This is a genomic window from Tistrella sp., assembly GCF_002684955.1.
Classification (GTDB): domain Bacteria; phylum Pseudomonadota; class Alphaproteobacteria; order Tistrellales; family Tistrellaceae; genus Tistrella; species Tistrella mobilis.
Map to the genome: position 1 here is coordinate 1 of NZ_NYWI01000086.1, position 112911 is coordinate 112911.

105 protein-coding genes and 1 tRNA gene (1 of these 106 only partly in view) are annotated in these 112911 nt (G+C 68.6%); 46 read left to right on the top strand and 60 right to left on the bottom strand.

All coding sequences use genetic code 11. The features are described 5' to 3' along the window. Positions 1-138 precede the first annotated feature (138 nt). From CMO28_RS28130 to CMO28_RS28140, 3 genes are all read right to left on the bottom strand, one after another. Entirely contained in the window at positions 139-1065 is a 927-nt protein-coding gene (locus tag CMO28_RS28130; protein ID WP_296721118.1) for a polyprenyl synthetase family protein, read from the bottom strand. Between the two features lie 56 nt (positions 1066-1121). Next, positions 1122-1379 (bottom strand): exodeoxyribonuclease VII small subunit, encoded by a 258-nt coding sequence (locus CMO28_RS28135; RefSeq protein ID WP_014744482.1) that lies wholly within the window; start codon positions 1377-1379, stop codon positions 1122-1124. 107 nt (positions 1380-1486) lie between these two features. Beyond that, positions 1487-2425: a histone deacetylase family protein gene (locus tag CMO28_RS28140; RefSeq protein ID WP_062766468.1), complete on the bottom strand. Its 939-nt coding sequence runs from the start codon at positions 2423-2425 to the stop codon at positions 1487-1489. A 318-nt stretch (positions 2426-2743) separates the two neighbouring features. On the opposite strand from CMO28_RS28140, the gene CMO28_RS28145 reads away from it, so the two are divergent. The 3 genes from CMO28_RS28145 (at position 2744) to CMO28_RS28155 (ending at position 7126) form a co-directional block, all read left to right on the top strand. Further along, on the top strand, positions 2744-3832 hold the full coding sequence (locus CMO28_RS28145; protein WP_296720394.1) for an AbrB family transcriptional regulator: 1089 nt from the start codon (positions 2744-2746) through the stop codon (positions 3830-3832). A 148-nt stretch (positions 3833-3980) separates the two neighbouring features. Beyond that, entirely contained in the window at positions 3981-5813 is a 1833-nt protein-coding gene (locus tag CMO28_RS28150) for a type I secretion system permease/ATPase (RefSeq protein WP_296720397.1), read from the top strand. Next, on the top strand, positions 5810-7126 hold the full coding sequence (locus CMO28_RS28155; RefSeq protein ID WP_296720401.1) for an HlyD family type I secretion periplasmic adaptor subunit: 1317 nt from the start codon (positions 5810-5812) through the stop codon (positions 7124-7126). Before CMO28_RS28150 ends, CMO28_RS28155 begins: the two co-directional genes overlap by 4 nt. A gap of 26 nt (positions 7127-7152) precedes the next feature. On the opposite strand, the gene CMO28_RS28160 is transcribed toward CMO28_RS28155, so the two are convergent. Continuing rightward, entirely contained in the window at positions 7153-8535 is a 1383-nt protein-coding gene (locus tag CMO28_RS28160) for an MgtC/SapB family protein (RefSeq protein WP_296720404.1), read from the bottom strand. A 16-nt stretch (positions 8536-8551) separates the two neighbouring features. Continuing rightward, positions 8552-9391, bottom strand: coding sequence for a polyphosphate kinase 2 family protein (locus tag CMO28_RS28165; protein ID WP_296720407.1), 840 nt, complete (start codon positions 9389-9391; stop codon positions 8552-8554). 193 nt (positions 9392-9584) lie between these two features. Between CMO28_RS28165 and CMO28_RS28170 the strand changes: the two genes are divergently transcribed. Then, on the top strand, positions 9585-10742 hold the full coding sequence (locus CMO28_RS28170) for an efflux RND transporter periplasmic adaptor subunit (RefSeq protein ID WP_296720411.1): 1158 nt from the start codon (positions 9585-9587) through the stop codon (positions 10740-10742). Then, positions 10739-12706: an ABC transporter permease gene (locus CMO28_RS28175; RefSeq protein ID WP_296720414.1), complete on the top strand. Its 1968-nt coding sequence runs from the start codon at positions 10739-10741 to the stop codon at positions 12704-12706. Before CMO28_RS28170 ends, CMO28_RS28175 begins: the two co-directional genes overlap by 4 nt. Here the strand turns inward: CMO28_RS28175 and CMO28_RS28180 are convergent. From CMO28_RS28180 to CMO28_RS28195, 4 genes are all read right to left on the bottom strand, one after another. Continuing rightward, positions 12684-13370, bottom strand: coding sequence for a hypothetical protein (locus tag CMO28_RS28180; RefSeq protein ID WP_296720415.1), 687 nt, complete (start codon positions 13368-13370; stop codon positions 12684-12686). The two genes, CMO28_RS28175 and CMO28_RS28180, sit on opposite strands and share 23 nt — an antisense overlap. A 381-nt stretch (positions 13371-13751) precedes the next feature. After that, entirely contained in the window at positions 13752-14930 is a 1179-nt protein-coding gene (locus tag CMO28_RS28185; RefSeq protein ID WP_014744472.1) for a vWA domain-containing protein, read from the bottom strand. A 57-nt stretch (positions 14931-14987) separates the two neighbouring features. Further along, positions 14988-15869, bottom strand: coding sequence for an AAA family ATPase (locus CMO28_RS28190; RefSeq protein WP_062766492.1), 882 nt, complete (start codon positions 15867-15869; stop codon positions 14988-14990). A gap of 189 nt (positions 15870-16058) precedes the next feature. Continuing rightward, positions 16059-16460, bottom strand: a complete 402-nt coding sequence (locus CMO28_RS28195) for a DUF423 domain-containing protein (RefSeq protein WP_296720421.1) — start codon at positions 16458-16460, stop codon at positions 16059-16061. Between the two features lie 175 nt (positions 16461-16635). Between CMO28_RS28195 and CMO28_RS28200 the strand changes: the two genes are divergently transcribed. Beyond that, complete coding sequence (locus tag CMO28_RS28200; RefSeq protein ID WP_296720422.1) at positions 16636-17898, top strand: D-amino acid dehydrogenase; 1263 nt, start codon at positions 16636-16638, stop codon at positions 17896-17898. Between the two features lie 12 nt (positions 17899-17910). Here CMO28_RS28200 and CMO28_RS28205 read toward each other — a convergent pair whose 3' ends face one another. Then, a complete protein-coding gene (locus CMO28_RS28205; protein ID WP_296720424.1) occupies positions 17911-19077 on the bottom strand; it encodes a sensor histidine kinase in 1167 nt (388 codons plus the stop codon). A 203-nt stretch (positions 19078-19280) separates the two neighbouring features. On the opposite strand from CMO28_RS28205, the gene CMO28_RS28210 reads away from it, so the two are divergent. Further along, on the top strand, positions 19281-20747 hold the full coding sequence (locus tag CMO28_RS28210; protein WP_296720427.1) for an MFS transporter: 1467 nt from the start codon (positions 19281-19283) through the stop codon (positions 20745-20747). A 16-nt stretch (positions 20748-20763) separates the two neighbouring features. Here CMO28_RS28210 and CMO28_RS28215 read toward each other — a convergent pair whose 3' ends face one another. The 4 genes from CMO28_RS28215 to CMO28_RS28230 all read right to left on the bottom strand — a co-directional run bounded on the left by CMO28_RS28215 (position 20764) and on the right by CMO28_RS28230 (position 24031). Continuing rightward, positions 20764-21045 (bottom strand): type II toxin-antitoxin system YafQ family toxin, encoded by a 282-nt coding sequence (locus CMO28_RS28215; RefSeq protein ID WP_296720429.1) that lies wholly within the window; start codon positions 21043-21045, stop codon positions 20764-20766. Further along, the gene (locus CMO28_RS28220; protein ID WP_296720433.1) at positions 21032-21298 is read right to left on the bottom strand and encodes a type II toxin-antitoxin system RelB/DinJ family antitoxin; all 267 of its coding nucleotides are present in this window, start codon (positions 21296-21298) and stop codon (positions 21032-21034) included. The genes CMO28_RS28215 and CMO28_RS28220 overlap by 14 nt, the downstream gene beginning before the upstream one ends. A gap of 139 nt (positions 21299-21437) precedes the next feature. Then, positions 21438-22562, bottom strand: a complete 1125-nt coding sequence (gene ald / locus CMO28_RS28225) for an alanine dehydrogenase (protein ID WP_296720436.1) — start codon at positions 22560-22562, stop codon at positions 21438-21440. Between the two features lie 146 nt (positions 22563-22708). Then, positions 22709-24031: an aspartate aminotransferase family protein gene (locus CMO28_RS28230; protein ID WP_296720439.1), complete on the bottom strand. Its 1323-nt coding sequence runs from the start codon at positions 24029-24031 to the stop codon at positions 22709-22711. A gap of 390 nt (positions 24032-24421) precedes the next feature. On the opposite strand from CMO28_RS28230, the gene CMO28_RS28235 reads away from it, so the two are divergent. Continuing rightward, on the top strand, positions 24422-24970 hold the full coding sequence (locus CMO28_RS28235) for a cupin domain-containing protein (protein ID WP_014744462.1): 549 nt from the start codon (positions 24422-24424) through the stop codon (positions 24968-24970). A gap of 297 nt (positions 24971-25267) precedes the next feature. Here the strand turns inward: CMO28_RS28235 and argC are convergent, their stop codons facing one another. After that, positions 25268-26266, bottom strand: coding sequence for an N-acetyl-gamma-glutamyl-phosphate reductase (gene argC / locus CMO28_RS28240; RefSeq protein ID WP_296720446.1), 999 nt, complete (start codon positions 26264-26266; stop codon positions 25268-25270). A gap of 501 nt (positions 26267-26767) precedes the next feature. Here argC and CMO28_RS28245 point away from each other — a divergent pair. Beyond that, a complete protein-coding gene (locus CMO28_RS28245; protein ID WP_296720449.1) occupies positions 26768-27703 on the top strand; it encodes an AEC family transporter in 936 nt (311 codons plus the stop codon). An 18-nt stretch (positions 27704-27721) separates the two neighbouring features. On the opposite strand, the gene CMO28_RS28250 is transcribed toward CMO28_RS28245, so the two are convergent. The 7 genes from CMO28_RS28250 to CMO28_RS28280 form a co-directional block, all read right to left on the bottom strand. Continuing rightward, on the bottom strand, positions 27722-28489 hold the full coding sequence (locus CMO28_RS28250; RefSeq protein ID WP_296720452.1) for a DsbA family oxidoreductase: 768 nt from the start codon (positions 28487-28489) through the stop codon (positions 27722-27724). Between the two features lie 125 nt (positions 28490-28614). Further along, complete coding sequence (locus tag CMO28_RS28255; protein ID WP_296720454.1) at positions 28615-30132, bottom strand: malonate--CoA ligase; 1518 nt, start codon at positions 30130-30132, stop codon at positions 28615-28617. Positions 30133-30360: 228 nt separating this feature from the next. After that, positions 30361-30436 (bottom strand) — tRNA-Glu (locus tag CMO28_RS28260). A 142-nt stretch (positions 30437-30578) separates the two neighbouring features. Beyond that, complete coding sequence (locus CMO28_RS28265; RefSeq protein WP_014744457.1) at positions 30579-31631, bottom strand: threonine aldolase family protein; 1053 nt, start codon at positions 31629-31631, stop codon at positions 30579-30581. Next, the gene (locus tag CMO28_RS28270) at positions 31628-33235 is read right to left on the bottom strand and encodes a class I SAM-dependent RNA methyltransferase (protein ID WP_296720459.1); all 1608 of its coding nucleotides are present in this window, start codon (positions 33233-33235) and stop codon (positions 31628-31630) included. Before CMO28_RS28270 ends, CMO28_RS28265 begins: the two co-directional genes overlap by 4 nt. 79 nt (positions 33236-33314) lie before the next feature. Further along, on the bottom strand, positions 33315-33797 hold the full coding sequence (locus tag CMO28_RS28275) for a Mov34/MPN/PAD-1 family protein (RefSeq protein ID WP_296720462.1): 483 nt from the start codon (positions 33795-33797) through the stop codon (positions 33315-33317). Then, positions 33794-34276 carry a hypothetical protein gene (locus tag CMO28_RS28280; protein ID WP_296720466.1) on the bottom strand — a complete coding sequence of 161 codons (483 nt, stop codon included), beginning with the start codon at positions 34274-34276 and terminating at the stop codon, positions 33794-33796. Before CMO28_RS28280 ends, CMO28_RS28275 begins: the two co-directional genes overlap by 4 nt. Positions 34277-34312: 36 nt before the next feature. Here CMO28_RS28280 and CMO28_RS28285 point away from each other — a divergent pair, with 36 nt between their 5' ends. The 3 genes from CMO28_RS28285 to CMO28_RS28295 all read left to right on the top strand — a co-directional run bounded on the left by CMO28_RS28285 (position 34313) and on the right by CMO28_RS28295 (position 37405). Then, a complete protein-coding gene (locus tag CMO28_RS28285; protein ID WP_296720469.1) occupies positions 34313-35488 on the top strand; it encodes an RluA family pseudouridine synthase in 1176 nt (391 codons plus the stop codon). Between the two features lie 655 nt (positions 35489-36143). Next, on the top strand, positions 36144-37067 hold the full coding sequence (gene rpoH, locus CMO28_RS28290; RefSeq protein WP_296720471.1) for an RNA polymerase sigma factor RpoH: 924 nt from the start codon (positions 36144-36146) through the stop codon (positions 37065-37067). 107 nt (positions 37068-37174) lie between these two features. Further along, entirely contained in the window at positions 37175-37405 is a 231-nt protein-coding gene (locus CMO28_RS28295) for an AbrB family transcriptional regulator (RefSeq protein ID WP_296720475.1), read from the top strand. A 53-nt stretch (positions 37406-37458) separates the two neighbouring features. On the opposite strand, the gene CMO28_RS28300 is transcribed toward CMO28_RS28295, so the two are convergent. From CMO28_RS28300 to CMO28_RS28315, 4 genes are all read right to left on the bottom strand, one after another. Continuing rightward, positions 37459-40179, bottom strand: a complete 2721-nt coding sequence (locus CMO28_RS28300) for a sensor histidine kinase (protein ID WP_296720479.1) — start codon at positions 40177-40179, stop codon at positions 37459-37461. 4 nt (positions 40180-40183) lie between these two features. Beyond that, positions 40184-40474, bottom strand: a complete 291-nt coding sequence (locus CMO28_RS28305) for a hypothetical protein (protein WP_296720480.1) — start codon at positions 40472-40474, stop codon at positions 40184-40186. Positions 40475-40477: 3 nt separating this feature from the next. Next, a complete protein-coding gene (locus CMO28_RS28310) occupies positions 40478-40849 on the bottom strand; it encodes a response regulator transcription factor (RefSeq protein ID WP_014744448.1) in 372 nt (123 codons plus the stop codon). A 70-nt stretch (positions 40850-40919) separates the two neighbouring features. Beyond that, the gene (locus tag CMO28_RS28315) at positions 40920-42386 is read right to left on the bottom strand and encodes a helix-turn-helix domain-containing protein (protein ID WP_296720485.1); all 1467 of its coding nucleotides are present in this window, start codon (positions 42384-42386) and stop codon (positions 40920-40922) included. A gap of 197 nt (positions 42387-42583) precedes the next feature. Here CMO28_RS28315 and CMO28_RS28320 point away from each other — a divergent pair, with 197 nt between their 5' ends. The 5 genes from CMO28_RS28320 (at position 42584) to CMO28_RS28340 (ending at position 47748) form a co-directional block, all read left to right on the top strand. Next, the gene (locus CMO28_RS28320; RefSeq protein WP_296720487.1) at positions 42584-43924 is read left to right on the top strand and encodes a substrate-binding protein; all 1341 of its coding nucleotides are present in this window, start codon (positions 42584-42586) and stop codon (positions 43922-43924) included. Positions 43925-44049: 125 nt separating this feature from the next. Next, on the top strand, positions 44050-45075 hold the full coding sequence (locus tag CMO28_RS28325) for a branched-chain amino acid ABC transporter permease (RefSeq protein ID WP_014744445.1): 1026 nt from the start codon (positions 44050-44052) through the stop codon (positions 45073-45075). 1 nt (position 45076) lies between these two features. Then, entirely contained in the window at positions 45077-46228 is a 1152-nt protein-coding gene (locus CMO28_RS28330) for a branched-chain amino acid ABC transporter permease (protein ID WP_014744444.1), read from the top strand. Between the two features lie 12 nt (positions 46229-46240). Next, entirely contained in the window at positions 46241-46999 is a 759-nt protein-coding gene (locus tag CMO28_RS28335; RefSeq protein WP_062769711.1) for an ABC transporter ATP-binding protein, read from the top strand. After that, positions 46999-47748 (top strand): ABC transporter ATP-binding protein, encoded by a 750-nt coding sequence (locus CMO28_RS28340; RefSeq protein ID WP_014744442.1) that lies wholly within the window; start codon positions 46999-47001, stop codon positions 47746-47748. Before CMO28_RS28335 ends, CMO28_RS28340 begins: the two co-directional genes overlap by 1 nt. A gap of 27 nt (positions 47749-47775) precedes the next feature. On the opposite strand, the gene CMO28_RS28345 is transcribed toward CMO28_RS28340, so the two are convergent. The 6 genes from CMO28_RS28345 to CMO28_RS28370 all read right to left on the bottom strand — a co-directional run bounded on the left by CMO28_RS28345 (position 47776) and on the right by CMO28_RS28370 (position 56076). After that, on the bottom strand, positions 47776-48243 hold the full coding sequence (locus CMO28_RS28345; protein ID WP_014744441.1) for a hypothetical protein: 468 nt from the start codon (positions 48241-48243) through the stop codon (positions 47776-47778). 15 nt (positions 48244-48258) lie between these two features. Then, on the bottom strand, positions 48259-50286 hold the full coding sequence (locus tag CMO28_RS28350) for a hypothetical protein (protein ID WP_296720497.1): 2028 nt from the start codon (positions 50284-50286) through the stop codon (positions 48259-48261). Positions 50287-50452: 166 nt separating this feature from the next. After that, the gene (locus CMO28_RS28355) at positions 50453-51745 is read right to left on the bottom strand and encodes an adenylosuccinate synthase (protein WP_041604831.1); all 1293 of its coding nucleotides are present in this window, start codon (positions 51743-51745) and stop codon (positions 50453-50455) included. A gap of 4 nt (positions 51746-51749) precedes the next feature. Then, complete coding sequence (locus CMO28_RS28360; RefSeq protein WP_296720501.1) at positions 51750-52925, bottom strand: ATP phosphoribosyltransferase regulatory subunit; 1176 nt, start codon at positions 52923-52925, stop codon at positions 51750-51752. A gap of 282 nt (positions 52926-53207) precedes the next feature. Further along, positions 53208-54785, bottom strand: a complete 1578-nt coding sequence (gene serA, locus CMO28_RS28365; RefSeq protein WP_014744437.1) for a phosphoglycerate dehydrogenase — start codon at positions 54783-54785, stop codon at positions 53208-53210. 124 nt (positions 54786-54909) lie between these two features. Then, a complete protein-coding gene (locus CMO28_RS28370) occupies positions 54910-56076 on the bottom strand; it encodes a phosphoserine transaminase (RefSeq protein WP_296720508.1) in 1167 nt (388 codons plus the stop codon). Between the two features lie 280 nt (positions 56077-56356). Here CMO28_RS28370 and CMO28_RS28375 point away from each other — a divergent pair, with 280 nt between their 5' ends. Beyond that, the gene (locus CMO28_RS28375; protein WP_296720513.1) at positions 56357-57469 is read left to right on the top strand and encodes a GGDEF domain-containing protein; all 1113 of its coding nucleotides are present in this window, start codon (positions 56357-56359) and stop codon (positions 57467-57469) included. A gap of 9 nt (positions 57470-57478) precedes the next feature. On the opposite strand, the gene CMO28_RS28380 is transcribed toward CMO28_RS28375, so the two are convergent. The 11 genes from CMO28_RS28380 to CMO28_RS28430 all read right to left on the bottom strand — a co-directional run bounded on the left by CMO28_RS28380 (position 57479) and on the right by CMO28_RS28430 (position 70233). Beyond that, positions 57479-58267: a PhzF family phenazine biosynthesis protein gene (locus tag CMO28_RS28380; protein ID WP_296720517.1), complete on the bottom strand. Its 789-nt coding sequence runs from the start codon at positions 58265-58267 to the stop codon at positions 57479-57481. Positions 58268-58620: 353 nt separating this feature from the next. Further along, positions 58621-59448 (bottom strand): bifunctional hydroxymethylpyrimidine kinase/phosphomethylpyrimidine kinase, encoded by an 828-nt coding sequence (gene thiD, locus CMO28_RS28385; protein WP_296720521.1) that lies wholly within the window; start codon positions 59446-59448, stop codon positions 58621-58623. Continuing rightward, positions 59445-60284 carry a bifunctional hydroxymethylpyrimidine kinase/phosphomethylpyrimidine kinase gene (locus CMO28_RS28390; protein ID WP_062769687.1) on the bottom strand — a complete coding sequence of 280 codons (840 nt, stop codon included), beginning with the start codon at positions 60282-60284 and terminating at the stop codon, positions 59445-59447. The genes thiD and CMO28_RS28390 overlap by 4 nt, the downstream gene beginning before the upstream one ends. 153 nt (positions 60285-60437) lie before the next feature. Then, on the bottom strand, positions 60438-61793 hold the full coding sequence (glmM, locus tag CMO28_RS28395) for a phosphoglucosamine mutase (RefSeq protein WP_296720527.1): 1356 nt from the start codon (positions 61791-61793) through the stop codon (positions 60438-60440). A 171-nt stretch (positions 61794-61964) separates the two neighbouring features. Then, entirely contained in the window at positions 61965-63170 is a 1206-nt protein-coding gene (gene folP, locus CMO28_RS28400; protein ID WP_296720529.1) for a dihydropteroate synthase, read from the bottom strand. 26 nt (positions 63171-63196) lie between these two features. Beyond that, positions 63197-65140, bottom strand: a complete 1944-nt coding sequence (ftsH, locus tag CMO28_RS28405) for an ATP-dependent zinc metalloprotease FtsH (protein ID WP_296720536.1) — start codon at positions 65138-65140, stop codon at positions 63197-63199. Next, positions 65137-66651, bottom strand: a complete 1515-nt coding sequence (gene tilS, locus CMO28_RS28410) for a tRNA lysidine(34) synthetase TilS (RefSeq protein WP_296720542.1) — start codon at positions 66649-66651, stop codon at positions 65137-65139. Before tilS ends, ftsH begins: the two co-directional genes overlap by 4 nt. Continuing rightward, a complete protein-coding gene (ybgF, locus tag CMO28_RS28415) occupies positions 66623-67630 on the bottom strand; it encodes a tol-pal system protein YbgF (protein WP_296720546.1) in 1008 nt (335 codons plus the stop codon). The genes tilS and ybgF overlap by 29 nt, the downstream gene beginning before the upstream one ends. Positions 67631-67846: 216 nt before the next feature. Continuing rightward, a complete protein-coding gene (gene pal, locus CMO28_RS28420; protein ID WP_014744426.1) occupies positions 67847-68359 on the bottom strand; it encodes a peptidoglycan-associated lipoprotein Pal in 513 nt (170 codons plus the stop codon). Positions 68360-68512: 153 nt separating this feature from the next. Next, positions 68513-69892 carry a Tol-Pal system beta propeller repeat protein TolB gene (gene tolB, locus CMO28_RS28425; protein ID WP_014744425.1) on the bottom strand — a complete coding sequence of 460 codons (1380 nt, stop codon included), beginning with the start codon at positions 69890-69892 and terminating at the stop codon, positions 68513-68515. After that, positions 69889-70233 (bottom strand): TonB C-terminal domain-containing protein, encoded by a 345-nt coding sequence (locus CMO28_RS28430; protein WP_014744424.1) that lies wholly within the window; start codon positions 70231-70233, stop codon positions 69889-69891. The genes tolB and CMO28_RS28430 overlap by 4 nt, the downstream gene beginning before the upstream one ends. Positions 70234-70589: 356 nt before the next feature. Between CMO28_RS28430 and CMO28_RS28435 the strand changes: the two genes are divergently transcribed. Further along, positions 70590-70952 carry a hypothetical protein gene (locus CMO28_RS28435; RefSeq protein ID WP_296720554.1) on the top strand — a complete coding sequence of 121 codons (363 nt, stop codon included), beginning with the start codon at positions 70590-70592 and terminating at the stop codon, positions 70950-70952. 191 nt (positions 70953-71143) lie between these two features. Here CMO28_RS28435 and tolR read toward each other — a convergent pair whose 3' ends face one another. Both tolR and tolQ read right to left on the bottom strand, forming a co-directional pair. Beyond that, on the bottom strand, positions 71144-71602 hold the full coding sequence (tolR, locus tag CMO28_RS28440; RefSeq protein WP_014744422.1) for a protein TolR: 459 nt from the start codon (positions 71600-71602) through the stop codon (positions 71144-71146). Between the two features lie 3 nt (positions 71603-71605). Further along, complete coding sequence (gene tolQ / locus CMO28_RS28445) at positions 71606-72340, bottom strand: protein TolQ (protein ID WP_296720559.1); 735 nt, start codon at positions 72338-72340, stop codon at positions 71606-71608. Positions 72341-72918: 578 nt separating this feature from the next. On the opposite strand from tolQ, the gene CMO28_RS28450 reads away from it, so the two are divergent. Beyond that, positions 72919-74316: an amidase gene (locus CMO28_RS28450; RefSeq protein WP_296720561.1), complete on the top strand. Its 1398-nt coding sequence runs from the start codon at positions 72919-72921 to the stop codon at positions 74314-74316. Positions 74317-74358: 42 nt separating this feature from the next. Here the strand turns inward: CMO28_RS28450 and ybgC are convergent, their stop codons facing one another. The 10 genes from ybgC to CMO28_RS28500 all read right to left on the bottom strand — a co-directional run bounded on the left by ybgC (position 74359) and on the right by CMO28_RS28500 (position 81848). After that, on the bottom strand, positions 74359-74793 hold the full coding sequence (gene ybgC / locus CMO28_RS28455; RefSeq protein ID WP_296720563.1) for a tol-pal system-associated acyl-CoA thioesterase: 435 nt from the start codon (positions 74791-74793) through the stop codon (positions 74359-74361). A gap of 101 nt (positions 74794-74894) precedes the next feature. Next, positions 74895-75956: a Holliday junction branch migration DNA helicase RuvB gene (gene ruvB / locus CMO28_RS28460; RefSeq protein WP_296720566.1), complete on the bottom strand. Its 1062-nt coding sequence runs from the start codon at positions 75954-75956 to the stop codon at positions 74895-74897. Next, complete coding sequence (gene ruvA / locus CMO28_RS28465; protein WP_296720568.1) at positions 75953-76600, bottom strand: Holliday junction branch migration protein RuvA; 648 nt, start codon at positions 76598-76600, stop codon at positions 75953-75955. Before ruvA ends, ruvB begins: the two co-directional genes overlap by 4 nt. A 33-nt stretch (positions 76601-76633) precedes the next feature. Beyond that, complete coding sequence (ruvC, locus tag CMO28_RS28470; RefSeq protein ID WP_296720571.1) at positions 76634-77134, bottom strand: crossover junction endodeoxyribonuclease RuvC; 501 nt, start codon at positions 77132-77134, stop codon at positions 76634-76636. A 38-nt stretch (positions 77135-77172) separates the two neighbouring features. After that, positions 77173-77922 carry a YebC/PmpR family DNA-binding transcriptional regulator gene (locus CMO28_RS28475; RefSeq protein ID WP_296720574.1) on the bottom strand — a complete coding sequence of 250 codons (750 nt, stop codon included), beginning with the start codon at positions 77920-77922 and terminating at the stop codon, positions 77173-77175. A gap of 134 nt (positions 77923-78056) precedes the next feature. Further along, entirely contained in the window at positions 78057-78935 is an 879-nt protein-coding gene (locus CMO28_RS28480) for a TIGR00282 family metallophosphoesterase (protein ID WP_296720577.1), read from the bottom strand. Between the two features lie 110 nt (positions 78936-79045). Further along, on the bottom strand, positions 79046-79609 hold the full coding sequence (locus CMO28_RS28485) for a 5-formyltetrahydrofolate cyclo-ligase (protein WP_296720579.1): 564 nt from the start codon (positions 79607-79609) through the stop codon (positions 79046-79048). Between the two features lie 414 nt (positions 79610-80023). After that, a complete protein-coding gene (locus tag CMO28_RS28490; RefSeq protein ID WP_014744411.1) occupies positions 80024-80374 on the bottom strand; it encodes a cell division protein ZapA in 351 nt (116 codons plus the stop codon). Positions 80375-80402: 28 nt separating this feature from the next. After that, entirely contained in the window at positions 80403-80702 is a 300-nt protein-coding gene (locus CMO28_RS28495) for a hypothetical protein (protein ID WP_145978061.1), read from the bottom strand. Between the two features lie 339 nt (positions 80703-81041). After that, positions 81042-81848: a helix-turn-helix domain-containing protein gene (locus CMO28_RS28500; RefSeq protein ID WP_062766752.1), complete on the bottom strand. Its 807-nt coding sequence runs from the start codon at positions 81846-81848 to the stop codon at positions 81042-81044. A gap of 169 nt (positions 81849-82017) precedes the next feature. On the opposite strand from CMO28_RS28500, the gene CMO28_RS28505 reads away from it, so the two are divergent. Both CMO28_RS28505 and CMO28_RS28510 read left to right on the top strand, forming a co-directional pair. Next, positions 82018-82764: an aspartate/glutamate racemase family protein gene (locus CMO28_RS28505; protein WP_296720587.1), complete on the top strand. Its 747-nt coding sequence runs from the start codon at positions 82018-82020 to the stop codon at positions 82762-82764. Then, the gene (locus CMO28_RS28510) at positions 82764-83609 is read left to right on the top strand and encodes an asparaginase domain-containing protein (RefSeq protein WP_296720590.1); all 846 of its coding nucleotides are present in this window, start codon (positions 82764-82766) and stop codon (positions 83607-83609) included. The genes CMO28_RS28505 and CMO28_RS28510 overlap by 1 nt, the downstream gene beginning before the upstream one ends. Before the next feature lie 68 nt (positions 83610-83677). Here the strand turns inward: CMO28_RS28510 and CMO28_RS28515 are convergent, their stop codons facing one another. Then, positions 83678-85051, bottom strand: a complete 1374-nt coding sequence (locus CMO28_RS28515) for an aspartate ammonia-lyase (RefSeq protein WP_296720592.1) — start codon at positions 85049-85051, stop codon at positions 83678-83680. 78 nt (positions 85052-85129) lie between these two features. After that, on the bottom strand, positions 85130-86560 hold the full coding sequence (locus tag CMO28_RS28520; protein ID WP_296720597.1) for an alanine/glycine:cation symporter family protein: 1431 nt from the start codon (positions 86558-86560) through the stop codon (positions 85130-85132). 407 nt (positions 86561-86967) lie between these two features. Here CMO28_RS28520 and tkt point away from each other — a divergent pair, with 407 nt between their 5' ends. The 13 genes from tkt to CMO28_RS28585 all read left to right on the top strand — a co-directional run bounded on the left by tkt (position 86968) and on the right by CMO28_RS28585 (position 99765). After that, the gene (gene tkt, locus CMO28_RS28525) at positions 86968-88977 is read left to right on the top strand and encodes a transketolase (protein WP_296720600.1); all 2010 of its coding nucleotides are present in this window, start codon (positions 86968-86970) and stop codon (positions 88975-88977) included. Between the two features lie 132 nt (positions 88978-89109). Next, positions 89110-90114: a type I glyceraldehyde-3-phosphate dehydrogenase gene (gene gap, locus CMO28_RS28530; RefSeq protein WP_296720603.1), complete on the top strand. Its 1005-nt coding sequence runs from the start codon at positions 89110-89112 to the stop codon at positions 90112-90114. Between the two features lie 109 nt (positions 90115-90223). Then, entirely contained in the window at positions 90224-91420 is a 1197-nt protein-coding gene (locus CMO28_RS28535; RefSeq protein WP_296720606.1) for a phosphoglycerate kinase, read from the top strand. 3 nt (positions 91421-91423) lie between these two features. Then, positions 91424-91792, top strand: a complete 369-nt coding sequence (locus tag CMO28_RS28540; RefSeq protein ID WP_296720609.1) for a hypothetical protein — start codon at positions 91424-91426, stop codon at positions 91790-91792. Positions 91793-91997: 205 nt separating this feature from the next. Next, positions 91998-92918, top strand: a complete 921-nt coding sequence (locus CMO28_RS28545; RefSeq protein ID WP_014744399.1) for a class I fructose-bisphosphate aldolase — start codon at positions 91998-92000, stop codon at positions 92916-92918. Further along, complete coding sequence (gene thiE, locus CMO28_RS28550) at positions 92915-93583, top strand: thiamine phosphate synthase (protein WP_062766729.1); 669 nt, start codon at positions 92915-92917, stop codon at positions 93581-93583. The genes CMO28_RS28545 and thiE overlap by 4 nt, the downstream gene beginning before the upstream one ends. Before the next feature lie 214 nt (positions 93584-93797). After that, complete coding sequence (gene efp, locus CMO28_RS28555) at positions 93798-94364, top strand: elongation factor P (RefSeq protein ID WP_014744397.1); 567 nt, start codon at positions 93798-93800, stop codon at positions 94362-94364. 167 nt (positions 94365-94531) lie between these two features. Continuing rightward, positions 94532-95374 (top strand): inositol monophosphatase family protein, encoded by an 843-nt coding sequence (locus tag CMO28_RS28560; RefSeq protein ID WP_296720615.1) that lies wholly within the window; start codon positions 94532-94534, stop codon positions 95372-95374. A 160-nt stretch (positions 95375-95534) separates the two neighbouring features. After that, complete coding sequence (locus CMO28_RS28565) at positions 95535-96059, top strand: OmpA family protein (protein ID WP_296720618.1); 525 nt, start codon at positions 95535-95537, stop codon at positions 96057-96059. Positions 96060-96177: 118 nt separating this feature from the next. After that, entirely contained in the window at positions 96178-97353 is a 1176-nt protein-coding gene (locus CMO28_RS28570; protein WP_062766757.1) for a hypothetical protein, read from the top strand. A 74-nt stretch (positions 97354-97427) separates the two neighbouring features. Beyond that, a complete protein-coding gene (locus CMO28_RS28575) occupies positions 97428-98702 on the top strand; it encodes a peptidoglycan -binding protein (protein ID WP_296720624.1) in 1275 nt (424 codons plus the stop codon). A gap of 93 nt (positions 98703-98795) precedes the next feature. Further along, positions 98796-99017, top strand: coding sequence for a 50S ribosomal protein L31 (gene rpmE, locus CMO28_RS28580; RefSeq protein ID WP_014744392.1), 222 nt, complete (start codon positions 98796-98798; stop codon positions 99015-99017). A gap of 307 nt (positions 99018-99324) precedes the next feature. After that, positions 99325-99765, top strand: coding sequence for an Hsp20 family protein (locus CMO28_RS28585; RefSeq protein WP_014744390.1), 441 nt, complete (start codon positions 99325-99327; stop codon positions 99763-99765). A gap of 150 nt (positions 99766-99915) precedes the next feature. Here CMO28_RS28585 and CMO28_RS30010 read toward each other — a convergent pair whose 3' ends face one another. Both CMO28_RS30010 and CMO28_RS28590 read right to left on the bottom strand, forming a co-directional pair. After that, positions 99916-100245, bottom strand: a complete 330-nt coding sequence (locus CMO28_RS30010; RefSeq protein ID WP_416370988.1) for a type II toxin-antitoxin system RelE/ParE family toxin — start codon at positions 100243-100245, stop codon at positions 99916-99918. Further along, entirely contained in the window at positions 100238-100489 is a 252-nt protein-coding gene (locus CMO28_RS28590) for a ribbon-helix-helix domain-containing protein (RefSeq protein ID WP_296720631.1), read from the bottom strand. Before CMO28_RS28590 ends, CMO28_RS30010 begins: the two co-directional genes overlap by 8 nt. Positions 100490-100967: 478 nt before the next feature. On the opposite strand from CMO28_RS28590, the gene proV reads away from it, so the two are divergent. The 6 genes from proV (at position 100968) to CMO28_RS28620 (ending at position 106568) form a co-directional block, all read left to right on the top strand. Next, positions 100968-102254 (top strand): glycine betaine/L-proline ABC transporter ATP-binding protein ProV, encoded by a 1287-nt coding sequence (gene proV, locus CMO28_RS28595; protein ID WP_296720634.1) that lies wholly within the window; start codon positions 100968-100970, stop codon positions 102252-102254. Further along, a complete protein-coding gene (locus CMO28_RS28600; protein ID WP_062766711.1) occupies positions 102254-103099 on the top strand; it encodes an ABC transporter permease in 846 nt (281 codons plus the stop codon). The genes proV and CMO28_RS28600 overlap by 1 nt, the downstream gene beginning before the upstream one ends. 70 nt (positions 103100-103169) lie before the next feature. Next, positions 103170-104054 (top strand): glycine betaine ABC transporter substrate-binding protein, encoded by an 885-nt coding sequence (locus CMO28_RS28605; protein ID WP_014744386.1) that lies wholly within the window; start codon positions 103170-103172, stop codon positions 104052-104054. 111 nt (positions 104055-104165) lie between these two features. Next, positions 104166-104657, top strand: a complete 492-nt coding sequence (locus tag CMO28_RS28610; protein WP_296720641.1) for a cache domain-containing protein — start codon at positions 104166-104168, stop codon at positions 104655-104657. A 62-nt stretch (positions 104658-104719) separates the two neighbouring features. After that, on the top strand, positions 104720-105124 hold the full coding sequence (locus tag CMO28_RS28615; protein ID WP_296720644.1) for a hypothetical protein: 405 nt from the start codon (positions 104720-104722) through the stop codon (positions 105122-105124). A 37-nt stretch (positions 105125-105161) separates the two neighbouring features. Continuing rightward, the gene (locus CMO28_RS28620; protein WP_296720647.1) at positions 105162-106568 is read left to right on the top strand and encodes a PepSY-associated TM helix domain-containing protein; all 1407 of its coding nucleotides are present in this window, start codon (positions 105162-105164) and stop codon (positions 106566-106568) included. Between the two features lie 50 nt (positions 106569-106618). Here CMO28_RS28620 and CMO28_RS28625 read toward each other — a convergent pair whose 3' ends face one another. Then, positions 106619-107674, bottom strand: coding sequence for an isopenicillin N synthase family dioxygenase (locus CMO28_RS28625; RefSeq protein ID WP_296720652.1), 1056 nt, complete (start codon positions 107672-107674; stop codon positions 106619-106621). Positions 107675-107960: 286 nt separating this feature from the next. Between CMO28_RS28625 and CMO28_RS28630 the strand changes: the two genes are divergently transcribed. The 5 genes in view from CMO28_RS28630 to rutR are tightly spaced (at most 59 nt apart) and all read left to right on the top strand, a layout consistent with a single transcriptional unit that may run on beyond the window. Next, a complete protein-coding gene (locus tag CMO28_RS28630; protein WP_296720656.1) occupies positions 107961-108941 on the top strand; it encodes a BMP family protein in 981 nt (326 codons plus the stop codon). Between the two features lie 59 nt (positions 108942-109000). Further along, entirely contained in the window at positions 109001-110557 is a 1557-nt protein-coding gene (locus tag CMO28_RS28635; RefSeq protein WP_296720659.1) for an ABC transporter ATP-binding protein, read from the top strand. Beyond that, positions 110554-111642 carry an ABC transporter permease gene (locus CMO28_RS28640; RefSeq protein WP_296720663.1) on the top strand — a complete coding sequence of 363 codons (1089 nt, stop codon included), beginning with the start codon at positions 110554-110556 and terminating at the stop codon, positions 111640-111642. The genes CMO28_RS28635 and CMO28_RS28640 overlap by 4 nt, the downstream gene beginning before the upstream one ends. Continuing rightward, positions 111639-112583: an ABC transporter permease gene (locus tag CMO28_RS28645; protein WP_296720666.1), complete on the top strand. Its 945-nt coding sequence runs from the start codon at positions 111639-111641 to the stop codon at positions 112581-112583. Before CMO28_RS28640 ends, CMO28_RS28645 begins: the two co-directional genes overlap by 4 nt. Positions 112584-112587: 4 nt before the next feature. Next, positions 112588-112911 carry the beginning of an HTH-type transcriptional regulator RutR gene (rutR, locus tag CMO28_RS28650; protein ID WP_296720669.1) on the top strand. The gene runs 330 nt beyond the window's last position, so only the first 324 of its 654 coding nucleotides appear in the window; its start codon is at positions 112588-112590; the stop codon falls past the right edge of the window.

Genomic DNA, 112911 nt, shown 5'->3' on the forward strand with positions numbered 1-112911 from the left:
AAAGGACTCCCTACGCCTCCGACGCAAGGTCGCCGCTTGGGACGACGACTTCCTCGCAAGCCTTATCGCAGCTTAAAAACTTTCACCCGATTCCCCTGCATGCGCCGGTCAACCGTGATCGTTGCAGGAAGGTTGCAGTCAGCGGTCACGCGTCACGATATGCACGGCCAGCCGGCGCAGGTCGTCGGCCCGGCCATCGAAGCCCTGCAGGGCCGCCAGGGCCATGTCCATCAGCCGGGCGGCCTCGGCACGCGCGCCGTCGATCCCCATCAGCCCGACGAAGGTGGCCTTGCCGCGGGCGGCATCCTTGCCCACCGCCTTGCCCGCGGCCGCGGCATCGCCGGTTGCGTCGATCAGGTCGTCGGCGATCTGATAGGCCAGCCCCACCGCGCGGGCATAGTCGCGCAGGCTGGTGCGGGCCTCCATGCCGGCACCGCCCAGAATGGCGCCCGCCCGGCAGCAGAATTCGATCAGCGCGCCGGTCTTCAGCCGCTGCATCCGGCCGATGGTCCCCAGATCCTGCGCGTCGCCGCGGGTTTCGGCCTCGATGTCCAGCATCTGCCCGCCGACCATGCCGCCGGCACCGCCCGCCTCGGCCAGCGCCACCACCAGATCGGCGCGGACCGTGCCGTCGGGATGGGTCTCGGGCTCGCCCAGTACCTGGAAGGCCAGCGTCAGCAGCGCATCGCCAACCAGAATGGCGGTCGCCTCGTCGAAGCGGCGATGGGTGGTCGGGCGGCCGCGGCGCAGATCGTCGTCATCCATCGCCGGCAGATCGTCATGGACCAGCGAATAGGTGTGCAGGAATTCGACCGCCGCCCCGGCGCGGTAGAGCCGGTCTGCCGGCACGTCGAACAGCGCCCCCGATGCCGCGATCAGGAAGGGCCGCAGCCGCTTGCCGCCAGCAAAGACCGCATAGCGCAGCGCCTCGGTCAGCCGGGGGGAGGCACCGCCGCCTTCCGGCGGCAGCAGCCGGTCCATCGCCGCATCGACGCCCGCCGCCACCTCGGTCAGCCGGGCGTTCAGCGCCGCACGCGCCGCCGCGTCGAAGACGGGCAGCGGCATCACGGTCTCGTCGCTCGCGAACGGGTCCTGGGCCACGCGATCCCGGGGGCCGGTGCTCATTCGGGATCCACCGGCTCAAGCCCGGCGGGGCGGCCGTCGCCACCCAGCACGATGCGCTCTACCTTGGCCTTGGCCTCGGCCAGCTTGCGTTCGCAATGCCGGCGCAGCAGGGCCCCGCGCTCGTAATCCTCGATCGCCTCTTCCAGCCGTGCCTCGCCGCTTTCCAGCTTGCGCACGATCTGTTCAAGCTGCTTCAGCGCATCCTCGAAGCTCAGCTCCGCGATCTCCGGCGGCAGGGTGTCGGCGGCGGCCATGGCCTCGGAACCTCCTCGGTCTGTCTGGGGCGGGCGGATCGACTGAGGGCGGAGTGTAAGCCGGCCCTGCGCCGCCGGGCAAGGCAGACCAGGATCAGACTGCAGGATCAGGGCGCCGTCATCAGCACATGAACATGGGAGGCCGTGGCATCGGCCAGCGCCCTGAGATCGTAGCCGCCTTCGAGCGTCGAGATGATCCGGCCGCCGCAATGACGCCGGGCCACTTCGATCAGCTCCTTGGTCATCCAGGCGAAATCCTCGGTGCCGAGATCCATGCCGCCCACCGGATCGCGGTGATGGGCATCGAAACCGGCCGAGACCAGCAGCAGATCGGGCATGAATTCGTCCAGCGCCGGGATCAGCCGCTCGATGAAGGCCCGGCGGACCATGATCCCGCCCGATCCGGCGCCGAAGGGGATGTTCATGATATTGCCGGCGACGCCGCGTTCGGAAATCCGCCCGGTGCCGGGATAGAACGGCGCCTGGTGGATCGAGCCGTAGAACAGGTCCGGGTCGTTTTCGAAGATCGCCTGGGTGCCGTTGCCGTGATGGACGTCGAAATCCACCACCGCGATCCGGTTCACCTTGTGCACGGCCCGCGCATGCAGGGCACCGACCGCGACGTTGTTGAACAGGCAGAAGCCCATCGGCCGCGCCGGCTCGGCATGATGTCCGGGCGGGCGGATGGCGCAGAAGGCACGATCGAACCGCCCGCCCATCACGGCATCCACCGCCGCCACCACGGCGCCCGCGGCGCGGCGCGCCGCCTCTCCCGATCCGGGCGAGACCACGGTATCCGGGTCCAGATGCAGGGCCTGCGCACCGGTTGCCGGAATGGCGGCGAGCACGCTTTTTACATAGGCGGCATCATGGGCGAGGGACAACGTCTCGTCCGAGGCGAGCGGCGCCTCTTCGCGCACCAGGGCAGCGAATTCGGGGGCGTCCAGCGCCTTCAGCACCGCCCGCAGGCGATCGGGCGATTCCGGGTGCCAGGATCCGGTCTCGTGATCGAGACAGGCCGGGTGGGTCAGCAACAGCACCGACATCAGGTTCAGCGTTTCCTCGCATGTCCCGCAGGGAGCGCCCGACCGGATGAGCGGTCGGCCGGACCGGGCCCGGGGCGGGACGAACTGTCCGACGTTGGCCGCCCCTCGTCTTTCGGGCGGGGGCGGCGTCGCCGGATCGGCATCACACTTCGACAGTCGCCCTACTCTCCCGCGCAGGCGCGCCAGAGGCAAGAGCCGATCCACGCACCAGGGACAGGAGCGGGACGGGATGGGAAAGCCGCATCCGAACTGGTATACCATCAGGCGCGATTTCGATCGCACCACAACCCAAAGGCGAGCAGGATACCGTCGGACGTGATGCCCCTCAGGATCGCCCTCACCCTTGTGACCGGCGCGCTCGGCGGCGCGGTCTTTGCCTGGTTGCATCTGCCGCTCGCCTGGATGCTGGGGGCGATGAGCCTGACCGCCGTGGCCGGGATCCTGGGCGCCCCGCTCGGCACCAACCGCCGGCTCAGGATCTGGACCGTCGTCGCCCTCGGCATCGTTCTGGGCGGCAGTTTCCGGCCCGACACCTTCGCCCATGCCGCAGGCTGGCCTCTGGGGCTGGCCGCCCTCACCCTTTATATCCTGCTGCTCTTCGCCCTGGGCTACGGGCTGATGATTGCCTTCGGCCGGGTCGACCGCGCCACCGCCTTCTTCGCCGCCATGCCCGGCGGCATCAACGAGATGACCCGCGTCGCTGAGGAATACCGGGCGGATATCGCGACCGTCGCCCTCACCCATGCCGTCCGGATCTATGCGGTGGTCTTCACCGTGCCGCTCTACCTCGCCTATGTCGAAGGCCATGGGGTGGCGGCGACCATCAGGCCCGTCATGGCCGCCCATAGCGGCATCATCCGGGCCTGGGCCGGTGGCGGCGCGGCCGGCCAGGCCCTGGAATATCTGGTGCTGATCGCGGGCGGCCTGGCCGGCTGGCGCCTGGCCGAACGGATCCGCCTGCCGGGCGCCAGCTTCGTGGGCGGGCTGCTGGTTTCGGGCGGTCTGCATCTGTCGGGCGCCGTCACCGTGCAGATCCCGGTCTGGGGCATCGCGCTGGCCCAGCTGGTCGCGGGCTCTATGATGGGGGCGCGCTTCGCCGGGCTGTCGCTGCATCATCTGGCGCGGGTGGTGATCCTGGCCCTGGTCTCGGCTGCGATCATGCTGGGAACTGCCGTCCTGCTTGCCCCGGTCTTCACTTCGCTGACCGGAGTGCCACGCCTGGCGATGCTGCTCAGCCTGGTGCCGGGCGGCTTCACCGAAATGGGGCTGATCGCCCTGTCGCTGGGGCTGGATGCCGCCGTGGTGGCGGTTTTCCATGTGATGCGGGTGGTTTACGTCATCATGTTCGCACCGGTCTTCTTCCGCTGGCGCCACCGCACCGGTAGCGTGCCGCCCGAAGCCGGATGACAGCCGGCAGTTTCATCGATATTGATAAGAGAGACCAGCGGGGCTCGCTCACAGGTTCCGTCGCCGGTCCTTTGCCGATCCAGCCCGATTCGTTGTCAGATCCTCATGCCATGATCCACGGCCGCACCCCACGGAAGCCGATCTCCCGATGAACGCGACCCCGCCCGCCGGTCGACAGTCCGGCAGAAGCACGCCCGACAGAACCGATGCCGCCGACGGCAATCGTCTGATCGCCGAGGCCCGGGCCTCGATCCGCCGGCATCTGGGCGGTACGGCGGCGTTCAGCGCCGCGGTGAACCTGCTCTATCTGACGCCGTCGCTCTACATGCTGCAGGTCTATGACCGCGTGCTGTCCAGCGGCAGCGAGGAGACGCTGATCTTCGTCAGCATCATCGCGCTGGTCGCCCTTGCCACCATGGCGGCACTCGATCGGGTGCGCGGCATCCTGATGGGCCGTGCCGGGCTCAGGGTCGATCGGGCCCTGGCGGGCCCGCTGCTCGCCCGGCTGATCCGCCAGTCCGCCCTGCCCGGCCAGCCGCCGGCGGCACAGCCGCTGCGCGATCTGGAAACGGTGCGGGTCTTCCTGGCCGGTCCGGGCCCGGGGGCTGTGTTCGATCTGCCCTGGATGCCGGTCTATGTCGCGATCATGTGGGTCATCCACCCCTGGCTGGGCATGCTGGCGCTGGGCGGCGCGCTTCTGCTGATGGCGCTGGCCGTCGCCGGCGAATACAGCATGCGCAAGGCCACGACCACGGCCGGCCAGGCACAGCTGCGCGCCCATGCCGCCAGCGACGCCCTGATCCGCGAGGCGGAACCGATCGAGGCCATGGGCCTGGCCCCGGCCCTGGTTTCGCGCTGGAACGATGCCCGGGGCGAGGCCCTGGCCGGCCATGCCCGCGCGGCCGAACGCGGTGCCTTCTGGTCCGCCACCACCAAGGGCGTGCGCCTGTCGCTGCAGATCCTGGTGCTGGCGATCGGCGCCTATCTCGCCATCGAACGCCTGGTCACCCCCGGCGCCATGTTCGCGGGCTCGATCCTGATCGGCCGGGCGCTGGCTCCCATCGAGCAGATCGTCGGCATGTGGCGCCAGATGACCTCTGCCCGCGACGCCTGGGGCCGGGTCACCAAGGCGCTGGCCGCCACCCCGCCGCCGCGCCCGGGAGAGACGAAACTGCCGCGGCCCAAGGGCGCGATCACCCTCGACAAGGTCGTCTTCCGCATGCCCGGCACCGACCGCGCCGCAATCGGCGGTGTGGATCTGGATGTCCGGCCGGGAGAGACCATCGGCATTCTGGGCCCGTCGGCCGCCGGCAAATCCACCCTTCTGCGCCTGATGATCGGGCTCTGGGTGCCGCTGTCGGGCAGTGTGCGGCTGGATGGGGCCGATGCGGCGCGCTGGCCGCGCGAAACGCTGGGCCCGGCGATCGGCTATCTGCCGCAGGATGTCGTGCTGCTGGCGGGATCGGTCCGCGACAACATCGCCCGCTTCGGCGAGGCCGATGATGCGGCGGTGATCCAGGCGGCCGAGCGTGCCGGGGCACATGACATGATCCTGGGCCTGCCCCAGGGCTACGACACCCGGGTCGGCGATGGCGGGCTCGGCCTGTCCGGCGGCCAGCGCCAGCGCATCGGCCTGGCCCGCGCACTTTACGGCGACCCCGCGATCGTGGCGCTGGACGAGCCGAATTCCAGCCTCGACAACGAGGGCGAGCAGGCGCTGGTCATCGCGCTGAAGCGCCTGCGTGCCGAGGGCCGCACCGTGCTGATCGTTGCCCATCGCACCGGCATTCTGGGCCTGGCCGACCGGCTGCTGGTGATGCGCGACGGCCGGGTGCAGATGTACGGCCCCACCGCCGAGGTCGTGAAGGCGTTGAGCGCATCCCAGGGCGGCCGCCCGCCCGCCCCCACCCATCAGGGGCACCAGACGGGACATCAGACCGGTCATGGCCCTGACACATCCCCGCGCGGAGGCACGGCATGACCGCGACGACGACCGCCCCCCGCATCGATGACGGCGCCGGCCGGCCGCTGCGCACCGGGCTGATCATCTCGGTCCTGTTCTTCGGCGTGCTGGGCGGCTGGGCCGGTTTCGCCCCGCTCGACAGCGCCGCGGTCGCCCCCGGCGTGGTGGTGGTGGAAAACAACCGCCAGGCCGTGCAGCACCGCGACGGCGGCATCGTCGCCGAACTGCCGGTACGCGAAGGCGACCGGGTGGAAGCGGGCCAGCTGCTGCTTCGCCTGGACGACACCGAACTCGCGGCCCAGGCCTCGATCCTGTCCAAGCAGACCGACGCGCTGAAGATCCTGGAGGCCCGGCTGGTCGCCGAGCGCGACGGGCTGGACGCGATCGTCTTTCCCGCCGACATCACCGCACGGCTGGGCAAGGGCGAAGAAATCGACCAGCTGGTTCACGGTCAGGAACGGGTTTTCGCCACCCGGACCAGTTCGCGCGGCAATCAGGTCGATATCCTGCAGCAGCGCATCGTGCAGCTGGGCGCCCAGATCAAGGGCTTCGAGGCCCAGGCCGCCGCCAATGCCCGCCAGCTGGCGCTGATCCGCGACGAATTGAAGGGCACCCGCTCGCTCTATGAAAAGGGCCTCACGCCCAAGACCCGGGTGCTGGCGCTGGAGCGTGCCGCCGCCTCGCTCGACGGCGAGCGGGGGGAGAACGAGGCTAATGCCGCCCGCGCCCGCCAGGCGATCGGCGAGGCCCGGCTGCAGATCGACCAGATCGAGCGCGAGCGCCAGACCGAGGTGGCCGAGCAGCTGCGCCAGACCCAGGAACAGCTCTTCGACCTGACGCCCCGGCTGGAAGCCGTCCGCGCCCAGCTGGGCCGGACCGAGATCCGCGCCCCGGCCTCGGGTTCGGTGGTGGGCCTGACAGCTTTCACGGTGGGCGGCGTGATCCGCCCGGGGGAGATGGTGATGGAGATCGTGCCCAGCGACACGCCGCTGGTGGTGCGGGCCCAGCTCCGCCCCGACCAGATCGACGACGTTCACCTGGGCATGACAGCCGAGGTGCGGCTGACCGCCTATCCCTATCGCACCACGCCGATCCTGAACGGCAATGTGGCGCAGATTTCGGCCGACCGCTTCACCGATGAGCGCACCGGCGTCGCCTATTACGACATGCGCATCGAGGTGCCGACCACCGAACTGCACCGCCTGCCCGATGCCGGCCTGACCCCGGGCATGCCGGCCGAGGGGATGGTGCCGCTGCGCGAGCGCACGGCGCTGGACTATCTGGTGGAGCCGCTGTTGCGCAGCATCGAAGGCACGGCGCGGGAGGACTGATCCTTCCGCAGCCGCACATCAGACGATCAGAGCCTGAGCCAGGCCGCCGCCAGCGCGGCCAGAAGCGACACCGCCGTTGCCGGCGCCAGCAGCCGGGCCATCATCCTGCCGCCGGCGGTGGCGGCCAGCCCGTATTTGACCCCGGTATTGACCAGGGCTGCCGCGACGATGGCAGCGGCGGCCACATCCAGCCGGGCGGCTTCGGCCAGGCTGCGTTCGGCCATGGAAACGGTGATCGCATCCACATCCGCCAGGCCCGACAATGCGCCCACCGCGACCAGCGCCTCGGGTGCCAGATAGCGTTCGGCCAGGGCGGAGGCGAACATGATCACTGCCATCAGCCCCGCAAAGCGGATCGCCGGGCCCAGGCTGAACGGGTTGGCGACCGCGGCCGACACCCTGGCCGCCCCATTGCCCGTGGCACCGTCGCTCGCCACAGCCTCGCTCGACATCCCATCGCTCGCCCCCCCATCGCCTGCCATCCCGTCGCCAACCGGTGCTGCAGCCGTGGCGGCCGCGCCCGTCGGTCGCAGCAGCAGCCACGCCGCCCCGGCCATGGCCGGCAGGATCAGCGCCAGCAGCACCGGCCAGAGCAGCACCAGCAGCGACGCGTTGACCGCCACCAGCAGCACCGCGATGCGCCCGGCCATCACCGACCAGCCGATCAGGATGCCGCCGGCCGCGGGGCGCACGGCGTTGCCGTCGACCGCCGCGGCATGGCGGGCCAGCGACAGCGTCACCGCGGTGGACGACACGAGCGCGCCTGCAACGGCGGTCATCAGCGTGCCGGTGCGAGCGCCGAAACGGCGCACCGCCACATAGCCCACCAGCCCGAGTGCGGTGATCAGGATCACCAGCAGCCACAGCCGATAGGGGTTGAGCGCGTCGAACGGGTCGAGCGTACGGTCGGGCAGCAGCGGCAGCACGATGAAGCTTGCGATCAGCAGCTTCATCATGCCCAGCAGATCGGCCTTGTCGAAGCCCTTCACCACCCGGCGGAGGGGCTTCTTGAAGGCCAGCGCCGCCGCACAGGCCACCGCCAGCGGCACCGCCATGTCGCGATGCCCCAGCACCGCCAGTGCCGCGAGAGCCGTGGTCGCGACGGCGGCAAGTTCGGTGGTCGCCCCCGATTTGCGCGGATCGAGCGAAACCTCCACCACATAGGAGGCGACCACCACACCCGAGACCGCCAGCAGCACCGCCACCAGCGGCCAGGGGCTGTCGATCGCGCGGGTCATCAGCGCGCCGACGGCACCGGCCAGCGCCGCGATGATGAAACTTCTGAGGCCGAGCGCGCCCTGGAGATGTTCGTCGGCCTTGTGCTTTTCGCGCTCGAAGCCGATCAGCGCGCCGATGGCCAGTGCGCTCGCGACGTCGAGATAGGGTGTCGGCCAGCCAAGTTCCGGCATGGAAGCGGCCGCCGGGTCAGGACGGGTCGCCGAAGAAGGCGCGGATCAGCGGCGGCACCGTCGGCTCGCTGACATCCACGCCGTCGCCCAGCCCCTTGATGATCGCCTCGAAGGCGGCGACACGGGCCATATCCTTGTCGTTGGCGTCGATGCGCTGCCAGGGCGCCCGGGGCAGCGACGTCCGTTCCACCATGTCGCCATAGGCAAGCTCATAATCACGCCAGCGGGCGCGGTTGCGCAGATCATCCTCGGTCAGCTTCCAGCGCTTTTCCGGGTTGTCATAGCGCGATTGCAGACGGTGCAGCTGGGTTTCGGGCGTGATGTCGAGCAACAGCTTGACGATGTGGATGCCCTCGTCCAGCAGCGTGGTCTCGAAGGCGCGGATCTCGTCATAGGCGCGGGTCCATTCGCGCTCGCTCGCGAAGCCTTCGATCCGCTCCACCAGCACCCGGCCGTACCAGGACCGGTCGAAGATCGCCATGCGGCCGCTTTCCGGCACTCGCGTCCAGAAGCGCTGCATCCAGTGCTGACGCTTCTCGCCCTGGGTGGGTGCGCCGATCGAATGCACCCGCAGATGGCGCGGGTCCAGGCACCAGCCGATCCGGCGGATCAACCCGCCCTTGCCGGCGGCATCCCAGCCCTCCAGCACCACGATGCCGCGATGGCCGTGGATGACATAGGCATGCTGCAGCATGACAAGCTGATCCTGCAGCCGCTTCAGCGCCGCCTCGGGCCCCTCACCCTTTTCCAGCTCCGGCTCGGCAATCTGCGCCTCGTCGCGCCAGTCCGCCGCCTCGGCCTTGGCCTTGCGCTCGGCCTCTTCGGCCTTCTTCTGCTTCTTGTCCTTCTTGCCCATGGGCGGCAATCCTCGCGCGGGGGGTGGGCCGGTACACCGGTACGGTTTCGATCCGGTGAGATCGAACCGATGTAATCTCATTGAAACGCCAGGCGGGCAGGCGATCAATCCGGACCTTCACGTTTTTGTGTCGTGGCGACCGGCCGCCGCCGACATATCATGGGCGCCGCCTGCCGCCAGACGGATCCTTCCGATGCCCGACCGTTACAGCCCTGCCCGACGCCCTCTTGCCCTCCTTGCCGCCGGGGCCGTGTTTTTCGCCGCCGGTGCCGGGCTCGGCCGCTGGGCACCGGAGCTGCTGCCCGCCCTGCCGCAGGCGACGGCCGAAAACCCGCCGGATACCTACCGCGTGATGCCGGGCACCATCACCCGCAGCGTGACGGCGCCGGGGCTGATCGAACCGCGGGTCTTCGTCGATGTCGGCAGCCAGGTCTCGGGGCAGCTGCGCCGGGTGGATGTGGCGATCGGCGACCGGGTGGCGAAAGGGGACCAGCTGGCCGAAATCGACCCCAGGATCTATGAGACCCGGGTGACCGGCGACGAGGCGAAGCTGCGCAATCTGAAGGCCCAGGCCGATCAGGCGCGGGCGGAACGCGATCTGGCCCGGCTGCGCGATGCCCGCATCCGGCGGCTGGCGGCGGCCAATGCCGCCAGCCGCGAGGATGCCGATACCAGTGCCGCCAATCTGCGCATCGCCGAGGCGCGGGTCGAGGCGATCGAGGCCCAGATCGGCGAGGCGCAGTCCACCCTCGACGGCGATCGCACCAACCTCTCTTACACCCGCATCCTGGCGCCGATCGACGGCACCGTCGTCTCCCAGACCTCGGTGGTCGGCCAGACGCTGAACGCCAGCCAGACCTCGCCGATCATTCTGCGGCTGGCGGATCTGGCGACCATGACGGTGCGTGCCCAGGTGGCAGAGGCCGATGTCGTGCGCCTGAGGCCCGGCCAGACCGCGCGGTTTTCAACCCTGGGTCAGCCCGAACGCCTGTGGGAAAGCCGGATCCGCCAGATTCTGCCCACCCCGCAGACCATCAACGACGTGGTGCTCTACGACGTACTGATCGATATCGACAACAGCGACGGCGCGTTGATGACCAGCATGACGGCCCAGGTCTCCTTCGTGCTCGACGAGGCGACGAACCTGCCGGTGGTCCCGCTGCAGGCGGTGGCCGCCACGCCGGATGGCGGGCACGAGGTTCGCATCTTCACCGCCGGTGGGGGCGTGGAACGACGCCGGGTCACGCTCGGCCTCGCCGATCGCCGCCGCGCCGCGGTCACCGCCGGCCTTGCGGTCGGCGAGACCGTCATCCTGCCGGAAGAGGATCATGCCGGGGGACGCGGGGCATGAATGCAGAGACGGCTTCCCCGATCCTGGCCCCTCCCCTGATCACCTTCGACCGGGTGTCGCGCCATTTCGGCGGCGCCCAGGGCGTGACCGCGCTGGATGATGTCAGCCTGTCGATCCGCCGGGGCGAGATGGTCGCGATCGTCGGCGCCTCGGGGTCGGGCAAAAGCACGCTGATGAACATTCTGGGCTGTCTGGACCGGCCGAGCGGCGGCCGGCTGCTGATCGACGGCCAGGACGTCTCGGCGCTGGATACCGATGCGCTGGCGGCCCTGCGCACCCGCCGCTTCGGCTTCGTGTTTCAGCGCTACAATCTGCTGCACGGCCTGTCCGCCGCCGAGAATGTCGAGATGCCGGCCATCTATGCCGGCCGCCCGGCCGAGGAGCGCCGCCGGGCGGCGCACCGGTTGCTGGGCAGGCTGGGGCTTCAGGATCGCGCCGGCCATCGGCCGTCGGAACTGTCGGGCGGGCAGCAGCAGCGGGTCTCCATCGCCCGTGCCCTGGTCAATGATGCCGACATCATTCTGGCCGACGAGCCCACCGGCGCGCTGGACGAGGCCGCGGGCGCCGAGGTGCTGGCCCTGCTCGACGCTCTTCATGCCGAAGGGCGGACCATCATCATCGTCACCCATGATCCGACCGTGGCGGCGCATGCCGGGCGGCGGATCCGGATCCGCGACGGCCGGGTGGTCGCCGACGAGGGCGACGACAGACGGGGCAGCCCCGCCACCGCCGAGGCGGCCCCATGTCGCCCGGGCCGGTCGGGGCCGGTCCGTCTGCTGGGCGACGTCGCGAGCGCCGGGCGGATGGCCTTCCGCTCGCTTGCCATCAACCCGCTCAGAACCCTGCTCACCCTGCTGGGTGTGGTCATCGGCGTGGCCTCGGTCATCGCCATGCTGGCGATCGGCGATGGCGGGCGCGAGGCCACCCTGCGGCGCATTGCCGAGATGGGCACCAATCTGATCACCGTGCGCGCCGGCGCCCCCGGCATCCGCTCGCTTGCCGATCTCACCTCGCTCACCATCGGCGATATCGAGGCCCTGTCGGAGATCCGCGGCCTGGCGGCGATTTCTCCTGAGCGCAATCTCAGAACCACGCTCAGGGTCGGCAACCGCGACTATACGACCATGGCCCAGGGGGTCTGGCCCGATCTTCTGGTGGCCAGAAGCCGGCAGCTCGCCGCGGGCAGCTTCTTCACCCGCGACGACATCCGAAGCTATGCCGCGGTGATGGTGCTGGGCCAGTCTGTCGCCGACATCCTGTTTCCCGGTCAGGACCCGATCGGGCGTCAGGTGCTGGCCGGGCGGGTGCCGTTCGAGGTGATCGGCGTGCTGGCCCCGCGCGGGGTGTCGGGCGGGGGGACCGATCAGGACGATGTCGTGCTGATCCCGCTGTCTTCGGGCTTCATGCGGCTTCTGGGGCGCAGCCATGTCAGCTCGGTCACCCTGAAGGTGGCCGATGCCGGGGATATGGAGCGGGTGGCCGACGAGATCGACCGGATCCTGTTCGACCGGCACCACATCCGGAACTACCAGATCCGCAGCAGCACCGCGGCACAGATCATCATGTCCGACAGCCAGCGCAGCTTTGCCCTGCTTCTGGGGGCGGTTGCCGCCATTTCGCTGGTGGTGGGCGGGATCGGGGTCATGAACATCATGCTGGTCGGCGTGACCGAGCGCACCCGCGAGATCGGGATCCGCATGGCCACCGGCGCCCGGCGGCGCGATGTGCTGATCCAGTTCAATGTGGAGGCGATCGCCGTCTGCGGGCTGGGCGGCGTGATCGGCGTCGGGCTGGGCCTCGGCAGTGCGGTCTGGCTCCGCAGGCTGGGCTTCGACGTTCTGATCACGCCGATGCCCGCCGTCATGGCCTTCAGCTGCGCCTTCCTGACCGGTCTGGTCTTCGGCTGGCTGCCGGCCCGCAAGGCGGCCGGCATGGACCCGGTCAGGGCGCTCGCCGCCGGCTGAGCCCGGCCTCGCCTTCCAGCGGCACGCCGGTCGGGATCACCAGATCCGCCGTCAGCCGGGTGCCGGAGGCATCGGCGCGCACCAGCCGCACGCCGTCGGAGGCCAGCGGAAAGCCGCGCAGCACCAGGCTGTCCAGATGAAGATGCACATGGGTCGCATCGCGCGACAGGGTCAGGTCCTTCACCCCCACCGCCAGCCCGACGGCACCGGCCGCAGGCGGCACGCCGCGGCGGATATCGGCCAGCAGGCTGGCGGGCGACGCCCCGCCCGTGCCGCCCGCCGCGGCAATGCCGGCCAGCAGCCGCGAGGCCGCGATGCGCGCGGCCGACGGGTCGAGCCCCAGCCGCATCAGCAGGGCGATCAGCTCTCCATGCAGGGCCTGGGCGCCCTTGGCCATGGCCTCGCCCAGCCGGGCCGCGGCCCCGTCTTCGACCGTGATCCCCGCCAGACCGAGCGACGCCGCCGCCGTCCCGCCGGTGGCGGGCACGGCCTCGTCCTGCCCCTTGGGCAGATCCTCGCCCGCCACCGCCCTGTCGGCGACGCCCGCCGCCTCTGCCGGGCTCATGCCCATCAGGCGGAACAGGGCGGCCAGGGCGGCGCGCAGATCGCGCAGACCGGCAATGAAGGGGTCGCCCGCCTCCCGCTCGGTTCCCGCCGTCTCCACGCGCGCAAAGCCGGCTGAAGGCAGGCTGACCGTCAGGGGCAGCCTGGCAGAGAGAGGTCGTCCGGCAGAGAGAGGCAGATTCTCGGTAAGGGGTGGCCGGGACACCGTCGGCGGATCGCTCAACGCCGACGGTGTCGCCCTTGCCCCCTGGAACCGCAACGGGTTCCTGTCTGATGTAGAAGACACCATCGTGCCACCATCCGAAAATACACGGTCACCACCGCCCGATTGATCCGGCAGCGTGTTCCGACGGGCCGGGACATCCCTGGCCGTTTGATTTTCGTGGCACGATCATCGAACCGTCGTTTTCGCGGTCCGTTGGGCACAACTATAGCGTCGAAAGGCCGCTCGGTGCAACCATCAAGCCCGGTGACGCAGGCGTCAACGGCTCAGATAGCGCAACGCCTCGTCCAGGCCGCGAAGGGTCAGGGGATACATCCGGTCCTCCATCAGCTTCTGGGTGATCTTGGCGCTTTCGGTATAGCGCCAGCGCTGCTGGGGTTCGGGGTTCAGCCAGACCATCTTCGGGAAATGGTCGGTAAAGCGCTTCAGCCAGACCTGGCCCGATTCCTCGTTCCAGTGTTCGACCGATCCGCCCGGCATCACGATCTCGTAGGCGCTCATGGTCGCATCGCCGACGAAGATCACCTTATAGTCGGGGCCGAACTTGTTCAGCACGTCCATGGTCGGCGTGCGTTCCGAGAAGCGGCGGTAATTGTCCTTCCACACGTTTTCGTAAATGAAGTTGTGGAAGTAGTAATACTCCAGGTGCTTCAGCTCGGTGCGTGCGGCACTAAACAGCTCTTCGCAGATCTTGACGTGATCGTCCATCGATCCGCCGACATCCAGGAACAACAGCACCTTCACCTTGTTGCGCTTTTCCGGCACCAGCTTCAGGTCCAGCCAGCCGGCATTGCGCGCCGTGGAACGGATGGTGTCGTCCAGATCCAGCTCCAGATCGGAGCCTTCGCGCACGAAGGCGCGCAGCCGCTTCAGCGCCACCTTGATGTTGCGCGTGCCCAGCTCGACATCGTCGTCGTAATTCTTGAAGGCCCGTTGATCCCAGACCTTCACCGCCCGGCGGTGGCGCGACCGGTCCTGGCCGATGCGCACGCCTTCGGGGTTGTAGCCATAGGCGCCGAAGGGGCTGGTACCGGCCGTGCCGATCCATTTATTGCCGCCCTGATGGCGCCCCTTCTGCTCTTCCAGACGCTGCTTCAGCGTCTCCATCAGCTTTTCCCAGCCGCCCAGGGCCTCGATCTCGGCCATCTCTTCGGGGGTGAGGTGTTTTTCGGCCAGCTTGCGCAGCCATTCCTCGGGGATCTGCCCCTCGATGGCGGCGAAATGCGCCTGGGCGCCCTTGTAATAGGCGGCGAAGACCTGGTCGAAGCGGTCGAAATGCTTCTCGTTCTTCACCAGCGAGGTGCGGGCGAGATAGTAGAACTCCTCAGGGGAGAACTGGGCGAGCCCGGCCTTCATGCCCTCGATCAGGACCAGATATTCCTTGATCGTGACCGGCAGCTTCGCCTCGCGAAGCTTGAAGAAGAAATCGATCAGCATCCGGACCCGCCCTCTCGCCTCGACCTGTGCACCTATGCCTGCCCTCTGCCCCCGGCCTCAGCCCGGACGGCCGGGGCCTTCGGCCCGGCGGCGGGCCATGAACACCAGGCGCTGGGCCAGCGACACGTCCTGCTCGTTCTTGATCAGCGCGCCATAAAGCGGCGGCAGGGCCTTGTCCTTGGACTCGCGCAGCGTCTCGGCGTCCAGATCCTCGGCCAGCAGCAGCTTCAGCCAGTCGAGCAGTTCCGAGGTCGACGGCTTCTTCTTCAGCCCCGGCATCTCGCGCACGCTGAAGAAGATCTCCAGCGCTTCCTTGACCAGCAGCTGCTTGATGCCCGGATAATGCACGTCGACGATGGCGCGCATGGTGTCGGCATCGGGGAAGGCGATGAAGTGGAAGAAGCAGCGGCGCAGGAAGGCGTCGGGCAGCTCCTTCTCGTTGTTCGAGGTGATGATCACCAGCGGCCGGTGCACGGCGCGCACGGTCTCGCGGGTCTCGTAGACGTAGAACTCCATCCGGTCGAGTTCGCGAAGCAGGTCGTTCGGGAATTCGATATCGGCCTTGTCGATCTCGTCGATCAGCACGACCGACGGCTCTTCGCTGGCAAATGCCTCCCACAGCGCGCCGCGCAGGATGTAGTTGCTGACGTCCTTGACCCGGTCGTCGCCCAGCTGGCTGTCGCGCAGGCGCGAAACGGCGTCGTATTCGTACAGGCCCTGCTGCGCCTTGCTGGTCGACTTCACATGCCACTGGTGAAGCTGCCGGCCAAGGGCGCGCGCCACCTCTTCCGCCAGCATGGTCTTGCCGGTGCCGGGTTCACCCTTGATCAGCAGCGGACGGCCGAGGGTGAGTGCGGCATTGACCGCCATCATCAGGTCCTCGGTCGCGACGTAGCTGTCGGTGCCCGTGAATTTGGCCGGCTGCGTGGTCTGGTCCATGGCCCGTCTGGTCCCGTGAAAGCCTCATCTCTGGCCAGAGGGTAGCATCGCGACCGACGGGTTCAAGGCATTAAACCATTAAGCAAAATTTCAAGCGATGTTCGACCGCGCAAAAGTTGCATCGCACACACGGGCGCACGCCCGAAGGTCGATCAGATGCATCGACATCGATATATCGACGTCGATGGATCAGCGCTTCCGGGGCCGCCTCAGCGCCGCCAGCGTCGCCAGCACCCAGCCGATCAGAAAGGCGGTGCCGCCCACCGGCGTCACGAAGACAAGCGGCCGCCAGCCGGTGGCGGCATAGAGATACAGGCTGCCGGGAAACAGGATCGCGCCGGCCGCCAGCGCACCGGCCGCGGCCATCAGCAGCCGCGCGTCAAGCGCCACCAGCCCGCGATCGACCAGCGGCCGCAGCACCGCCAGGATCATCAGCGCCAGGGAATGCACCAGACCGTAGAGCGCCCCGGTGCGCACGATCTGCGCGGTGTGCAGATCCCCTGCCTGTTCCAGGCCATGGGTGGCGAAGGCGCCGGCCGCAACGGCGATCAGCGCGCCCAGCGTGCCGATGATCCAGATCGTCCGCGTCATCCGTCTTCCCTTCCGGTTGAGGTCCGTATCATGGGTCGATCCTGGCGGAAAGCTTGGCCCGAACGCCAGAGGGGCTTATATCCTGGGGCGCCTGCGCCGGACAAGGCGGCGCGCGGTCGCAGGCCTGCCGGCATATCCGCTGCCATGGCGCGCAGCCCAAGGGAGGGACGGGTTCGTGAAGGTCGTGGTTCTGGGCGCCGGAGTGGTTGGCATCGCCACTGCCTGGCACCTTGCCGATCAGGGGCACGAGGTCACGGTCATAGACCGCAGGATGGGCCCCGGGCTGGAGACGAGTTTCGCCAATGGCGGCCAGATCAGCCCCAGCCATGCCGAACCCTGGGCCAACCCCGCCACGCTGAAATCGTTGCCCGGCTGGCTGCTGCGCGAGGATGCGCCGCTGGTGTTCCGCTGGCGCGCCGATGCGGATCTCTGGCGGTTCGGCCTGCGGTTCCTGGCCAATTGCACCCGGGCGGCCGCGCGCCGCAACACCGAACGCGCCTGGCGGCTGGCCCGCTATTCCCTCGACGGCATGAAGGCGATCCGCGCCGCCGAAGGCTTCGCCTATGACGAGGCGAGCCGCGGCATCCTGCATGTTTTCGAAGACCCGAAAGGCTTCGACGCCGCCGGCCGCCATGCGGCCGAGCTGGACCGCACGCTCGGCATCCCCCATCAGGTGATGAGCCCGGCCGAGTGCGTGGCCCACGAACCCGCCCTGGCACCGGTGCAGACCCGGCTGGCCGGCGGCGTGTTGAGCCCGATCGACGAGCAGGGCGATGCCCGGCTGTTCACCGCCAACCTGGCCGAGAGGGTTGCGGCCAAAGGCGGCCGCCTGCTCTATGGCCGGAGTGTCGAGGCCCTGGAAACCGGCGGCGACCGGGTTACCGCCGTGCGGCTCGACATGGGCACGCGGATCGAGGCCGATGCCGTGGTCGCCGCCATGGGCAGTTTCACGCCGCTGCTGCTGCGCCGGATCGGCATCCGCCTGCCGGTCTATCCGCTGAAGGGCTATTCGGTCACGCTGAACGTCGCAGGCCGCAACGACGCCCCCCAGGGCAGCCTGACCGACGATGCCCGCCGGATCGTGTTCACCCGGCTGGGCGACCGGCTGCGCGCCGCCGGTACGGCAGAGCTTGCCGGCTATGATCTCAGCCTCAACCGGGTGCGCTCGCAGGCGATCCTGAAGGGCGTGCAGGCGGTGTTCCCTGAGATTGCGCGCGACGCGGTGCCGGACTACTGGTGCGGGCTGAGGCCAGCCAGCCCCGACGGCGTGCCGGTGATCGGCCCGACCCGCTTCCGCAACCTGTTCCTCAACACCGGCCATGGCACGCTGGGCTGGACCATGGCCGCCGGATCGGGCCGCCTGGTCGCCGATCTGGTCTCGGGCCGCACGCCGGAGATTTCGACCGAGGGGTTGACGCTCGACCGGTTCCGGATCTGATCAGGCCACATCTCAGGCCGCCGGCGCAAAATCCAAGGCGACCCGTCGGCCATGGCTGCCCGGTGCGATGGTCATGCCGATCCGCTCCGCCACCGCAATCGCATGGGCGACCGCCAGGGTAAAGCCCTGCACGGATACATGGCCGAACCCGTCGGCCGCGGCCGCCTCGGGCGGCAGGCCGCCGGTGACGGCAGGGGCGATGGACCGCGGCAGATCGGCATCGGCAAAGCCGCCGGGGGCCGAGACGGCGACTTCCGGCCGGCCGCCGGGTGCCTGCCGCAGCTCGATCCGCACCTCCCGACCCCGCTCCGTACCGGCGATCAGGCCCGAGAGGGTGAACATCAGCAGCTGTTTCAGCGCCCGTGGGTCTTCCCTGACCAGGCCCGATGCCGCGGCGGCTCCCCCCGGCGCCATCTGGGGCACCACGGTCACCACCACCTCGCGCCGCCCGGCATGGACCAGCTGCAGATTGGCGACCTCGCCCAGCAGCTGATGCAGATCCACCGGCTCCTGCCCGTCATGGGCGGGGCCGCCGCGGACCGGGCCGGCCTTGGCCTCGCTCATCTTCAACAGCCCGTCGACCATATGGAGCAGGTCGCCGCCGCTGCTGTGGATCAGCCCGGCATAATCGGAATAGGCCCGCGCGCCCACCGGCCCCATCATCTCGCCCTGGATCACCTCGGCGAAACCCAGAATGGCATTCAGCGGGGTGCGCAGCTCGTGGCTCATCCGCGAGAGCATTTCGAAATGCGCCTGGCGCTCGTCGATCAGCCGGCCGCGTTCGGCATGGACGGCATCCAGCGCGGCGTCCAGCCTGGTCACCGCCTCCTGCACATCGGCCATCAGCCGGCCGGCCTCGTCGACATGGCCGGTGGGCAGCGAGGGAACCCGGCCGCCGCGCATATAGTCATGCAGGGCATGCGAGGCCAGCCGCACCGGATCGAGCAGACAATGAAGCGCCCAGAGCGTCGCCCCCGTCCCGGCGAGCGTCGCCAGCAGCACCACCGCCAGCACCGGCTGCGCCTGGGCCCAGGGCAGATCCCCGGCAAGCATGAGATAGATAATAAGACAGACAAGAGGCACATGGACGCCGACAAAGCTGATCGCCAGCATTTTACCGACATAAGACCGGCGCAATCCCAAGTGATAGAGCGCCGCATAAAGCTTTAATTTTTTCATGAGGGGGTGATTTTTTCCAGATGAATCAAGACTATTGTCTGTTTTTAATTTAAGGAAGATTAGCTGAGATATCCACCGGTGAGGAATGCTTGAAATACAGGCCGACCTGCAACACAGGCAGGGCTTGAAGCCCCCGGCTTTCACCCTTGCCGTACCGGCCCGCCTGGATTAAAACAAGTAAGAACTTGGAAAAAGGAATTGCCATGCCCCCCGCAGGCCATGCCCGCACCCCCCGCCCGGCCAGCGACTGGGCCGAAATCCGCCGCGGCGGACGTTTCGGCGCCTTCATGGTGCTGTGCCTGGGCATCTGGCTGCACGCCGCCGACAGCCTGCTGACCACCACGGTCATGCCGGCGGTGACGGCGGAAATCGGCGGGCTCGCCTGGGTGAACTGGGCGCTGGCGCTTTACGAGCTGGGGTCGATCGTGGCCGGGGCCTGCACCGGGCTTGCCGCCCGCGCCGCAGGGCTCGGCCGGGCCACCACCATGGCGGCCACGGCCTTCGCCGTCGGCTGCGTCATCAGCGCCATCGCCCCCGATATGGGCACGCTGCTTGCCGGCCGGCTGGTGCAGGGGCTGGGCGGCGGCATGCTGGTGGCGCTGGCCCATGTCTCGGTGTCGCGGCTTTACGAGCCCAGGCTCTGGCCCAGGCTCTATGCGATCATGTCGGGGCTCTGGGGCGCCTCGGCCCTGGCCGGGCCGCTGGTCGGCGGGCTGTTTGCCGATGCCGGCCACTGGCGCGGGGCCTTCTGGGCCTTCGGCGCCCAGGCCGCCCTGGTGGCCGTGGCCGGCGGCCTGCTGCTCCGCCGGGTAACGGCCGCCGCCGAAGCCGCCGCCACATCGGGTGAAGCCCATGCCCTGCCCTCGGCCGCGGTTCCGACCGGCCGGCTGGCCCTGCTGATCGTGGCGGTGCTGGCGGGGGCGACCGCCGGCGTCACCGGCGACGCCCTGACCGCTGCCCTCTCGGGCCTGGCCGGCCTTGCCCTGCTCACCCTGTTCTTCCGTCGGGACGGCCGGGCGCCGCTGGGCCAGGGCCTGCTGCCGCCGGGCGCGCTCGATCTTCGCCGCCGACAGGGCATGGGGCTCGCCATGGTGCTGACGCTTTCGGCCGCAACCGTGCCCTTCACCGTCTACGGCCCGATCCTGTTCGTGGTGCTGCATGGGGCAGATGCCCTGACCGCGGGCTATCTGGTCGCGATCGAAAGCGTCGCCTGGACGCTGGCCGCCATCCTGCTTTCGGGCGCCGGCGCCCGGCTGGAGCCCTGGCTGATCCGCGCCGGCGCCCTGGTGATCGTGGCGGGCGTGGCCGGCTTCGCGGTGGTGGTACCCCATGGCGAGCTGTGGATGGTGGCCCCGTTCGCGGCCGCCCAGGGCGCAGGCTTCGGCATGTGCTGGGCTTTCCTGGTCCGCCGGATCGTCTCGGCCGTGCCCGACGAGGTCCGCGAAAGCGCCTCCTCGGCCGTGCCGACCATGCAGATCCTGGGCTATGCGCTCGGCGCCGCGGCCGCCGGCATCGCCGCCAACCTCTCGGGCTTCGGCGGCGCCCATGAAGGCGCCCTGCCCGACCCCGCCACGGCCCAAACCGTCGGCTTCTGGGTCTTCGCCGCCTTCCTGCCGGTCGGGCTGATCGGCATCATCGCGGCGGTCAGGTTGACGCGGGAGAGAGAATGACAGGCCGGAAAAGCTGTCAGCCAAATAGCTCGCTATGAGAGCCAAGTCTGAACAACAGAAGCGTTTCCGGGGTGGGCTTGCTATAAATCAGTAGTAGGTCCGGCCTGATATGGCACTCACGATATCCGGCCCAATTACCTGTAAGAGCATGATCCCGAGACTGAGGCCCCAAAGGCACATCGGCAGCCAAAGAATTCAGTATCACCATCAGAACGGACTCCAATGCAGAACGATGTCGGCCTTTGGCTTCCCGCTTGTAGTCGCGCTTGAAGGCAGAAGAGCGCTCAATCGTCCGCATTCAGATCCGCCATCAGATCCGACACGCTGTCGAACTTCTTGCCTTTGCCCTCGGCAAGCTCGCGCATAGCTTCCTGCGTGGCTGCGTTGGGCACCTTCACCTCGAACGGCAGACGCTGTTCCTCTGCAATGCGCATCATAAGCATGCGGATGGCGTCCGAAGTGGACAGCCCCATGACTTTCAATGCTCTGGCAGCACGTTCCTTGGTTTCCGTATCGATCCGTGCGCGGACATAGCTGTCAGCAGCGCTCATGGCACATGCCTCCTTCCATGGGGCGGTGTGGTTCTAATGTAGTCCTTCAGATGCATCTGGAAAAGAACCGACGCCCGCAGGCCAGGCCTGCGGGCGTCGGACGGTGGCGAGGTCCAGGCGGGAGCAACCCGGCCGGCCGTCAGGCGGCGCGCGAGAGCGCGTCGGCGGGGGTGACGGCGGTCAGGTTCTGGGCCTCGGCCACGGCCTCGATGGTCAGCTGTCCGGCATGGACGTTCAGACCGTTCATCAGATGCGGATCCTCGGCCAGCGCCCGGGCGGCGCCCTTGTCGGCGAGCGCCAGCACGAATGGCAGGGTCGCGTTGTTGAGCGCGAAGGTCGAGGTGCGGGCAACACCGCCCGGCATGTTGGCGACGCAGTAGTGGACGATACCGTCCACCTCGTAGGTCGGCTGGCGATGGGTGGTGGCGCGCGAGGTTTCGAAACAGCCGCCCTGGTCGATGGCGACGTCGACCAGCACCGCCCCCGGCTGCATGCGCCCCAGGAGCGGCCGGTCGATCAATTTGGGCGCCGCCGCCCCCGGCACCAGCACCGCACCGATCACCGCATCGGCCGCGGTCACGGCCTCTTCGATGGTCTCGCGGGTGGCATAAAGGGTGCGCATGGCCGGGCCGTAAAGCGCGTCCAGTTCCTTCAGCCGGCCGAGCGAGCGGTCGATCACCACCACCTCGGCACCAAGCCCGATGGCGAGCCGGGCGGCATTGGTGCCGACCACGCCGCCGCCCAGCACCACCACCCGCGCCGGGCGCACGCCCGGCACGCCGCCCATCAGCACGCCCCGCCCGCCCTGGGTCTTTTCCAGCGCATGGGCAGCGGCCTGAACCGACATGCGGCCGGCGACCTCGCTCATCGGCGCCAGCAGCGGCAGGCGGCCGGCCGCGTCGGTGACGGTCTCGTAGGCGATGGCGGTGGCGCCGCTTGCCAGCAGCAGCCGGGTCTGTTCGGGATCGGGCGCCAGATGCAGATAGGTGAACAGCAGTTGGCCGGGGCGGAGCCTGCGGCATTCCACCGGCTGCGGCTCCTTGACCTTCACGATCATGTCGCCGCGGGCGAAGACCTCTTCGGCATCGGCGGCGATGGTGGCGCCGGCCGCCTCGTAGGCCGCATCGTCGAGCCCGGCGCCCAGCCCCGCCCCCTGCTCCACCAGCACGTTGTGGCCATGATGGACCAGTTCGCGCACGGCGGCGGGGGTCAGGCCGACACGGTATTCGTCGGTCTTGATCTCTTTGGGTACGCCCAGAAGCATGGTGTTTCCTCCCCAGGAAAGACGCAGCGCCGCCTCCGCATCTCCGGGCCGCCGGGTCTTGTGCCGGCCTGGGCCAGACCGCCCGGGGGGACGCCCGGGCGGGGGATGCGGATCGGCGACGACAGCGCCGGTCGGATGATGGCGGATCAGGCGGTTGCCTTGATGGCCTCGGCCAGGACCGCATAAAGATGGTCGATCTGGGCCTCGTCGATGATCAGCGGCGGCGAGATGGCGATGATGTCGCCGGTGAAGCGCAGCAGCACGCCCTGCTCATAGGCCCGCACGAAGATCTCATAGGCCCGCTTGGTCGGCTCACCCGCCCGCGGCGACAGCTCGACCGCGGCGACCATGCCGTAATTGCGGATGTCGATGACGTTCGGCAGATCGCGCAGCGCATGCGCCGCCTTGCCGAAATACTCCGACAGGTTCGCCGCCCGATCGAACAGCTTCTCCTCGGCATAGATGTCGAGCGTGGCGAGCGCCGCGGCGCAGGCCAGCGGATGGCCCGAATAGGTATAGCCGTGGAAGAATTCGATCAGATGCTCGGGCCCGGTCATGAAGGTGTCGTAGATTTCCTTCTTGGCGAAGACCGCGCCCATCGGCACCGCACCATTGGTGATGCCCTTGGCGGTGGTCATCAGGTCCGGCGTCACCTCGAAGCTGTCGGCACCGAAGGCCTTGCCGGTCCGGCCGAAGCCGCAGATGACCTCGTCGAAGATCAGCAGGATGCCGTGACGGTCGCAGATCTCGCGCAGGCGCTTGAGGTAGCCCTTCGGCGGGATCAGCACGCCGGTCGAGCCCGCGATCGGCTCCACGATCACCGCCGCGATGGTCGAGGCATCGTGCAGCGCGCCCAGCCGCTCCAGATCGTCGGCCAGCTCCGCCCCATGCTCGGGCTGGCCCCACGAGAAGGCGTTGCGGGCCGGATCATGGGTGTGACGCAGATGGTCGACGCCCGACAGCAGCGTGCCGAAATGCTTGCGGTTCGAGACGATGCCGCCCACCGAAATGCCGCCGAAGCCGACGCCGTGATAGCCGCGCTCCCGGCCGATCAGGCGGGTGCGGCTGCCCTCGCCGCGGATGCGGTGATAGGCAAGCGCCATCTTCAGCGCCGTGTCGACCGCTTCCGAGCCGGAATTGCAGTAGAACACATGGTCGATGCCGTCGGGCGCCAGCTCGACCAGGCGGCTCGCCAGTTCGAAGCTGAGAGGATGACCCATCTGGAACGAGGGCGAATAATCCATCTCCGAGATCTGACGGGCGACCGCCTCGGAAATCTTATCCCGGCCATGGCCGGCATTCACGCACCACAGACCCGCGCAGCCGTCCAGCACCTGACGGCCGTCATGCGAGGTGTAGTACATGTCCTTCGCCCCGACCAGCAGGCGGGGGGCCGCCTTGAACTGGCGATTGGCCGTGAACGGCATCCAATGCGCGTCCAGATCGTTCGGAACCGTGATGCGCGCCATGACCGCGTCGCTCCTGCTTGTTAGTCCCTCGCCGGGCGGGTTGCTCCCGCACCCCTTGGCCGCCGCCGCAATGGCGGCTGGAGTGGTTGTTAGTCCCTCGCCGGGCGGGCGCTACCGCGCCCTTGGCCGCCGCCGCAATGGCGGCTGGAGTGGTTGTTCGTCCCTCGCCGGGCGGGCGCTGCCGCAATGGCGGCTGAGGGGGATTGGCGACGACCAGCGGGCGTCGCCTCTCATCCTGTGGAACAGCCTAGCATTGGCAATTAAACTCGACAAAGTGATTTCCATGGGCGCTGCAAGTCATTGATTTTGCGTTGCAGCACCCTACGAATGTCAAATATCTTGAACAGGAACTGGCAGGCGGACGGCATGCAGCAGGGAGGAAGCGGGACGATGAGCGGCGATCTGGGCACGCGCCTTAAGACCATCCGGCAGATCTATGGTCTGTCGCAGCGCGAACTGGCCAAGCGGGCCGGGGTGACCAATGCGACCATCTCGCTGATCGAGCAGGACAAGGTCAGCCCCTCGGTCGGATCGCTGAAGAAGGTCCTGGAGGGGATTCCGATCTCGCTGTCGGAGTTCTTCTCGCTCGATCTCACTACCCGGCAGCGGGCCTTCTATCGGGCGGACGAGTTGACCCAGATCGCCCGCGGCTCGGTCGCCTATGCCCAGATCGGCGAGAATCTGAGCCGGCGGCGGATGCAGATCCTGCACGAGCGCTACGCCCCCGGGGCAGATACCGGCAAGCAGCTGCTGCGCCATGAATCGGAAGAAGGCGGGATCGTGGTCCGCGGCCGGATCGAGCTGACCGTCGGCGGCGAAAGCTGCGTGCTGGAAGCCGGCGACGGCTATTACTTCGACAGCCGCCTGCCCCACCGCTTCCGCAATGTCGGCGAGGAAGAAGCCGAAATCGTCTCCGCCTGCACGCCGCCGAGCTTCTGAGAATACATTGCCACTATGGCGCGCATAGCAATTTTGATGATGTCGCAACAGGATTGACTGTGCGCCGCCTTCATCCTAGGCTCCGGCTATGTCGATCGTGCACCGTCGGCCCGAAGGGATGGCGGATCGTCCCCCGATCCAGGCGCCTGAGCCCAGCCCGCCATCCCACCCGTTCCCGGTCTCTGGTCCCGGACCGGCACGGATCCTGCGCGGGCCGACCCCGCGATGAACGAACTGACGGCTGTTCCGCCGATGCGGAACAGCCGTCTTTGTCGTTCCAAGCCTGAAAGGACGGGCTTACATCGTCGTCTCGGACAGCGGCAGCGTGGTCTCCAGACCCGCCGCCTCGTCGAGGCCCAGCATCAGGTTGAGGTTCTGGACCGCGGCACCCGAGGCACCCTTGCCCAGATTGTCCAGCCGGGCGGCCAGCAGGATCTGACCGGCGGCATCATTGCCGAACACGAACAGCTCCAGCCGATTGGTGCCGTTCAGCTCGCGCGGGTCCAGGAACTTACCGTCGCGCAGACGGTCACCGCCGCCCGGGGGGGCGACGCTGACGAAGCGCTCGCCGGCATAACGTTCGGCCAGCACCGCCTGAACATCGGCGACGCCTGCCGCCTTCGCCAGCTGGGTCCGGGTCAGCGGCACATGCACCAGCATGCCGCACTTGAAGTGGCCGACCGCCGGCACGAAGAGCGGTGCCGCGGCAAGGCCGCCATAGACCGCCATTTCGGGCAGGTGCTTGTGCTCCAGCCCCAGCGCGTAGTCGCCATAGGGATAGGCCGCCTCGCGCCCGACCGGGGCGGCCGCCTCGTAATCTTCCACCATCTGCCGGCCGCCGCCCGAAAAGCCCGAAACGGCGTTGACCGACAGCGCCGCATCGGCCGCGATGATTCCGGCATCGACCAGCGGCCGCACCAGGGCAGTGAAGCCGGTGGGATAGCAGCCGGGGTTGGCGACGCGGGTGGCGCCGGCAATGGCCGCGCGCTGGCCGGGCAGCAGCTCGGCGAAGCCGTAGCTCCAGCCCGACTTGACCCGGTGGGCGGTGGAGGCGTCGAGCACCTTCACGGCCGGGTTCTCGATCATCGAGACGCTTTCGACCGCCGCCGCATCGGGCAGACAGAGGATTGCGAGGTCGACCTCGTTCAGCAGGCGTCGACGCTCAGCCGGATCCTTGCGACGCTCGGGCGCGATCGAGACCAGCGCGAGATCCTCGCGCCCGGCCAGACGTGCCCGGATCTGCAGGCCGGTGGTCCCGGCCTCGCCGTCGATGAATACGGTGGGCTTGCCGCTCATGGGAAGGGCCGCTCCTCGAAGAGTCGCATGGGATAGAGGTCGCATGGCTGTGCCGGCCAGGGCCGGCGCGGCGCACTATAGCGCAGCCGGCGCGGGCATGCGAGCGGTCGCACCCGCAGGGCTGCCCCGCAGGCCGATCTGGTCGAGACAAAAAAAAGCGGGCGGACCGAAGTCCGCCCGGAATTTGCTCGTGAACGGAAGGCCGGACAAGGGCCATGCGCGTACCCATTGCCCGGTACAGAAGACGGACCACCAAGCTCACCGGCGGCCTGACGGGTGGCGATCCCCCATCGCGTCCCCGCCTGATCGATCCGGTGACAGGACCATTCAACCTGTTCGTGATAATCGGCCCTTCCCGCCCCCGCTGTCAAGCTTGTGGCGAGTTAGGGTCCACATGTTATCGCTTCAGGTGTGGTGGGCTTGCAATGCGCCGGTCACCCGGTCAGGATCGGCCGCTGCCTTCCGCCGCCTGGAAGCCCATCTCCCGAGACAGACCGAGATATGCAGATCCTGATCGATGTATGCCTGCCGTTCTTCGCGGTGATCCTGACCGGCTGGATCGTCGGCCGGCGGCGCTTCATCGATGCGGGCGGGCTGGCCGGGCTCAACCGCTTCACCTATTGGGTGGCGCTGCCGCCCTTCCTGTTCGTGAAGGTCGCGGAAATCCCGCTGGGCCGGCTGCTGGATCCGAAGCTGATCGGCGCCTATTACGGCGCCGGGCTGATCGTCTATGCGATCGCGGTTGCGGGCGGGCGCCGGCTGTTCGGCGGGGGTCCTGCGATCTCAGGGATCCGCGGGCTGGGCGCCACTTTTTCCAATGTCGGCTATATGGGCCTGCCGCTGGTGATCTTCGCCTTCGGCCCGGAAGCCGCGGCGCCTGCCATGACCATCATCGTGCTCGACCATGTGCTGATGATGGGGCTGACCGTGCTGCTGATCGAAAGCGAGCGCGCGGCCGGCGGCGGGCTGAAACGGGCCCTGATCAAGATCGCCCGCGGGCTGGCCTTCAACCCGCTGATCCTGACCATCATCGCCGGTGCGCTCTATGGCGTCTCGGGGCTGCCGCTGCCCAAGCCGGTCGCGGCCTATGGCAATCTCGTCGGCCTGGCGGCGGCCCCTTGCGCACTGTTCGCGCTGGGCGCCAACCTTGCCGGCTGCTCGCTGGCCCGCGGCATGATCGAGGTCTCGGGGCTCGCTCTGCTCAAGATCGTGGTCCACCCCCTGCTGGTGCTGGGGATGGCCACCATCGTCTTCGCGCTCGACCCGCTGCTGGTCCGGATCCTGGTGCTGGAGGCGTCCCTGCCGATCGCGGTGTCGGTCTTCGTGCTGGCCGATCAGTACCGGATGGATACCAGCCGGATCTCGGCCGCGATCCTGGTCTCGACCCTGGGCTCGGTCGCGACCGTCTCTCTTGCCCTCACCCTGCTCGGCAGCTGACCCCGACGAAAGCCGGGATCAGCGCGGCGGCACCGCGCAGCCGTCGTCGGGCGAGCAGCCGTCGCCGTCAGCGTCGTCATCCGACATCCCGCCCTCGCCGTCATCAGCGACACCGCCACCGGCCGGATTGGTGGCGGCGCGGACCAGGGCCATCATCATCTGCTCGGGCGCCTGGGCGCCCATCACCGCCCAGCGGCCGTCGATGATGAAACAGGGCACGCCGTCGACGCCGATCCGCCGGGCCTGGGCATCGGCTTCGGCCATCATGTCGCGGTCGTCGTCAGAGGCGAGCCAGGCGCCGAGATCGGTGTCCTCGGGGTCGACCGCCAGGCCGATCCCGGTCAGCACCGCCGCATCGCCGATATTGCGGCCCTGCTCGAAAAACGCCGTGAACAGCGCCTCGACCACCCGGTCGCCGCGATTGCCGCCATCGGCCGCCGCCAGATCGCGCAGCTGCATGCGGTGGATCAGGCGGTGGCTGTCGAGCGTGTTGGGCATCACCGCCGCACGCTCGGGATCGATGTCGATACCCGCCTCGGCACCGGCGGCACGGATGCGGCCATAGATCTGGGCGGCACGCTCGGGCCCGCCGAACTTGGCCGCCAGATAGCCGGCCCGGTCGGTGCCCTCGCGCGGCATGGCCGGGTTCAGCTGGAAGGGATGCCAGCGCACCTCCACCGGCTGGGCAGCCGGGTGGCCCGCGAACATCTCCAGTGCCTCTTCAAGCCGGCGCTTACCGATGAAGCACCAGGGGCAGACGGTGTCGGAAATCACGTCGATACGCATGGTGCCGGCCTTCCGGTTGCGGACCCTGAAAAAACATGGGGACAGGAGCGCGGGAGAACGAGGCGCCTTCCCCGTCTCCCTTCACATGCGCCCGCCCCCGGGTGGATGCAAGCGCCGCCGCGCGATCAGCCGGCGAAGAGATCCCGATGGGCGTCGCGCAGCAGGTTCTTCTGCACCTTGCCCATGGCGTTGCGCGGCAGTTCGGCCGCGAACAGCACGCGCTTGGGCTGCTTGAAATTGGCCAGTTGGTCGCGGGTCACCGCCAGCACGCCGGCCTCGTCGGGCGCATCGGCCCCGGCCTCGCGGACCACCACCGCCACCACGGCCTCGCCGAAATCGGGGTGCGGCACGCCGATGACCGCGCTTTCTTCCACGCCCGGGATGCGGTCGATGACCAGCTCGATCTCCTTGGGGTAGACGTTGAACCCGCCCGAGATCACCAGATCCTTGGCCCGGCCCACGATCGAGACATAGCCGTCACCGTCGATGGTGCCGATATCGCCGCTGCGGAAGAAACCGTCGGCGGTGAAATCCTCGGCGGTCTTCTCGGGCTTGCGCCAATAGCCCTTGAACACGTTCGGGCCCTTGAGCTCGATCATCCCCGCCGCACCCGGCGCCACCGGGCTGCCGTCCTCGCCGGTGATGCGCAGCTCCACCCCCGGCAGCGGCCGGCCGACCGTGCCCTGGCGGCGATCGCCGTCATAGGGGGTGGAGGTGTTCATATTGGTTTCGGTCATGCCATAGCGCTCAAGAATACGATGGCCGGTGACGGCTTCGAACCGGGCGAAGGTCTCGGGCAGCAGAGGTGCCGAGCCCGAGACGAACAGGCGCATATGGGCGGTGGCGTCGCGGGTGAGCCCCACCTCGGCCAGCAGGCGGACATAGAAGGTCGGCACGCCCATCATGACGGTCGCCTTCGGCATCAGCGCCAGCGCGCGGGCCGCATCGAATTTCGGCTCGAACAGCATGGCGGCGCCCGAAAGCAGCACGCAATGGGTGGCCACGAACAGGCCGTGGGTGTGGAAGATCGGCAGCATGTGCAGCAGCACGTCGCGATCGGTGAAGCCCCAGGCATCGACCAGCGTCTCTGCATTGCTCCAGAGGTTCTCGCCCGAAAGCATCACCCCCTTGGGCCGGCCGGTGGTGCCCGAGGAATAGAGGATGGCGGCAAGATCATCGCGGCTGCGCGCCACCGGCTCGGCCATGCCCGCCGTGGCGCGGACCCGGTCGGCGAAGGCGCCGTCGCCGGTGGCGTCCAGCGTCGCCACCTCGATCGGCCGGCCATTGGTCATGGTGCGGGCCGCGGTTTCCGCCTCGGGCCGGCAGACCACCAGCCGCGGCTCGGCATCCTCGATGAAGTATTCAAGCTCGGCCGGCTTGTAGGCGGTGTTGAGCGGCAGATAGACCGCGCCGCGCCGCAGGCAGCCCAGATAGAGCATCAGCGCCATCGGCGACTTGTCGACCTGCACCGCCACCCGGTCGCCGGGCGCGACGCCCATCTGGTCGAGCAGGGCCGCGACCTGGCCCGAGATCCGGTCGGCATCGCCATAGGTGAGCACGCTGCCGTCGGGCCGGTAGAGCATCGGCCGGGCCGGGTCGGCCGGGAAACGGGCACGGATACGGGCGTAGAGGTTGTCGCTCACCGCGGGGCCTCCTCTCTGAGCAATTCTGGCCTGAGCAATTCTGGTCTAAGCAATCCTGGGCCCGGGCACGATAGGCCCGGCCGGGGAAGAGGACAAGCGCGGCGGCAGCCGGACAAGATCCGGCGGCGGGTGCTGAAGATCAGAGAAAATGAAACCAAGTCCAGAAATGCGAAACGCCGCGCTGGATCGTGAGATCCGCGCGGCGTTTCGCTGACGACGCTTGAGGATTGGCACCCCCAAGGGGAATCGAACCCCTGTTTCCGCCGTGAGAGGGCGGCGTCCTGGACCGCTAGACGATGGGGGCGTCGTCGTGTGGGCGGATATTTACAGCCAGCTGTCAGGCCGTGCAAGAGAAAAAATGAAGGTCAGATGACGAAATATTTCCGGGAGGATCAGGGGACCGGAAAATCAACGGCTTCGCGCCGTCCCGGCCCGCCTCGGCCTCCTCAGCGCCGGCCGTGGGCAGCCGCGATCGAGGCATGATCCAGGAAACGGTCGACCTCCGCCGGGTCGGTCGCCCACGAGGTGACCAGGCGGATGCGCACCGTGCCGGGCGCGGGCTCGGCCCAGCGATAGAAGCCGGCCCCGGCCTTCTCCAGCGCCGCGACGGCAGGTTCCGCCAGATCGACGAACAGCTCGTTCGCCTCTACCGGATGGGCGAGCGAAACGCCGGGCAGCGACTGCAGGCCGTGGGCCAGCCGGGTTGCCATGGCATTGGCGTGGCCCGCCAGCGACAGCCAGAGATCGCCCGCCAGATAGGCGCGGAACTGGGCCGACAGGAAGCGCATCTTGGGGATCAGCAGGCCGGCGCGCTTGCGCAGATAGCCCATCGCCTCGGCAAGCTCGGGGTCGAAGACCACCACCGCCTCGGCGCCCAGCGTGCCGTTTTTGGCCGAACCGAAGCTGAGCACGTCGACACCGGCGTCCCAGGTGATCTCGGCCGGCGCCACGCCCAGATGCACGCAGGCATTGGCGAAACGCGCGCCGTCCATATGCAGCCGCACGCCCTGCTCGCGGGCGATCGCGCCCGCCCGCCGGACCTGATCGGGGGTGTAGACCGTGCCGGCCTCGGTCGCCTGGGTCAGCGTGATCGCCGCCGGCTGGGCGGCATGAACGAAGCCGCGCGGCGCCGCGGCCAGCCGCGCCGCCAGCTGGTCCAGATCCATCCGGCCGTGATCACCGGGCACGAGCGAGAGCTTGGCGCCGCCGGTATAGAATTCCGGCGCCGCGCATTCATCCATCTCCACATGCGCTTCGCTATGGGCATAGATCGTGCCCCAGCGCGGGGTCAGCGCCGCCAGCGACAGTGCATTGGCGGCGGTGCCGGTGGGCGTCATGAACACCCGGACCTCGCGGCCGAACAGCACCGCCAGATCCTCTTCCAGCGCCGCCGAGACCGGATCATTGCCGTAGGACGGGACAGAGCCCTGATTGGCGGCGACCAGCGCCTCCATCACCTTGGGATGGGCACCCACGACATGATCGCTGTGAAAATTCATCGCATCCCCCTCTGCTTCGGACCACGATCGGTCTTGGCCGCACCCCGGCCACGCGGCGGGGCATGCGGGTCGTCGCGCGGCGCCTGCCGCCCGGTGCCGCCACGGGCTGCCGCCAGCGCCGGATCCAGCCGGAATTCGGCCGCAAGCTCCACATGGCGCGACCACAGGAACTGGTCGACCGGCATCCCCCGGCCCAGCCGGTAGCCGGCCGCGGCCAGGATCTTCGCGTCACGCACGAAGGTCACCGGATTGCACGACACTGCGGCGATCAGCGGAACGCCCGAGGCGGCCAGCTGTTCCGTCAGCGCCCGCGCGCCCGCCCGCGGCGGGTCGAAAACCGCTGCGTCCAGGATGGCGAGATCGCGGGCAGAGGGCGGCCAGCGCATCAGGTCGCGCGGCTCCACCGTCACCCGGTCGGACAATCCGGCCGCGGCAGCGGCGCGAGAGAGCGCCTCCAGCGCCGGGCCTTCCACCTCGGCCGCGATCACCCGGGCGCCGCGATGGGCCAGAGCGAGCGCGAAGGTGCCAGAGCCGGCAAAGAAGTCGCCGATCGTGCCGCCCTCTTCGATCACATGGCCGCAGACGCCGGCAACGAAGCTCACCAGCGCCTCTTCGCCCGAGGCTGTCGCCTGGGCGAAGCCGGCCGGGGGCGGTTCCAGCGCCACGCCGCCGCGATGAACCATCGGCGCCTGACGCCGCACCACCACCTCGGGCTCGGCCAGGATCGCCGGGGCATTGCCGGCGCGGGGGCCGCCGCGGGCGGGGCTCTTCTGGCGGCCCTTCGGGTTGCGGCCGCGGCCACCGCGCTGCGGTTCCGGCACCGGATCGGGTTCAGGCCGCCACGAGATCCGGGCAAGGCCGGCGGTCTCGGCGAAACGCGCCAGCGCCTGCAGCCCCTCGGCGTCGGGCGCCTGCGACAGCGTCAGCACCAGATCGACGCCGCCTTCGGTCGCCTCGGCATGGGCGTCCCGGAAATGGGTGGGATGGGGGTAGCCGTCGGGGCCGGCCATGAAGGCCCGCAGCTGCGGGATCAGCCGGTCGAGTTCGGGCACCAGCAGCAGGCAATGCTCCACATCGACGACATGGCGGCTGCCGGCCTCCATATAACCGACCACCGCCTTGCGGGCGGTCGCCCGCAGCTTCCAGCTGGTCCGGCGGCGTTCCTGCGGCTCTGCCGGCAGCATCGGCGCCAGTTTCGCGTCCTCGAAGCCGTTGCGGGCCAGAATGTCGGCGACCAGGCCGCGCTTCCAGCCGCGATAATCGTGCAGCGCCATGTGCTGCAGGGCGCAGCCGCCGCAGGGGCCGAAATGCGGGCAGGCCGGCTCTACCCGCACGGGGCCCGGCTCCACCAGTTCCAGCCAGCGGGCGCGGATGCGGTCGCGTTCCACCGTCTCCACGGTCGCCGCCACCAGATCGCCCGGCAGGGCATGGGACACGAAGACCGGCCGGCCCTCATACGAGCCGATGCCGTCGCCATGGCTGCCCAGATCGGTGATCCTCACCTCGATCTGTGTGCCCGGGCGCAGCCCGCCCGCGTCATCCTCGTCACCCGGGATGCCGTCCAGTTCCGCATCTTCGCGGTCGTCGTCGCGATCGTCGTCCACACATCGTCTCGTTTTTTGACGGGGCCGGTCCCATCATACCGCCGGCCCCTGGTCGAACATCGTTACAGGTGGTGCCGGGTCAAGGCTCGACCGGCCGCGGCGGGCCATAGGCCGCAGGCCGCCCCTCGCCCACCCTCAGCAGGCCTTCGGTGAAACAGCTGCCATCGGCCGCCAGCTGCCAGCAGCGGGCCTCGATCATCTGGCCGTCCTCGACCCGGAAGATCACCCAGATCAGCCCTGCCTCCCAGGCACCGGCCAGATCGGCGGCCGAGGGCGCGGCCGCCATGTCCGGATGGCCATGATAGAGGCCGATCACCGGCGCTGTCCCGTCCTCCCGCGACCGGCGCTGCAGACGCAGGCGCAGGGCCGGGTCGATCTCGAAGGCCCGCCGCGGATCCGGGGCGAGGTTGATCGAGGCCACCGTTTCGGTCACCTCGATCCCGTCGGCCCGGGCATGGCCCAGCAGCAGGCCGCAGCCTTCGGCCGGATAGGCGGCTTCGACCGTATCGACCGCCGCCCGCATCGCCGCCGGGCGGATCATCACCCGCGGCGCCCGGATCATTTCGCCTCGGCCGCCGCAGCCGCGGCGTTCAGCGGGATGCGCCGGATCAGCAGGCCGGAGGCCCGGTCGATCACCACCAGCACCTGCGCGCCGTCGGCCCCTTCGGCGACCATCATCACATCCTCGCCCGCCGCGGCCAGGGTGACGACCTTCTCGTCCGGCATCAGCGCCGGCCCGTCGCTGCCAACCGGGCGGAGCGGCGGGGCCGGGGCGGCTGGCGGGTTGGCGGTGCGGAAATCGCCGACGATCTGGCCGGGCGCCGCCGGCTGCGGCGCCGGGGTGGTGGCCTCGGGCGTCGCCGGTGCCGTCGCAACCGGGGCCCCTGCCGGCTTCTGGTCCTTGTTAGACGTCGCCCGCTGGTATATCAGCACGCCTAGACCGGCACCGACCACCAGGATGGCGATGCCGAGCCCGATGATCACCCGCTTCAGAATGCGGGTCATGCGCTGTTCGATCGTCTCGGGCGCCTTGTCGTTCATCTGGAAGTCCCCGATCCCCCGAAGGGAGTTGATGTTTTGAGCGGACGCGATTCCCGCCGGCCCGGCGACGACGACCTGCCCCGCGAGACCGCGGTGCCGGCCGATCCTGATCTGACCGCAGAGCCGGACCTCACCGCCGACGACGCGGCCGATGCAGACGAAGACGAGCCCCTTGCCGAAGCCGGCTTCGACGACGACGAGCTGTCGGCCCTCGAAGCCGCGGCGGTGCTGGGCGGCACGGTCGACATCACCCTGCCGGCCGGTTTCGCGGAGGAACGGGCGGATCGGCTGCTGGCCAATGCCGCGCCCTCGCTGTCGCGCGGGCGGGTCCAGGCGCTGATCCGCGACGGCCGGGTCACGCTCGACGGCGCGACGATAGCCGACGCCTCCCGGCGGGTAAAGCCCGGCCAGAAGCTGACCGTGACCGTGCCGGTGCCCGAGGAACGCCGCCTTGAGCCCGAGCCCATGGCGCTCGACATCGTTTACGAGGACGACTGGCTGATCGTGGTCGACAAGCCGGCCGGGCTGGTGGTGCATCCGGGCGCCGGCAACGATCGCGGCACCCTGGTCTCGGGGCTGCTGGCCCATGGCGATGGGCGGCTGTCCTCGATCGGCGCCCCCACCCGCCCGGGCGTGGTGCACCGGATCGACAAGGACACCAGCGGCCTGATCGTGTTCGCCAAGACCGATGCCGCCCATCTGGCCCTGGCCCGGCAATTCGCCGACCACACCATCCGCCGCGCCTATACCGCCATCGTCTGGGGCGTGCCGGCGGTCGATCCCGGCCGGATCGAGGGCAATATCGGCCGCCATGCCACCGATCGCCAGCGCATGGCCGTGGTCACCCGCGGCGGCAAGCCTGCGGTGACCCATTACCGGATCGCCAATATGGTCGGCGTGGTGGAGGTGTCGGAAAAGCCTCTGGCCTCGGTGCTGGATTGCCGGCTGGAAACGGGGCGGACCCATCAGATCCGCGTCCACCTCTCTCATGTCGGCCATCCGCTGGTGGGCGACCCGGTCTATGGCCGCAGCCCCGCCCGGCTGCAGCGGATGGAAGATCCGCGGATCAAGGCCATGTGCAGCTTCCCGCGGCAGGCCCTGCATGCCCGCCGGCTGGGCTTCGTGCACCCGGTCACCGGGCGGCGCCTGAAATTCGAAAGCCCCCTGCCGCAGGACATGCGGGAGCTTCTGGCTAGTTTGGAATTCTTCTAAAGTGTGATGGACGTCATCGTCCGGCTGTGTCAGTCTGGGGTACAAGACAAGCGTGCCCGGGAACGGGTGCGCCTGTCTACCCCGACCAAGGGCTCTACCCCGACCAAGGGCGGACCAGATGAGAAACCGCCTCACCCGGAAGGTGAAAACCGGGGGATGCAGATTCTCGCGGGCTCTTAAGGTCGTGGTAACGAAAGGCGTGACATCCTCGGGACGTCGAGGGGATGCATGGTCACGAAAAGAGCATGTCGTCCCCTGGGAACTTCGGGGTGATCATATCGGTTGGCCGGACAGAGAGACCGGAAGGCCGGACGGCACGGAAGATCGGAACGCCTGACGCCACGGAATAATGTGGTGCGGCCGCATCCGGATGGACGACCGGGACGTAAGATTGGTGCAACCTGAAACGTAGGATATTGGGCGGCGGCTCGTATAAGCCTCAGAAGAGGGACGAAAACCGCCCGAGATGAACTCAACGGGTCACGCGCGCCGGAAACTGGCGCACTGCTTGCATATCTCCCCGCGACGGGACGCAAGGGCCTTCGCTCCGCATGGTGCGGACGAACCCTGCCGGTCGCACCAGGGAGAGGCGCGGCCGGACCCACCCCACCGGGACCTTGACTCCCCTGGGGTCAGTCGAGAGGAGGCACGTGCCATGGCTTCACGCACGCCCCGCACCGCCGGACGCGACAACATGTTCGATGCCGGCCTCGGCCCCTATCTGCAGCAGATCCGCCGCTATCCCGTGCTCGAACTTGAGCAGGAGCAGCGCCTTGCCCGTCGCTTCCGCGACGAAGGTGATGTACGCGCTGCGGATCAGTTGGTCAACAGCCATCTCCGCCTGGTCGCAAAGATCGCGATGGGCTATCGCGGCTATGGTCTGCCGCTGGCCGATCTGATCTCCGAAGGCAATCTCGGCATGATGCAGGCGGTGCATCGTTTCGACCCCGACCGGGGCTTCCGGCTCGCCACCTATGCGATCTGGTGGATCCGTGCGGCCATTCAGGAGTACATCATGCGGTCCTGGTCGGTGGTCCGCATGGGCACCACCGCCTCGCAGAAGCGGCTGTTCTTCAACCTGCGCCGGGTGAAGAGCGAACTCGACATCATGGGCGAGGCCGGGCTCAACGACGATCAGGTGGCGATCATCGCCGAAAAGCTGGATGTCGAGCCCTCGGACGTGGTGGCCATGGAACGCTATCTGGACGGCATCGCCAGTTCGCTGAACGAGCCGGTGCGCCAGGAAGCCGATACCGAATGGCAGGACTGGCTGGAAAGCCCCGAGGACGACCAGGAAACCATGCTGGCCGAAGCCGAGGAAACCGGCCGCGCCCGCACCCTCATCGAAGGCGCGGTCGCAAGCCTCGGCGATCGGGAACGCGACATCTTCAGCCGCCGCCGCCTGGTCGACGCCCCGGCGACGCTGGAAGATCTGAGCCAGGTCTACGGCATCAGCCGCGAACGGGTGCGCCAGATCGAGGCCCGCGCGCTGGAAAAGGTCAGCCGCTGGGTGAAACGCGAAACCCGCCGCGAAATGGGCCGCACCCCGGTGCTGCCGGCGGTGGCGATGCATCACTGAAGATCAGACGGAAAGGGCGGCCGAGAGGCCGCCTTTTTTCGTATAAGCTGCAGTATGTTCGGGAGACTGATCTGCCCGGAACGACATGCACGGCAGGGTGCGACGCAATGACGACCGAGCTGAAGGTCCGGAATATCGACGGGTCGCTGTGCGTGGATCTTCCGGAGGAGATGATTGCGCGCCTGAACATCCGCGAAGGTTCCCTGCTCTATCTGGCCGAGACGGAGGATGGCGGATACCTGCTGGTGCCGGATCATCCTCATCGCGAGAGAATACTTGCGAAGGCCAAGGAGATCATGAAGCGCTACCACAACACGCTACACCGTCTTTCGCAGTGACTGCCGTACCCATCCCGACTGCGCCCTGAACGATCACCATCGGGCGGATCTGCCTAAGCTTTCGGCAGATCCGCCCTTTCGCGTCCAGTGCCCGGCAGGGGCTGGAGGGGGAGCGAGACGACGAATTCGGCGCCGCTGCGGCCGGTGCCGAGGCCCAGGCGGCCCCCGAAGCTTTCGACGATCTGGCGACTGATGGCGAGGCCGAGCCCGGCGCCGGTCTGCTGATGGGCCGAGCCGCGGACGAATTTTTCGAAGATCCGCTCCCGATCCTCTTCGGGCACGCCGCGGCCATTGTCGCGGACGCTCGCCTCGTAGATGTCGCCGCGCACGCGGCTCGACACCACCACCTGGGGCACGGGGTCGGTGTTGTATTTGATCGCATTGGCGATCAGGTTGACCATCACCTGGGCGAGCTTGTCGCGATCGCCCAGGATCAGGACATCGCGGGTCCGCGTGCCCCGTTTCAGCACCACGCCCGAGCGCAGGGCCAGCGCCTCGCAGCTTTCGATCGCCTGATCCAGCGCCATTTCCGGATCGAGCAGGCCCGGCGACCACGACAGGCCCCGGGTCTCCAGCAGGTTCATATCCAGAATCCCGTCCAGCAGCCGGGTCAGGCGCAGGCTTTCATTCTGGATGATGCCGAGGAATCTGAGCTTCTTCGCTTCGTCCAGATCCTGGTTTTCAAGCAGGATGTCACTGAACGAGCGGATCGAGGCCATGGGTGTGCGCAATTCGTGGCTGATCTGGCTCAGGAAATCATCCTTCTGCTTGTCGACCTCGCGCAGCCGGGCATTGGCCCGGGCCAGTTCCGCGGCCGTGCTCTCGATCTGCTGCGACTTCCGCTCCAGCTCGGCCGAATAGGCGCGGATGCGCTCGGTCTCTCCCGCCAGCCGCTTCAGTTCTTCGACGCTGATCGTCTCGCTGGAGACGATGCGCGAAATCATGGTCCGGGCCGAGGCGGCGCCGATATGGGCGGCGAGCCGCTGCTCCACCGCAGTGATCAATTCGTCGCTCGCCACCGTCGCACGGCCCGCCCGGCGGTCGCGGACGAAGATCTGCACGGTTTCCGCGGGGCCCAGCACCCGGTCGGCGATCTGGCGCAGTTCGGTGATCGGGGCCGTGCGGCGCAGCACCCGCTGCTCGCTCTCGGTCCGGCGGCGGAAGACATCGATGAACAGCGCCGATTGCAGCCGGGCGAGCGGCGTCGGCTCGGTCATCATCGAGACGACGACGAAGAGCGCGGTGTTGACGAACAGGCTCCAGAAGGCGGCATGCACCAGCGGGTCGAGCCCGCTCAACCCGAACAGCGTGCGGGGCTTCAGCCAGGCCCAGCCGAAGGGGCCGTTCTGGACCAGCGCGGTCGAGATCAGGAAATGGTCCTGGAAACTGGGCAGGAACAGCATATAGGCCCAGACCAGGAAGCCGGCGATCATGCCGGCGAGGGCCCCTTTGTGGGTCGCCCGCCGCCAATAGAGCCCGCCGACCAGCGCCGGCAGAAACTGTGCTGCGCCACAGAACGAGATCAGGCCGATATCGGCGAGCGCCCCGGCCGTGGCGGCCAGACGGAAATACAGAAAGCCCAGCAGGATGATGAACAGGATGCTGGCCCGTCGCGAGCCCAGGATGAAGCTGCGCACGGTTTCGGCATTGGCATCCGACAGCGACGAAAAGCGCAGCGCCAGCGGGGTCACGATGTGGTTGGAGATCATGGTCGACAGCGCGATCGACGACACGATCACCATTGATGTGGCCGAGGAAAACCCGCCGATGAAGGCCATCAGCGCGATCACGTCCTGGCCGGCATCCAGCGGCAGGGGCAGCACATAGAGGTCGGGATTGGCATCGGGTGGCAGGCGGTTGAGCCCGGTGACCGCGATCGGCAACACCAGCAGGCAGAAGACGAAGAGATAGAGCGGAAACAGCCACGAGGCGGTGCGCAGCTGGCGGTCGTTGGAATTCTCGACCACCGTCACCTGGAACTGGCGCGGCAGACAGATGATCGCCGCACCCGACAGGATGCAGAGCGTGACCCAGCGCACGCCGAAGGTCTGCTGCGGATTGGTGAGGCTGACGGGCGCATCGGCAAGGGCGGCCGCGGGGGAGCCCGCCAGCCAGAACACCACCCAGAGTCCGACCGCGAGCAGCGCCACCAGCTTGACCACCGCTTCGAGGGCGATCGCCGCGATCACGCCGTGATGGCGCTCGTTCACGTCGATATTGCGCACGCCGAACATGATCGAGAAGACCGCGAGCCCCAGCGCCACCCAGGCGCCCGACCAGTAGTCGGGCACCAGATCGATCTTGGTGGCGGTGACGGCACCCGCCGGGAAGGTGATCACCTGGAAGCTGGCGGTCAGCGCCTGCAGCTGAAGGGCGATATAGGGCGTGGTCACGACCAGGGCCACCAGGGTGACCACGGCGCCCAGCGCCGGGTTCTTGCCGAACCGGGCCGAGATCAGGTCGGCGATCGAGGTGGTGTTGTGCACCCGCCCGACGGTGACCAGCTTGCGCAGGAACACCCACCAGCCGGTGAATACGATGGTCGGGCCGATATAGATCGTGGCGAATTCAAGCCCGCTGCGCGCCGCCGAGCCCACCGCACCGAAAAAGGTCCACGAGGTGCAGTAGACCGAAATCGACAGGGTGTAGATCAGCGGCGAGGCCGACCAGCGGGCGCGCCCGGCCCGGGCCTGCCGGTCGCAGATGAAGGCCACGGTGAACAGCACCGCGACATAGAGCAGACAGACGGTGATGACCAGATTGGCCTGGAGCATCGGTTCAGCCCCGCCCTGCCCGTCTGCGCGGCGCCCGGGACCCCGTCGCCGTTTCCTGCCGGCGCAGCCGCTCTGCCACGACGAGGGCACCGGCCACGATCAACGCCCAGACCCCGAACAGATAGACCACGATCAGCGGAATGCCGGCGATCTGCACCGGGGCCGCGAAGATCAGGATGATCGGCGGCATCAGCAGCAGAATGGCGGCATAGGGCAGCACGCCGGCCAGGTCGCGGATGCCCTGCCCCTGCCCCTGATCGTATCCCCCGCCCTCGTCGACGGGATCGCCTTCCATGGATCAGGCCCCGACGAAGTGGCTGACCCGTTCCACGATATGGGCATTCGAGAACGGCTTCACGATGAAGGCGCTGGCGCCGATCTGCTCGGCCATCTCCCGGTCATGGGCCTGGCCCTTGGCCGTGAGCACGATCACCGGCAGCCCGCCGATCGTCCGATCGGTCCGGATCGCCCGCAGCACGTCGAAACCGTTCATGCCCGGCAGCATGACGTCGAGGATAACGGCTTGAAACGGCTGTCGTCGCAGCCGGTCCAGCGCATCCGCGCCATTGGCGATGGTGTCGACCTCGAAGCCTGCCCGCGTGAGTATGAAGCTCAGCGACTCCGCGATATTCGGCTCATCTTCGGCGATGAGTATGCGCGCCCTTGACAAGGCATCTATCCTCCCCGGTTTTTTGTCCAGCCTACAGCCATCGCCGACCCGCCCCCAAGGGTTTTCCGGATCATGTGATCAACGGGGCTTCCTGGCGATGGTCGCAACCGTTGCGCGGACAGAGCCGGCAGACCGTGCCGAGGGGGATGGTGGCGGTGGCCCGGTCGATGCCGTCGCCCTGCACCAGCCGGTCGGCATCGGCGGCCGCGGCGGCCAGCATCACCGACAGCAGGTGCCGGGGCCGGTCGGCCGCAGGCGGCCGCTTTTCCACCGCGCGGGCGAAGAACAGGAAGGCATCGCCCGAGGGCAGTTCACCGAAGGCGCGCGCCGTCACCCCCGGGGTCTGGAAGGCGCCGTAGATCGGCCAGAGCGGGCAGGCATTGCCATAGCGTGGCAGCGGCAGCCGCGGCAGCGACATGCGCTTGGTCACATAGCCGGAACTGTCGGAGCGCATGAAGGCGAAGCGCACCCCTTCGGCGCCCGGCCGGCGGAGCGTGGCGGCCCGATGCGCGGCCTGTTCATAGGAAACGCCGAAGATCCGGCCCAGCCGGTCCAGGTCGTAGCGATGGCGCTCCGCCGCCTCAAGAAAGCGGTCATAGGGCATGACGATGGCGGCGGCCATGTAGGATTGCAGCGCCGCCGCGGCCAGCACCCGCGCCTCGTCGGTGCCGAGTGCCGGATGGGCGGCGACGAAGGCCTGGATCTCGTCCCCCGCCAGCACGGCGGCAAGATCGCGCAGCAGGCCGAAGCGCCGCCGCTCGGGCGTCAGCGGATCATCCTCGGGCAGGGCGATCCCCAGCCGGGCGGCGGCGGCAGCTTCGGGCGTTTCTCCCCGCCGCAGCCCGGTGCGGAACCCCTCGGCCGCCGTTTCGAGGAACGGAAAATGATTGCCGGTCTCATAGATAAACGTGTCGACATGTTCCATCACGGTCGAGGACCGGACCCGCATATGGGCGCTGTCGAAAAACCCGGCGAGACGCTGAGCGGTTTCCGCCAGGCGGTGGCTGTCCGAGGCGACGATGGCGGTGAAACGTGCCCGGTCCGCCTCTTCCAGATCGCCGCCTTCCAGGATTTCGGCCGCCGACGACACCGCCGCCGCCCGGGTCAGGATCCGGTGGACGCTCTCGCCCAGGAAGGGGTCGTGGTTCAGCCGGTCGGCCATGGCCAGCACCACCTGGCGCTGATCCATCCAGGCCCGATAGACCCCGAGCAGCAGCGCCGCCCAGCCGGGGGCCCGGCCGACCAGTTCCTCGGCCGCTTCGGCGGGCGGCGCGCCATCGGACACCGCCGGATCGGCGGCGATCTCGTTCAGCATGTCGACCAGCCGACGCTCGGCACCGCCATCCAGCAGGCCGCGGGGCACGCCGATCCCGCGGGCGATCCGGTCCAGCAGCTCCCCCGCCACCGGCCGGCGATCATGTTCTATCAGGTTGAGATAGGCCGCAGAAATCCCTGCGCGACGCGCAAGCGCGCCCTGCGTCAACCCCGCCTCCTTGCGCAGGGTCCGGATCTTCATGCCGGTCAGCGTGCGCGACATTTCCCCTCTCCCCACCAGCGCTCTTGTAAATTAATCACAAAACATGGACATATCGACTCAAAAGATTTACAAAATTATATAACCAAAACAATGACTTATTGAAACACGTCACAAATGAGGGAAGGATAGTGCCCAGGCGGGAACGCCTGACGCGCCGGCCCGCGGATCGGCGCGATCAAGATACGGGAGGAGACATAATGAGCATCGTTCGGATGAACCGACGTGCCTTCCTGAGGAGCAGTGCACTCGTCGGTGCCGGGCTCGCCGTACCGACCATCTTCACCAGCGCCTCCAGAGCCGCGGACTTCTGCAACGCACCGACCGGCAGCACCGTGACCCTCGGCTTCAACGTGCCCCAGACGGGGCCCTATGCCGACGAGGGTGCGGACGAGCTGCGCGCCTATCAGCTGGCCGTCAAGCACCTCAACGGCGAGGGCGACGGCGGCATGCTGAACACGTTCAAGGGCTCGCAGCTGAAGGGCAACGGCATCCTGGGCAAGAAGGTCGCCTTCGTCACCGGCGACACGCAGACCAAATCCGATGCGGCCCGCGCCTCGGCCACCCGCATGATCGAGCGTGACGGCGCGATCATGATCACCGGCGGCTCGTCGTCGGGTGTGGCCGTGGCGGTGCAGTCGCTTTGCCAGGACGCCGGCGTGATCTTCATGTCCGGCCTGACCCATTCCAACGACACCACCGGCAAGGACAAGCGCCGCAACGGTTTCCGGCACTTCTTCAATGCCTATATGTCGGGTCAGGCGCTGGGGCCGGTGCTGGGCGAAGCCTATGGCAAGGACCGCAAGGCCTATCACCTGACCGCCGACTATACCTGGGGCTGGACCCAGGAAGAATCGATCAAGGCGGCCACCGAGAAACTGGGCTGGAAGACGGTGGCAACCGTCAGAACCCCGCTCGGCGCGGCGGATTTCTCGCAGTATCTGACCCCGGTGCTGAGCTCGGGCGCGGATGTGCTGATCCTCAACCACTATGGCGGCGACATGATCAACTCGCTGACCCAGGCGGTGCAGTTCGGCATGCGCGACAAGCAGGTGAACGGCAAGAATTTCGAGATCGTCGTCCCGCTGTTCTCGGAACTGATGGCCCAGGGTGCGGGCGATGCCGTGAAGGGCATCTACGGCACCGCCAACTGGGACTGGAAGCTGGAGGACGAAGGCACCAGGGCCTTCACCAAATCCTTCGGTCAGGAATACGGCCAGCCGCCGTCGCAGGCCGCCCACACCTGCTATGTGCAGGCCCTGCTCTACGCCAATGCCTGCGAAATGGCCGGCACCTTCAATCCCGAGGGTGTGGTCAAGGCGCTGGAGGGCTTCAAGTTCGACGGGCTCGGCAACGGTCCCACTCTCTATCGTGCCGACGATCACCAGTGCTTCAAACCGGTGCTGGTCGTGCAGGGTAAGGAGAACCCCGCCGACAAGTTCGACCTGATGCGTATCGTCAAGCAGGTGCCCACCGAGGACGTGATGTACGACGCCGCAATGTTCGGCGGCGAGCTCGGCCCGGTCAACTCCCGCTGCTGACCCGTTGAGGGATCCAGGGCCGGCCCCGGCGACGGGACCGGCCCGTCCTCATATGCGCGCGTCGCGCATGCGCGTATCTCCTGCCCTCTTGGAAGCGGCCCGCGCAGGCGGGGCTGGAAAAACCCATGGACGCATTCGCTCTCCAACTGCTCAACGGTCTGGACAAGGGCGGCGCCTATGCGCTGATCGCCCTGGGCCTCACTCTGGTCTTCGGCACGCTCGGTGTGGTGAATTTCGCCCACGGCGCCCTGTTCATGATCGGCGCCTTCATCGCCGTCAGCGTGAACGGGCTGCTGCGCCTGGAAACCGTGACCATCGATCCCACCAAGCTGACCCCCTGGGGATCGCCCATGGAGGTGCGCACGCCCCTTGTTCAGGCCTGGCTGGGCGATTTCGGCGGCTTCCTGTTGCAGTATTCGGTGCCACTGTCGATCCTGGTCGCGATACCGGTGATGCTGCTGCTGGGCGTCGCCATGGAACGCGGGCTGATCCGCTATTTCTACCGCCGCACCCATGCCGAACAGATCCTGGTGACCTTCGGCCTCGCCATCGTGCTGCAGGAGCTGATCAAGGCCGCCTTCGGCGCCAACCCGATCTCGATGGCCGCGCCGCCGGCCTTTTCGGGCAGCGCCAATATCGGCGAGTGGATCGGGCTCGGCGCCGGGGTGATCTATCCCTGGTGGCGGCTGGTCTATCTGGGCTTCGCCCTGGTCATCATCGCGGGCGTGATCGCCTTCCTGCAATTCACCACCTACGGCATGGTCGTGCGGGCCGGCATGCAGGACCGCCAGACCGTCGGTTTCCTGGGCATCAACATCCAGCGCCGCTTCACGATCGTCTTCGGCATCGCGGCCGCGGTCGCCGGCATGGCGGGGGTGATGTACACGCCGATCGTGCCGCCCAGCTACCATATCGGCATGGAATTCCTGGTGCTCTCCTTCGTCGTCGTCGTGGTCGGCGGCATGGGATCGATCAGCGGTGCGGTCGCCGCCGGCTTCCTGCTCGGCATCCTGCAGAGCTTCGCCTCGATGACCGAGGTCAAGGCCGTGATCCCCGGCATCGACCAGGTGATCGTCTACCTCGTCGCCGTCGCCGTGCTCCTGATCCGGCCGCGCGGGCTGATGGGTCGCAAGGGCGTGATGGAGAACTGAGATGCGCACGCTTCGCCACGACCTGATCTATATGGCCGTCTTCACCCTGGTCATCCTGACCATGCCGCTGTGGATGCAGCCCTTCGGTGCCGCCTATCCCGATCTGCTTCAGCGGTTCGCGATCTACGGCATTCTGGCCATCGGCTTCAACGTCCTGTTCGGCATGACCGGCTATCTGTCCTTCGGCCATGCCGCCTTTCTGGGCGTCGGGTCCTATGCCGCGATGTGGTCGTTCAAGCTGCTGACCATGAGCGCCATCCCGGCGCTGATCTTCGGCGTGCTGGTCTCAGGCATCTTCGCCGCGGTGATCGGCTTCATCAGCCTGCGCCGCAGCGGCATCTATTTCTCGATCCTGACGCTCGCCTTCGCCCAGATGTCCTACAATCTGGCCTATTCGGTGCTCACCCCCATCACCAATGGTGAAACCGGGCTGCAGCTGTCGCAGAGCGATCCCAGGGTCATCGATGCGGCGCTGGGCGTCGAGCCGACCGTCGGCCTGCCGGTGCCGACCATCTTCGGCATGGATATGAGCGGCTTCGGCGGCTTCTATTTCTGCGCGGTGCTGCTGATCCTGGGCTTCTTCCTGACGCTCCGGATCGACAATTCGCCCTTCGGCATGATGCTGCGGGCGATCAAGTCCAACCAGACCCGCATGGCCTATACCGGCTTCAACACCCGGCCCTATACCATGGCCGCCTTCGTGATCTCGGGCATGTATGCCGGCCTCGCCGGCGCGCTGCTGGTGGTGACCGACCCGCTGGCAGGGGCCGAGCGCATGCAGTGGACCGCCTCGGGCGAGGTGGTGCTGATGACCATTCTGGGCGGCGCCGGCACCCTGCTCGGCCCGCTGATCGGGGCGACCGTCATCAAGTATTTCGAGAACATCTTCTCGGCCTATCACCATGCCAAGCTGGAAGATGCGCTCTCCTTCCTGCCCGACGGGCTGCAGCACACCATGGTAACGGTCATCTCCCCCTTCGTGGGCGAGGGCTGGCACCTGACGCTCGGCCTGATCTTCCTGGTGATCGTGATCTTCCTGCCCGGCGGGCTGATGGAGGGCGCCCGGCGGATCCGGGCGGCCTGGACACGGCGCCGGCAGCCTGCGACGGCGGATCAGACCACGGGCGGCCTGCGCCCGGCCAAGGCGGAATAGGAGATGACGGCCATGGAGAATGCAGTCCTCCACGTCGCCGATGTGCAGAAGAATTTCCGGGGTCTGAAGGCGCTGTCGGATATCGACCTCCAGGTCATGGAGGGCACCACCCACGCCATCATCGGCCCGAACGGCGCCGGCAAATCCACTTTGCTCAATGTCTGCATCGGGCGGCTGCCGCCGGATTCGGGTGCCGTGGTGTTCGACGGCGAGGTCATCACCGGCAAGAAGCCGCACGAGATCAACCAGATGGGCATCGCGCGCGTCTTCCAGACGCCCGAGATCTTTCCCGATCTCACCCTCTTGCAGAATGTGATGGTGCCGGCCTTTGCGAAGCGCGACGGATCGTTCAGGCTCAACCCGTTGCAGATGGTGTCGGCCCAGGCGGCGATCCGCGACGAGGCGGAGCACTGGCTGACCGATGTCGGGCTGAAAGAGCACATGCACCGCACCGCCGGCAGCCTGTCGCGCGGCGACAAGCGGCGGCTGGAACTGGCCATGGCGCTGGTCCAGCACCCCCGCCTGCTGCTGCTGGACGAGCCCACCGCCGGTATGTCACGCCACGACACCAACTCCACGATCGATCTGCTGAAGAAGATCAAGGAGCGCGGCATGACCAAGGTGATCATCGAACACGACATGCATGTGGTGTTCTCTCTGGCCGACCGGATCACCGTGCTGGCCCAGGGGCGGATCATCGCCGATGGCGCGCCCGACGAGGTGCGCGCCAATCCGAAGGTGCGCGAGGCCTATCTCGGAGGAAACCACTGATGAACGCGATGCCTTCCGCCGGGCCGGCCGCCGCCTCCGCCAAGGCCCCCTATTTCAGCGTGCGCAACATTCACGCCTATTACGGCGAAAGCTACATCGTCCAGGGGGTCAGCTTCGACATGGCCGAGGGCGATGTCGTCGCCCTGCTCGGCCGCAACGGCGCCGGCAAGACCTCGACGCTGCGCACCCTTGCCCGGGCCACCGACCCTGAACTCAAAAGCGGCGAGATCTGGCTGAACGGCGCCGCGCTGCACAAAATGCGCGATTTCGAGGCGGCCAAACACGGCGTGCAGCTGGTGCAGGAAGACCGCCGGATCATCCCCGGCCTGACGGTTGAAGAGAACCTGCAGCTGGCCCAGATCGCCGAGCCCAAGGGCTGGCCGCTGGAGCGGATCTATGAACGCTTCCCGCGGCTTGCCGAACGGCGCCACCAGGAGGGGGTGACGCTGTCCGGCGGCGAACAGCAGATGCTGGCGGTGGCCCGCGCCCTTGCCCGCGACCTGAAGCTGCTGCTGCTGGACGAGCCCTATGAAGGGCTGGCGCCGGTGATCGTGGAAGAGATCGAGCGCATCGTCGCCGAGATCAAGCAGATGGGCATCACCACCATCATCGTCGAACAGAACGCGGTCGCGGCGCTTCAGCTCGCCAACCGCGCGCTGATCCTGCATATGGGCGAAATCGTCTTCGACGGCTCGGCGCAGGCCGTGCTCGACGATGCGGAGCTGCGGAACGAGTATCTGGCGATCTGAGGCCGGCCAGACCTTACGACGACGGCATCACCCGGTGATGCCGTCGCCCCATTCTTCGCGCAGCTTTTCCTGGCGGGCTTCGAGTTTCGCGACCGAGCGGTCATGGCCGGCATCGGCGAAGACGCCGGCGACCAGCGGCGCCAGCCAGACCAGCGACCAGCCGACCCCGGCGGCACCATACATCTGCAGCCAGACGATCGGATCGCCGACCATCATCCGCGCCTGCGACAGCAGATGGCCGGTCAGCCACAGATCGCGCAGCACCGGCAGCACGCCGGCCAGATTGCAGGCGGTGATGCATTTGGCGGTATAGGCGCCGGGCCGGTTTTCCATGAACACCGCCACCAGCGACGGCGCCATGCCGATCGCCAGCACCAGGGCGGTGGGGGTCGCGAAGATCGCGAGCGTGCCCAGCACCGCCAGAAAGGTCAGCGGCAGGGTCATGCTCTTCTGTTTGGCCGGCGCGCGCCGGGCCGCGGTCTTCTTCTTCGCCATCCTTGCCCCCGCCGGTCAGACGTCGCCCAGGGTGAGCGCCGCCAGCACCCCGAGCAGGATCATATAGCCCAGCATCGCCGCGACCTGGCGGCCGAAATGCTGCGCCTCCAGCCGCCGGGCCGCCCGGGTCTCGTTCAGCCGGCGGATGCCGAAAGACAGCTGGGCATGCAGCGCCTGGGCATTGGCCATGCCGCGGTTGTCGGCCTCGCGCCGTTCGGGATTGTCGACGATCGCCCGAAGCGCGTTCAGGGAGCCGAGCGGCGCCACCCGCTCCAGCTCTTTCTCCATCCATTCCCGCGTGGTCTTGCCGTTATAGCTCTGCACCACCGGCCCCAGCCGCTGCACCAGCCAGCGGGCCAGCATCGGCACGCGCACCTGGGGCTGGGTTTCCTGGGCGAGGCTCAACAGGTTGAGCTGAGCAAGCCGTTCCGAGGCCTCGCCGTCGCCGCCCACCACCACGCCGCGCAGCGCCCCGGCATAAGAGATGCTGAGTTTGGTGGCGATGAAGGCGGCAATATGGCGGTCGACCGGTGCCGTGCCCCGCCCCGCCCCGCGGGCGCGGTGATCCAGCGCCATCAGCAGGTCGGCCACGCTCTGCGGATAGGCGTCGGCGACCAGCGGGCTCAGGCATGGCAGGGTCGGGTTCAGGTCGTAGAGCACCCGCTCCAGCCCGAAGCCCATCATCGGCTCGGCCACGAAACCGCGCAGCCGCATGAAATCGGCCATCTCGCTCTGCGCCAGGCGCCGCTTGGTCTGATCGTTCGGATCGACCAGGCTGAGCCCGATCATCGGCAGGCCTTCCATCAGTATTTCGGCCATGGCCTGGCGGGTGTCGCGGTCGTCGTCGAGAAAGGCGACCGCGATCAGCGGCCCCAGCCCGTCCTTCATCACCGCCACATGGCGCAGCCGCAGCGGCCCTTCAGGATCGAGCGCCGCGAGCACCCGGGCGAGCGTGGCATCGCCGCCCGGCCCGGCATCGACCCGGCCGGCGGCGATCGCCTGGGTGATCATGTTGCCGCGCCGCTCGTCGCCGATCGCCCGCGCGACCCAGCCGTCGAGCTTTTCGTCGATCACGATCCTGAGCGCTTCCCGCCAGTTCTCGGCCAGCGCGGTGGCGAGACTCATGGCATTGGTGTGCTCGATGCCCTTGAAGATGAAGGATCGCGCCGCCTGCGGCCGGGTGGAATGCATGGCGCCGATGCTGCGTCGGCCGTCCAGCCAGGCCCTGACCTCTTCATAGCCCCAGCGTTCCTCGGCATTGTCGCTCAACAGCCCGCGCAGCAGGCCGCCGACATCGGTGCCGAACCGCGCCCGATCGGTCAGCGCCACATAGGATCCGCGCTCCAGCCGGCGGCGCATCAGATCCGCCGCCGCCTCCGCGCTTTCCAGCCCCGGCACCCGGCGGGCCAGCGCCGCGGCGAACAGTGCGCCCAGCGCAAAGAAATCCTCGCGCGGGCCGCCCTCGCCGCGGCCTGCCGGCAGGGCGGCCGCCCGTTCGACGCTTTCGAAGGCGATCGGCTGGCCCTCGCCCGGCGGGCCGCACAGGCAGTCGCCCAGCGCGATACGCGTCCGGGCCAGATCGGCGAAATAGAGATTGTCGAGCGCGATCGCCCGATGCGCCATGCGCGCATCGTGCAGCGCCTTCAGCGCCGCGATCAGCGGCCGGAGCAGCAGCCGCGACAGTTCCAGATCGTCGCGGTTCTGGCCGTCGGTCTTCAGCCAGTCGATCACCCGACCACCGAGCGGACGTTCCAGGATCACCGCGAAGCGCCGGCCCTTGCCGTCGCCCGGGTCGATCACCCCGCCTTCGACGGTGCGCAACAGCCCGGGCTGGTCGATCCGGCGGACCACCCGCAGCCAGTCGTCGCGCACCGGCCGGCCGCGCCGGGCGACCAGGGCGATCAGCGGCCGGTCCTTCTCGCGCAGATCCTCGGCGCCGAAAGCCTCGACATGCGGCCGGTCGAACTCCTCCAGCCGCACGCCCGGTATCATCCGGTAGCGTCCGCCGATGATGGTATGTTCGTTCTGCCCGGCTTCCGACATCCAGACGCGCCCCGTCCCCTACCCGCTCCCGTCCGGTCGCGGTCCCCTTCCCCTGTATACCCGGTTCCAGACGATGCTGCACGGCCGAAGGGGGTGCCCGAACGACAGGGCCGCCGGCAGAAATCCACCGGCGGCCCTGATCCCGTCCCGTCCTGCGACGATCCGATCAATCGATGAACGGATCGTGGACCAGGATGGTGTCCTCGCGCTCGGGGCTGGTCGACAGCAGCGCCACCGGCGCCTCGATCAGCTCTTCCACCCGGCGGATGTACTTGATGGCGGTCGCCGGCAGATCGGCCCAGGACCGCGCGCCCTGGGTGCTCTCGCTCCAGCCCTCGATGGTCTCGTAGACCGGCTCGATCTCGGCCTGGGCCCGCGGGCTCGACGGGAGATAGTCGATGACCGCGCCCTTGTGGCGATAGCCGGTGCAGACCTTGATCTTCTCCAGCCCGTCGAGCACGTCGAGCTTGGTCAGCGCGATGCCGTCGATGCCGCCGGTCTTGATGGCCTGGCGAACCGCGACCGCATCGAACCAGCCGCAGCGGCGCGGACGGCCGGTGACGGTGCCGAATTCATGGCCGCGCTCGCCCAGCAGCTTGCCGATCTCGTCATGCAGCTCGCTCGGGAACGGGCCCGAGCCGACGCGGGTGGTGTAGGCCTTGGTGATGCCCAGCACATAGCCGATCTGGCCGACCGCGAAACCGCTGCCGGTCGCCGCCTGCGCCGCCACCGTGTTCGACGAAGTGACGAAGGGATAGGTGCCGTGGTCGATGTCGAGCATCGCCCCCTGGGCGCCCTCGAACAGAATGCGCTTGCGGGCGCGGCGGGCCTCGTTCAGCGTCCGCCAGACCGGATCCATATAGGGCAGCAGCTTCGGCGCGATCTCGTCGAGCTTCGCCATCACCTCGTCGCGCGAGAACCGCTCTTCGGCGCCGAGGCCGGTGAGCAGCGCGTTGTGGTGCAGCAGCAGATCGTCGAGCTTGGTCGCCAGCAGGTCGCGATCGGTCAGGTCGCAGAGGCGGATCGCCCGGCGGGCGACCTTGTCCTCGTAGGCGGGCCCGATGCCGCGGCCGGTGGTGCCGATCTTGTTGCCGCCGCGCGCCGCTTCACGCGCGCGGTCGACCACGCCGTGCAGCGGCAGGATCAGGCAGACATTCTCGGCGATGCGCAGCGTGTCGGGGGTGATCTTCACCCCCAGCTTGCCGATCCGGTCGATCTCGTCGAGCAGGGCCCAGGGATCGACGACCACGCCATTGCCGATCAGCGACAGCTTGCCCCGCACCACGCCCGACGGCAGCAGGCTGAGCTTGTAGGTCTTGCCGTCGATAACCAGCGTGTGACCGGCATTATGGCCGCCCTGGAACCGCACCACCACGTCGGCACGGTGCGACAGCCAGTCGACGATCTTGCCCTTGCCCTCGTCGCCCCACTGGGAGCCGACAACGACCACGTTGCTCATGAGCTTACGCCCCCCGGATATCGATGGCGTCGAGCGGGATGGCATCAGCCCCCCGCAGGATATGGGAACAGCCCTGCGCGCGCGCCTCCGCGACAGGGTCGGTCTCGGGCGCAAGGCCCTGGACGGTGATCCAGCCGTCGGCACGGAAACTGCGGCCCGCAACCGGGCCGCAGCCGAACGGCAGGTAGAGATGACGCGGCCGCACGGGCGCATCGATCGCCCGGAGCACGCTGTCCATATAAAGACTGAAGCCGGTGGCGGGCTCGCCGCCGCCGTTCTGATCGGCCCCGGCGACATAGCGGCCGCCGCTGCCCAGCTCTCCGCGCACGCCGGCTGCAAACAGCGAGAAGCTGACGCCGGTCTGATAGTCAAGCCCGCGATGCTCGATCGGATCGATCGTCACCTGGGCATCCAGATCGGCCAGATCGATGACCCGGACCACATCGGCGACCATCGCGACCAGGCGGCGCGCCTCGGCCGGCAGCTCCAGCGCATCCAGCCGGGCCAGCGCCTCGGCGGCGATGCCCGCGGCATCCAGCAGCCCGGCATAGAGCGGTGCCGCGGCACCGGCGAGTTCGGCCACCGCCGTCGGATCCTTGCGGTCCAGCGCCTCGCGCAGCGGGCCCAGCTGATCGGTCGGCAGGCCGAAGGCTTCGGCCACCACATCGACCATGGTCGGCAGGTTGAGATCGATGGTCAGCCCCTTCACGCCGATGCCGGTCAGTGCCTCGGCGGCCAGCCGCACCACCTCGGCATCCGCCGTGGGTTCGGGCGCGCCGATCAGCTCGATACCGACCTGGGCGAACTGGCGTTCGGGCCGCAGCATGCCGCCGCGCACGCGCAGCACCTGGCCGGCATAGGACAGGCGCAGCGGCCGGGCGGCATGGGCCAGGCGGGTGGCGGCGATGCGGGCCAGCTGCGGCGTCATGTCGGCGCGGACACCCATCATCCGCTGCGACACCGGATCCATCACCCGGAAGATCTGGGCGGCGAGCAGCCGGCCCGGGCCGGTCAGCAGGCTGTCTTCGAATTCCACGAGCGGCGGCTTCACCCGCGCATAGCCTTCGGCCGCGAAATGAGCCATCAGCCGCTCGATCGTCTGCGCCTCGAAGGCGGCATCGGGCGGCAGAAGGTCCTGCAACCCGTTCGGCAGGAGCGCGCGCTGGCGGTCGTCGATCATCGGCCCCGGTCTCAACCCATGGAAAATATCCGGACCGTGTCTTTCCACGGCCGGTTCAGGACGCACGAAGGCCGTCACGACCCCGTTTCCCGGGTGCCGGCGGCCGGGGCGGAGTGTAGCCCCCCGGGCCCCGGCACTCAACCGCAAACGCACGAAACCGGCCGCCCCCGAGGGAACGACCGGTTTCGATACTTTTGAGACCGCTCGCGCTCAGAAGCTGAGCGCGGTCCCTTCGATGAGAGTCGCTCAGAAGCTGAGCGCGGTCCCTTCGATGAGAGTCGCTCAGAAGCTGAGCGACAGGGCGGTGATCACGTTCGGCAGGCCCTGGACCTGCTTCAGCACCGCCTCGCGCAGGGGCTGGTCGACCTCGATCAGGCAGATCGCGCGGGCGCCGGGCGCCTGACGGCCGAGATGGAAGCTCGCGATGTTGATGCCCGATTCGCCGAGCGTGCGGCCGACGCCGCCGATAAAGCCCGGCTTGTCGTTGTTGACCACGAACAGCATGTTCTCGGCCAGTTCGGCTTCGATCGCCACATCCTCGACCGAGACCAGACGCGGGCGGTTGCCGGCGATCAGGGTGCCGGCGACGCTGCGGCCGCCGCGCTCGTCCGAGACGGTCAGCTTGATCTGGGTCTGGAAATCGGTCGCCTTGTCGCTGCGCACCTCGGTCACCGAGATGTTGCGCTCCTTGGCGACGATCGGGGCGTTGACCATGTTGACGCTGTCGAGCAGCGGGCGCAGCAGGCCGGTCAGCAGGGCCGCGGTGATCGGCCGGGTGTTGAGGGTGGCAACCTGGCCCGAATACTCGACGGTCACGCCGCGCAGGCCGGTTTCGGCCAGCTGGCCCGCAAAGCTGCCCAGCTGTTCGGCCAGCTTCATATAGGGCTTCAGCTTCGGCGCCTCTTCCGCAGTCACCGACGGCACGTTGATCGCGTTGGTGATGGCGCCGGTCAGCAGGTAGTCGGCCATCTGCTCGGCCACCTGCAGGGCGACGTTCTCCTGCGCCTCGACGGTGCTGGCGCCCAGATGCGGGGTGGCGACCACGCGCTCGTCACCGAACAGCGCATTCTCCTTCGCCGGCTCTTCGGCGAAGACGTCGAGGGCCGCCCCAGCCACCTTGCCGGAGTCGAGCGCCGCCTTCAGGTCCTTTTCGACCACCAGGCCGCCGCGGGCGCAGTTCACGATATAGACGCCGTCCTTCATCTTGGTGAAGGCGTCGGCGCCGATGATGCCGCGGGTGCCGTCGGTCAGGGGCGTGTGCAGGGTGATGACGTCGGCGCGGCGGAACAGCTCGTCCAGCTCCACCTTCTCGACGCCCAGATCCTGCGCGCGCTCGGGCGACAGGAAGGGATCGAAGCCGATCACCTTCATCTTCAGGCCCTGGGCGCGGTCGGCGACGATGGCGCCGATATTGCCGACGCCGATCACACCGAGGGTCTTGCCCGTCACTTCCACGCCCATGAAGCGGTTCTTTTCCCACTTGCCGGCATGGGTCGAGGCATTGGCCGCCGGGATCTGGCGCAGCATCGACAGCATCAGCGAGATCGCATGCTCGGCGGTGGTGATCGAGTTGCCGAAGGGCGTGTTCATCACGACCACGCCATGGGCCGAGGCGGCCGGGATGTCGACATTGTCGACGCCGATGCCGGCGCGGCCGACGACACGCAGATTGGTTGCGGCCGCCAGGATGTCCTTGGTGACCTTGGTGGCCGAACGGATGGCCAGGCCGTCATACGCGCCGATCACCGCGCGCAGCTCGTCCGGGGTCATGCCCGGCTTCACGTCGACCTCGATCCCGCGCGAGGCGAAGATCTCGGCGGCGGCGGGGCTCATCTTGTCGGAAATCAGGACCTTGGGCATGGGAAGTCTCCATCGCGGGCCGCACGCCCGCCCGCAGGATCATGCGGGCGGGCGGGGCACCGTTTTCGAACCGGGAATTCGGGGAAATGAGGTCGTATGGAGCGGGAGGCTCAGATGCAGGGGCTCAGGCCGCGGCGGCCTTGGTCTTCACCTGATCCCAGGCCCAGTCGAGCCAGGGCAGCAGCGCTTCCAGATTGGCGCGCTCGACGGTCGCACCACCCCAGATGCGCAGGCCGGCCGGGGCATCGCGATAGGCACCGATATCCAGCGCCGCACCCTCGGCATCCAGCAGACCGGTCAGATCCTTCTGGACCTTGGCCTGGCCGGCGGCGTCGAGACCCTGGAACCAGGGATCGACGATCGCGAGGCAGATCGAGGTCGGCGAGCGGGTGGCGGCATCGGTGGCGAGGAAATCGACCCAGCCGGTCTTCGCGACCCAGTCGGCCAGCACCGCGAAATTGCCTTCGGTGCGGGCGATCAGGGCCTCGAGGCCGCCGATCTGCTCGGCCCATTTCAGGGCGTCGAGATAGTCTTCCAGCGCCAGCATCGACGGGGTGTTGATCGTCTCACCCTTGAAGATGCCGTCGATCAGCTTGCCGCCCTTGGTCATGCGGAAGATCTTGGGCAGCGGCCAGGCCGGGGTGTAGCTCTCCAGCCGGGCGACCGCGCGCGGCGAGAGGATCAGCATGCCGTGCTGGCCTTCCGAGCCCAGCACCTTCTGCCACGAGAAGGTGACGACGTCGAGCTTGTCCCAGGGCATGTCCATCGCGAAAGCGGCGGAGGTGGCGTCGCAGAAGGTGAGCCCCTCGCGATCGGCCGCGATCCAGTCGCCGTTCGGAACCCGCACGCCCGAGGTGGTGCCGTTCCAGGTGAAGATCACGTCGCGGGTAAAATCGACCTGGCCCAGATCCGGCAGCTGGCCGTAACCGGCGGTGAAGCTGCGGACGTCCTGGAGCTTCAGCTGCTTGACGATGTCGGTCTTCCAGCCGTCGCCGAAGCTTTCCCACGACAGGATGTCGACGCCGCGGGCGCCGAGCATCGACCACATGGCCATCTCGAAGGCGCCGGTATCGGAGGCGGGAACGATGCCGACCTTGAAGTCGGCCGGGACGCCGAGGATCGCCGCGGTGCGATCGATGGCTTCCTTGAGCTTGGCCTTGCCAAGCTTCGCGCGGTGCGAGATGCCGAGCGCAGCGTCGCTCAAGGCATCGAGGCTCCAGCCCGGGCGCTTGGCGCAGGGGCCGGACGAGAAGCGCGGATCAAGCGGCTTCGCGGCGGGTTTCATCGTCATGTGCCTTCCCCTCAGGAAGAGTGGCGACCCGTTGGGGGGTCGCGGCCCGCTGACGACGATAGTGAGGTCACCCTCACCGGTCAACACATGTCCGCCGGGCAGGAACCGGACGGAAGCCATGCACGGGACGCATGGCTCATACACCAGCCTGAACCCCGATTGCCCACATGATTTCTTAACCCTGCAGCCCGCATAGTGCTGGCCTGCCCCTGCTGCTTACGGCGACGACTGCAAAATGCTCTCCTGGCCGGACGTCATCGACCTCAGGACGGTCGGGATCATGATCATCATGACCTGCGTCATCTCGTCGATGGTCTCGATCGTTATCTGGCGTCTGAACCGGCCGATGGCCGGCCTCATCTCGTGGATGCTGGCCGCCTTCGGCGGCACGCTGTCGTTCCTGGCCTGGGTGGCGATGCCCTGGCTGGGGCGGGAGATCGCCATTCCGCTCAACATGACGATCTCGACCGGCAGCCTGGTGCTGATCCTGGACGGGGTGCTCCGGTTTCGCGGGCTGATCCCGGCGGGACGGCTGCGCTGGATGACGCCGACGGCCATGCTGATCGAAGCCGTTCAGGTGATCGTGAACCTGAACCAGGACTGGCTGCGGATCACGCTGAACGACATGCTGAACAGCCTGATCCTGGTCGCGATGATCGCGGCCCTGCTGCATCGCGCCCGCCGCGACGAACGGACCATCCATCTGATGATCGCCGCCGGCACCGCGCTGATGGTCTGCAGCTATCTGCTCCGCATCGACGCCGCCCTTGGCGCGCCGCGCGGCACCTTCCGCGCGCCGGGCGATCCGGCGCATGCCTATGTGTTCTTCATCTCGCTGCTGTTCATCCTGAGCTGGACCTTCGGCATGCTGCTGATGGTGAACCTGAAAGTGCATCGCGCGCTGGCCGATCTGGCCGATCGCGATCCGCTGACCGGCATCGGCAACCGCCGCCTGCTCGACCGTCTGGCGACACGCAGCCTGGCCCATGACCGGGCCGGCCTGGTGCTGATCGACCTGGACGGGTTCAAGCACATCAATGACAGTTTCGGCCACGATCAGGGCGACAGGGCACTGATCTGGATCGCCGATACCCTGCGCGGGCTGATCAGGCCGGGCGAGACGCCGATCCGGCTGGGCGGCGATGAATTCGCGCTGTTCATCGACGGAACGGGCGACAGCAGCGATCTGGACGGCCGGGTGGCCGAACTGGATGCCGACATCAATGGCCGGATCACCGTCGGGGCCGGCTTTCCCCTGCCGGCGCGTGTCAGCATCGGCGCCGCCGCAGCACCCGCCGACGGATCGACGCTGGATGCGCTGATCATGGCGGCCGACCGGCGGATGTATGCCGACAAGCACGGTTTCCGGCCGGTGGCCGAAGCCCGGTCCTGACGCCCGGTCCTAAAGGTAGATGATGCCTTCCATGTAGCGCTGACCCAGGGCCGCCACCACGGCCCGGTCACGCCCGCTGCTGCACCAGGCGCTGCCGCCGCGCTGGCCGACCACACGCACGGTCAGGTCGTCGCGGTCCAGACGCTGGCGCCAATAGGGCAGCAGGGTGCACAGCGCCGAGGACCGGACGGCGAGTGCCTCGGGGCCCCATTTCGCCGCCACCACCCGGGCGGTGAAATCGCTCTGATCGCCGGGAGAGGTGAGCACCACCACCGGCCGGCCGAGCGTGTCCATGGCAGCGCGGTCGATGCGCACCGCCTCTACCGCCGCCTCGTCGGCAAGCACCGCCACATAGCACGAGCTGTCGAGCATCATCACCGTCTCGGGCGTGATGCCGCCCAGCGCGGCGGTGAGGTCCACCCGACCCAGCATCTTCACCGGCGGGCGCAGCGGCAGATCGACCAGCACCGACGAGGTGTCGCGCTGGCCCATGATCATGCCCGATGGGGTAAGCAGCTGCACGCGGCGGAGCTGCGGCTCCAGGTAATGGAAGACGGTATGCGCCGCCGCCAGCGCGCCCGGTGCCGAGAGCGGCACCTCGGCCGCGCGCGAGAACCAGCGCACCTCGTAGACCCCGGCGGTGCCGACCAGAAACACGGTTTCGGCCTTGGCATGCTCGCCGGCGATATCGGCCAGGATGTCGTCGGGCAGCCAGCCGTCCAGCGGGCAGACCACGGCGGGCACGCCGCGGAACACGCGGTCGGCGAAGACGTCGAGATGGCAGATTGGGATCTGCATGCGGCGGCCGGAGGTCTCGGAACGTTGGGATCGGGTGGCGGCGGTCGTCGAGGCCCCTCCCGCAGTGGTGGGAGGCCTGGTCGGGGAGAACCGGACCAGTGTGCTGGCTTCAACCGGCGCCGAGGGATCGCCCCGCTCCGGCTTCTCTGACGGACCGCTCGACATCTGGCAAGGTTCCGCGACGACAGGGGAAAAGGGTAGACGACAGACGAAAAAGGTATGGGGCCCGTGCTGCCGCCGGACGGCGATGCCCGTGCCCCATTCGTTCACCTTACACGCCTTGGCCGCCGGATGCCAACCTGGCGCGCCCCCACCGTCAGTTTCACCATAACGCCGTTATGGGCGATCGGCCGTCACAAAGCCGCCACCACCCGGTTCCAGTCGTGGCGAAGCGGGCCATGGCCATGGCCCAGCCCGGGTGCCGCCAGCATGGCCTGGCGGACATAGGACCGCGCCACCGCCACGGCTTCGGCCATGGGCCGGCCGCGGGCAAGGCCGGCGGCAATGGCGCTGGCCGTGGTGCAGCCGGTGCCGTGAGTATGGCGGCTGTCGATCCGGGCGCTTTCGAAGCGCAGCACCTTGAGCCCGCCTTCGGGGGCGGGCGTCACCAGCATGTCGACCAGCACCGGCCCGTCCATATGGCCACCCTTGATCAGCGCCGCACGGGCGCCCTGGGCGATCAGGCTGCGGCCGGCCTGGATCATCGAGGCCGGGTCGGTGACGGCAAGGCCGGTCAGCACCTCGGCCTCGGGCAGGTTCGGGGTCACCACGGCCGCCCGCGGCAGCATCAGCGCCTTCAGCGCCTCTACCGCATCGGCGCGCAGCAGCCGGTGGCCGCCCTTGGCGACCATCACCGGGTCGACCACCAGATCGAGGCCGCCTGCCAGCGCCGGATCCAGCCGCTCACTGACCGTCCGGATCACCTCGGCCGAATGGAGCATGCCGGTCTTGGCCGCGGTGACACCGCCGGCCAGCACCGCGTCGATTTCGGCGATCAGGGCCGGGGCCGGCACCTCCCAGACACCCGTCACCCCCAGCGTGTTCTGGACGGTGAGCGCGGTGATCGCCGGGCAGCCGTCGGCCCCCAGTGCCAGCGTGGTCTTGACGTCGGCCTGGATGCCGGCCCCGCCGCCGGAATCGGACCCGGCGATGATCAACACACGGGGCAAGCTGGTGGTCACGGGCAGGTCTCCTCGCCGGCGGGATCGTCGGGCGTCACCGCCCGGAAAGCGGCATGCAGGTCGGTGGAGGGATGAGAGCCGGCCGCGGCGCGCGCAGCCGGATCGGCGGCCACCGTCGCCCGGATCAGCTCGGCATGATGCCGCCACGACCGCCTTGCGTCGAGCCCCCGGATCGCGCCCATGGCGACCGCGGTCGCAAGCCCGATCGGCGGGCCGCCCAGCGGCCCGGCCGCCAGGCCTTCATCGGCGATCAGGTCGATATCGTCATCGGCGAGCATGGCGATGCCGAAGGCGGGACCGCCGGCCACCACCACCTGCTCGGGCCCCAGGCTCGCCAGCGTGGCCACCGCATCGATCAGCCCGTCGACATGGCGGATTTCGCGCCCGACCATCATTTCGGCCGCTGCCAGATCCAGGATCAGCGCCTGGGCGCGGACCACCAGCCGGGCCTTCAGCACCTGCAGCGCATCGCGGTTCATCAGATGGCGGCCGGTGGCATCGACCAGCACCGGATCCAGGATCAGCGGCACGCCATGGCCCAGATGTTCCACCACTTCCGACACCGCCAGCAGCTGGTCGGTCTCGGTCACCCGGCCGATGCGCAGGGCATCGGCGCCGATATCTTCCATCACCGCCCTGAGCTGGCCGCCGACGATGTCGGCCGGCACCGGCATCGCCTCGCCATCGGCGACGATGGCCGTCACCGTGCTCGCCGCATAAACCCCGCAGGCGGTGGCGAGCTTCAGGTCGAAGGCGATGCCTCCCCGGCCCTCGGGATCGCCGTGGTCCACGCTGAGCAGCCGCGGCATCGCCGTCGCAGATGAAGCACCCGTCATCGGACTGCCCTTTCCCCTACCCTGACGGTTCCGGTCCGACAGCCCCCGGCCGGCGGCGCCCGTTCACATGATCCGGCGGAGGCATGCCCCCCACCCTTGTCCGGCATGATGTTAGCGGGCCGAAAGTTAATGCTTCCACCCCCTCCATGCAGATCATTCAGGTCGGGTGGCCACCCGCTCCATAACTTCGACGATACGACCGACGACCTGTTCCACCAGGACGGGATCATCGGCTTCCGCCATGACCCGGATCAGCGGTTCGGTGCCCGAGGGGCGGATCAGAATGCGGCCATGACCGTCCAGCCGCGCGGTCTCTTCCGCGATCACCCGAACCACCGCGTCGTCGCCCGTGGGCGCCTGGCCGGCATAGCGGACATTGCGCAGCAGCTGCGGCCAGGGATCGAAGCGGCGGGTGGCGGCAGAGGCGCTGATCCCCTCGTCCACCATCACCGCCAGCACCTGCAGGGCGGCGACCAGCCCGTCGCCGGTGGTGGCATAGTCGCTGAAGATCATGTGGCCCGACTGCTCGCCACCGACATTGTAGCCGTCGGCGCGCATGCGCTCGCCGACATAGCGGTCGCCGACCTGCGTGCGCACCAGGGCGAGGCCGCGGGCCTCCAGATAGCGCTCCAGCCCCATATTCGACATGACCGTGGCGACAATCCCGCCGCCGGTCAGCCGGCCGCGCTTGGCCCAGCTGGAGGCGATCAGCGCCATGATCTGGTCGCCATCGACCTGATGGCCGGCCTCGTCGACCACGATCACCCGGTCGGCATCGCCGTCGAGCGCGATGCCGATATCGCAGCCCTTCTCCACCACCGTCCGCGCCAGCGCCTCGGGCGCGGTGGAGCCGCAGCCGCGATTGATGTTGAAGCCGTCGGGCTCCACACCGATCGCGGTGACCTCGGCGCCCAGCTCCCACAGAATTGTGGGGGCGACGGCATAGGCGGCACCATTGGCGCAATCCACCGCGACCTTCAGCCCGTCGAGCCTGAGGCCCCGCGGCAGCGTGCCCTTGATCGCCTCGATATAGCGGTCGCGGGCGGTATCGAGCCGGCGGGCGCGGCCGAGCTTTTCGGGCGCCGCCAGCCCGCCATCCTGCGGCCCGTCCATCAGGGCCTCGATCTCGGCCTGAACCTCGTCGGACAGCTTGTAGCCGTCAGGGCCGAACAGCTTGATGCCGTTATCGGAGAAGGGATTGTGCGAGGCCGAAATCATCACCCCCAGATCGCAGCGCATCGACCGGGTGAGCATGGCGATCGCCGGCGTCGGGATCGGGCCGACCAGGAAGACATCGCAGCCGGCCGAGACGAAGCCCGCGGTCAGCGCCGGCTCGATCATGTAGCCCGACAGCCGCGTGTCCTTGCCGATCACGACCCGGGTGCGTGCACGGGCAGAGCGGAAATGCATGCCGGTGGCGACACCGACCCGGAGCGCCACCTCGGCCGTCATCGGCCAGGCGTTGGCCTGGCCACGAATGCCGTCGGTGCCGAAATAACGTCGCGCCATGATCAGATCACCCGAATGTCCTGGTCCCGAGGGCCCTCCGCGCCGGGCTGGCCGGCGGGCGGATGGGCAAGGCTTGGCCCCGCACAGGGGCCCGATGGTGGTGCGACGACCGATGCCGCAGCATCGGCCGGGCGCCGCCGGGCGGCGGCGCGGGCGGCGGCGCGGGCGGCCCTACGCCCGGCCGCGGCCGATTGCCTGGCCGACCACCAGCGCCTGAACCGTTTCAGCCACGTCATGCACCCTCACGATCTGGGCGCCCTGGCCGACCGCGAGCAGGGCGGCGGCAAGCGAGCCCGGCACACGCGCCCGGGGCGCCTCTTCGCCGGTGATCCGGCCGATGAAGCTCTTGCGCGACACGCCGATCAGCAGGGGGCGGCCAAGGCCGTGAAAGATCGACAGGTTATGCAACAGAGCGAGATTCTGGTCCACCGTCTTTGAAAATCCGATCCCGGGATCGACCGCCACCTGCCCCGGCGACACCCCCGCCTCGTCGAGCAGGACCAGCCGATCCTCGAGTTCGTCGAAGACATCGAGCACCACATCGTCATAGCCGGTCAGCTGCTGCATGGTTTCCGGCGTGCCGCGCATATGCATGGCAACGGCCGAGAGCCCCGTCTGTGCCACCACCCCCGCCGCCGCGGGGTCGTAGGTGAAGCCGCTGACATCGTTGGCGATGGCGGCACCGCGGCCGGCGGCATGGTGCATCACGGCGCCCTTGCGGGTATCGACCGAGACCACGGCCCCAGCGGCCGACGCCTCGTCCAGCGCCGGATCCAGCCGCCGGATCTCTTCGGCCGGGTCGATATCGGCGGCGCCGGGGCGGGTGGATTCGGCGCCCAGATCCAGCAGATCGGCGCCATCGGCCAGCGCCCGGCGGACGGCCGCTGCGGCATCGGCAGGCGCAAAGGCGTCGCCGCCATCCGAGAAACTGTCGGGCGTGACGTTCACGATCGCCATCACCCGGGCGCGGCGCTGCAGATCGAGCCCGGCAAAGCGCTGGCGGGGGGCCTCCAGCGCCCGCAGCCGCCGGGCCAGGCGCCGGCCGCCCGGATATTCCATCACCCGGTCGGCAAGCCTCAGCGCCGCCTCCACCGGCAGCACCACCCGGCCCGGGCGGCCCTGCCCGCCCCGCCAGAGCAGTTCCACCATGTCGAAGGCGAGCCAGCCGCCCGCCAGGCGCCGGAAACCCGGCCCCGGCAGGCGCATGACGGGTTTCAAAAGTCCCGCCCCCGGGGTGACCGCGACCGGCGCGAAACCGAAGGGGCGGGCATACAGACGAAGACCCGCATCGCCCTCGCGGATGCGGGTCTCCAGAGACGCGGCTGCGGCCGCATCCGAAGATGCGGCCGCAGCGTTGGCAGGCAGGTCATGGGCCAAGGTCGTGTCCTGGTCCGGTCGGTTGATCAGGCGCCGGGCTGCGGGCTCGGACGAAGACCGTCGTCACCGCCGGCCGTGGGAACGGAGGCCCGCGGCGGGCGCGGCTCCGACACCGTGGCAGAACCGCCATCGCCCATATCGTCGGACCGGCGCGGCTTGATCTGCTCCCCGGCTGCGATCGCCTTCAGCTCGTCACCTGACAGCGTCTCGTATTCGAGCAGCGCCTGGGCGACCCGCTCCAGCTGGTCGTGGTTTTCGGTCAGGATGGTCCGGGCGCGGTCATAGGCGGTTTCCACGATCCGCCGGACTTCCTGGTCGATGACGTTGGCGGTGGCTTCCGAGATGCCGCGCGACTGGGTGACCGCATAGCCGAGGAAGGGCTCGTTGTCGCCCTCGCCATAGTTCAGCGGGCCCAGCTTGTCGCTCATGCCCCACTGGGTGACCATGTTCTTGGCCAGCTTGGTCGCCATCTGGATGTCCGCCGACGCGCCGCTGGTCACCTTGTCATGGCCGAAGATGATCTCTTCCGCCAGACGTCCGCCCATGGCCACGGCGAGGTCGGCTTCCAGCTTCTCACGCGAGACCGACAGCCGGTCGCGTTCGGGCAAGCGCATCACCATGCCGAGCGCACGGCCGCGGGGGATGATGGTCGCCTTGTGGATCGGGTCCGAAGCCGGGCAATGCATCGCGACGATGGCATGGCCGCCCTCGTGATAGGCCGTCAGGCGCTTCTCGTCCTCGCTCATCGCGATCGAGCGGCGCTCCGCACCCATCATGACCTTGTCCTTGGCGTCCTCGAACTCCGCCATGCCGACCACGCGCTTGTTGCGGCGGGCGGCGAGCAGGGCGGCCTCGTTCACCAGATTGGCGAGGTCGGCGCCCGAGAAGCCGGGGGTGGCGCGGGCGATGACGCGGGCATTCACATCCGGGCCGATCGGCACCTTGCGCATATGCACCGACAGGATCTTCTCGCGGCCCGACACGTCCGGGTTCGGCACCACGACCTGACGGTCGAATCGGCCCGGGCGCAGCAGCGCGGGGTCGAGCACGTCGGGGCGGTTGGTGGCGGCGATGATGATCACGCCCTCATTCGCCTCGAAACCGTCCATCTCGACCAGCAGCTGGTTCAGGGTCTGCTCGCGCTCGTCATTGCCGCCGCCGAGGCCGGCACCGCGATGGCGGCCGACGGCGTCGATCTCGTCGATGAAGATCAGGCAGGGCGCGTTCTTCTTGCCCTGTTCGAACATGTCGCGCACGCGGCTGGCGCCGACGCCCACGAACATCTCGACGAAGTCCGAGCCCGAAATCGAGAAGAAGGGCACATTCGCCTCGCCGGCGATGGCACGCGCCAGCAGCGTCTTACCGGTACCCGGAGGGCCCACCAGCAGCACACCCTTGGGGATGCGGCCGCCCAGGCGCTGGAACTTCTGCGGCGCCTTCAGGAATTCGACGATCTCGTGCAGCTCGTCCTTGGCCTCGTCGATGCCGGCGACATCCTCGAACGTCACGCGGCCGGCCTTTTCGGTGAGCAGCCGGGCCTTCGACTTGCCGAAGCCCATGGCCTTTCCGCCGCCGCCCTGCATCTGACGCATGAAGAATATCCACACGCCGATGAGCAGCAGCATCGGGAACCACGAGATCAGGATCCCGAACAGCGAGGGAACGTTGTCCTCCACCGGGGCGACATTGATGCGGACATTGCCCTCGCGCAGGCGCTCGACCATGCCGTTGTCGTTCGGCGGCGCGATGGTGCGGAACTCGACACCGCTGCCGTCATTGAAATGACCGCGGATCGTGTCGCCCTGGATGGTCACGTCGGTGACGCGCCCTTCCTGGACGGCATTGAGGAAGTCCGAATACGCGACCTGGCGCGACGGGCCCTGACTCTGGGGACTCTGGAACAGATTGAACAGAGCCACCAGCAGCAGGGCGATGATCACCCAGAGCGCGAGGTTCTTAACGTTGTTCACGACCGAGGTCTCTTTCCTGCCGAATGTTCGCCCGCCATCGCCCAGAAGACGCCGTCACCGTCGAGCGGACGGGATGGCGCGAACCATGCCCGGAAAGTGGACCGGGCAAGGGTTTCGTCCTCCGCAGCCTCCCTGCGGATGCTCTCTGTTAAGTGGGGGAACGCGAGGGGTACGTCAAGTCGCGTGAGTACGGGCAGTGACGCGATCGCCCGCGGAGCGACACGGGCGCGCAGCGATGCCGCCGCGGCCGGCGCCACCTCTCCCAGGCGCCGGGCCAGATCCTCCCCCATCGCCCGAAGCCGCAGGCGGCCGTCATCGGCGGCGGCGCGACATGCCGGCGTATCGGGAACGATCACCATGAAACGCCCGTCCCAATGCAGCGCCTCCCCCGGCGTCACCGCCCGGGGCGCTGCGATCGCCCGCGGCTCCCGCAGCACCAGAAGCCGGCGCCCGCCCCAGAGAAACCGGCAGCCCCCCAGCGTGCGCCCGCCTTGTCCCCGCCCGCTCTGCGGCAGATGGTCGCCCCCTGCCCGGCTGCGCGCCATCGCCACCAGATCAGCGGCGAGCCGGGCCGCGGCGGCGCCACGCGGCGGCAGGTCCTGCCCGCCCACCACCATGGCCAGCCGCCCGACCAGCCGTTCCGGCAGGTCATCCTCCAGCCCCGGCGCCGAAAGATCGGGGTCGGCGAACAGCGCCAGCGGCAGCTCCGCCCCGCCCCAGACATGCAGGCGCAACCCGCCGCGGAAGGCGACCCTGAGCATCTGCGCGTCGAGGGCGGCCCTGGCCGCCGCGGCACGGGCGGCGGACCGGGCCACCCGGGCGGGATCGAGCCCGGCCCCTTCAAGGGCGGCGGCGGTCGCCGCGGCGCGCAGACGCACGCGCTGAACCCGGTCGTCATCATTCATCGGATCGTGCAGGGGGGTGAGCCCTGCCGCCGCCACCACCGCCACAAGGCTTGCGCGGCGGATGCCGAGCACCGGCCGGATCAGGCGGATGCCGCCTTCGGGCCTGACCGGCGGCATGGCCGCCAACCCGTCGACGCCGCTGCCGCGGCCCAGGCGGATCAGCACGGTTTCGGCCTGATCATCCAGGCTGTGGCCGGTCAACAGATGCAGGATGCCCGCCGCCCGGCAGGCATCGGTGAGGGCGGCATAGCGGGCGGCGCGTGCCCCGGCCTCGATCCCCGTCATGCCGATCGCGCCGGGGGCGAGGGTCAGGATTCTTGCCGGCACCCCGGCCGCCGCCGCCAGCGCCGCCGCCCGCCGGGCATCCCCGGCACTGCCGGCACGGAGGCCGTGGTCGACCACAAGGGCCAGGACCCGTCCACCGCGTGCCGCGGCCCAGTCGCGGGCAAGCAGGGTCAGGCCAAGACTGTCGGGCCCGCCGGAAAGCGCCACGGCCAGATGCGGCGCCGGCTCCACGCAGCCGGCCGCCGCCATGGCCCGGGCGAAGCGGGCCCCGATATCGTCGTCCGCCACCGGCTCAGCCGCAGCCGAGCTTCTTCTGCTCACGCTCGGTCAGCACCTTGATATTGGCGGGCGCGTTGGGGAATTTGCGGTTCAGGATCGAATAGGCGCCACAGGCATCGTCCTTGCGGTTCAGCGCCGCGAAGCTCATGCCCAGCTTCAGCACCATGTCGGGGGCCTTGCTGCTCTTGTCGTGGCTGGTGACGCCCTCGCCGAAGGTCAGGGCGGCCCGGTCGTACTGGCCCTGGGCGTAATAGGTCTCACCCAGCCAGTAATAGGCGTTGCCGACCAGTTCACCCTGCTTGAAGCGCTGGATCAGCTCGTTGAACGCCACCTCGGCGCCGGCATAGTCGCGATCCTTGAGCAGCAGGTCGAGACCGTAGCGATAGAGTTCCTGTTCGGACTGGATCGACGCGGCCCGGGTCTTGGCCGCCTCTCCGCCCGCGACCGGCGGCGGGGTCGGCTGCGAGGGTGCGGCCTCGGTGGTGGTCACGGAATTGCCGGCCGCATCACGCCGGGTGGTGATGGTGCCGAGCGGCTGCACGGCCCCGCTGCGCGGCGCCTCGCCCTGTCCTGCTGCCTGGCCCTGTCCTGCTGTCTGGCCCTGCCCCGCCGGCTGCCCCGGCGCGGCATCGGCCGGTGCCGCAGCACCCGGAGCCATGCCGGTCGCATCGCCCGTACCCGCGGCAGCGCCGGCAGCCGCGCCGTTCTGCAGCATCTGCTCAATGCGGCCCAGACGGTCGTTCAGATTGCGCTCCAGCCCGTCGACCCGCTCTTCCAGCCGGCGCATGCGGAATTCCAGTTCCTCGATCCGCCCGGTATGGCGGCGCTGGGTCTCTTCCCCCCCGCTCAGCCGGCCGTCGAAGGCGCCGAGCGCGGCGGGGGGCAGACTGCCCTGCTGCTGCGCGCCGGCATCGGGCCGGTCGACCACCAGCAGAGCCAGGGTCGTCATCACCAGGGCGGTGCCGCCGACGAGACGGCGCTTCAGGCCGGACGGACGGAACCGGGTCGCGGGAACGGACATGGTGGTCGATGCCTCGATGGGGAGAAGAAGACGGACGAGCCCATCCCTTATAGCGCAGGCTGTGGGGCGTCAGAAAGACTGCCACAGGGAAACTGCCGCAGTAAAAACGGCAAAAACGGCCGACGGCCGGTGCTTCCCGTTGGTCGCGGGAAACACCGGCCGCCGATCGAGGTCGGAGCGGACCTTGCAGGAATCCGGCCGGGCCGGATGCCGTCGTCAGTTGACCAGCACGGTCACAGCGCGACGGTTCTGCGCCCAGGCGGCCTCGTCGGAACCGAGGACGGCGGGACGCTCCTTGCCGTAGGAGATGGTCTCGATGCGGTCCGGCGAGATGCCGAGCGCAACGAGGTAGTTCTTGGCGGCGGTGGCACGACGGTCGCCCAGGGCCAGGTTGTACTCGCGGGTGCCGCGCTCGTCGGCATGACCCTCGATCACGATCCGCTGCGCCGGGTTGGCGCGGAGGAAATCGGCCTGAACCGACAGGGTCTGGCGACCCTCGGCAGTCAGCGACGAGCTGTCCAGCTCGAAGAAGACGCGGTCGCCGGCGGTCTGCTGGACGTATTCCCAGCTGCCGGGCTGCGCGCCGGTGGAAACGGTGCCCTGGCCCGAGCCATAGGACGACGACGAGGTCGCACCCGAGGCGCCGGTCGAACCGGTATCTTCCGGCGCGGACGAGCAGGCGGCCATGAAAGCCAGGGCGGCGACAGCAGTGAGGATCTTGGTGCGCATTTTCTACCTAAGGTATCCGAGACATGTCGGAGCACCGGAAAGCGGAGAGGCAGTCCTGGCCGGCGTTCGCTCCAATCGCCAGCGTAGGTCACGCGAGGGTCATGACCTACCCGGTCGCCAGGCACACGACGAGTCAAAGTATAACTATTGACCTCATCGAATCAAGGCCGACCACGCCGGATCCGATGCTTCGCCGGGAGTGACGATCAACCGCTCGTTATATCCCGTGATATCGATCGAATACAGTCTGGTCGGTCCGCCAGGACGGTCTTGACGGAAGAAGGCGAGGACACGGCCATTGGGCGCCCAGGTCGGGCCCTCAACCAGATAGCCGTCCGTCAGCAGCCTTTCGTCGCTGCCATCGGGGCGCATGACCCCGATGTAGAACCGTCCGCGGTTCATCTTGGTGAACGCGATCAGATCGCCGCGTGGCGACCAGACCGGCGTTGCATAGGTGCCGTTGCCGAAGCTGATGCGCTGGGCACCCGAGCCGTCGGCACCGGACACATAGATCTGCTGACCGCCCGAGCGGTCGGAATTGAAGGTCATCTGCCGCCCGTCGGGCGACAGCGACGGCGAGGTATCGATCGCCTGCGACGAGGTCAGCCGCTGCACCGACCCGCCATTGGTGTCGAGGCGATAGATCGAGGTCACGCCGTCGCGCGCCATCGACATCACCACGCCACGCCCGTCGGGGGTGAAGCGCGGGGCGAAGGTCATGCCCGGGAAATCGCCCAGCACCCGCTGACGGCCGGTATCCAGGTCGTAGATGAACACCCGCGCCTGCCGGCCCCGGAAGGCCATATAGGTGATCTCGCGCGAGTTCGGCGAGAAACGCGGGGTCAGAACCTGATCCGCCCCATCGGTGAGATAGCGGTTGTTGGCGCCGTCCTGGTCCATGATCGCCAGCCGCTTGACCCGCTTGTTGGCCGGGCCGCTTTCCGCGACATAAACGATCTGGGTGTCGAAATAGCCGCCCTCGCCGGTCATCCGCTCATAGATCTGATCGGCGATCATGTGGGCGACGCGGCGCCAGAGCTTGGGATCGACGCGATAGACCACGCCGGCCATCTGGGTCTGGCCGAACACGTCCCACAGCCGGAATTCGACCGCGATCTGGTCGCCTTCCCGCCGCACCTGGCCGGTGACCAGCGCCTGGGCGTTGATCTGCCGCCAGTCGGCGAAATCCGGCATCGGGTTCATCTCGGCCGGGCCCTGCAGGAAGGCGGCACGGTCGATCGGCCGGAACAGGCCCGAACTCGCAAGATCGTTCGCGACCACCCCCGGAATGTCGGCATCGAAGGGTGCCGCCGAGGGATCGACCGCGAGGAAGGGACTGATCGCGATCGGCATCGGCTCCACGACACCGCGGGTGATGTCGATGCGCACCTGCGCCGAGGCCGGCTGGGGCAATCCCGCCCCGCCCAGCCCCACGACCAGCCCGACTGCCGCAACCGCGAATGCCCGCAGGACCGGCCGCATCTTCTGACGCGGCGCCTGACCGGCGGTTGCGGAACGGATCGTGTCTGTCATCGGCCCACCATGTTCTTCGGGTTGAACGCCAGGACAATGTCCTTGAGCTGCTCGTATTTGCCTGCCGGCAATTCCAGCGGACTTGCGGCACGCACGGCACGGACCGCGCTTTCCGCGGCCACGCGATATGCCTCTTCGCCCGGCCGCGACATCCGTGCGCGGTCGACCACGTCGGCAGAAAGCACCGTACCATCGGGCGCCAGACGGATGCGAACCTCGACCACGAGATTCTCAGCCTCCGGCGCACCGACCGGCACCGACCAGCGCCGCTCGATCTGGCTCCGGATGAAGGCAATGTCGCTGATCGACACCTGGTCGGTCTGCTGGGCATTGCGCTGCATCACCGGCGCCTGCGGCTGGCTGGACCGCGCAACCTGCTGTTCCCGGGGAGCGTCCTCTTTCGCCTGCGATTTGAGCTGATCCAGACTCTTACGCAGCGACGCCAGAGGATCATCCGGCTCGGGCTTCTTTTCCGGTTCCGGCTTTTTCTCCGGCTCCGGCTTCTTGGGTGCGGGCTTTGGCGGTTCGGGCTTCTTTTCGGGTTCGGGCTTCTTCTCCGGCTCAGGCTTTTTCGGCGGTTCCGGCTTCTTCTCCGGCTCGGGCTTCTTCGGCGGCTCCGGCTTCTTCTCCGGCTCCGGCTTTTTGGGCGGGGGCGGCGGAGGTGGGGGCGGAGGCGGAGGAGGCGGAGGAGGCGGCGGTGGCGGAGGAGGAGGCGGCGGTGGCGGCGGGGCCGGCTGCGGCTTGGGGGCCGGAGGCGGCGGCGGAGGTGGAGGGGGTGGAGGTGGAGGTGGAGGGGGTGGAGGCGGAGGCGGCGGTGGTGGAGGCGGAGGCGGAGGCGGTGGAGGTGGTGGCGGGGCCGCCGGTGGTGGGGGCGGCGGAGGCGGAGGCGGCGGAGGTGGCGGCGGCGGAGGTGGCGGCGGCGGGCTGGCCTGCGCCACCTGCTTCTCGGGCTCGGGCTTCGGATCGGGCTTCGGGCGCAGCTGCGACGCCCGCGTCACCTCGCTCACCGGAACGACGTCGATCACGATCGTCTGTTCCTCCGGCGGCAAGGGTCGGCTGAGCGACGGCAGGCCGAACCACAGCAGCGCCGCGACGGCGCCATGTGCTGCCAGCGAATATGTCAGACCGCGCTTCACCTGAGGTCCGAAGCTCCATGGAATGCCGGCCGGGGGGAGCACCCTCCCCCGCAGCCACGATCCCGGCCGGTATCAACCGGCGCGGGGCCGAAAGGTTCCCGCAGACGCGGGGCCGTCAACGCCGGGCGGGCGTGCCCTGCTGCAGGGTGGTGACCAGCGAGACCTTGGTAAAGCCGGCGCCGGTCACGGCCCCCATCGCCTGCATCACCCGGCCGTAATCGACGCTGCGGTCGCCGCGCACGAAGATCCGGGTGTCGGTCTTGTTCTTCGCCACGGCCATCAGCGTCGCCGGCAGCTGTTCCAGCGTCACTTCCTTGTCCTGAACGAAGACCCGCCCCTCTGCATCCACCGACACCGAAAGCGGTTCGTCCTGGCCGGCGAGCGGTGCCGCCGAGCTTTCCGGCAGGTCGACCTCGACGCCCGCCGTCAGCAGCGGCGCGGTCACCATGAAGATGATCAGCAGCACCAGCATGACGTCGACCAGCGGCGTCACGTTGATCTCGCTCATCGGCTGACCGCCGCCCCAGCGCCGGCGGCGGCCATGCCCGTTGGAAGGTCGGATGCCACCGGCCATGGGTCAGCGCCTGTCTTCGATCTGGCGGGCGATCAGCGCACCGAACTCGCCCGTGAAATTCTCGAGCCGGGCCCCGTAGCGGCCGACATCGCTCGACAGCTTGTTGTAGAAGATGACCGCCGGGATCGCGGCGACAAGGCCGATCGCGGTCGCGAACAGCGCCTCGGCAATGCCCGGCGCCCCCACGGCCAGCGTGGTGTTCTTGGTCATCGCGATCGAGGTGAAGCTGTTCATGATGCCCCAGACGGTGCCGAACAGGCCGACGAAGGGCGCCGTGGAGCCGACCGTCGCGAGAAAGCCCAGATTGCGCTCAAGCCCCGCCATTTCGCGGTTGAGCGCGATCTCCATCACCTGCTGGATCCGCTGCCGCAGATTGGCGCGCGATGTGGCGTCGGTCAGCGCCGTGCCCTTGGCCTTGGCCCGGCGCCATTCGCCCATCGCCGCGGCGAAGACCTGGGCCATGGGATGGTCGGCCCGTTCGGAAATGGCGTCGTAGAGTTCTTCGAGCGAGCCCCCCGACCAGAACCGGTTCTCGAAATCGTCGGCGCGGCGCTTCAGCCGGCCCATCAGCCGGAACTTGTCGAAAATGATCGCCCAGGACCAGACGGAGGCCAGGACGAGCATGAGCATCACCGCCTTCACGATGATGTCGGCGTTCATAACCAGGCTGAGAATGCTCATGTCGTGCGCTGCCACCGATCCGGCGAGCGCCGCCTGGCTCACGACCTCCTGCTCCATTCACGTCCTCCGTGGATCGGACGGGCCCCGGCATTTTCCGGGAAGCTGCCCCGCCCTCATTCATCGACCCGTTTGATTACCAGAGTTCGGCCGAAACCGCTGCCGTTTCACGAATTTGACACGGGGGCACCCGGCCGAAGCTCCGACAGTCGGACGAGGTGCGGACACATCATCCCCGGCCGTGAGCCGGCCACGAGATATGCCAACCCGCGTGACTTGTGAAGGGGCCATGTGAGGCGGCGATACGGTCGTTGTGGCGAATGTCATCGCGGCGCAACAGATCCCCGACCGAGGCCCGTGCCGCACTGCAATATTCTCAATATTATACAAAGATTTACGAGAGGAAATTCACAACATGCCAATGCATTTGCCTGGACCCTGCCCTGCGCCGGACGCCATAATCGGCCCGGTCCGATCCGAAGGCATACGGACCGGGCAGCCGGCGGCGTGCATCACGGCCGCCGATACCTGCCCGCGCAGGGCGAAACCGGCCAGGTTGCGGCCTGCTTCTCCCCTGCCCCTGCCCGCCTTCGGCCTTGTCCATACGAGCCTTGTGCATACGAAAGGCACCTGTACCCATGACGTCGCTCGCCGATCTGTCCGCCGTTGAGCTGGGGCGGCTCTATGCCGCCGGGGACACCTCGCCCACCGAGGTGACCGAAGCCGTCATCGCGCGGATCGAGGCGTGGGAGCCGAAGCTCAACGCGACCTGGGCCTTCGCCCCGGAAGCCGCGCGCACCGCCGCCGCCGAGGCCACCAGCCGCTGGAAGAAGGGCGAGGCGCTGGGCCCGCTCGACGGCGTGCCGGTCACGATCAAGGAAAACATTGCGACCAAGGGCTGCCCCGTCCCCGTCGGCACCGCCGCATCGGACATGACCCCGGCCGCCGCCGACGCCCCCGCCGCCGCCCGGCTGCGCGAGGCCGGCAGCGTGATCCTGGCCAAGACCACCATGCCCGATTACGGCATGCTCTCCTCGGGCCTGTCCAGCTTCCACAAGCTGGCCCGCAACCCCTGGGACCTCAACACCAATCCCGGCGGCTCCTCGGCCGGTGCGGGGAGTGCCGCCGCGGCCGGCTATGGCCCGATCCATCTGGGGACCGATATCGGCGGATCGATCCGCCTGCCGGCCAGTTGGTGCGGCATCGTCGGCATGAAGGGCACCAACGGCCGGGTGCCGGTCGATCCGGCCTATCTGGGCCGGGTGGTCGGGCCGATGACCCGCACCGTCGCCGATACCGCGCTCGCCATGTCGGTGCTGTCGAAGGCCGACTGGCGCGACGGCAGCGCCCTGCCGCCGGCCGATATCGACTGGATGGACCTGGACGGGCTTCAGATCCGCGGCCTCCGCATCGGCCTGATGCTCGACATCGGCGCCGGCATGGCGCCCGATGCCGAGGTGCTGGCGGCGGTGAAGGAAGCCGCCCGGCGGTTCGAGGCGGCGGGCGCCGTGGTCGAAGAGGTGCCGGCGGTGCTGACCCGCGAGATGCTCGACGGGCTCGACGATTTCTGGCGGGTCCGCGCCTGGGACGATGTCGAGCGCCTGCCCGAGGCGACCCGCGCGAAGATCCTGCCCTATATCCGCGCCTGGGCCGAAAGCGGCCAGACCCGGTCGGCCCTGCAGGCGGTGCGCGGCGTGAACCGCATCTTCGAGATGCGCAAGGCCGCAGGCCGGCTGTTCCATGGCGGCGGCTACGATTTCGTGCTGTCGCCGGTCGCCCCCACCGTCACCTACCCGGCCGACCAGGCCTCGCCGCTGGACGATCCCGAGCGGCCGTTCGAGCATATCGGCTACACGGTGGTCTGGAACATGTCGGAACAGCCGGCGATCTCGGTCAATTGCGGCTACGACGCCAAGGGCCTGCCGATCGGCCTGCAGATCGTCGGCCGGCGCTTCGACGATCTGGGCGTGCTGCGCATGGCGGCCGCCTGGGAGGGCATGCGCGACGAGCAGCGCCCCTGGCCGAACTTCGACTGACCGGATCGGATCCCCGAAGAAGACCTGCCGGGGCCGCCCCGCTCAGCGCGGGGCGGCCCCGGCATCGGCAAGGGCGATCAGCGCCTTGGGCAGGCGCCGCGGCTGGCCGCTCGCCGGGTTCAGCGCCACGCATTTGATCCGGCCGCGCACCAGCACCTGATCGCCCCGCGCCACCAGCTGCTCGAACTCCACCCAGGCGCCGCCCCGACCGGTGATGACGGTCGAGACCGTCAGCAGATCCTCCAGCCGGGCGGGGGCCTGATAGTCCAGCGCCACCTCGCGCACCGCAAAGCCGAAGCCGTCATTCTCCAGCAGCGGCCGCTGATCGATGCCGCGGCGGCGCAGCCATTCGGTCCGGCCGCGCTCCATGAATTTCAGATAATTGGCGTAATAGACGATCCCGGCGGCATCGGTGTCCTCCCAATAGACCCGCACCCGGATGATGTCGGGCTGTACGGTGGCGGGCGTGGTGTCCATTGGGATCCTCCAAACGGGTCGCGGTGCGGAAATACAACCTGTGCGCCGCATTATGCGGAACGACGCTACCTTTGCGCAAGATATCCCGGCAGGGGACGCGCTCAGAGATCCGGGTCGGAGTCGGGGTCGGCGCTGCCGAACAGGTCGGCCTCGCCGTCGCGGGCCGGCGGCATCAGCCCCAGATGCTGCCAGCCGCCGCGGGTCAGCACCCGGCCGCGGGGGGTGCGGGCCAGAAAGCCCTGCTGGATCAGGAAGGGTTCGATCACATCCTCGATCGCATCGCGGCTTTCCGACAGCGCCGCCGCCAGGGTCTCCACCCCCACCGGCCCGCCGCCGTAATGGCGGGCAATGCAGCCCAGATAGCGCCGGTCCATGGCATCGAGACCGCGGGCATCGACCTCCAGCCGGTTCAGCGCCCGGTCGGCGACGCCGGCATCGATGGCGGCCGCCTCGGCCACGGCGGCGAAATCGCGCACCCGGCGCAGCAGCCGGCCGGCGACACGCGGCGTGCCGCGCGACCGCCGGGCGATCTCCATCGCCCCCTCTTCGGTGAGCGGCGCGCCCAGCAGGCGGCCGCCGCGCCGGACGATCGAGGCCAGTTCGTCGATCTCGTAATAGTTCAGCCTGAGCGGAATGCCGAAACGCTCGCGCAGCGGCCGGGTGACCAGTCCGGCGCGGGTGGTGGCCGCGACCAGGGTGAAGCGCGGCAGATCGATCCGCACCGAACGCGCCGACGGCCCCTCGCCGATCACCAGATCGAGCTGAAAATCCTCCATCGCCGGATAGAGGATCTCTTCCACCGCCGGGTTCAGACGGTGGATCTCGTCGATGAACAGCACGTCGTGCTCGTTGAGGTTGGTGAGGATCGCGGCCAGGTCGCCCGCGCGCGCGATGACCGGCCCGGAGGTCGCGCGAAAACCCACCCCCAGCTCCTTGGCCACGATCTGCGCCAGCGTGGTCTTGCCCAGACCGGGGGGCCCGTGCAGCAGCACATGATCCAGCGCATCGCCGCGTGCGCGGGCGGCGGCGATGAACACCGCCAGATTGCCCAGCACCTGGCGCTGGCCCACGAAATCCGCCAGCCGTTCCGGGCGCAGCGCCGGATCCTGCCGGTCTTCGGCAAGCGCCGCGGGCTGGACCAGACGCTCGTCGCCGCTGCTCATCGCGCCAGCTCCTTAAGCGCGCCACGGAGCAGGATCTGCACGTCACCCGCCGCCTCGCCCGCGGCCTCGGCCACCCGGCGCAGCGCCGGCGCGGCCTCTACCTCGCGATAGCCCAGATTGACCAGGGCCGAGAGGGCGTCATCGAAGGCCGCGACCTCGGGCGGCTTGCTGACTGCAGCCGCAGCCTCGGGCGTTTTGATCGACTTCGCCAGCACGGCGACATCGGCGGCACCGATGCCGACCAGCGCCGCCTTGTCCTTCAGCTCCATCACGATGCGCTTGGCGAGCTTGGGGCCGACGCCGGTGGCCCGGGCCGGGGCGCGGGCGTCCTGGGCCGCGATCGCCGCCGCCAGGGCCGACGGATCCAGCACCGAAAGCACGGCCAGCGCCACCTTGGCGCCCACGCCCTGCACCGTCACCAGCAGGCGGAACCAGTCGCGCTCCGCCCGGTCGACGAAGCCGTAGAGATGAATGTCGTTTTCGCGCACATGGGTTTCCACGTGCAGCGTGGCGGCGGCACCAGTTCCGCCCAGTGCGCCGAGGGTGCGGCGCGACGCCTGCACCAGATAGCCGACGCCATGAACGTCGATCACCGCATGATCGGCACCGATCTCGTCGACGATGCCCTTGAGCCGCGCGAACATGCCGGGTGTGGTCTCCCCCTGTTGGGCCGCCCTTCAGCGGGCCCGGGCCGTCCAGCCGGCCCGCGTGCCCCCATGATGCGCGTGACAGATCGCGACGGCGAGTGCGTCATAGGCATCGGCGCGCGCATCGCGGTCGATGCCCGGCAGCAGGCGGGCGACCATGGCGGCGACCTGGGCCTTATCGGCCCGGCCGCTGCCGGTCAGCGCCTTCTTCACCAGGCTCGGCTCATACTCCGCCACCGCCAGCCCCGACTGGGCCGGCACCAGCAGCGCCACCGCCCGGGCATGGCCCAGCTTCAGCGCCGACATCGCATTGGCGTTGACGAAGGTCTGCTCGACGGCCGCCCCTGCCGGCTGGTAGCGCTCCACCACCTCGTAGAGGCCGTCATAGAGCGTGCGCAGCCGGTCGGACAGGGCGGCCTTGTCGTCCGAGGTCACCACGCCATGGCCGACATGGGTCAGCCTGGAGCCCTGGGTATCGATGATGCCCCAGCCGGTGATCCGGAGCCCCGGATCGATGCCGATGATGCGCATGCCAGGCGGCCGCCCCACTCAGGTTCAGCTTGTCCGGCTCAGCCGTTCAGCTTCGCCATCACCTCGTCGGAGACCTCGAAATTCGCAATGACCTCCTGGACGTCGTCATTGTCTTCCAGCACCTCGATCAGCTTGAACAGGGTCTGGGCCTGTTCCTCGTCGATCGCGATGGTGCTGAGCGGCACCCAGCCGAGCTTGAACTCCTGCGGGTCGCCGTAATTGCCTTCCAGCGCGGTGCGCACTTCCTGCAGCGCATCGGGCTGGGTGTAGACGACATGGGTCTCGTCGTCGCTCTCCAGATCGTCGGCACCGGCCTCGATCGCGGCTTCCAGCATCGCCTCGCCGTCAGCGACCGAGAGCGGATAGGTGATGCGGCCGACGCGGTTGAAGTTGAACGCCACCGAATTGGTCTCGCCCAGCGACCCGCCATGCTTGCTGAAGGCCGACCGCACTTCCGATGCGGTGCGGTTGCGGTTGTCGGTCAGCGCCTCGACGATCAGCGCCACGCCGCCCGGCCCGTAGCCTTCGTAGCGGACCTCTTCGTAATTGTCGCCATCGGCACCACCGGCACCGCGCTTGATCGCGCGCTCGATGTTGTCCTTGGGCATGTTGGCGACGCGGGCTGCCGCCACGGCACTACGCAGCCGCGGATTGGCGGTGGGATCGGCACCGCCTTCCTTGGCGGCGATCACCAGTTCGCGGAGCAGCTTCGTAAACACCTTGGCGCGCTTCTTATCCTGCGCGGCCTTGCGGTGCATGATGTTCTTAAACTGTGAATGACCAGCCATCTCTGCCGCCAACCCTCAAGAGCCGAAATCTCTGACACAGGTGGCGCTCGGCCATCCCGTGCTTCCGGACGCTTCGATAGCAGAAGTCGCCGCCGGATGCATCCCCGGAGACGAAATCATGAACGTCCGGCGCCTCAGCCGACCGTCTCGGCCTGCCCCTGGGGCAGGTGCAGCTGCAGCAGGCTTTCGGGCATCGGCTCGGCGCCGGGCCAGGCCGGGCTGAGCCGTCCGCCCACGCGCAGCGGCGCGATCGACTTCGCAAGGCCGGTCGCATCATCGGTCTCGATCAGCGTGCCGCAGATTGTGGCGGGGCCATTGGCCGGCAGCAGCTTCTGGCCGCGCATCTTGCGGGTGAAGCGGTCGAGCGAGGCGTTCTTGTCCATGCCGATGACGCTGTCATAGTCGCCGCACATGCCGGCATCGCACTGGAACGCCGTGCCGCCGGGCAGGACCTGATGGTCGGCGGTCGGCACATGGGTATGGGTGCCGACCACGGCCGTCACCTGGCCGTCGAGGAAATGACCATAGGCCATCTTCTCGCTGGTCGCCTCGCCATGCAGATCGACGAAGATGCCCGAGACCAGCCCGCCCAGCGGATAGTCGCGCAGCACCGGCGCCAGCGCCCGGAACGGATCGTCGAGCGCCTCCATGAACAGGCTGCACATGACGTTGATCACCACCACCCGGCGGCCATCGGGCAGGGTCGCCATGGTGGCGCCGCGGCCGGGGGTGCCGGGGGGGAAGTTAATCGGGCGCACCAGCCGCTGGTCCTGATCGATCCAGCCCAGGATCTCGCGCTGATCCCAGATGTGATTGCCGGTGGTCAGGATGTCGACGCCGGCGGCATAGAAGCTCTCGCAGATCTTCGGCGTGATGCCGAAGCCCGAGGCGGCGTTCTCTCCGTTGACGATCAACAGGTCGACACCGAGGGCCGACCGGATGGTCGACGCATGATCGATCACCGCCTGCCGGCCGGACCGTCCGACCACGTCACCAAGAAAGAGTATCCGCACCGTTCGACCTTTCGTCTCTGCCGCGTCTGGACAAGAGCGGCACGGGCCTCGCCGTGTCGCCACTGATGGATATGAGGCGCAGCCGTGGCCGCGCCCAGGGATTTTTCGGCTCACCTGACCGGGACCAGCAGGCCCCGTTCGGTCAGGATCAGATCCAGCGGCCGGTCGAGCGGCCCGGCCGGCACCTCGTCCGCCAGCTGGATGGCGAAGCACACGCCGATGGTGAGCGGCATCCGCCCGGCCGCATCGGCTGCGGCCAGGGTGCGATCGTAAAAGCCGCCCCCCTGCCCCAGCCGGCGCCCGGCCCGGTCAACCGCAACCAACGGCATCAGCAGCAGGTCGGGCAGGCAACGCCCGGCTGCCGCCTCGGGCATCAGGATACCAAAGGCACCCGCGACCAGCGGCGCGTCGGGCTGCCAGACCCGGAAATCGAGGGCCGTATCGGGCGCCGTCACCACCGGCAGGCAGAGCCCGGCGCCGGTTGCGGCGCCAAGGGCCACCAGCAGCGGCAGCACATCGATCTCGCCCCCCGCCGCCACATAGCCCGCGATCCGGCGCGGCGGCCGCGACAACCGGGCGGCCAGCGCTCCCGCCCCGGCGGCGAGCGCCGCAGCGGCATCCGCACCACCGGCCGCCGCGGCGGCGCGGCGCAGGCGCCGGAAGTCGCGGCGCATGGCGGCCTTGCGGACATCGAGTGCCGGGTCTGGCAGTCCGGGATCCTGCAGCGGAATGGTCAGCGACGGCGCTCCGAAGGCGGGCCGGGATGGGGCCGGCCGTAAAGGGTTTGGCGGCAAGCGGCCGGGCCGGCCGCAAACGGCGACGCCCCGGCCGCGAAGACGCGGCCGGGGTCGTACGAAAACTGGCGGACGGGGACCGGCACGAAGGTTGGCGGTGAAAATCCACATGGACCCGCGTGTGCAGGTGGGCGCCGTGATCCCCGTGGCTTGGTCCGGGCGTACCGGTCCGGACGAACCGGCCGGTGCCCTATCCGCGCGCACGGGGAGGGACAGCTCCCTCATGTAGATGGTATCGGTCCCTGGGATTTAGGTTGCCTCACCGAAAGGCCAGAGCCCGTCCTGCCCCGAGATTTAGAGTTTCTCGAGCCGGGTTGCAATAGTCTCGATGCGCGCCGCGAAATCATCCAGCGCCCGGGCGAGGGTCGCATCGACATCGGCGGCGGAGCGATCGGCGGTGCGGCGGATCTTCTCCACCTCCACCCGGGCCCGGTAGAGCCCCTGCTCGGCCTCGTTGGCCTGTTCCGCCAGCAGGATCGCAGCCATCAGCATCACGCGGGCATCCACCGCCACGCTGCGGCCGCTGGCCGCCTGCTGCACCCGCTCTTCGACCTTCCGGGCCAGGGTGCGGACGCTTTCTTCCTGCCCCTCGCCGCAGGCGAGCGTGAACGCCCGGCCCAGGATGCGTACCTCGACTTCGGCCATGGCTTTCTCGTCTCCGATCCGGTTCGGCTCAGCGGTCATCAAGCGCACGCCCGATGGCGTCCATGGCCCGGTCGATCTGCTCGCCGGCCCGGCGGCCGCGATCATCGGCGCGCAGGCGGGCCTCTTCGGCCGTGGTGAGCGCGGCCTTCAGCCGGTCCCGCTCGGCCGCCAGGCTCTCGATTTCGGACCTGAGCGCGTCGATCCGGACATCGGCCGCGCCAGAGGCCGCCGCCTCGCCCGCGGCCCGTGCCTGGGTCACCCGCTCGGCCGCCTTGCGGCTTGCGGCATCCAGCCGCGTCAGCGCGCTCGACAGCCTCTGCCACGCCATTTCCATATTCGCCATAGATCCGGCCACCATGAAGACAGGAGGTTGCGCTTGTTCGTCGGCACGGCCCAAGCCGGGAGAACCTCGTCAGGATAGCACGGCCCGGCACCGGGCCGGAACGCGATGACCGGCCGGTGGAAGGGGAATCCGCTTCCCCATCCGGCAGGTCGTGACTGACGAGCTGAACCGACATCCCCCGAAGACCGTCACCGGCCGCCCGGGGGGCGCGCACCTTCGGATCGGGCGGGTTGTCCCCACCTCGACGGCGCCCCGCCAACATAGGGAGCCTGCGCCCCCTGCGTCAATGTGTGATGCCGGGGCGATGCCGCACTGCGGTGCCGCTCACCGCCGCGCATAGGCGTCGAAGGCATAGGGGCCGGAGGTGCTGTTGTCGATCATCTCGGGCACATGGGGCGGGATTTCGGGATGGCCGGGGTCGAACAGGCCGCAGGCCCTGAGCGCGCCGGTCAGCGACAGCCGCGCCGGAATCCGCTCCAGATAGACCCGGACGGAACAGGGCATATGCGCCTGATCGGCCGAGACCCCCAGCTTCACCCCATGCAGCCGGGTCCAGCGGAGCGCGTAATCCGGGTAAAGCACCGTCTGGGTCAGTTCGATCCCGGCGCCGTATTCATAATCGGACATGAACACCCGGTCCCCCGCGACCAGCGCCGCCCCCTGATAGCGGTAATGCCGCCGGCCGGGCCGGTCGTGCGGCCCCATGCGTTCCAGACGCCGGTAGAAGGTTCGTCCGTCTTCGACCGAGAACACGATCAACCCCCGGATGACCTTCCCCTTCTGCGACATCGAATAGTAATATTCGAAGAACATGCCGGTCAGATTGCGCACCCGGGCATCGCCCAGCGCCATCACCCGGTCGAAATGCTGGCGCAGCCGGCGGTTGGTGGTGCCCTCGTCCAGACCGCGCACCCGGACGATCTCGGCGAAATCGCGCGGTGGCAGCATCATCTCGTAGGGCTCGACGCCGAAATAGTCACAGATCTTGCGCAGCAAGGCCGGCCGCGGCGTGGAACTGCCGGCCAGATAGCGGTTGAGCTGGCTGCGGTTGATGCCGAGATCCCGTCCGACCTGAGAGATCGACGGCCGGTACGAGCAGAGCAGGCGAAGATTCTCGGCAATCTCGGTCATTTGCGCTCTTCGGTGCCGTAACAGCATAAATTTGCATCAGATTGAGCACCGAGTGCCGCATTGTCAAGCCGTGCCCCCGCCGACACCATTCCATGGCAGCTTCTGCGTCTTCGGACCATGCCTCCGGACCAGGCCCTTGGGCCATCTTCGCGGGAAAGACCCCCACGCCATGACACCGCGCCCCCATGCCTCCCGGGCCTATACGCTCGGCATCATCACCGGTTCGGGTCCCGAAGCCGGGCTCGACCTCTGGGCCAAGATCCTGCGCCATACCCAGGCCCTGATGGGGCCCGGCTTCCGCGGAGATCTGGACGCGCCGCGCCTGGTGGCGGTGTCGGAACCGGCCCTCGGCCTGTCGATGGATCTGAAGGCGAACGAGGCGGCGGTCTGGGCGGCGATGGAGCGGACGGTGCGCGAAATCGCCCCAAGGGTCGATGCCTTCGCCATCGCCTGCAACACGCTGAACTGGTATGCCCCCCGCATCGACGCGCTGCTGGCCGGCATGCCGGGCGCCGGGCAGCTGGTCTCGTTCCAGGGCGTGCTGCACGACGAAATCCGGCAGAGCGGTGCCGGCCGGGTCGGGCTGCTGGGTGCAGCCCCGGTCGTGGCGCTGGACGACCACTCCGCCTATGCTGGCCTGGCGGCCCATGTCGCGATCGAGACCCCGGCCGATCCCGACCGGCTGCAGACGCTCATCCACGACGTGAAGCGGCTGGGCGGCGCCCATACGTCGCTTGGCCCGCGGCTTGAGGAGATCATCATGCAGATGGAGGCCGATACCATCCTGCTCGCCTGCACCGAACTGCCGCTGATCGCGCGGCCCGTCGCCGGGCGGCGGCTGATCGACGTGACCGATGCCGTCGCCGCCCGTCTGGCGGCGCTGGCGCTGGGTCATGCCGGCATGAAGGCGGCCTGATGCGCCTGCTGCTCATCCACACCGGCGGCACCATCGGCATGGGCGACACGCCCCACGGCCTCGGCCCCGTCGACGGGCTGGTCGAAGCCGCGGTCGACGCGCGCCTGCCCGGGGGCATCCGGCTGACCACACGGGTCTTCGCACCGCTGCTCGACAGCGCCGATGTCGGCCCGGCGCACTGGAACCGGATGCTCGACCTGATCGACGACCACCCGGGCACGCCGGTGGTCGTCACCCACGGCACCGACACCATGGCCTTCACCGGTGCAGCGCTGTCGCAGGCGCTGGCAGGCCTCGGCCGCCATGTCGTGCTTTGCGGCGCGATGCAGCCGCTCGGCCGCGGTGGCGATGCGGAAGACAATCTCGATCTGGCGATTGATGCCGCCCTCCGCCCCGGCGAGGCGGTGATGCTGGCCTTCGCCGGCCGTCTGATGCCGGCGGAAGGGCTGGTCAAACACGATTCGCAAGGCGCCGACAGCTTCCGCGCCATCCCCCAGCCCCCCGCCTGCCCGCCCCGCCGCCGGCGGTTCGGCGACCGGCGGCTGGCGGTCCTCTCCCTCTCGCCCGGCATGCCGGCCGCCATGCTGCGGGCCTCTCTGGCGGAGCTGGACGGCGCGGTGCTCAGGGTCTTCGGCTCGGGCACGGCCATGGCCGATCCGGAAGTCCTGTCCGCCCTGTCCGCGGCCGTGCGGGCCGGCAAGCGCATCCGCGCGGTCAGCCAGTGCGAACAGGGCGGGCTGATCCCCGGCAGCTATGCCGCCGGCGCCGGTCTCTGGTCCTGCGGGGTGGAGAACGGCGGCACCGAGACCCCGGAAGCCGCCCTGATCCGCCTCTGGCTGGGCTGACCCCGGATACGAAATCGGGGGAGCCTCCCCCCGAAGCTCCCCCGATCCGTCGCCGCACCGGCTCCGCGTCAGCGAAGCCAGGCGGCGATCTCCTCATGACTGCCGAACCCCAACCGCTGAGCGGTCTCGGCAACCCCTGCCCCGTCTGCCAGCGCCGTCTTCGCCACCCGGGCGGCCCGTGTGTAGCCGATATGGGGGACGAGCATCGTGGCCAGCACCAGCGAGTTCTCCAATGCCCCCTCGCATTGGGCGACATTCGCCTCGATGCCGGCGACGCAGCGCGTGGCCAGCGTGTCCATGGCCCTGATCAGCATGCGCATGGACTGAAGCAGGTTGAGGATGATGACCGGCTCGAAGGCGTTGAGCTGCAACTGCCCCGCCTCTGCGGCCATGGTGACGGTCAGGTCGTTGCCGATCACCTGAAAGGCGACCTGATTGACGACTTCGGGGATCACCGGGTTGACCTTGCCCGGCATGATCGAACTGCCCGCCTGCATCGCCGGCAGCCGGATCTCGTTGAAGCCGGATCGCGGCCCCGAGGACAGCAGGCGCAGATCGTTGCAGATCTTGGACAACTTGACCGCGATCCGCTTGAGCACGCCCGAGAAGGTGACATAGGCGCCGGTGTCCGACGACGCCTCGACCAGATCGCCGGCGAGCGTCACCTTCAGCCCCGAGACCAGGGCCAGTTCGGCGACCGCGCGTTCGGCATAGCCATCGGGCGTGTTGACCCGGGTGCCGATGGCGGTGCCGCCCAGATTGACCTCCAGCAGCAGCTCCGACAGCCGGGCGATGATCGCGATGTCCTCGCGGATCGTGGCGGCGAAGCCGGCGAATTCCTGGCCCAGCGTCATCGGCACGGCATCCTGAAGCTGGGTGCGGCCGATCTTGCGGATATGGGCAAAGGCCGCCGCGCGATCATCGAAGGCGGCACAGAGCCGCAGCTGGGCGTCGCGGAAAGCGGCGCACTGGTCGACGATCGCCAGCCTCAGCGCCGTCGGATAGACGTCGTTGGTCGACTGCGAGCGGTTGACGTCGTCATTCGGATGCAGATGGTCGTAATCGCCGGGCCGATGCCCCATGCGGATCAGGCCCAGATTGGCGATCACCTCGTTGACGTTCATGTTGGTCGAGGTGCCGGCACCGCCCTGGATCATGTCGACCCGGAAATGCTCCAGATGGCGGCCCTCGATGATTTCGGCCGCGACCGCCACGATCACGTCGTGCTTTCCGGGCGCAAGCCCGCCCAGCGCCAGATTGGCGCGGGCCGCCGCCATCTTCACCCAGGCCAGCGCCCGGACGAATTCGGGAAACAGCGACAGCGGGATGCCGGTGATCGGGAAATTGGCGATCGCCCGGGCGGTGTGGATGCCCCAGAGGCAATCCTCGGGCAGAGGCATGCGGCCAAGGCCGTCCTCTTCGATGCGCATGGTGTGGTGCATCGGTCTGATCCAGGCTGTGATGTGCGGGGGTGGGACCGGGGCCGTCCGGAAGGAACGGCCCCGGCAGTCGGGTCCGGGCTACTTCCAGACCGTCGGATCCCAGGCCTTGCGATCGATGTCGAGATCCGGGAAGCGCGCGGGATCGAGAACCGGCCGGGCGACGCCGGCCTTCAGCTGGGTGCGGTAGTCGTCGATCACCCGCATCGCCACGGGGAAGAGCATGATGATCGCGATCAGATTGACCAGGGCGAGCAGGCCCATCATCGGGTCCGAGAAGAAGAACACCGAGGTCGCCTGCGGGGCGGCGGCGCCCAGGAACACCATCGCCAGGATGGCGAGGCGCAGCGCCAGCACGGCCGGCTTCGACCGGGTCATCACCGCCAGGCCGTTTTCGCCGAGATAGTAGTTGTAGATGATCGACGAGAAGGCGAAGAGCAGGATGGCGAGCGTCAGCAGATAGCGCGCGGCATCGCCCAGATGGCTGGCCAGTGACTGCTGGGTCAGCGCCACGCCGTCGATGCCCTGGGCACCCGGAACATAGACGTCGCCCAAAAGGATGATCAGCGCCGTGCAGGTGCAGATCAGCATGGTGTCGATGAAGACCGACAGCGACTGGGTGATGCCCTGGCTGACCGGATGGCGGACCAGCGCGGTGGCGGCCACATTCGGGGCCGAGCCCAGGCCCGCTTCATTGGAGAACAGACCCCGGCGCAGGCCCTGGGCGATGGCCGCCCCCATGCCGCCGGCCACCGCCTGATCGAAGCCGAAGGCCGAGCGGACGATGCGCAACAGCATGTCGGGCACATCGGCGATGTTGAGACCGATGACCAGAATGGCGACCGCGATATAGCCGAGCGCCATGACCGGCACCACCACGTCCGCCGCCCGGGCGATGCGTTTGATGCCGCCGAAGATGACCAGCGCGGTGACGGCGACGATCACGATGCCCGACCACAGGCGGTCGATGCCGAAGCTGTCATGCAGGGCGCCGGCCATGGTGTTGCCCTGGAAGGCATTGAAGCCGAAGCCGAACGAGGCCATCAGGCAGATGCCGTAGACGATGGCCAGCCAGTTGTAGCGCCCGCCGAGCCCGCGTCGGATGTAATAGGCCGGCCCGCCCCGGAACCCGCCCTCGCCGTCGCGGGTTTTGTAGAGCTGGGCGAGCGTGCATTCGATCAGGCTGGTCGCCATGCCGCAGAGCGCGATCGCCCACATCCAGAACACCGCACCCGGGCCGCCGAGCGTGATGGCGACCGCGACACCGGCGATGTTGCCGCCGCCGACACGCCCGCCCACCGAGACCAGCAGCGCCTCCCGCGCCGAGATCGCGTTCGGATCGGCATTGTTGGCGCCGCGCCCCAGCACGCGGAACATCCGCCGGAAAAACACGAACTGCACGAAGCCCGACATGATCGTCAGGAACACGCCGAACACGACCAGGATCGGGATCAGCGCCCATCCCCAGGTCAGATTGTCGATCGCTCCGAAGAACGCCGTCAGAAACTCCATCGTCTCCCTCCTGCCCCACGGCCGTAATCCGGCCCGTTATGGATGAGCGTCATGGTAGAGAGACCCCGCACGCCGCAGGATTCCGCTGTTGGCTGCAACCTGATGCAGTTTGGTGCTGTTCACGCGCCAGGGTGAACCAGGCATGCCAGGGCGCCCCGCGGGCGGCCCCTGCCGGGCCCGGATGCGGCGATCCCTGGCCCGCAACGGGAAGGCGCTGCGGAAATAGGCGGTTGACGGAGAGATGACACCCCGCCATCTTTGCGCCGCACGGCACTCGTTAAAGGTGGTTGACGCGGTCGCTGAGGCGTGCAATTGCCCGCGCGCACCGCAGGCCCGCTTTGCCCGTGGCGCTCCCTGTCGGCCCTGCGCCGGCCGCTGCCCCTCTTCGAACGCTTGCGTGAAGGCCCATGACCGCTCAGACGACCGATGCCACCGCGACCACCGCGCCCACGCCGCGTGACATGGCGAATGCCGTGCGCGCCCTTGCCATGGACGCCGTCGAGCGCGCGAATTCCGGCCATCCGGGCATGCCGATGGGCATGGCCGACGCGGCCACCGTGCTGTTCACCCGTTTCCTGAAGTTCGATCCCAAGGCCCCGAAATGGGCCGATCGCGACCGCTTCGTGCTCTCGGCCGGCCACGGCTCGATGCTGCTTTATGCCCTGCTGCATCTGACCGGCTACGAGGACATGACGCTGGACGAGGTGAAGAACTTCCGCCAGCTGGGCGCACGCACCGCCGGCCATCCCGAATACGGCCATGCCTCGGGCATCGAGACCACCACCGGTCCGCTGGGTCAGGGCATCGCCAACGCGGTCGGCATGGCGCTTGCCGAGCGTCTGCTCGCCGCCCGCTTCGGCGGGTCGGTGGTCGACCACTACACCTATGTCATCGCCGGTGACGGCTGCCTGATGGAGGGCATCAGCCAGGAGGCGATCTCGCTCGCCGGCCATCTGAAGCTCTCGAAGCTGATCGTGCTCTGGGACGACAACGGCATCTCGATCGACGGCCCGGTGTCGCTGTCCAGCTCGGAAGACCAGCGGGCGCGCTTCGAGGCCGCCGGCTGGGCGACCGATGCGGTCGACGGCCATGATGCCGAGGCGGTTGCCGCCGCGCTCGACCGGGCGCGCAGCTCCGACAAGCCGGTGATGATCGCCTGCCGTACCGTCATCGGCTATGGCGCGCCGAAGAAGGCCGGCACCTCGGGCGTGCATGGCGCGGCACTGGGCGCCGAAGAGATCGCCGGCACCCGCGAGGCGCTGGCCTGGCCGCATGCCCCCTTCGAGATCCCGGCCGATATCCGTACCGCCTGGGCCCATGCCGGCGCCCGCGGTGCCGCCGAACGCGCGGCCTGGGAACAGCGCCTGGGCGCGCTGGACGCCGGGACGCAGGCGGAATTCACCCGCGCCATGGCGGGCGAGCTGCCGGCGGGCTGGAAGCAGGCGCTCGACGACTACATCGCCGGCCTGATCGCCTCGCCCAAGACCGTCGCCACCCGCAAGGCGTCGGAAATGGCACTGGAAGTGCTGGTGCCGGCCATCCCCGAACTGATCGGCGGTTCGGCCGACCTCACCGGATCGAACAACACCCGCACCAAGGGCATGAAGCCGGTGGCGCCGGGTGAATTCGACGGCCGCTATGTCTTCTGGGGCATCCGCGAGCACGGCATGGCCGCGGCCATGAACGGCATGGCGCTGCATGGCGGCGTCATCCCCTATGGCGGAACCTTCCTGGTCTTCACCGATTATTGTCGGCCGTCGATCCGTCTGTCGGCGCTGATGGAGCAGCGGGTCATCTATGTCATGACCCACGACTCGATCGGCCTGGGCGAGGACGGCCCGACCCATCAGCCGGTCGAGCATCTGATGAGCCTGCGCATGATGCCGAATGTGGCGGTCATGCGTCCGGCCGACGCGGTCGAGACGGCGGAATGCTGGGCGGCGGCGCTGGAGCGGACCAACGGCCCCTCGGTGCTGGCGCTCAGCCGCCAGAACCTGAAGCAGCTGCGCCTCGAGGCGTCGGCCGGGAACCTTTCGGCCAAGGGCGCATATATCCTGCGCGAGGCCTCGGCCGCACCTAAGGCCGTGCTGCTCGCCACCGGTTCGGAAGTCGAGATCGCGGTCGCCGCGGCCGAGGCGCTGGAAGCCAAAGGCGTGCCGACCCGCGTGGTCTCGATGCCCTGCTGGGAGCTGTTCGCAGCCCAGCCGGCCGATTATCAGGCCCAGGTGCTGGGCGGCGACGTCGTCCGCATTGCGATCGAGGCCGGCATCGGCTTCGGCTGGGAACGCTGGACCGGCCCCAAGGGCGCCGTGATCGGCATGACCGGCTTCGGCGCCAGCGCGCCGGCGCCCGAACTCTACCGTCACTTCGGCATCACCGCCGAGGCCGTGGTCGACGCCGCACTCGCGCGCGTCTGACCGGGGATCCGGTCCCGGCCTCCCCCGTTCGGGGGCTGGCCGATCCGGGATGCCGCAGCGACCGTAACAACCCCCCAGGGGCGCCGCCAAGGCGGTCGGCGCCCCCACGTCGAAGACAGTTCGGAGGAAGGCATGACCATTCGGGTGGCGATCAACGGCTTCGGCCGCATCGGCCGTGGCGTTCTGCGTGCGATCGTCGAGTCGGGCCGGACTGACATCCAGGTCGTCGGGATCAACGATCTCGCGCCTGCCGAGACCAACGCCCATCTGTTCAAGTACGATTCGGTCCATGGCCGTTTCAACGGCGAGGTCAAGGTCGAGGGCGACACCATCGACGTCGGCACCGGCCCGATCAAGGTGACCTCGGAACGCGACCCGGCCAAGCTGCCCTGGGGCGAGCTGAAGGTCGACGTGGCGCTGGAGTGCACCGGCATCTTCACCAAGCGTGATGCCGCCGCCAAGCACCTGGAAGCCGGCGCCCGCAAGGTGCTGGTCTCGGCCCCGGCCGACAATGCCGATTACACCGTGGTGTTCGGCGTGAACGAGGCCGGCCTGACGCCTGAGCACACCGTGGTGTCGAACGCGTCCTGCACCACCAACTGCCTGGCCCCGGTCGCCAAGGTGCTGAACGACACCATCGGCATCGAGCATGGCTACATGACCACGGTCCACGCCTATACCGGCGACCAGCCGGTTCTGGACGTGGCCCACAAGGATCTGCGCCGCGCCCGTGCCGCCGCGCAGTCGATCATCCCGACCTCGACCGGTGCCGCCCGGGCGGTCGGCCTGGTGCTGCCCGAGCTGAAGGGCAAGCTGGACGGCGTCGCCGTGCGCGTGCCGACCCCGAACGTGTCGATGATCGACCTGACCGTCGTCGCCAAGCGCGGCACCACGGTCGACGAGGTCAATGCCGCGATGCGCGCCGCCGCCGAGGGCCCGATGAAGGGCGTTCTGGGCGTGGTCAGCGAGCCGCTGGTGTCGATCGACTTCAACCACGACCCGCATTCGTCGAGCTTCGACACCACCCAGACCGCGGTGATCGATGGCACGCTGGTGCGTGTTCTGTCGTGGTATGACAACGAGTGGGGCTTCTCGAACCGCATGGCCGACATGGCCGTGGCGCTCGGCAAGCTCTGATCTTGTCCGATGCGGGCCCCGCGCAGCGATGCGCGGGGCCCGTTTCTTTAGATCGTCGTCAGATCGCCTCTCAGACGGCCCTTCCCTCGCGAGAACGGAACGCTCCCCCATGCCCGCCAGCTTCAAGACCCTCGACCAGATCGACGTCGCCGGCAAGGTCGTCCTTGTCCGCCTGGACCTGAACGTGCCGATGAAGGACGGTGTCGTCACCGACGCGACCCGCATCGAGCGCCAGGCCCCGACGGTGCGCGCGCTGGCCGAACGCGGTGCCCGGGTGGTCGTGCTCTCGCATTTCGACCGGCCCAAGGGCAAGGTCGTGCCGTCGATGTCGCTGAAGCCGGTGGCGGCGCCGCTCGCCGCCGCGATCGGCCGTCCGGTCGCCTTCGCCGAGGATTGCATCGGCGACGCCGCCGCGGCCGTGGTCAGCAAGCTTGGCGACGGCGATGTGGCGCTGCTTGAAAACCTGCGCTTCCATGCCGGGGAAGAGAAGAACGAGGCCGGTTTCGCCGATGCGCTGGCGAGCCTGGGCCAGGTCTTCATCTCCGACGCCTTCTCCTGCGCCCATCGCGCCCATGCCTCGACCGTGGGTCTGGCCGAGCGTCTGCCCACCGCCGCCGGCCTGTCGATGCAGGCGGAGCTGGAGGCCCTGGGGGCGGCGCTTGCCGAGCCGCAGCGCCCGGTGGCCGCGATCGTCGGCGGCGCCAAGGTCTCGACCAAGATCGATCTGCTCAACAATCTGGTCGCGCGGGTCGATGCGGTGATCATCGGCGGCGGCATGGCCAACACCTTCCTGCATGCCCAGGGCATCGCGGTCGGCAAGTCGCTCTGCGAGGCCGATCTGGCCGAGACCGCGCGTGGCATTCTGGCCAAGGCCGAGGCCGCCGGCTGCAAGGTCGTGCTGCCGGTCGATGCCGTGGTGGCGCGTGAGTTCAAGGCCGGGGCCGACAACCGCACCGTCGATGTGGCCGAGGTCGAGGCCGACGAGATGATCCTGGATGTGGGGCCCAGGACCGTCGCCGAGGTCGAAGCCTGCCTCGCCGGCTCGAAGACCCTGCTCTGGAACGGCCCCTTCGGCGCCTTCGAGATCCAGCCCTTCGATGCCGCAACGGTGGCGGTTGCGAAGGCGGTCGAAAAGCTGACCGGCGCCGGCACGCTCGCCTCGATCGCAGGCGGCGGCGATACGGTCGCGGCCCTCGCCCATGCCGGGGTGGTCGACGCGCTCACCTATGTCTCCACTGCGGGCGGCGCCTTCCTCGAATATTGCGAGGGCAAGGAACTGCCCGGCGTGGCAGCGCTTTCCCGTTGACCGATGACGACCGGTGCAGGCGGGGATGATCGCGTGGCGGCGGTGGCGGCGCTCGCCGACATCACCGCCCTCGCCGATGCGATCAGGGACGGGCGACGGGCGGTGCCCGCCGCGGTGACCACCCCGCCCGGCCTGATGGCCGCGGGCGGGATCGGCTGGATCCGGGAACTGGCCGCGGCGCTGACCGCGCGCCCTGAAACCGCCGGTTGCCGGCTGGTGGTCGACTGCGGCAGCGATGCCGCACGCGCCCATATGCTGGCAGCCTCGGGGCTGGCCGATCCGGTGATCGAGACCTCACCGGCGGTGTTCACGACGCTCTGCGCCGCCGCCGCCCCCGAAACCAGGGTACGAACGCCCCAAGACCCCCTCTGAGGCGGCTTGTCGGGGCCGCTGACACGAAGTTGTCGCGCCCCCCACCGTGGTCGGGTGATTGCAAATCACGCACGTCTCGGTTACAAGGCGCATCGGACGGGCATCCCCCGCGGCCGGCACTGCTTTTCAGCGCCGGACCAGGAGTTTACAGCAAAGGTGGCCGCCTCTGGCGCCGCCGGCGCATCAGCCAGGGAACGACGACCGGATGAAGATCACTCAGCGCGTGAAGCGGATCCTCGCCAATTACGAAGGCGAGAACCCGGGTGTGAAGGCGAACCTCGCCCGCATCCTGATGGAAGGCCGTCTGGGCGGCACCGGCCGTCTGGTCATCCTGCCGGTCGACCAGGGCTTCGAGCACGGTCCCGCGCGCAGCTTCGCCCCGAACCCGCCGGCCTATGACCCGCACTACCACTATCAGCTGGCGATCGATGCCGGCCTGTCGGCCTATGCCGCGCCGCTCGGCATGCTGGAAGCCGGTGCCGACACCTTTGCCGGTGCGATCCCGACCATCCTGAAGGTCAACAGCTCCAACAGCCTGGCGACCGAGAAGGACCAGGCCGTGACCGCGACCGTCGACGACGCCCTGCGTCTCGGCTGCGCGGCCATCGGCTTCACCATCTATCCGGGCTCGGAATACCAGTTCGAGATGATCGAGGAGCTGCGCGAGCTGACCCTCGAGGCGAAGTCGAAGGGCGTCGCCGTGGTCGTCTGGTCGTATCCGCGCGGCGGCATGCTGTCGAAGAAGGGCGAGACCGCCCTCGACGTCTGCGCCTACGCCGCCCATCATGCGGCCCTGCTCGGCGCGAACATCATCAAGGTGAAGCCGCCGACCGCCGATCTGGAGCAGGACGAGGCCAAGAAGGTCTACGAGAAGTTCGACATCGCGCGCTCGACGCTGGCGGAGCGCATCTCGCACGTCATGCAGGCCTCGTTCGCCGGCCGCCGCATCGTGGTGTTCTCGGGCGGCAACGCCAAGGGCACCGACGAGCTGATGGACGAGATCCGGCAGCTGCGCGACGGTGGTGCCAACGGCTCGATCATCGGCCGCAACACCTTCCAGCGCCCGCGTGAGGAGGCCCTCGCCCTGCTCGACCAGATCATCAAGATCTATCAGGGCAAGGCGTGAGCGCGTCCCGCGATTGCCGCCTCTATCTGCTGACGCCGCCGGCCTTCGTGCCGGCGGCGTTCGCGGATACGCTTGCCCGCGCGCTCGACGGCGGTGACGTCGCCTGCCTGCAGATCCGTCTGAAGGATGCGGCCGACGACGACGTCCGGCGCGCGGTAGAGCGGCTGCTGCCGGTGGCCCAGCCGCGCGGTGTCGCCGTGCTGGTCAACGACCGCCCCGACATCGCCGCCGAAATGGGGGCCGACGGCGCCCATATCGGCCAGGACGACATGGATCAGGCCAAGGCCCGCAAGATCCTGGGGCCCAACGCCATCCTGGGTGTTTCCGCCTATGCCTCGCGGCACCGCGCCATGGTCGCGGCCGAAGAGGGGGCGGATTACGTCGCCTTCGGCGCCTTCTTCCCCTCCACCACCAAGACGCCGCCGGCGACCGCCGGGCTGGATCTGCTGGACTGGTGGCAGGAGCTGATGGAAGTGCCCTGCGTCGCCATCGGCGGCATCACGGTCGCCAATTGCGCAGCCCTGGTCCGTGCCGGTGCCGATTTCCTGGCGGTCACCGCCGGGGTGTGGAATTACGAGGCCGGCCCCGCCCAGGCGGTCGCCGACTTCAACCGCGAGATTGCGCGGGCCCTCGAAGACGAAGGCCCCGTCCCCGACCGGGGCTGACGGCCCGAGGGTTCCTCTCCGCGGCAGCGGCCGCGCGGACCCGCGGCGTTCCGTCAGCCTCCGAGACCCGGGGCGGCGGCGATTTCACGGGATGGCGGCGCCCCTTATCATCGCCCCTGTTCGACCAGCGCCATCCCGAAGACCCGTCCCGAGCCCCCCGCCCCGGCAGCCTGTCCGGCGGCTGAGCGGGGCCGGAAACGAAGGACCGCAGGCCATGAAGATCAACGGCAACGCCATCCGCCCGGGCATGATCATCGAGCATCAGAACCGGCTCTGGGTCGCCCGCCGCACCATGCACACCCAGCCCGGCAAGGGCGGTGCGTATCTGCAGGTGGAGCTGAAGGACATCCGCACCGGCACCAAGCTGAACGAGCGCTTCCGCGCCTCGGAAGCCGTGGAGCGCGTGCGGCTGGACGAAAAGGAATATCAGTACCTCTACGCCGACGGCGACATGCTGACCCTGATGGATCAGGAGACCTACGAGCAGATCAACGTGCCCCGGGATCTGGCCGGCGACGCCGCGGTCTTCCTGCAGGACGGCATGACCGTCACCGTCTCGTCCTACGAGGAAGAGCCGCTGTCGGTGGAACTGCCTGAGTCGGTCATCCTCGAGGTCACCGAGACCGAGCCGACCGTGAAGGGCCAGACCGCCGCCGCGTCCTACAAGCCGGCCCTGCTGGAGAACGGCGTGCGCATCATGGTGCCGCCGCATATCGAAACCGGCACCCGCGTGGTGGTGATGACCGCCGACCAGACCTATCTGGAGCGCGCGAAGGACTGACCTGCGGCATCCGCAGTTCCGTCCCGCGCCCCGTTCGGGCATGATGCGCCCCCGCAGGCGGTTCCACGCCGGCGGGGGCGCTTCGTCCTTGGACGACGGCGCCCGCGCGGCCCCCTGCCCCGTTCTTTCTGTTCGTCCGACGACCTCGTGCCCGGGAGTTGCCACCGATGGCCATCCGTTCCCCCATCCTCAATGTCATGATCGGTGCCGCCCAGAAGGCCGCCCGCGGCCTGATCCGCGATTTCGGCGAGGTCGAGAACCTCCAGGTGTCCCGCAAGGGCCCGGCCGATTTCGTGTCCAGCGCCGACCTGAAGTCCGAGAAGGTGCTGCGCGCCGAGCTCGCCAAGGCCCGCCCCGATTTCGGCTTCCTGATGGAGAAAGGCGGCGAGGTGAAGGGCTCGGGCGACGGCCCGTCGCATCGCTGGATCATCGATCCGCTGGACGGAACCCACAACTTCCTGCACGGCATCCCGCATTTCGCCGTGACCGTGGCGCTGGAGCGCGAGGGCGAGATCATCGCCGGCGTGACCTATGATCCGCTGCGCGACGAGATGTTCTCGGCCGAAAAGGGCTATGGCGCCTTCGTCAACGACCGCCGCATCCGCGTCGCCGCCCGGCGGCAGCTGATCGACTGCGTGGTCGCCACCGGCATTCCGCGCGCCGACAAGCCCAACCACACCGAATACCTGAAGATGCTGGCCGGCATGATGAAGAACACCGGCGGCATCCGCCGCTTCGGCTCGGCGGCGCTGGACCTCGCCTATGTCGCGGCCGGCCGCTTCGATGCCTTCTTCGAGCTGGACCTGCAGCCCTGGGACATGGCGGCCGGCGTGATTCTGGTCCGCGAGGCCGGCGGTTTCGTCAGCGACCTGACCGGCGGCGACGGCATGCTGACCAGCGGCCATATCATCGCCGGCAACACCACCGTCCACGGCCAGACCCACAAGGTGCTGAGCACGATGCTGGCCAGGCGGCCGCGCCGCCCGGGCGAGGCGCCGGCCAAGGCGTAAGGCCGGCGATCCTGCGACGGCGGGGCGCAGTCATACCCGCCGGGCTTGCCGCTGCTTCGGCGGGTGGGCTATGGTTGGACGGGTCGGCGCACCCCGGTGCACCGGCCGGTCCTGCCGTGCGGCCGCATGACGGCCGCAGGCGATCAGCCATCAGGATGCCATGACGCCCGCGTCGACGCCGACATCCACCGCCCGGCAGCGCAGCACCCCCCGGCCCCATGGCCGGGGCGTTCGTGTCGCGCCCGCCCTCTGCCGCCGCCCCATCCGCCGCACCATGGCCCGCCGCACACTGGTCGCCGTCATGACCGGTCTGGCCGCCCTGCTGCCGCTGGCGGCCGGAACGGCGACCACCGCGGCGGCCCAGCAGGCCGTATCGCAGGCCCCCCTTTCCATTCCCTTCGAGACCGGCAGCGCCGACATCCCGACCTCCGGGCGGCGCGCGGTCGAAGATTTCGCCCGCGGCCTGCCCGACCGGACGCGCGTGCTGGTCGATGCCTATGCGACCGCCGCCGCCGATGCGCCGCCCCATGCCGCGCGGCGGCTGGCGCTCGACCGGGCGCTGGCGGTGCGCGAGATCCTGTCGGGCGCCGGGATCGGCCCGACGCGTATCGAGTTGAAGGTACACGGCGCCGCCCCCGACGGCCCCGCCGACCGGGTCGATCTCGACATCCGGGGGGCGGGATGAGCGGCGTCGGCCTTCCGGGCCGGCCGCCGCCGTTCCCCCACCACATATTCCCCTGCCCGCAGGTCGGCATCGTCCGGCCGCATGCCAGACACCGATCGAAGAGCAAGGGTTGATCCGCATGGCCCGCCCGACGACCGACACCCTGACCCGCCCCCAGCGCTATCTGGTGCGGATGATCATCTTCCTCGTCCTGGCGCTGGCCGTGGCGGCCCTGCTTGGACAGACCCTGATCGACGCCTTCATGACCAACCCGGTCCTGAATGCGCTGATCATCGGCACCGCGGTGCTGGGCTGCGCCTATACGCTGCGCAATGTCTGGCGGCTGAACGGCGAGGTCGCCTGGCTGGAGGGCTTCCGCCAGAACCGGCCGGGCATGGCGGCGACGCCCACCCCCGATCTGCTGGCGCCGATCGCCGGCATGATGTCGCAGACCCGCGAGGACGCGAAGCTGTCGCCGCTCGCCAGCCGTTCGCTGCTCGACAGCCTGGGCTCGCGGCTGGATGAAAGCCGGGAAATCAGCCGCTACATCATCGGCCTGCTGATCTTCCTGGGCCTGCTCGGCACCTTCTGGGGGCTGATCCAGACCATCACCGCGGTCGCGGCCGTGATCGGCAATCTCTCGGTCGGCACCGGCGATGTCGGGCGGCTGTTCGACGACCTGAAGGCCGGGCTGGAAGCGCCGCTCGCCGGCATGGGCACGGCCTTCTCGTCCTCGCTCTTCGGCCTTGCCAGCTCTCTGGTGCTGGGTTTCCTGGACCTTCAGGCAGGCCAGGCCCAGGGCCGGTTCTTCAACGAAGTCGAGGAATGGTTCTCGCGCCTCACCAAGCTCGGCGGCGGTGCCGGTGCGATCGAAATCGAGGGGGCGCCCGGCGCCGGGGCCTATCTGGCGGCACTGGTCGAACAGACCGCCGAGAACCTCTCGGATCTGAAGCGCACCCTGCAGCGCTCTGAAGAGGCCCGCCGGCAGGGCGACGAGAACCTGAAGGCCCTGACCGAACGGCTCGCCACCCTCACCGACCAGATGCGCGTCGAACAGACCGTGCTGGTCAAGATGGCCGAACAGCAGAAGGATCTGAAACCCCTGCTTTCCGCCCTGGTGGATGCCCAGAACCGCGATGACGGCTTCGACGAGGCCAGCCGCGCGCATCTGCGCAATGTCGACATCCTGCTCTCGCGGATGGTCGAAGACATTCCCCAGGGCCGGCAGCAGGCGGTAGAGGACATCCGGTCCGAGGTCCGCCTGCTTGCCCGCACCATCGCGGCCCTTGCCGCCGAGGACGACGCCCGGCGCTGAGCCGGACGCCCTCTTCGTCAGCCCCTGCCGGCATCCCACCCGATGCCCCGTCAGCGTTCCAAGGATCGACGCTCATGCGCCGTTATCGCCGCAAACAGGGCGGCAGCGACATCTGGCCCGGCTTCGTCGACGCTCTGTCGTCGCTGCTGCTGGTCATCATCTTCCTGCTCGTGGTTTTCATGCTGGCCCAGTTCTATCTGAGCCAGGCCCTGTCGGGCCGCGAGGAGAAGCTGGACCAGTTGACGCGGCAGCTCAACGAGATCACGGCGCTTCTGAACCTGGAAAAGGCCGGTGCGGATGAATTGCGCACCACGCTCGACCGGGTCTCCAGCGACCTGGAACGTTCCACCGCCGAGCGCGACAGCCTGGCGGCGCGGGTGTCCGAGGCCGACCAGCGGATCACCGCCCTTGAACAGGCGCTGAACGAGGCAGCCCAGACCCAGCAGGCCACCGAGACCGAGCGGGCGCGGATCGCAACCGCGCTGGAAAGCGCCGAGAGCGACAAGCGCAGCCTGAACGACCGGGTGGCGGAGCTGGAAGAACGGCTGCGCATCCTGGACGAGCGGCTGGTGGCGAGCGAGCAGACGGCCGATCAGCGCGCGCTGGCGCTGCAGAGCGCCGGCGACCAGCTGGCCGACGCGAAATCGGCGATCGAGGCCCAGGCCTCCAGCGTCGATGCGGCGCTGGATCGCGCCGACCGCCAGAAGCAGCGCGCCGACGCCGCCGAGGCCCGGGTCGCCGACATGGCCGCACAGCTGGAGCGGCTGAACCAGGAACTGGCCCGGCTTTCCGGCCTCTTGGATGAAAGCCGCAAGCGCAGCGAGGAGCAACAGGCGACCATCGCCGATCTGGGCCGGCAGCTGAACCAGGCGCTGGCCGCGAAGGTGGAGGAACTGGCCCGCTACCGCTCGGAATTCTTCGGCCGCCTGCGCGAGGTGCTGGGCGGGCGCGACGACATCCAGATCGTCGGCGACCGCTTCGTCTTCCAGTCGGAAGTTCTGTTCGACAGCGGCTCTGCCGACGTCACCGGCCCGGGCCGCGCCCAGCTTGCCCGGCTGGCGGACGCGCTCAACCAGATCGCCGGCGAGATTCCGGAAGACATCAACTGGGTGCTGCAGGTCGACGGCCATACCGACATCCGGCCGATCTCCACCCCCGCCTTCGCCTCCAACTGGGAACTGTCGGCGGCCCGTGCGATTTCGGTGGTCAAGTTCCTGATCTCGCAGGGGGTACCGCCCTGGCGGCTGTCGGCTGCCGGCTATGGCGAGTTTCATCCGATCGACACCGCCGAGACCCAGGAGGCCTATCGCCGCAACCGCCGGATCGAGCTGAAGCTGACCAACAAGTGAGCCGATTCCGCCAGGCCCGACGTTATTCGGCTGGACGGGTTGCCCTGTCCATGGTATGTCGCAGCCTCGAATTTTCCGCGAGGAGGCATCGCCATGAAGCAGGGCATCCATCCGGATTACCACGAGATCACCGTGGTGATGACCGACGGCACCACCTTCCAGACCCGTTCGACCTATGGCAAGCCCGGCGATACGCTGCAGCTTGACGTCGACATCAAGACCCATCCGGTGTGGACCGGCGGCACCGTCCGCCTGTCCGAGAAGGCCGGCCAGGTCGCGAAGTTCAAGAAGCGTTTCGCGAACTTCGGCATCTGAACGACCGCCGGGCGGCCAGCGCCGCCCTCCGGAGCGTCCTCGCTGAAACCCGGCACTCGTCCCCGTCTAGGGGCTCGGATGCCGGGTTTCAGCGTTGAGGGGGCAGGTTCAGGTGCGACCCGGCATGAGGTGGGTGCCCCCCTCTTGAACGGGCTTCGGGCCTTCTTACATCATGGTCGTGCCGGGGCCGAAGCGTCGGACCGGCACCGACCGACCACCACCCTGTGCGGCCCCGAAGCGGGCGCATGAACGGATGCAGCGGCGTCGGTCGATCCACACATTGCTCGTCTATCGGAGGATGTGACCCATGGCTGGTCTCCTGCAGTTTGCCCCCGCGTTCCGTGCCACCCGCGGCTTCGATCCCTTCCGCGCGCCGCTGTTCGATCTGGTCGACCGTCTGGCCGACGGCCGCACCGACGGCGTGAACATCGCCCGTACCGGCGAAGACACCTTCCGCATCGAACTCGCCGTCCCGGGCTTTGCCGAGAACGAGATCGAAATCACCGTCGACAACCGCGTGCTCACCGTGAAGGGCACCAAGCCGGCCGAGGCGGCTGAAGAGGGCGTCACCTATCTGAGCCGCGGCTTCGCGCCCGCCTCGTTCGAGCGCCGCTTCACCCTGGCCGAACATGTCGAGGTGGCCGCGGCCGACCTCGCCGCCGGCGTGCTGACCGTGTCGCTGATCCGCAAGCTCCCCGAGGAGCGTCAGCCGAAGCGCATCGCCATCGGTGCCGCCGGCAACGCGTGATCATCGGTAGGGCCTGAATATCGGCAAGGCGCCGGGGCATAACGCCCCGCCCCCCCCTGACACCGACACATCAAAAGGCGGGAGCCGCGCCCAACGGCCCCCGCCCTCGCCTACCAGAAAGCCCCCGCTGTCGGCGGGGGCTTTTTGCGTTCAGGCTTCCTCTGATGGCGGGCCACCAAGGTGCTGTCCGGCATCTCGTGACCCGTGGAGGATGCGGACGATCTGCGAACCTGCCGGAAGACGCCGGTAGTAAATGACGTGGGAATGCAACGGGAAGCGCCGGTACCCCGGTGGAAAGGGAGCCCGGGCACCAATATCCGGCTGTCGGCGAATGATGTCTGTAGCTCGAGTCAGCGCCTCTGCCCACAAATCGGCCTGACGTCGGCCAAAATGCGTGAACGTCCATCGGTATATGTCCCGGACGTCCTCCCTGGCGCGCCTGGTCCAGAGCACCTCCGGCGTATCAGCCACATCATCCACGCGACTGATCAATCATCTCCTGGCGGATCTCGTGAAGGATGTCGCCAAGCGATTGATCGGACGTTCCGCTCTCCTCGCCCTCGATCAGGGCCGCCACAAGGGCATCCCGGCTGCGCTCGGTGTCGCGATCGCGTGCGATCAGATCAGCGATGTAGCTGTCGACATCACCAAACCGCCCGCGGCCAAGCTGCTCGCGAACCCAGTCTTCTGCCGCATCGGGCAGGCGCACCTTCAGGACAGCCATGTGTCGGATCCCCGGACGTGAAGCAGGAGCGATACACACCTTGATAATGGCCCCGTCGCCGGGCAGCGGCAAGGCTGGGGAGTCCCCACGCCCAACGGCATATTTCAGACCGCCACGCTCGTTTTACGTGAGTGTCGTGATCACTCACAGACTTTGTGGCACCCCATGGGTTTTCAAACCAGACCCAATGTGATACACACAGATCACGCATAGATTTCCGGGCATGGCATGAAGTCAGTCCGGACATAACCGGCGGCCCATCCGTCCAAACGGCATACATGTCGTCTGGATACTCGTGGTCGGCGCCCATAGGCCCGTTACGAACGGCTATGCGCATCTCTGATGCGATTGTCACCCGATGGTCAGGCGGTTCCGCTCGACTGTCCGGGGCCTTTTTTGTCTGGTGTCTTCCGTGATGCCCGGCATCGGCGCCGCACTCATCGCACCCCGATGGGCAGCCCGATCAGATCGACGGAGCATGAGCGACAACAGCGAAAAGATCGTCGTCCAGGGGCTGACCAAGGTTTTCGGGCCCCACCCCTCTCAGGCGCTGAAACGCATCGCCAAGGGAGAAAGTTCCGCCGCCATTCACGAAGCCACGGGGAATACCGTGGCGGTCCGCGAGGTGGACTTCACGGTCCGCGCGGGCGAGATTTTCGTGATCATGGGGCTGTCCGGTTCGGGCAAGAGCACATTGGTGCGGATGCTGAACCGGCTGATCGACCCGACCGACGGCAAGGTTCTGATCGACGGGGTCGACGTGACCGCCATGGATACCAGGACGCTGCGCGACCTGCGCCGCCGGGATATCGCCATGGTGTTCCAGAGTTTCGCACTGATGCCGCATCTGACCGCGCTCGACAACGCCGCCTTCGGGCTGGATGTCGCCGGGATGAAGGTGTCGGAGCGCCGCGACCGCGCCCGTGCCGCGCTCGAGAAAGTGGGCCTCGGCCATCTGGCCGACCGCTATCCGAACGAGCTGTCCGGCGGCCAGCAGCAGCGTGTCGGCCTTGCCCGGGCCCTGGCCCAGAACCCGACCGTCCTGCTGATGGACGAGGCGTTCTCGGCCCTGGACCCGCTGATCCGCAGCGAGATGCAGGACGAGCTGATCCGCCTCCAGGAAGAGGAAAGCCGGACCATCGTCTTCATCAGCCATGATCTGGACGAGGCGATGCGCATCGGCGACCGGATCGCGATCATGGAAGGCGGCCGGATGATCCAGGTCGGCACGCCCGACGAGATCCTGCGCGACCCGGCCGACGACTATGTCCGCGCCTTCTTCCGCGGCGTCGACGTGGCCCAGGTCTATACCGCCGCCGATGTGGCCCGCCGCGAAGGCCTGACGGTCGTCAATCTTCAGGAAAGTCATCTGCGCGCGGCGCTTGAACGTATCCGCCGTGCCGAGCGCGACTTCGCCGTGGTCCACGACCGTCGCCGACATTTCCGCGGCGTCATCTCGGTCGAGAGCCTGGAAGCCGCGATCGCGGAGCGCGACCGCAAGCATGGCGACAAGCCTGTCGACCACGAGGCCGTGCTTCGGGCCGCCTATCTGCCCGATCCGGTGACGGTGCCCGCCGATGCCGCATTGTCGGACATCCTCGGCCCCGTGGCCGCCGCCCCCTATCCGGTACCGGTGATCGACGCCGAAGGCGTTTATCGCGGTGTCGTCAGCCGCCGGGCGCTGCTGAATGCGCTCGATCGCGGCAGCGACGACCAGACGGCGGTCGATGCCGCCTCGGCAACCGGCAGCGGGGAGGCCGCGTGATGAACGATCTTGGATTTACCCTTCCGATCGGCGATGGCGTCGAGGCGGTGGTCGACTTCCTGCTCGACAATTTTTCCCCCGCCTTCGACGCGATCGCCGACGTGGTCGAGACCGTGGTTTCGGCCTTCGCCAGCGTGCTCGCCTTCATCCCCTGGTGGCTGATGGTGATCGCGCTGACCGGCATCGCCCTGTGGCGGGTCAGCCGCGGCTTCGCGGTCTTCGTCCTGGTCGCCCTGCTGGCCCTGGTCGGCATGGATCTGTGGGACGCCACCATGCGCAGCCTGTCGCTGGTGATCGCCTCCACATTGCTCAGCCTGGCGATCGGCCTGCCGCTCGGCATCGCCGCCGCCCGCTCCGACAAGGTGGAAACCGCGATCCGGCCGGTGCTCGACCTGATGCAGACCATGCCGCCCTTCGTCTATCTGATCCCGGCGGTGATGTTCTTCGGCCTGGGCCAGGTGCCGGGCGCCATCGCCACGGTGATCTTCTCGATGCCGCCGGCGGTGCGCCTCACCAATCTCGGCATCCGTCAGGTGCCGGCCGAAATGGTCGAGGCCGGACGTGCCTTCGGCTGCAGCGGCGGCCAGCTGCTGGTCAAGGTCCAGCTGCCCAGCGCCCTGCCCTCGATCATGGCCGGCGTGAACCAGACCATCATGCTGGCGCTGTCGATGGTGGTCATCGCCTCGATGATCGGCGCCGGCGGCCTGGGCAACGAAGTGCTGCGCGGCATCCAGCGGCTGGATATCGGCCTGGGCTTTGAAGCCGGGCTGGGCGTGGTGGTGCTGGCCATCGTGCTCGACCGCCTGACCCAGAGCTTCGGCCGGAGCCGCGGACGCAAGCGCTGAAGTCCGTCGCAAACGATCTGAACTTTTCCAAGTCACCTGCACCCGAAACCATTCCCTTGAGGAGATCGACATGAGCTTCATCCCGAAGCGTGCCCTCACGGCCCTTGCCGCCACCGCCCTGGTTGGCACGATGGCCACCTCCGCCATGGCCGCCGAGGAGAAGAAGATCAACATCGGCTGGACCGCCTGGTCGGATGCCGAGACGGTCACCAAGATGGCGGCCAAGGTCATGGAAGACCGCCTGGGCTATGACGTCGAGCTGACCCTCGCCGATATTGCGCCCCAGTATCAGGGCGTCGAGAAGGGCGATCTGGACCTGATGATGATGGCCTGGCTGCCCGACACCCATGCCGATTACTACGAGAAGGTCGCCGGTAAGGTGATCGACCTCGGCCCGATGTATACCGGCGCCAAGCTCGGCTGGGTCGTGCCCAACTACATCCCCGAGGATCAGGTCAAAACCATCGCCGACCTGAAGAAGCCCGAGGTGGCCGAGAAGCTGGACAACAAGATCCAGGGCATCGACCCCGGCGCCGGGCTGATGCGCCTGTCGGACGAGGCGATCAAGACCTATGGCCTTGATTACGAGCTGGTCTCGGCCTCGGGTGCGGCGATGACCGCGGCGCTCGACCGCGCGATCAAGCGCAACGAGTGGATCGTGGTCACCGGCTGGAGCCCGCACTGGATGTTCGGCGCCTATGACCTGCGCTATCTGGAGGATCCCGAGGGGGCCCTGGGCGGTTCGGAGCGTGTCCACGCCATCGCGCGCATGGGCCTGGATCGCGAGCATCCGGAACTCTTCGCCTTCCTGACCCGCTTCTCGCTGCCGCTGGAAGAGCTGCAGGCGGTGATGGCCGAGGCCGAGAAGACCTCCTACGAGGATGCGGTCGCGAAGTACATCGAAGACCATCCCGCCCGCGTGAACTATTGGGTCACCGGCGAGATCAAGGGCTGATCCCGCAGGATCACCCCCATGACAGGGCCGCCGCCGGGCAACCGGCGGCGGCCTTTTCGTTTGAAGATGCCTCCTATATTCTACCTGAACGTTTATGAACGGGAGGCAGACATGCGACGTGGATGGAAGGCGGGCATCTTTGCAGCCGGGCTGGCCATACCCGGCATCGCGGCAGCCGGGCCCGCCCTGCTGCCGGGAGAGGCCGGGCAGACCGCGGAAGAGGCCCGCGCCATGGCAGACCGCGCGGTCGCCTATTTCGAGGCCCATGGCCGCGCCGCAGGCCTTGCCGAAGTCAATCGCGGGCCGATCGAATTCGACGATCGTGATCTCTATGTCTTCGTCTACGACCTGAACGGTACCTGCCGCGCCCATGCCCGCAGGCCGGGCCAGACCGGCATCAATCTCCGCCGGATCAGCGACGGTGACGGCAACCGCTTCATCGAAGAGTGGATCCGCATCGCCCGCTCCCCCGAGGGACAGGGCTGGTCCCGGTACAGCTACGCCCACGAAGCCAGCGGCCGGGTGCTGCCGAAAATGGCCTGGATCCGCCGCTATGACGATCTGCTGATCGGCGTGTCGGCCTTCATCTATCCCGAACCCTGATCCACATCCTGCGACATTCCGCCGCAGATGCAGCGACAGGCCCGCCCGGGCATTCTGGCCGGATGACCCGACGACGCCGGCCCCTGCATCACCGCCATCCGTCTGCCGCCTGGGCGCTTGCCCTGGCGCTGCTGCTGCGCGCCCTGCTGCCGGTGGGCGTGATGCCCGATCTCACGGCCGCGGCCGAGGGCCGCTTCGACCTGGTCACCTGCCTGGGTCTGCGTTTCGATCCGCCGGCAGATGGCGGCATCGATGGCCGGCCCGAAGACCGGCGCGGAGCGCTCTGCGATTTCGCCATGGTCGTGGTGCCCGACCTGCCGCCGGCACCGGCGGGCCCGGCCCTGCCCATGGCCCTGCCGGCGATCGACCATCCGCCGGCCCTGGCCGCCGCGGTGGCACCGGTGCCGGCCCGGGCCGGCCCGCCGCTCGGCGCCCATGCGCCGCCTTTCCGTCCGCGTTCCGCCTGATCACAGGATCCCACGGACCGGACCGGATACCGACATCATGACCGTCACGACCTCCGCCGCCACGGCGGCGCGGCCGGCAAGCCTTGCCGGCACGCTTTATCGCGCGCTCTGGCGCTGGCATTTCTTCGCCGGGCTGCTGACCCTGCCCTTCCTGCTGCTGCTGGCCTCGACCGGGGCCATCTATCTCTACAAGGACACCTTCGACCGGCTGATCGACGGCCATCTGCTGGTACTGGACCGGCCGGTGGCGCCGGGCGAGACGACCCTGCCGCCCTCGGAGCTGATTCAGGCCGCAGAAGCGGCCCTGCCCGACGCCCGACCGGTCTCGTATCTGGCGCCCGCTGCCGCCGACCGCAGCGCGGGCATCGGCATGAAGACCGCGGACGGCACCGCGATCACCGTATTCCTGGACCCGCGCAGCGGCCAGGTTCTGGGCGACCGCGCCGATCTCGCCGCCCCGATGATGGTGGTGCGCCGGCTGCACAGCCTGATCATCGCCGGCGATATCCCCAACCTGCTGATCGAGATTGCCGGCGGCTGGACGGTGTCGCTGATCCTGACCGGGATCTGGCTGTGGTGGCCGCGGGGACCAAAGCCCGAGGGGAAGCAGCCGGGCGGCGTCCTGCGCATCCGCACGGCCTCTCGCGGCCGCCCCGGCCCGGCAGGCCGGGTGTTCTGGCGCGACCTGCATGCCGTGACCGGCATCCTGGTGGCGCCGGTAATCCTGTTCCTGGCGGTTTCGGGCATGACCTGGAGCCAGGTCTGGGGGCCGACCGTGCGCTCGGCCGCGACCGATGCCGGGCTCGGCTATCCGCTGGGGGTCTGGCAGGCGGTGCCGACCAGCCCCGTGCCGACCTCGGCGCTGGGCGAAACCGCCTGGACGCTGGAGGACGCCCCCCTGCCCCGCTCCCCCGCCACGACCAGTGCCGTTCCCGATATCGGCATCGACCGCGCCCGCATGATCGTGGAGACCCTGGGCATCGCCCCCGGCTACAAGCTGGCCCTGCCCCAGGCGCCCGACGGGGTCTATACCGCCATGGTCTTCCCGCATGACCTGGCGCATCAGCGGATCATCCATCTGAACCGCTGGACCGGCGAAACGCTGATCGATGCCTCTTACGCCGATTACGGCCCGGTCGCCCGTGCCACCGAATGGGGCGTCAACATCCATATGGGCCAGGAATGGGGCGCCCTGAACCGGCTGGTCCTGCTGCTCGCCTGCCTCGCCCTGATCGTGATGTGCGGGGCCGCCCCGGTGATGTGGTGGAAGCGCCGCCCCAAAGGCCGGCTCGGGGCGCCGCGACAGACTGAGGGACGCAGCCAGGCGCAGGCGGCGGCGCTGATGGCGGTGCCGGCGATCATCTTCCCGGTGATGGGGGCCACGATGCTCGCGGCCCTGCTGGTCGAAACGATCCTGTTCCTCATGCGGCGAAGAGGTTTGTAGTTCGGCCTTCGCCGCGGGAATGTGGGACACCTTCGCAGGCGTCCCGAACTTCATCCGGCGGGTTCCGGCTCGCCGGCCTTGCGATAGGCGAAGGTCTCATCGAAGCGCGACAGGATGTATGCGCCCGAGGTGACGGTGGGGTAGCGCGCCGGGCGCTCGACGGTGGTGCAGGTGTCCAGCACCTCGATCGGCGTGTCGTAATCGGGGCCGAAGAAGAACGGGATCGAATAGCGTTCGCGGCCCGACCGGTTGATGGCGCGGTGGATGGTGGACGCAAAGACGTCGTTGGTCCATCGCGCCATCTGGTCGCCGACATTGATGATGAAGGTGCCCGGGATCGGCGGTGCCTCGATCCATTCGCCCGCGCCGTTCAGCACCTGCAGGGCCGACACACCCTCCATCTGGTTCAGGATGGTGAAGCACTCGTAGTCCGAATGGGCGCCGATGCCGATCTGGCGTTCGTCGATCGGCCCCTGCTGCGGCGGGTAGTGGACCACGCGCAGCTGCGCCATCGGCTTGCGGATCAGCGGTTCGAAATGATCCTCGGGCAGGCCCAGCGCCAGGGCGAAACCCCGGAAGATCCGCCGACCCAGCTGATAGACCGCCTCGTAATACCCCTCCATCGCCGGGCGGAACCCGTCCAGCTCCGGCCAGATATTGGGGCCGTACATGGTCTTGCCGGCCAGCACGTCGGGATCGTCGGCCGGCACCTCCAGCGCCATGTCGAAGGCCTCGTGCAGGTCGCCCTTCGCAGTCGGGTCGGTGTTCTCTTCCAGCAGCGGCACATAGCCGCGATGGTTGGTGGATTTGCGGATGTGGATCCGCATCTTCTGGCCCATCGGCAAGGCGAAGAAGTCGCGCGCGGCCCGGTAGGTGCCGTCGATCACCGACGGATCGACACCGTGATTGCGGACATAGAAGAAGCCGACCCGCGTGCAGGCATCGCGCACCGCATCACCCACCGCAAGACGCTCGGCCGGGGTGGAAGCAGGGTCGACCAGCGCCCCGAAATCGATCACCGGGATTTCGGTGAAGGCGAGGCTGCGGGCGTCGAGCCCGCTGTCGACGAGTTCGCGCGGCCCGTTGCCGGTCTGAACCACGGCCATGATCTGTCGTCTCCGTTCGGCATGTCGGTGGGGGGAGATGGTCCAGGGCAGGCCTCAGCAAGAAGCGGACCAGCCGCCCGGACCATGCCACCGCAGGCCGGCGGGCCGGCAAATCCCGACCGGATGGTCAAAATTTAGACAGCCCCCGGCTGTCTGTGCGGAAATTGTGCACACCATGTGATGTGGCCGGTCGAAGCGTCCCGCATTCCGGGCCCGGCAGGCTGCGGCACGGGGATTGCTAAGACGGGGCGGACACCCCTGACCCTGTTCCGAGGACCGCACCCGGATGTCTCTTTCGCGCTTCGCCCGCCGGCTCGGCATCGCCGGCTTCGCCGCCCTGATCGCCGCCACCTCGCTCACCATGGCCCCCCGCGCCCATGCCGCCGACGAGGCGCTGCGTGTCGCGGCCGTGCTGCCCGGCAGCATCCGCGACCAGGCCTGGAATCAGAGCGCCTATGACGGGCTGATGAAGGCCAAGGAGACCATGGGCATCGACGTCGCCTATGCCGAAGGCGTCGCCGAACCCGACCAGATGTCGGCGATGCGCGATTTCGCCCGGCGCGGCTATGGCATCGTGATCGGCCATGGCGGCGAGTTCCAGGACCCGGCCGACCGCCTGGCGAAGCAGTTCAAGGACACGCTGTTCGTGGTCTCGTCGGGGGCGACCGCCGGCGGCAATGTCGCGACGATCAATTTCGACTACCGCCAGCTCGGCTATGTGCTGGGCTATATGGCCGCCAAGGTGTCGAAGACCGGCACCATCGGCTGGCTGGGGGCCACCGAGATCAAGTTCTCGACCGAACTGGTCGAGGGCTACACCAAGGGTGCGGAGGCCGGCAAGCCGGGCACCAAGGTCCTGGTCACCTATATGGGCGACTGGAACGACGTGGCGAAGGGCAAGGAGGCGGCTTCCGCACAGATCTCGCAGGGCGCGGACGTCCTGTTCCCGACCATGGATCTGGCCTCGAACGGGGCGCTGACCGCGGCGAAGGAAGCCGGCGTGAAGGCCTTCGGCATCTATTACGACGCCATCGTCGACTGGCCCGACACCGTCATCCAGTCGGTGATCATGGATGTGAATGCAGCACTGGTGCACTTCCTGGAAGACGCCAGGGCCGGCAAGGCCGGCGGCAAGGAATATGTCTACGGTCTCGCCACCTCTGACGCCGCCCGTTTCGGCAGCTTCCACGAGGCCGTGCCCGCCGATGTGAAGGCCGAGGTCGAGGCGCTGATCGCCGATCTGGCTGCGGGCCGCAAGCAGATCTGACCGCCAGCCTCTCCCACCTCGTCTCCCCTCCCCCGCCAACCACCCCGGATACCTGCCCCATGCCGCGCCTCACGCTCGACGGCATCGCCAAGAGCTTCGGCGGAGTGCCCGCCCTCGACGGCATCACCCTCGACATCGCCCCCGGCACCGTGCATGCGGTGCTGGGGGAAAACGGCGCCGGCAAGTCGACGCTGATGAACATTCTCTCGGGCCTCTACCGTCCGGATGCAGGTCAGGTGGCACTCGACGGTCGGCCGGTGCCGCCGGGCGATCCGAAACGGGCGCTGGATCTGGGCTTCGGCATGATCCACCAGCATCTGACCCTGGTCGACCGCTTCACCGGTGCCGAGAATGTGGCGCTGGCGACCGGCGGCCGGCTGAATCGCGGGCTGGTTCGCGCCCGGGCCGAAGCCGAAGCCCTTGCCGCGGAACTCGGCTTCACGGTCGATCTGGATGCGAAGGTGGAGGACATGCCGCCCGGCATGCGCCAGCGGGTCGAGATCCTGAAGGTTCTGGTCTGCGGCGCCCGGATCGTGGTGCTGGACGAGCCGACCAGCGTGCTGACCCCGGCCGAAGCCCTGGGGCTGATGGCGGCGCTCCGCCGGCTGGCCGCCGCCGGCCGCACGGTGCTGCTGGTCACCCACAAGCTGGCCGAAGTCTTTGCCGCGGCCGACGAGGTCACCGTGCTCCGCCGCGGCCGGCTGATCGCCACCCTGCCGATCGGCCGGGTGGACGCCGACGGCCTGGCGGCGCTGATGGTCGGGGCCGACGAGGCCGGCACGGTCGCGGCCGCACCCGCCGCGCCCTCGACGATCGACAACCAGGCGACCCCGGTTCTGGAAGTGGCCGGCCTCGACATCGACGACGATGCCGGCCGGCCGGCGGTGCGCGGGGTCTCGTTCCGGATTGCGCCAGGCGAGGTTCTGGGCATCGCGGGTGTCGACGGCAACGGCCAGGCCGAACTGGCCGAGGCGCTGGCGGGGCTGCGCCGGCCGGTTGCAGGCGATGTGCTAGTCGACGGCGTGACGGTCGCCCCCGGCCGTGCGCGCGAGCGGCTGACCCGCCATCGGGTGGCCTATGTCCCGCGCGATCGTCACCACACCGGGCTGGTGCTGGACATGGACGGCGCCCGCAACCTGATCCTGCGCGATGTCGACCGCCCGCCCGTCCGGCGCCGGTTCGGCATCATCGACCGCGCGCTTGCCGCCCGCCGGCTGACGCAGGCGATCGCAGAATTCGACGTCCGCGGCGTCGCCCACGGCCCCGCCCGCGCGCTGTCCGGCGGCAATCAGCAGAAGCTGGTTCTGGCACGCGAACTCGGCCATGCGCCCCGGCTGCTGATCGCCGAACAGCCGACCAAGGGGCTCGACGTCGCCGCCACCGCCTTCGTCCAGCGCAAGGTGCTGGACCTGACCCGGAGCGGTGCCGCCGTGCTCTATATCTCGACGGAACTCGACGAGCTGCGCGCGGTCGCCGACCGGATCGCGGTGATGAGCGGCGGCCGGATCACCGGCATCGTCTCGCGCTCCGAGGCCGACCCGCAGATCCTGGGCCGGCTGATGGGGGGCGGTACCGCATCCCCTGCCTCCGACACCCGAACCGGAGACGCAGCATGACGCCCTCCCGCCTCCTCAGCGGTGCCGCCGTGCCGGTCGGTGCGGTGGTGCTCGCCCTTGCCGTGGGCGCCGTTCTGGTCGCAGCCACCGGTGGCGATCCGGTTCACCTGGGTCACGAGATCGTCGACCGGGTGCTGCTCGACTATTGGGGCCTCTCCGACCTGCTGTCGCGGATGTCGCCGCTGCTGCTGGCCGGCATTGCGGTGGCGATCCCGCTCAGGGCCGGGCTCTACAATGTCGGCGCCGAAGGGCAGATCTATATGGGCGGCCTGTTCGCGACCGTGGTGGCGCTGAACCTGCCCGCGGGCGTGCCGATGCCGGTGGCGGTGCTGGCCGCCAGCCTGGCGGGTGCCGCAGGCGGGGCGCTCTGGGCCGGGATCGCCGGCGTGCTCAAGGCCCGGCGCGGCATCGACGAGGTGGTGACCACGCTGCTCATGAACTATGTCGCGCTCAACCTGATCAGCTATGCCGCAAGCGGGCCGCTGAAGGCGCCGGGTGCCCCCTACCCCTATTCGCCGGAAATCCCCGAAACGAGCTTCCTGCCGCTGCTGATGGCCGATACCGAGGCGCATCTGGGGGTGGTCGTGGGCCTGCTGGTCGCCGTGCTCGCCCGTTTCGCCCTTGGCCGCACGGCCTGGGGCTATGGGGTAGAGGTGGCGGGCAAATCGCCCGGCGCCGCCACCTATGCCGGCATCGCCGTCGGCCGGACCACGGTGATCGCCTTCGCGCTGGGCGGCGCCGCGGCCGGGCTTGCCGGCGCCTTCGAGGTGATCGGCCTCAAGCACCGGCTCTACGCCAATTTCGCCGCCGGCTATGGCTATGACGGGCTGGTGGTCGCCTTCCTGGCGGCCGGCGATCCGGTCTGGTCGGTGATCTCGGCCGCCTTCATGGCACTGCTGCGCACGGCGGTCACCACGCTGAAAAGCGCCGGTCTGGACGCCACCGCCGTCACCATCGTTCAGGGATTGATCGTGCTTTTCGCAGCCTCGGGCCTCGCCCTTCAGCGCTATGGCGCCTTCGACCGGCTGCTGGCCCGCAGGCGCCGATCTGCCGCCGCCGCAGCGGGCAGCGGAGCCGCATCATGATCGACATGCTGACCGATCCCGCCGCCCTGGGCGAGCTTTTCGCCACCATGCTCCGCCTGTCGGTGCCGCTGGTCTTCGCGGCGCTGGGGGGCGTGTTTTCGGAACGCGCCGGCGTCGTGAACATCAGCCTGGAAGGCTCCATGATCCTGGGCGCCTTCGGGGCCGCCTGGGGCGCCATCGCCGGCGGCTCCGCCGGCTGGGGCGTGGTGACCGGGGCGCTTGCGGGCGGCATGCTGGGGGCCGCCTTCGGGATCGCCACCATCTATGCCGGCGCCAACCAGATCGTCGCCGGCATCGGCGCCAATCTGGCCGGGCTCGGCCTCGCCGCCTTCCTGCACCGGCTGACCGCCTCCGGCCGCGCCGCCGAAAACCGGGTGCCGGGCTTCGGCGACGTCACCATTCCGGGGCTTGCCGACATTCCCGTCATCGGCAAGGCCCTGTTCTCGACCGATCCGATGACCTGGGCCGCGATCCTGGCCGTGCCGCTCGCCGCCCTGATTCTGGCCCGCACCGGCATCGGCCTCAGGCTGAAGGCGGTGGGCGAAAACCCGCGCGCCGCCGATGTCGCCGGGCTGCCGGTCCGCCTCTACCGGCTGGGCGCGGTCATCGTCTGCGGCATGCTGGCGGGGCTGGGCGGCGCGGTGCTGGTGCTCTCCCAGGTTTTCCTGTTCACCGAGGGCATGACCGCGGGCAAGGGCTTCATCGCCGTCGCCGCGGTGATCCTGGGGCGCTGGTCGCCGGTGGGCGCCGCCCTCGCCTGCCTGCTCTTCGGCCTGTCGGATGCCATTCAGCTCCGGCTGCAATTCGCCAATGGCGATGTGCCCTATCAGCTCTTCGTGGTGCTGCCCTATCTGGCGGCCATCCTCACCCTGGTCGGGCTGGTCGGCCGCAGCCGTCCGCCCCAGGCCTCCGGCAGCTTCTATCGACGGGAGAGCCGCTGACCCCATGGATGGCCTGATCCCGCCGGGCAACCCCGACCACCGCCCCCGCCGCCACCGCGCTTCGGACGAGCGGATCGACCGCATCCTGACCGCGGCGGTGGCGGTGTTCTCGCGCGTCGGGCTCGACGGGGCACGGATCGAGGCCATCGCCCGCGAGGCGGGCATGTCGAAGACCAACCTGCTCTACTATTTCCCGACCAAGGAACGGCTTTATACCGCAGCACTCGACCGGGTGCTCGACCGCTGGCTGGTGCCGCTGCGCGACATGGATGTCGAGGACGATCCGCTGGCCGCGATCCGCGGCTATATCGCCGAAAAGCTCGACTGG

Bases quoted from the DNA above. Each gene is read 5' to 3' on its own strand.
- CMO28_RS28610 (WP_296720641.1), top strand. From the start codon at position 104,166: ATGCGACGTGGATGGAAGGCGGGCATCTTTGCAGCCGGGCTGGCCATA.
- CMO28_RS28195 (WP_296720421.1), bottom strand. From the start codon at position 16,460: ATGACGCGGACGATCTGGATCATCGGCACGCTGGGCGCGCTGATCGCC.
- CMO28_RS28630 (WP_296720656.1), top strand. From the start codon at position 107,961: ATGTCTCTTTCGCGCTTCGCCCGCCGGCTCGGCATCGCCGGCTTCGCC.
- rpmE (WP_014744392.1), top strand. From the start codon at position 98,796: ATGAAGCAGGGCATCCATCCGGATTACCACGAGATCACCGTGGTGATG.
- CMO28_RS28485 (WP_296720579.1), bottom strand. From the start codon at position 79,609: ATGCGCCGCGACTTCCGGCGCCTGCGCCGCGCCGCCGCGGCGGCCGGT.
- CMO28_RS28620 (WP_296720647.1), top strand. From the start codon at position 105,162: ATGACCGTCACGACCTCCGCCGCCACGGCGGCGCGGCCGGCAAGCCTT.
- CMO28_RS28235 (WP_014744462.1), top strand. From the start codon at position 24,422: ATGAGCGGCGATCTGGGCACGCGCCTTAAGACCATCCGGCAGATCTAT.
- CMO28_RS28600 (WP_062766711.1), top strand. From the start codon at position 102,254: ATGAACGATCTTGGATTTACCCTTCCGATCGGCGATGGCGTCGAGGCG.
- CMO28_RS28215 (WP_296720429.1), bottom strand. From the start codon at position 21,045: ATGCGGACGATTGAGCGCTCTTCTGCCTTCAAGCGCGACTACAAGCGG.
- CMO28_RS28265 (WP_014744457.1), bottom strand. From the start codon at position 31,631: ATGAATTTTCACAGCGATCATGTCGTGGGTGCCCATCCCAAGGTGATG.
- CMO28_RS28625 (WP_296720652.1), bottom strand. From the start codon at position 107,674: ATGGCCGTGGTTCAGACCGGCAACGGGCCGCGCGAACTCGTCGACAGC.
- ruvA (WP_296720568.1), bottom strand. From the start codon at position 76,600: ATGTTCGCGCGGCTCAAGGGCATCGTCGACGAGATCGGTGCCGATCAT.
- CMO28_RS28475 (WP_296720574.1), bottom strand. From the start codon at position 77,922: ATGGCTGGTCATTCACAGTTTAAGAACATCATGCACCGCAAGGCCGCG.
- CMO28_RS28450 (WP_296720561.1), top strand. From the start codon at position 72,919: ATGACGTCGCTCGCCGATCTGTCCGCCGTTGAGCTGGGGCGGCTCTAT.
- CMO28_RS28220 (WP_296720433.1), bottom strand. From the start codon at position 21,298: ATGAGCGCTGCTGACAGCTATGTCCGCGCACGGATCGATACGGAAACC.
- CMO28_RS28335 (WP_062769711.1), top strand. From the start codon at position 46,241: ATGGAGAATGCAGTCCTCCACGTCGCCGATGTGCAGAAGAATTTCCGG.
- CMO28_RS28615 (WP_296720644.1), top strand. From the start codon at position 104,720: ATGACCCGACGACGCCGGCCCCTGCATCACCGCCATCCGTCTGCCGCC.
- CMO28_RS28250 (WP_296720452.1), bottom strand. From the start codon at position 28,489: ATGCGTATCGACGTGATTTCCGACACCGTCTGCCCCTGGTGCTTCATC.
- CMO28_RS28355 (WP_041604831.1), bottom strand. From the start codon at position 51,745: ATGAGCAACGTGGTCGTTGTCGGCTCCCAGTGGGGCGACGAGGGCAAG.
- CMO28_RS28135 (WP_014744482.1), bottom strand. From the start codon at position 1,379: ATGGCCGCCGCCGACACCCTGCCGCCGGAGATCGCGGAGCTGAGCTTC.
- CMO28_RS28345 (WP_014744441.1), bottom strand. From the start codon at position 48,243: ATGGCGAAGAAGAAGACCGCGGCCCGGCGCGCGCCGGCCAAACAGAAG.
- CMO28_RS28605 (WP_014744386.1), top strand. From the start codon at position 103,170: ATGAGCTTCATCCCGAAGCGTGCCCTCACGGCCCTTGCCGCCACCGCC.
- CMO28_RS28390 (WP_062769687.1), bottom strand. From the start codon at position 60,284: ATGACGGGTGCTTCATCTGCGACGGCGATGCCGCGGCTGCTCAGCGTG.
- CMO28_RS28540 (WP_296720609.1), top strand. From the start codon at position 91,424: ATGACGACCGGTGCAGGCGGGGATGATCGCGTGGCGGCGGTGGCGGCG.
- CMO28_RS28155 (WP_296720401.1), top strand. From the start codon at position 5,810: ATGACCGCGACGACGACCGCCCCCCGCATCGATGACGGCGCCGGCCGG.
- CMO28_RS28500 (WP_062766752.1), bottom strand. From the start codon at position 81,848: ATGACCGAGATTGCCGAGAATCTTCGCCTGCTCTGCTCGTACCGGCCG.
- CMO28_RS28520 (WP_296720597.1), bottom strand. From the start codon at position 86,560: ATGGAGTTTCTGACGGCGTTCTTCGGAGCGATCGACAATCTGACCTGG.
- pal (WP_014744426.1), bottom strand. From the start codon at position 68,359: ATGCGCACCAAGATCCTCACTGCTGTCGCCGCCCTGGCTTTCATGGCC.
- CMO28_RS28305 (WP_296720480.1), bottom strand. From the start codon at position 40,474: ATGGAAGGCGATCCCGTCGACGAGGGCGGGGGATACGATCAGGGGCAG.
- efp (WP_014744397.1), top strand. From the start codon at position 93,798: ATGAAGATCAACGGCAACGCCATCCGCCCGGGCATGATCATCGAGCAT.
- CMO28_RS28325 (WP_014744445.1), top strand. From the start codon at position 44,050: ATGGACGCATTCGCTCTCCAACTGCTCAACGGTCTGGACAAGGGCGGC.
- CMO28_RS28515 (WP_296720592.1), bottom strand. From the start codon at position 85,051: ATGCACCACACCATGCGCATCGAAGAGGACGGCCTTGGCCGCATGCCT.
- CMO28_RS28545 (WP_014744399.1), top strand. From the start codon at position 91,998: ATGAAGATCACTCAGCGCGTGAAGCGGATCCTCGCCAATTACGAAGGC.
- CMO28_RS28175 (WP_296720414.1), top strand. From the start codon at position 10,739: ATGAATGCAGAGACGGCTTCCCCGATCCTGGCCCCTCCCCTGATCACC.
- CMO28_RS28430 (WP_014744424.1), bottom strand. From the start codon at position 70,233: ATGCAGCGCAATGCCCAGCAGACCGACCAGGTGTCGATCAGCGACATT.
- gap (WP_296720603.1), top strand. From the start codon at position 89,110: ATGACCATTCGGGTGGCGATCAACGGCTTCGGCCGCATCGGCCGTGGC.
- CMO28_RS28170 (WP_296720411.1), top strand. From the start codon at position 9,585: ATGCCCGACCGTTACAGCCCTGCCCGACGCCCTCTTGCCCTCCTTGCC.
- CMO28_RS28575 (WP_296720624.1), top strand. From the start codon at position 97,428: ATGCGCCGTTATCGCCGCAAACAGGGCGGCAGCGACATCTGGCCCGGC.
- CMO28_RS28190 (WP_062766492.1), bottom strand. From the start codon at position 15,869: ATGGACCAGACCACGCAGCCGGCCAAATTCACGGGCACCGACAGCTAC.
- ald (WP_296720436.1), bottom strand. From the start codon at position 22,562: ATGCTTCTGGGCGTACCCAAAGAGATCAAGACCGACGAATACCGTGTC.
- CMO28_RS28340 (WP_014744442.1), top strand. From the start codon at position 46,999: ATGAACGCGATGCCTTCCGCCGGGCCGGCCGCCGCCTCCGCCAAGGCC.
- CMO28_RS28320 (WP_296720487.1), top strand. From the start codon at position 42,584: ATGAGCATCGTTCGGATGAACCGACGTGCCTTCCTGAGGAGCAGTGCA.
- CMO28_RS28565 (WP_296720618.1), top strand. From the start codon at position 95,535: ATGACGCCCGCGTCGACGCCGACATCCACCGCCCGGCAGCGCAGCACC.
- CMO28_RS28245 (WP_296720449.1), top strand. From the start codon at position 26,768: ATGCAGATCCTGATCGATGTATGCCTGCCGTTCTTCGCGGTGATCCTG.
- CMO28_RS28145 (WP_296720394.1), top strand. From the start codon at position 2,744: ATGCCCCTCAGGATCGCCCTCACCCTTGTGACCGGCGCGCTCGGCGGC.
- CMO28_RS28330 (WP_014744444.1), top strand. From the start codon at position 45,077: ATGCGCACGCTTCGCCACGACCTGATCTATATGGCCGTCTTCACCCTG.
- CMO28_RS28370 (WP_296720508.1), bottom strand. From the start codon at position 56,076: ATGACGATGAAACCCGCCGCGAAGCCGCTTGATCCGCGCTTCTCGTCC.
- CMO28_RS28185 (WP_014744472.1), bottom strand. From the start codon at position 14,930: ATGCTGATCGATTTCTTCTTCAAGCTTCGCGAGGCGAAGCTGCCGGTC.
- CMO28_RS28380 (WP_296720517.1), bottom strand. From the start codon at position 58,267: ATGCAGATCCCAATCTGCCATCTCGACGTCTTCGCCGACCGCGTGTTC.
- CMO28_RS28130 (WP_296721118.1), bottom strand. From the start codon at position 1,065: ATGCCGCTGCCCGTCTTCGACGCGGCGGCGCGTGCGGCGCTGAACGCC.
- CMO28_RS28510 (WP_296720590.1), top strand. From the start codon at position 82,764: ATGCGCCTGCTGCTCATCCACACCGGCGGCACCATCGGCATGGGCGAC.
- CMO28_RS28535 (WP_296720606.1), top strand. From the start codon at position 90,224: ATGCCCGCCAGCTTCAAGACCCTCGACCAGATCGACGTCGCCGGCAAG.
- CMO28_RS28350 (WP_296720497.1), bottom strand. From the start codon at position 50,286: ATGTCGGAAGCCGGGCAGAACGAACATACCATCATCGGCGGACGCTAC.
- CMO28_RS28300 (WP_296720479.1), bottom strand. From the start codon at position 40,179: ATGCTCCAGGCCAATCTGGTCATCACCGTCTGTCTGCTCTATGTCGCG.
- CMO28_RS28490 (WP_014744411.1), bottom strand. From the start codon at position 80,374: ATGGCCGAAGTCGAGGTACGCATCCTGGGCCGGGCGTTCACGCTCGCC.
- CMO28_RS28230 (WP_296720439.1), bottom strand. From the start codon at position 24,031: ATGGCGCGCATCACGGTTCCGAACGATCTGGACGCGCATTGGATGCCG.
- tolR (WP_014744422.1), bottom strand. From the start codon at position 71,602: ATGGCCGGTGGCATCCGACCTTCCAACGGGCATGGCCGCCGCCGGCGC.
- ruvC (WP_296720571.1), bottom strand. From the start codon at position 77,134: ATGCGCATCATCGGCATCGATCCGGGGCTCCGGATCACCGGCTGGGGC.
- CMO28_RS28375 (WP_296720513.1), top strand. From the start codon at position 56,357: ATGATCATCATGACCTGCGTCATCTCGTCGATGGTCTCGATCGTTATC.
- argC (WP_296720446.1), bottom strand. From the start codon at position 26,266: ATGAGCGGCAAGCCCACCGTATTCATCGACGGCGAGGCCGGGACCACC.
- CMO28_RS28140 (WP_062766468.1), bottom strand. From the start codon at position 2,425: ATGTCGGTGCTGTTGCTGACCCACCCGGCCTGTCTCGATCACGAGACC.
- CMO28_RS28640 (WP_296720663.1), top strand. From the start codon at position 110,554: ATGACGCCCTCCCGCCTCCTCAGCGGTGCCGCCGTGCCGGTCGGTGCG.
- CMO28_RS28165 (WP_296720407.1), bottom strand. From the start codon at position 9,391: ATGGGCAAGAAGGACAAGAAGCAGAAGAAGGCCGAAGAGGCCGAGCGC.
- CMO28_RS28570 (WP_062766757.1), top strand. From the start codon at position 96,178: ATGGCCCGCCCGACGACCGACACCCTGACCCGCCCCCAGCGCTATCTG.
- CMO28_RS28560 (WP_296720615.1), top strand. From the start codon at position 94,532: ATGGCCATCCGTTCCCCCATCCTCAATGTCATGATCGGTGCCGCCCAG.
- CMO28_RS28635 (WP_296720659.1), top strand. From the start codon at position 109,001: ATGCCGCGCCTCACGCTCGACGGCATCGCCAAGAGCTTCGGCGGAGTG.
- CMO28_RS28645 (WP_296720666.1), top strand. From the start codon at position 111,639: ATGATCGACATGCTGACCGATCCCGCCGCCCTGGGCGAGCTTTTCGCC.
- CMO28_RS28505 (WP_296720587.1), top strand. From the start codon at position 82,018: ATGACACCGCGCCCCCATGCCTCCCGGGCCTATACGCTCGGCATCATC.
- serA (WP_014744437.1), bottom strand. From the start codon at position 54,785: ATGCCCAAGGTCCTGATTTCCGACAAGATGAGCCCCGCCGCCGCCGAG.
- ybgC (WP_296720563.1), bottom strand. From the start codon at position 74,793: ATGGACACCACGCCCGCCACCGTACAGCCCGACATCATCCGGGTGCGG.
- tolQ (WP_296720559.1), bottom strand. From the start codon at position 72,340: ATGGAGCAGGAGGTCGTGAGCCAGGCGGCGCTCGCCGGATCGGTGGCA.
- CMO28_RS28585 (WP_014744390.1), top strand. From the start codon at position 99,325: ATGGCTGGTCTCCTGCAGTTTGCCCCCGCGTTCCGTGCCACCCGCGGC.
- glmM (WP_296720527.1), bottom strand. From the start codon at position 61,793: ATGGCGCGACGTTATTTCGGCACCGACGGCATTCGTGGCCAGGCCAAC.
- ybgF (WP_296720546.1), bottom strand. From the start codon at position 67,630: ATGTCCGTTCCCGCGACCCGGTTCCGTCCGTCCGGCCTGAAGCGCCGT.
- proV (WP_296720634.1), top strand. From the start codon at position 100,968: ATGAGCGACAACAGCGAAAAGATCGTCGTCCAGGGGCTGACCAAGGTT.
- CMO28_RS28150 (WP_296720397.1), top strand. From the start codon at position 3,981: ATGAACGCGACCCCGCCCGCCGGTCGACAGTCCGGCAGAAGCACGCCC.
- tolB (WP_014744425.1), bottom strand. From the start codon at position 69,892: ATGACAGACACGATCCGTTCCGCAACCGCCGGTCAGGCGCCGCGTCAG.
- ruvB (WP_296720566.1), bottom strand. From the start codon at position 75,956: ATGAGCAGCGGCGACGAGCGTCTGGTCCAGCCCGCGGCGCTTGCCGAA.
- CMO28_RS28360 (WP_296720501.1), bottom strand. From the start codon at position 52,925: ATGATCGACGACCGCCAGCGCGCGCTCCTGCCGAACGGGTTGCAGGAC.
- CMO28_RS28590 (WP_296720631.1), bottom strand. From the start codon at position 100,489: ATGGCTGTCCTGAAGGTGCGCCTGCCCGATGCGGCAGAAGACTGGGTT.
- tkt (WP_296720600.1), top strand. From the start codon at position 86,968: ATGACCGCTCAGACGACCGATGCCACCGCGACCACCGCGCCCACGCCG.
- CMO28_RS28210 (WP_296720427.1), top strand. From the start codon at position 19,281: ATGCCCCCCGCAGGCCATGCCCGCACCCCCCGCCCGGCCAGCGACTGG.
- CMO28_RS28160 (WP_296720404.1), bottom strand. From the start codon at position 8,535: ATGCCGGAACTTGGCTGGCCGACACCCTATCTCGACGTCGCGAGCGCA.
- CMO28_RS28205 (WP_296720424.1), bottom strand. From the start codon at position 19,077: ATGAAAAAATTAAAGCTTTATGCGGCGCTCTATCACTTGGGATTGCGC.
- rpoH (WP_296720471.1), top strand. From the start codon at position 36,144: ATGGCTTCACGCACGCCCCGCACCGCCGGACGCGACAACATGTTCGAT.
- CMO28_RS28275 (WP_296720462.1), bottom strand. From the start codon at position 33,797: ATGATCCGGGCGCCGCGGGTGATGATCCGCCCGGCGGCGATGCGGGCG.
- CMO28_RS28315 (WP_296720485.1), bottom strand. From the start codon at position 42,386: ATGTCGCGCACGCTGACCGGCATGAAGATCCGGACCCTGCGCAAGGAG.
- CMO28_RS28280 (WP_296720466.1), bottom strand. From the start codon at position 34,276: ATGAACGACAAGGCGCCCGAGACGATCGAACAGCGCATGACCCGCATT.
- CMO28_RS28495 (WP_145978061.1), bottom strand. From the start codon at position 80,702: ATGGCGTGGCAGAGGCTGTCGAGCGCGCTGACGCGGCTGGATGCCGCA.
- CMO28_RS28295 (WP_296720475.1), top strand. From the start codon at position 37,175: ATGACGACCGAGCTGAAGGTCCGGAATATCGACGGGTCGCTGTGCGTG.